The sequence below is a fragment of the Delftia sp. WSY_12 genome (genome assembly GCF_043104645.1).
Taxonomy (GTDB): Bacteria; Pseudomonadota; Gammaproteobacteria; order Burkholderiales; family Burkholderiaceae_C; genus Comamonas; species Comamonas tsuruhatensis.
Genome location: NZ_JBICKW010000015.1, coordinates 1 through 109,941, shown reverse-complemented (window position 1 = coordinate 109,941; position 109,941 = coordinate 1). Strand labels below are relative to the sequence as shown.

The following is a 109,941-nucleotide window of genomic DNA, read 5'->3' as shown; positions in this document are numbered from 1 at the left end:
CATGAACGCGCCTGCGGGCGAGGTGGGCTTCAACGGCTGGCAGCGCCAGCAGCGCGTGCACCACGTCCAGGCCCTGTTGCACACCATGCCCAAGCCCGTGATCGCCGCCGTCAACGGCGCAGCGTCGGGCCTGGGCGCGGACACGGCGCTGGCCTGTGATTTCGTCATTGCCAGCGAGTGGGCCAGCTTCGCCTGGAGCTATGTGCTGCGCGGCATCATCCCCGACGGCGGCGGCATGTACTTCCTGCCGCGCCGCGTGGGCCTGGCCAAGGCCAAGGAGCTGATCTTCACCGGCCGCCAGGTCAAGCTGCCGGAAGCCCTGGCCCTGGGCATCGTGGACCGCCAGGCCAGCGCCGAGACCTTGGTGGCAGACGCCCAGGCCTGGGCGCGCGAGCTGTCCTCGGCTTCTTCCACCGCGCTGGCATTGACCAAGACCATCCTGAACCAGAGCTTCGAGCTGTCTTCGCACGATGTCTTCGCACAGGGAAGCCAGGCCCAGGGCATCTGCTACACCAGCAGTGAACACCGCGCATCGGTGGAGGCCTTCCTGGCCAAGACGGCCGCCAAGGAGTGATGCCATGAGCCAAGCCATTGCCAAGCTGCTGTCGCCGCGCAGCGTCGCCGTCATAGGCGCCTCTGCCGACCTGAAAAAGACCACGGGCCGCCCGGTGGCCTACCTGCAAAAGCACGGGTTTGCCGGCCGCATTCTTCCCGTCAATCCGCGCGTGGAGCGCATCGGCGATCTGGCCTGCTATCCCGATGTGGCCTCGTTGCCTGAAGTGCCCGATGTGGCCGTGGTGCTGCTGGGCGCCGAGCGTGCGCACCTGGCCGTCAGGGAACTGTCGGCGCTGGGCTGCGCGGCAGCCATCGTGCTGGCCAGCGGCTATACGGAAACGGGCGAGGACGGGGCGCACCGCCAGCGGCAGCTGATCGAGGCGGCCGGCAGCATGCGCCTGCTGGGGCCCAACACCATCGGCCTGGTCAACCTGACCGACCGGATCGTGCTGTCGCCTTCTGGGGCGCTGGAGATGGATGAGTTCCCCGCGGGCGGCATTGGCGTCGTCTCGCAAAGCGGCGGCATCCTGGGCTCGCTGCTGTCGCGCGCGGCCGCGCGTGGCATCGGGCTGTCCAAGCTCATTTCCACCAGCAATGAAGTGGATCTGGAACTGGCCGACTTCATCGATCACCTGGCCGATGACCCGGCCACCAAGGTGATCGCGCTGTATGTGGAGACGGTGCGCCATCCCGCCAGGTTCCGTGCCGCCTGCCTGAAGGCCGCGCGTGCCGGCAAGCCCGTGGTGGCCTTCAAGATCGGCCGCTCCGAGGCCGGCGCCAAGGCCGCCGTATCGCACACGGGCGCCATGGCCGGAGCCGATCGCATGTACGACGCGCTGTTCCGCCAGGTCGGCGTGATCCGTGCGCACAGCTTTGCCGACCTGCTGGACGTGCCCGCTGCGCTGGCCACGGGCCGCAGGCTGCGCGGCAGGCGTATCGCCATCCTGACTTCCACCGGCGGTGCGGGCACCCTGGTGTCGGACGATCTGGGCGTGGCCGGATTCGACACGCCTGCGCCGGACGAGGCGACGGCCGATGCACTGCGCGCGCTGCAGACCGGCAGCGAAGCCGTGCTGGACCGCAACCCCATCGACGTGACCCTGGCGGGCCTGCGTCCCGACCTGCTGCGCGGCGCCATCAATGCCTTGCTGGCAAGCCCCAGCTACGACGCGCTGGTGATCATCGTCGGCTCCTCCAGCCTGGCCATGCCCGAGCTGCTGGCCGGCGCCATCCAGGAGTGCCTCCCCCACTCCGACAAGCCGGTGCTGGCCTATGTCAGCCCGCATGCGCCGGAAATCGGCGCGCTGCTCACGCAACGCGGCGTGCCGGCCTTCGCTGCGGCGGAAAGCTGCACGGCCGCGCTGGCGGGCATGCTGCGAGTCAACGGCTTCCAGGGTGCGCCTTCCGAGCTGGTCGTCGGCAAGGACACCCAGCAGGAACTGGACCTGCCCGTTGGCTGCCTCGATGAAGCGCAGGCCAAGGCCGTTTTCCGCCGTTTCGGCGTGCCGTGCGCGGCCGAGCGTGTGGTGCGCACCGCCGAAGAGGCCGAAGCCGCCGCGCGCGAACTGGGCGGCCGGGTGGTGCTCAAGATCCTTTCGTCCCGGATCACGCACAAGAGCGATGTCGGCGGTGTCGCCGTCGGCCTGACTGCGCAAACCATAGGTGCCCGGTTGGGCGCGATGGTGGCCGACGTGCAGGCCAGGGCGGGTGTGCGTCCGGACCGGTTCCTGGTGCAGCAGATGGTGGCCGGCGGCACCGAGCTGATCCTGGGCCTGCACAAGGATGCGCTGGGCACCGCCGTGATGCTGGGCATGGGGGGCGTTGCGGCCGAATTGTTCCAGGACACCACGCTGCGCCTGCTGCCGGACGATGGGACACAACTGGGTGTGCTGAGCCGCTCAGAAGCGCTGGACATGGCCAGTGAGCTCAAGACCTGGCCGCTGCTGGACGGATTTCGCGGCCGCCGCAAGGCGGATGTCGATGCCCTGGCCGATGCCATCGTCGCGTTCTCTGCGATGGCCGCCCAACTGGGCGACCGCGTGATCGAGGCGGAGATCAACCCGGTGTTCGTGCTGCCGCAGGGCCAAGGCGTGTGCGCTGCGGATGGTGTGCTGGTTCTGGCCTGAGGGGCCGGCCACTGCACATTTGTGCCAAAAAAGTGAGACTGCCCCGGCCAGTGTTCATCCAGGAGACCACGCATGCATGCGACCGAAGTGTTCGGACAATTTGCCTCTCGATACCAACGCACCGAGCTTCCCGACACCGTCATCCACCACGCCAAGCGGGCCGTGATCGACTGGTATGCCTCCCTGTTCCCGGGCCTGGGCTGCGCCCCTCTTGCACAGTTGGAACAGGTGCTTGCCGAGGATCTGGACCGTGGGTCCTGCCGGCTTGGAAACGGCCGCATGGCCAAGGCGCGGGCGGCGGCACTTTTCAACGGCTCGGCGGCCCATGCCGCCGAGGTGGACGACAGCTTCCGCGATGCCATGTACCACCCCGGGGCAGCAACCATTGCAGCGGCGTTGGCGGCAAGCCAGCAGGCAGGGGCCAGTGGCCTGGAATTCCTGCGTGCCGTGGTGCTGGGCTATGAGGTCTCCACCCGCATCGGCGTGACCCTGGGCCGGGCCCACTACCGCTTCTGGCACAACACCGGCACCGTGGGCGTCTTCGGGGCAGCGGCGGCCGCAGGGTATGCGCTGCGGCTGGATGCAGGGCCATTCGCCCATGCACTGGCCACGGCGGCCACCTTCTCTGCGGGTCTGCAGCAGGCATTCCGCATGGATTCGATGTCCAAGCCCCTGCATGCCGGGCGCGCAGCGGAGGCCGGCCTGCTGGCTGCGCAACTCGCGCACAGGGGGGTGACGGGATCGCTGGATGTGCTGGAGGGGGAGTCGGGCCTGGGCCGCGCTGTCAGCGACGGACCGGACTGGTCAGGCATCGGGGACACGCTGGGCAGGGACTTCCACATCACCCGGCTCACCTTCAAGAACCATGTCGGCTGCGGCCATACCTTTGCGGCCATCGACGCCGCGCTGGCTCTGCGCAGCCAGCATGCCCTGCGGGCGGACGACATCTGCAGCGTGGCCGTGGCCACCTATGGCCCGGCCCTGGATATCGCCTGCTACACCGATCCCGTGACCGAAAACGAAGCGCGCTTCAGTCTCCGGTTCGTGGTGGCGACGGCCTTGGTCCATGGCAGCGTGCGAATGTCCGCTTACACCCCCGAGCGCCTGGCCGATCCCGCCGTGCGCGCGATGCTCGAGCGCGTCCAGGTCTCGGTGGACCCGCAAATCGATAGGGCCTTCCCGGGAAAGAGATCGGCGCGCCTGGAAATCGTTGCCAGGGATGGACGCCGCCATGTCTGGTTGCAGCCCGATCGCAAGGGCGATCCCGAACTGCCGTTGTCGGATGGGGAGCTGGAGGACAAGTTCATGGAGCTTGCCGCTCCCGTCGCCGGCGCGGGACGTGCCCGGCAGCTGCTGTCAAACATCTGGGGGCTTGAGCGGGCGAGCTGCCTGCGGGGTCTTGCGGTCTGACAAGGCGCAAGCCCGGGGGCGGCTCACGATGCAGACTGCCGGCGCTGGATGCTGCGGATGTCGAAGGCGCCGCCGGTCTGGGCCTGGTCGCTGGTGGTGACGGCCCGCTTGCCGAGCAGGGGGAAGACCAGCTCGGCAAAGCGGATGGACTCCTCCAGGTGCGGGTAGCCCGAGAGCACGAAGCTGTCCGCACCCAGCGCGGCGTACTCGCGCAGGCGCTCGGCCACGGTGGCCGCGTCGCCGACCAGGGCCGTGCCCGCGCCGCCGCGCACCAGGCCCACGCCGGCCCAGAGGTTGGGCGCCACCTCCAGCCGGTCGCGCCGCCCGCCGTGCAGCGCGGCCATGCGCGACTGGCCCACGGAGTCCATGCGCGCATAGCCGGCCTGGGCGCGGGCGATGTCCTCGTCGGTGAGCTTGCTGATCAGGCGCTCGGCATCGGCCCAGGCCTCCTCGTTGGTCTCGCGCACGATGACGTGCAGCCGCACGCCCAGGCGGACCTGGCGGCCCTGCTGCGCGGCGCGGCGGCGGATGTCGGCGAACTTTTCGGCCACGGCGGCGGGGGGCTCGCCCCAGGTGAGGTAGGCGTCCACCTGGCGCGAGGCCAGGTCGTGGGCGGCGTCCGAGGAGCCGCCGAAGTACAGCGGCGGATGCGGCTTTTGCACCGGGGGAAAGAAGTTGCGGCCCTGCTTGACCTTGAAGTATTTGCCGTCGAAGTCCACGGCCTCGCCGGCGAGCAGGCGGCGCCAGATGGTCAGGAATTCATCGGCGTAGGCATAGCGTTCGTCGTGGGCCAGGAAGATGCCGTCGGCCTCCAGCTCGGTGGCATCGCCCCCGGGCACCACGTTGAGCAGCAGGCGCCCGCCCAGGGCCTGGTCCAGCGTGGCGGCCTGGCGCGCGCTGGACACGGGCGCGCCCAGCGAGGTGCGCAGGGCCACCAGCAGCTTGATGCGCTGCGTGACGGGCACCAGGCTGGAGGCGACCACCCAGGGGTCCAGGCAGGAGCTGCCGGTGGGGATCAGCAGGCCGTCGTAGCCCAGCTCCTCGGCCGTGACGGCGATCTGGCGCATGTAGGCGTTGGTGGGGGCGCGGCCGAAGTCGGAGGTGCCGAGGTAGCGCGTGTCGCCCGAGGTGGGCAGGAACCAGAAGATGTCTGGCGATGCGTGGGGGTCTTGGCTCATGGGATCTCCGGGGACGATGGAAAAGACGGTGGCGCGGCCTCGCCCGGCACCTGGCCCAGGCGCTGCAGCCGCGCGCGCACCACGCTGCGGCTGATGCCCAGCTGGCGCGCGGTCTGCACCTGGTTGCCGCGGTTGCGCTGCCAGGCCTTGAGCAGCAGAGCGCCCAGCACGTGCTGCTCCAGGCCCTCGGCATGCACGTCGCACAGGCTGTCCAGCGCTTCGCCCAGGGCCAGTTCGGCGGCGGCGGCCTGGGCGCCGTGTTCGGCCTCGCGTGTGGGGACGGGATCGGGCTCGCCCTGGCTGCTGGCGATGTGCAGGTCGCCCGCGCCGATGTGCATGCCCTGGGTCAGCAGCAGGCTGCGGTGGATGACGTTCTCCAGCTCGCGGCTGTTGCCGGGCCAGTCGTGCTCCAGCAGCTTGCGCTGCGCGTCCTGGCTCAGTGCCATGGGCGCGTAGCGCATGCGCTGGCAGTAGCTCGCGATGAAGTGGCGCGCCAGCGGCAGGATGTCGGCCGGGCGCTGGCGCAGCGGCAGCACGGTGAGGGTGACGACATCGAGCAGGTAGTACAGGTCTTCGCGAAAGCGCCGCGCTGCCACCTTGGTATGCAGCGGCGCGCTGCTGGCCGCGAGCACGCGCACATCGGCTGGCGTGCGCTGGCTGGCGCCGATGCGGGTGACCGCCTTGTCCTGCAGCACGCGCACCAGCTTGCTCTGGATGTGCAGGGGCAGGTCGTCGATCTCGTCCAGCAGCAGGGTGCCGCCGTGGGCGTCCTCGAAGCGGCCGGGCAGGTTGCCGAAGGCACCCGTCAGCGCACCGCTTTCGTGGCCGAAGAGCTCGGCGTTGATCAGGGCCTCGGACAGCGCGCCGCAGTTGACGGCGACAAAGGGGCCGTGGCGGCGCGGGCTCAGGCGGTGGATGTGGCGGGCCACCATTTCCTTGTCGGCGCCGCTGTCGCCCAGGATGAGGACTCCGGCCTCGCTGGCGGCCACCTGTCCCATGGTCTTGAGCAGGGCCTGCGAGGCCGGGTCTTGCAGTATCCACGGCGCGGGCGCGGCGCCGTCATCGTGCGCGGCAGAGGCTGCGGGCGCGGGCGCAGGTACGGGCGCAGGTGTTGCCGAGGACTTGCCGGGCGGCCAGGTGGGCAGACGGGTGTTCATGGCGCGGCGTCACGAATAGAAGCTGGGCTGCGGATGGGTTCCGTTGAGCACCCAGTCGCCCAGCTCCTGCAGCTTGTAGTGCAGCGGGTCGTGCAGCGTCTGCGTGCGCAGGTTGCGCCAGAAGCGGTCAAAGCGCAGCGCCGCGTGCGTGGCGCGCGCGCCCGTGGCCTCGAAGATGCGGCTGGACAGGTCCAGCCCCGAGCGCGTGGTGGCAATCTTGGCGGCCGTCACGGCCACGGCGACTTCGCCGCGCTCGTGGGCGGTCAGCGCCGGGCCCCGGCGCCAGGCGGCGTCAAAGCGCTGCGCGGCCTGCAGGGTCAGCAGGCGCGCGCCTTCCAGCGCGGCCCATAGCTCGCCATACAGCGCCTGGATGTGGGGGTCTGCGCCGGCCGCATCGGCAGGGGACTTGAACCAGGGCCGCGCCTCGTTCAGCGTGTAGCCGCGCGCCTGCTCCAGCGCACCCTGGGCAATGCCCAGGAACAGATGGGCCAGGATGAGCTGGGCCAGCAGCGGGCGCAGCGCGGCATGCGGCGTGGACAGCGGGCCGGGGTCGAGCAGCAGCTCTGCCGCCTCCACGCGCACGCGCTCGAACAGGGCCGAGCCGCTGTCGGTCTGGCGCTGCCCCATGTTGTCCCAGTCGCGCAGCAAGGTGATGCCCGTGCGCTCCGTGGGCACCACGCCGATCAGCAGCTGGCCGCTGTCGGCATCGATGGCCGAGGCCACCAGCATCTGCGAGTCCAGCGCGCCCGAGGTGAAGCTCTTCTTGCCCGAAAACTCCCAGTGGCCGGGCTGGCGCGTGGCCGTGGTGCGACGGTCCAGAGGGTTCAGCGTATTGCCCCAGAACCAGCGGTGGCGTGCCGTCTGCAGCAGCCAGGGCCGCCACTGGGAGGGCTGGCCGAACAGTTGCACGGTGGCCAGGTGCAGGTGCTGGAAGCCGTAGACATGGGCCAGCGAGCCGTCTGCCGTGGCGAGGATGCGCACCGTCTCCAGCGTCTGCACCCAGTCCGCGCCCAGGCCGCCCAGCTCGTGCGGAATGCTCAGTGCCAGCAGGCCGCTGGCGCGCAGCGCATCGCGCTCGGCCTTGGGCGTGCCGCCTGCGGCATCGCGCAGGGCCGCCGTGGCGGCGAGGCGCTGCGCCAGATCCTGCGCAGTGGCTATCGGGTCCGCAGGGACGGCCTGTGCCTGGCTCACGCGGGCTGCCCGGCCAGGGCCAGGTCGGCGGCTTCGGGAACAGGCGGCTGTGCCTCGGCCTGGATTTGGGCCTGCACCAGCTGCTGCAGCGCACCGCGCAGCACCGGGGCCGACAGCTGCACGGTCAGCTCGATGCGCTGGCGCAGCGATTCGCTGTGGACCTGGCCGTCCTGGATGTCCTCGGGCGTGGAGTACACGCCAATGGGCAGGGTGAGGGCCGAGAAAAAGCCGAACAGCGGGCGCAGCTGGTGGTCCAGGATGAGGGCGTGGCGCGGGCTGCCGCCGGTGGCGGCCAGCAGCACGGGCGTGCCCTGCAGCGCGTCCAGGTCGATGAGGTCGAACAGGTGCTTGAGCAGGCCCGGCAGGCTGGCGCGAAACACCGGCGCGCCGACGATCAGGAAGTCGGCCTGCTCGATGGCTTCGATGGCCTGCAGCGTGGCCGGCGGCAGGTCGTTCTTGGACAGGGCCGCGCCCAGGTGGGGCTGCAGGTCCAGCAGGTCGATGACCTGTGCCTGCAGCGGCAGCTCCTGGCCCAGGCGGGCATGCAGGGCGTCCAGCAGGACGCGGGTGCGGGAGGGGCGGCTCAGGCTGCCATTGACGATGACAGTCTTCAGCGATCGGCTCATGGAAACTCCTTGGCGTGGGTTCCAGGAGGCAGCGCGGCATGCGGTTTGCGAAGACTGCCAGCCCGGATGAGGTGGGATGGATGCCTTCATTACAGGGCCGAACGCCGGTATGGCGAAAGAAACTTAACGCATTTGCTTATCGGTTTGGGTGCCTTGGCAAGTGCTTGTTTCTGAAAGGAATTTTGTGGCGCATGGCATGTGCTAATGCGTTCTGGCGATATGGGCACGGCCGCTGCGCCCGTCCCTGCGCAGCGCGGCCTGCGCGGTGCCTTCAACGCCGCCAGCGCGCGGCGGCGTGGCTGGCGGGCAGGCGGTCGCCCTGGCCGAACAGGCGCTGGCGCAGCGTGGCGTCGTCGCCGTAGCTGGTGCGGTAGCGGCCCCGGTTCTGCAGCTCGGGTACGACCAGACGGGCGAAGTCTTCCCAGGTCTCGGGCGCGACGATGCGCGTCAGGTTGAAGCCGTCGATCTCGCCCACGTCGATCCAGCGCTCCAGCTCGTCGGCCACCTGGGACGGGTCACCCACGATGGTGGCGTAGCGGCTGCCCAGCGTGAACTGCTCCAGCAGCTTGCGCCGCGTGGTCCAGCCCTGCTTCTGCGCGGCCTGGGCCGCCGACTGGATGGCGTTGGTGTTGCCGAAGGAGATGGGGTCGTCCAGCCCGTACTGCGCAAAGTCCACGCCGGTGCTGGCGGCAAAGTGGGCCAGCCCGCTTTCCGCGCTGGCGTGGGACAGGTAGTCGGCGTATTTCTCGCGGGCCTCGGCCTCGGTGCGGCCGGGCACCACGGCCACGCCGGCGTAGATCTTGATGTCCTCGGGGCGCCGGCCCGCGTCCACGGCGGCCTGGCGCAGCTGGCGCGAGGCCTCGCGCGCGGCCTCGGGCGTGCGTGCGCCGATGAAGATGCCCTCGGCATGCCGGCCCGCAAAGCGCAGCCCGCGCGGCGAGGTGCCGGCCTGGAACAGCACGGGCGTGCGCTGGGGCGAGGGCGCGCTCATGTGGATGGCGTTGGCGCGGTAGAACGGCCCCTCGTGCACCACCGGGTGCACCTTGTCGGGCAGGGCGTGGATGCGCCGCGCCTTGTCGGCGATCACGGCACCCTCTTCCCAACTGCCTTCCCAGAGCTTGTAGGAAAGCTCCAGGAAGTCGTCGGCGCGGTCGTAGCGGCTGTCGTGCACGGCCAGGCCGTCCTGGCCCAGTCCGCGCGCGCCGCTGTCCACATAGCCGGTGACGATGTTCCAGCCGATGCGGCCATTGGTCAGCTGGTCCAGCGTGGTCACGTCGCGCGCGAAGGTATAGGGCTGGTGCGCGCCCACGGTGGCCGTGAGGCCGAAACCGATGTGCCGCGTCACCGCCGCCATGGCCGAGACCAGCAGCCAGGGGTTGTTGACGGGCAACTGTATGCCTTCGCGCAGGGTCAGGTCCACGCCGCCCTGGTAGACGTCGTAGTAGCCGACCACGTCGGCGATGAAGATGCCGTCGAACAGGCCTTCCTCCAGCACCCTGGCGATGTGGGTCCAGTAGGCCAGCGTGCCGTACTCGGTCGAGCGGTCGCGCGGATGGGTCCACAGCCCGTGGTGTATGTGGCCCACGCAGTTCATGTTGAAGGCGTTGACGTGGATGTGGCGCTTGGCTTGCGTCATGGGGCGGGTCCTGCAGTCCGTTGCGTCAGTTCTTCAACCAGGCCAGGCGGTAGAGCTTCTGGTCGTTCAGGTAGAAGGCGTGGATGGTCTTGCGCACCACGTCGGAGTTTTTGTAGATGTCCAGGAAGCGGGCGATGCGCGGGTCGGCCGCGCGGTCGCTGCGGGCCACGAACTGGATGGCCCAGGAGTCGTCCTCGTAGCTGGTGTAGGCCAGGCCCTTGCTGGCATCGAAGGCCTTGGAGGCGATGATGAAATACGGAAAGCCCTGGGCCAGGTCCACGTCGGGCGTGGTGCGGGCCAGCTGCGGGCCCTCGATCTCCACGAACTGCAGCTTCCTGGGGTTGGAGACGATGTCCGCCTGGGCGCCCAGCAGCCCGGTGTCGGGGCGCAGCGTGATCAGGCCCGCGTGCTGCAGCAGGCGCAGGCCGCGGCCCACGTTGACGGGGTCGCTGGCAATGGCCACCTTGGCGCCCGTGGGCAGGTCGGCCAGGGATTTGTGGCGCGTGGAGTACAGGCCCAGGTAGGATAGGATGCCCGCCTGCACGCTGGTGAACTTGAAGCCCTTGCTGCGCGCTGCATTGGCCAGGTAGTTGCTGTTCTGGTAGTAGTTGAGGTCGATGTCGCCCGCGTCCAGCGCCACGTTGGGCGTGGCCCAGTCGGTGAATTCCACCACCTGCACGTCCAGGCCCTGCTTCTTGGCCTCCTTGGCGGCGGCTTCCACCGAGTCCGCGAAGATGCCTGGCACCACGCCGATCTTCAGGGGCGCGGCCAGGGCGCTGCCCGCGAGCAGGGCAGCGCCCAGGAAGGCGGCCAGCCGGGGCCAGAGTGTGGGGGAGGTCGTTGTCATCATTGCATTCCTGTGTCGTTGATAAAGGTCAGAGCGCGCCATGGCGCGGCGGGCGTATGCCGTTGAGCACGTAGTTGCCCACGGCGTGGTATTTCCAGCGCACGGGGTCGTGCAGGGTGTGGGTGCGCGCGTTGCGCCAGAAGCGGTCCAGGCCCTGTCCCGCCAGGGTGGAGGCCGTGCCCGCCAGCTCGAACAGCTTGCTGCCCGCCAGCAGGCTGGCGCTGGTGCTCAGCGCCTTGGCCTGGGCCACGGCCACCGAGGCAGCGGCCACGCTGTCGTCCGTGGGCGCGCGCTGGGCGGCGTCCACGGCCAGGGCCGCGCGGGCCACCAGGGCATCGGCGGCGCGCAGGCGCACGTGGACATTGCCCAGTTGCTGCAGCAGCAGCGGGTCCTGCGTGGCGCTGGCCACGCCCGCGTCCACCCAGGGCCGCGCATGCTCGCGGATGAAGGGCAGGGCGGCCTGCAGCGCGCCGTGGCCAATGCCCGCGTCCAGGGCGGCATGGATGATCTGGGCGAAGGGGCCGATGGTGGTGGGCCGCTCGAAGGAACTGGTGAAGGGCACCACCCATTCGGGCTCCACGCGCACGCGGTCGAACTGAACGGAGCCGCTGCCCGTCACGCGCTGGCCGAAGCCGTCCCAGTCGTCGGTGACGGTGACGCCGGCCGCATCGCGCGGGATGAAGACCAGATACATGCGCTCGCCTTGCCCCGGCGCCTCTTCCTGCGCGCTGACCAGGGTGGGAATCCAGTGCGCGAACAGGGCGCCCGTGCAATAGAACTTGCGCCCCTGCACGAACCAGCTGCCGCTCTCGCGCAGCAGCCGGGTGCGGCGCTGGAAGTCGCGGTGGCCGATCTCGGCCAGCGCATTGCCCAGGCGCTCGCCGCGCAGCACACGGTCATAGAAGAAGGCCTTTTGCGCGGGTGATCCGCCCACGCGCAGCACTTCCAGCGAGTAGTAGTGGTTCTGCGGAATGTGGCCGAAGTTGCCATCGGCCGCCGCAATCAGGGCAATGGCCCGCGTCAGCGTGGCCGTGGACACGCCCGCGCCGCCGTACTCCCGGGGAATGGTGATGCCCCACAGGCCGCTCTGGCTGAACTGCTCCACCTCCTGCCAGGGCAGCAGGCGGTCGCGGTCGCGCGCCAGCGCGCCGGGGGCGATGAGGGCGGCAAAACTGCGGGCCGCTTCCAGCGCCTCGGCCTCGCTGCCGATGATGTGGGCGGGCCGGGCCGGAGGCGCTGCGGGAGCGGGCTGGCTGCCCGGCGTGGAGGCCAGGGCCTGCAGCTCTTGGGTCGATGTCTGTGTCATGGCGGTCAGTTCCACTGGTGGCGGCGCGGCAGGACGCCGTTGAGCAGGTAGTTGCCCAGCAGGTGGTATTTCCAGCGCACGGGGTCGTGCAGCGTGTGCACGCGGGCGTTGCGCCAGTGGCGGTCCAGGCGGTGGGCGGCGCGGCTGGCCGAGGAGCCGGCCAGCGCGAACAGGTGCTCGCCGGCCTGCAGCGCGGCCTCGGTGGTGAGGATCTTGGCCTCGGCCACGGCCACCGAGGCCTGGGCGCTGGCCTGCTCGTCCGCCGCGCCACCCGCCGCTGCAGCAAGCGCATCCAGCGTGCGCGCGGCCTCCAGCAGCACGGCATGGGCCGCATCCACCTCGATCTGCAGCTGGCCGACCTCGTGGATGAGGTGGGGATCGTCGCTGGCGCGCGCCACGCCCGAGTCCATCCAGGGCCGGCTCTTGTCGCGCACGAAGTCCACCGCGTCGCGCAGCGCGCCCTGGGCAATGCCCGCGTCGATGGAGGCCTGGATCAGCTGCGACACCGGGCCGGACAGCGAGGGCGTGGCCTCGAACTGCCAGGCAGGCACCACGTCCTCGGGATGTACCTGCACCTGATCCAGCTGCACGCTGCCGCTGGCCGTGGTGCGCTGGCCGAAGGAGTCCCAGTCGTCGAACACGGTCACGCCCGGCGCATCGCGCCGCACCCAGACCTGCACGATGCGGCCCTCCTCGTCCTGGGCACGGAAGGGCACCCAGTGCGCGAAGGCCGAGCCCGTGGAGTAAAAGCGCGTGCCGCTGACGCGCAGGCCGCCTGCGGCATCGCGCGACAGGCGCGCCGTGGCCTCCAGCACATGGGCCGCGCGCCCCTTGCGTTCCGGCCCGGCATTGCCCAGGCGGTGGCCGGCCAGCACGTCGGCGAACCAGCGGCGCTTCTGGGGCTCGCTGCCCATGTCCCGCAGGTTCTGCAGCACGGCGAAATGGTTCTGCGGAATCTGGCCCAGCGAAGGGTCGGCCGCGCACAGCGTGACGAAGACCTGGGCCAGCGTCTCGTAGGAAGCGCCCAGGCCGCCGTAGGCGCGGGGCACGGTGATGGCGCCCAGCCCGCTGGCCGTGTAGCGCTCGATTTCCTGCCAGGGCAGGCGCCGCTCGTGGTCGCGGGCCGCTGCGTCCACGCGCCATTCATCGGCCAGGGCCTGGGCGGCCTGCAGGGCCTCGGCCTCGCTGGTGATGCGGTGCGGGGTGGAGGGCGGCAGGGGCAGGCGCCGCAGCGCCCCGCCCGGGGTGTGGTGTGTGTTGCCGGGCAAGGCTGCGCCCAGGGCATCCGGTGTGGTCATTCCGTGCCTCGTTGCTGAGTCGGTGGGGAGAGGGCCGCCAGGCGGCGGCCCCGGAGGGAAAGGCGTGGTGCCTGTTTTCAGCGTCAGCGGCTGCGCAGCCGGCGCACGTAGCGGTCGCCCAGCACCTGGACCACGGTGACCAGCGCGATCAGCACGGCAATCACCAGCAGCATCACCTGGGTGTCGAAGCGCTGGTAGCCGTAGCGGATGGCCAGGTCGCCCAGGCCGCCCGCGCCCACGGCGCCGGCCATGGCCGAGGAGCTGATCAGCGCCACCAGGGTGATGGTGAAGCCGCCCACGATGCCGGGCAGGGCCTCGGGCAGGTAGACGTGGCGCACGATGTCCCACTTGCGGCAGCCCATGGCCTGGGCGGCTTCGATGAGGCCGGGATCGACCTCGCGCAGGCTGACCTCGACGATGCGCGCGAAGAACGGCGTGGCGCTGATGGCCAGCGGCACGATGGCCGCCCACACGCCGATGGTGGTGCCCGTCACCAGCCGCGTGAACGGGATCAGCGCCACCAGCAGCACGATGAAGGGCGTGGCACGGAAGCCGTTGATCACGCTGCCCAGCGCGCGGTGCGTGCGCGGCGAGGCCAGGAAGCCGCCGGGCGCGGTGACGATGAGCAGCACCGCCAGCGGAATGCCCGCCGCCAGCGCGATGCCGCCCGAGACGCCGACCATCATCAGCGTGTCGGCCAGCGCGTTGCCGTAGCGCTCAATGGGAATGGACAGATTCAGCGACATATCCGAGATCCTTGATGTCATGCGCAATGGCCGCCGGGCCCTGCGTCAATGTGTGCCAGTCATGCGCGGCCGTGCCGCCGCCCAGCGCGATCAGCAGCTGCCCCTGGGCATGGCCCTGGATGCGGTCCACGCCGCCATGCAGCAGGCGCACCCGGCCGCCCAGGGCCTGGGCGATGCGCGGGAAGTCGGGCTCCAGCCCGTCCTCGCCGCGGTAGGTCAGCTGCAGGATGCGTTCGTGGCGGCCTGCGGGCGCGTCGGGCAGCAGGCGCTGGCGCAGGTCGTCGGGCAGGCCATGCTGCAGCGGTGCCAGCAGGGCGCGCGTGGCCGGGTGCTGCGGGTTGCCGAAGACCTTCCAGACTTCGCCCAGCTCGGCGATGCGGCCCTGCTCCAGCACCAGCACGCGGTCGGCGATCTCGCGGATCACGCTCATCTCATGCGTGATCAGGACGATGGTGATGCCCAGCTTGCGGTTGATGGTGCGCAGCAGCTCCAGGATGGACTGCGTGGTCTCGGGGTCCAGGGCCGAGGTGGCCTCGTCGCACAGCAGGATCTCGGGGTCGGTGGCCAGGGCGCGGGCAATGCCCACGCGCTGCTTTTGCCCGCCCGACAGCCGGCTCGGATAGGTGCCAGCCTTCTCCTGCAGGCCCACCAGGGCCAGCAGCTCATTGACCCGCGCATCGATGCGTGCGCGCGGCAGGCCCGCCACCTGCAGGGGCAGGGCCACGTTGTCATGCACCGTCTTGGCCGACAGCAGGTTGAAGTGCTGGAAGATCATGCCGATGCGCCGGCGCAGCTGCACCAGCTGCGATTCGTCCAGCGTGCCGATGTCCACGCCGTCGACCCGCACCTGGCCGCTGCTGGGCTGCTCCAGCCGGTTGATGGTGCGCAGCAGGCTGGACTTGCCCGCGCCGCTGCGCCCGATGATGCCGAAGATGCTGCCCGGCGCGATCTCCAGGCTGATCGCGTCCAGCGCCTGTACGGGCCCGGCCGAAGACTGGTAGGTCTTGGCCACGCCGCTGAAGGCCACGGCGCCGGGCCCACGGATGGATTCCCGCGTGGTGCCGGCCGCTGCCGATGAGCGCCTGTCCGCCTCGTGGGCCGGCCTGTCCGCCAGGGGCTGCCTGGCTGCAATGCTGGTTGACATGGCTGAAGTCCTCCCCGCGCCGCTCAGGGCTTGACCCAGGCCAGGTTGTACAGGCGCTTGTCGTTGGAAAAGGCGCGCTGGGCCTCGGCCTTCACCGCATCGGAGTTCTGGTAGATGCGGATGAACTTCTGCACCACGGGGTCCTGCGTGCGGTTGGCCTTGACCACGAACTGGATGGAAAAGCGCGCATCCTCGATGCCCGAATATGCAAGCCCGCTGGACGGATCGAAGGCCTTGGCCGCCACGATGAAGTGCGGGTAGCCCTGGGCGATGTCCACGTCGCCCGTGATGCGCACCAGCTGCGGCCCCTCGACCTCGACGAAGCTGAGCTTCTTGGGGTTCTCGACGATGTCGTCCAGGCTGCCCAGGTAGCCCACGCCGGGCTTGAGCTTGATCAGCCCCACCTTCTGCAGCAAGAGCAGGCCGCGCCCCTGGTTCACGGGGTCGTTGGCAATGCCCACCTTGCCGCCCTGCGGCACCTGGGCGATGGCCTTGTGCTTGAGCGAGTACAGGCCCACGTTGGCCAGGATGCCCGTGCCCGCGCTGGCCAGCTTGTAGCCGTTCTTCTGGATGGCGTTGTCCAGGAAGGGCTGGTGCTGGAAGTAGTTGATGTCCAGGTCGCCCGAGTCCACGGCCACGTTGGGCGTGGTCCAGTCGGTGAACTCCACCACCTGCACATCGATGCCCTGGGCCTTGGCCTCCTTGGCGGCCACGGCCACCGAGTCGGCGTAGGCGCCGGGCACCACGCCGATGCGCAGCTTGTCGGCAGCGTGGGCGGAGAACAGGGCCAGGGCGGCCAGCGGGGCGATCAGGGCACGGGAAAGCTTCATCGGGATCTCCGGAAAAAAAGGGTTCGAAAAGGCAGGAAGGGGCCGCGTCACGGCTTGCGCCACGGCAGGCTGTACAGCCTGTCGTTGGCGGCGAATGACTTGTGGATCTGCGCCTGCACGGCGCCCGAGGTCTGGTAGATGCGCACGAACTGCGCAATGCGCGGGTCCCGGGCGTTGTCCTGGCGCGAGACGAAGCGGATGGCGTAGTACAGGTCGTCAATGCCCGAATACAGCAGCGCATTGCCGGCCACCTGCGGCCGCCCGGCGTTGACGAAGTGGGCCGGGTAGCCCTGGGCCAGGTCCACATCGTCCAGCGCGCGCACCAGCTGCGGCCCTTCGATCTCGACAAAGCGCAGCTTGCGCGGGTTGGACACGATGTCGTCCAGCCCCGCGCGCGGGCCCTTGCCTTCGCGCAGCTGGATCAGGCCGGCCTTCTCCAGCAGCAGGCCGCGCCCCTGGTTGACGGGGTCATTGGCCACGCCCACGCGCGCACCCTCCTTCAGGTCGGCAAAGCGCTGGGTCTTGAGCGAGTACAGGCCGATGTTGGGCAGCAGGCCCGTGGCCACGCTGGTGAAGGCATAGCCGCGCTCGCGGATGGCGTTGTCCAGGAAGGCCTGGTGCTGGAAGTAGTTGAGGTCGATGTCGCCGGCCGCCAGCGCCGTGTTGGGCGTGGTCCAGTCGGTGAACTCGATGACCTGCACGTCCAGCCCCTGGGCGCGCGCCTCCTTGGCGGCGACCTCCACGGAGTCGGCCAGTGAGCCGGGCGTGACGCCTATCTTCAGCGCGGCGGCCGCCGCAAGGCCGGGCAGCGCCAGCGTGGCGGCGAGCGACCAGAGCAATGTGTTTCTGCGCGTGGGCAAGGCGTGGTTCCTCCAGCTCGGCCAGGCCCGGCGCCGGCGCCCACATGGCGCCTGCCGGCATGGCCTCTGAAGGCATTGCAACACCCGGCCCCGGCGCGCACCACGACGGAATTCACATTTCCTTATAGCGAGCCATGCGCGGCGCAAGGCATTGATCGCAAAGGAAATTTTGCACAGGCAAGATTGAGCTTATGCCCGCGCGAAATATGGCACCGTGCCGGCTGCGCAGGCTTGCGGCAGCCAGGGCAGCCTGCCGCGCTCCCAGGCTCAAGCGCCCTGTTGCGCCTTCATCCTCGTCCAGGCCTTGAAGAGGATGGACTGCAGGCTGGCACGCTCGCCCTCGTCCAGGTAGTCGACCAGCGACTCGCACATGCGCCAGAAGGCCGGCAGCGCGCGGGCCAGCACCTCGCGGCCCTGGTCGGTGAGCGCCAGGTCGAAGCTGCGGCGGTCTTCCTGGCTGAGGCTGCGCGCCAGCAGCGAGCGCTTTTCCAGCCAGTCCAGCAGGCCCGTCACCGACGAGCGCGTCACGCCGACGTAGCTGGCGATATAGGACGGCGTGACCACCGTGTCGCCCAGCAGCCCGCGCTCGGCCAGGCCGAAGATCATGAGCACGTCGAGCTTGCTCTCGGACAGGCCGAACGCCTGCAGCGATGCGTTGGCGCGCTGCTCCACATCGTCGGCCAGCCACAGCAGCAGCAGGCCCAGGCCGGCGGCCGGCGTGTCGGTGCCGGGCTGCGCGGTCTGGGCCATCAGGGCCAGGTGCGGGCGCAGCGCTTCGGGGGCGTTGGCGAGAGGGGGGGAATCGGGGGCCGATGCGGCAGCGGTCTTGCGCGGACTCATGGGAGTGGATGGAAGCGGGTGAAGGCGGGTTGAAGCCGGGAGAAGAAAGGGCGGTTGATTTTACGGCTTTCATATATTACGCTTTGTGTATAGTACGTTAAGCGTATTATTTGGCGGCACACAAATCTGCAAGGACATCCCATGCCCATCAAAGTTCTGGAACTCCACCATGTCGGATTCGGCGTCAACCACGCCCAGGCCGACGCCATGCTCGACTTCTACCGCGAAGTGCTGAACCTGCCCCAGGACGCCGCTCGTTGGAAGATCCCCGGCATCTACGGCTCCTGGATCAACCTGCCCAACGGCAGCCAGTTGCACATCCTCGGCAGCGAGGGGCCGTCGCGCTATGCGCAGGGCCCGGGCAAGGACCCTGTGTCCAACCACATCGCGCTGGCCGTGGACGACATCCTCGGCGCCGAGCAGGAGCTGCTGGCGCGCGGCGTCGATTACTTCACGCTGGACAACGTGGCATCGCCCAGCCTCAAGCAGCTGTTCCTGCGCGACCCGGCCGGCAACCTGGTGGAACTGCACCAGTCCAATGCGCGCGCCCCCGGCATCGCCCAGGCCGAGCAGGACGCGGCGCGCGCCGGCAACGAGTGACGCGACGCCCTCCCTTTTTCCCTTCCCCTCCGGATTCCCATGTACTTTGAAATGCAATCGCTCAACAGCGAGCAGCGCAGCAACATCCTGCACTCCCTGGTTCTGCCCCGTCCCATCGCCTGGATCAGCTCGGTGGACGGGGACGGCACGGTCAACGTCGCGCCGTTTTCCTTCTTCAACGCCATGTCGGGCGATCCGCCGCTGCTGTGCGTGTGCATTGGCTCGCGCCAGGGCGTGCTCAAGGACACGGCGCGCAACATCGCGGCCACGGGCGAGTTCGTGGTGAACCTGGTGTCCGAGCCGCTGGCGCGCCGCATGGCGGTGACGGCCATAGAGTTCGGCGCGCAGGTGGACGAGTCGGCCCAGGCCGGCCTGGTCCTGGGCGATGCACGGCGGGTGAAGGCGCCGCGCATCGTGGACAGCCCTGCGTCCTTCGAGTGCCGCGTGCGCCAGATCATCGATATCGACGGCGTGCGCAGCCTGGTGCTGGCCGACGTGCTGGCCGCCCATGTCATGGATGCGGCCGTGGTCGATGGCGAGCTCATGTACTTCGACCCCGCGCCCATGGAGCTGATCGCGCGGCTGCAGAACCCCGGCTGGTATGGCCGCGTGGGCGATGCCTTCCAGATGCCCACGCCCTCGGTGGCGCAGTGGGATGCCATGCAGCGCCAGGGCGTGTCCGACAGCTACCTGGCCTGGGCCGACGATGGCGCCGCCGCGCGCTGAAGGGCCGCCCATGCTTGCGCAACACACCATAGACAGCCTGGCGGCCGAGCTGCACGCCAGCGAAAAAAGCCGGGTGCAGGTCCGGCACTTTTCCCGCCGCCATCCGGACATGACGGTGCAGGACGGCTACGCCATCTCGCGCGCCTGGATGCGGCTCAAGCGCGCCGAGGGCCGCACGGTCAGGGGCCACAAGATCGGCCTGACCTCGCGTGCCATGCAGCAGGCCGTGCAGATCAACGAGCCCGACTACGGCACCCTGCTGGACGACATGTTCTTCGAGCCCGGCCACGACATTCCCTTTGCGCGCTTCATCGCTCCGCGCGTGGAGGTGGAGCTGGCCTTCGTGCTGGGCCGCACGCTCAAGGGGCCGGGCGTCACCCTGTGCGATGTGCTGGCCGCCACCGACTGGGTGGTGCCCGCCGTGGAAATCATCGACGCCCGCATCGAGCAAAAGGACCGCGATACCCAGGCCATGCGCACGGTGCGCGACACCATCGCCGACAACGCGGCCAATGCCGGCATCGTCATGGGCGGGCGGCCCGTGCGCCCCGACGCGGTGGACCTGCGCTGGGTGTCGGCGCTGCTGCAGCGCAACGGCGTGATCGAGGAATCCGGCGTGGCGGCCGCCGTGCTCAACCATCCGGCCACGGGCGTGGCCTGGCTGGCCAACCGGCTCGCGCAATGGGATGAGCAGCTGGACGCAGGCCAGGTGGTGCTGGCCGGCTCGTTCACGCGGCCCGTCACGGCCCAGGCCGGCGACAGCTTCCATGTGGACTACGGGCCGCTGGGCTCCATTGCCTGGCGCTTTGCCTGAGCTTCGTCCGCAGTGTGGCGATGGTGTCGCCTGCGGCACAGTCCGCAGGCCCGGCGCGTCGCCGACAATGCAGCGGCGCCGCCCGCCACCGGTGCGCGGGCGGCGGCTGCAACACATGCACTACAGGATGGACAAGCAATGGAGATGAAGAACGCAAAGACGGCCGTGGTCACGGGCGGAGGAACCGGCGTGGGCAAGGCCGTGGCGCTGGCCCTGGCGGGCGCCGGCTACCAGGTGGTGGTGGCGGGCCGCCGCCAGGCACCGCTGGATGAGACCTGCGCCGAGGCCCAGGCAAAGTACGGCGCGGGCGAGCGCATGCTGGGCATTGCCACCGATGTCAGCGACCCGGCTGCCGTGGAGCAGCTGTTCGCGCGCACGGTGCAGCGCTTCGGTCGCGTGGACCTGCTGTTCAACAACGCGGGCCGGGGCAATCCGCCCGGCTCCTTCCTGGACTGGACGCCCGAGCAGTGGCGCGAGGTGGTCGATGTCAACCTCAACGGCATGTTCTATTGCCTGCAGCAGGCCTTCCGCACCATGCGCGACCAGTCGCCGCGCGGCGGCCGCATCATCAACAACGGCTCCATCTCCGCGCATGCGCCGCGCCCCAATTCCAGCGCCTACACGGCCACCAAGCATGCCGTCATGGGCCTGACCAAGACGGCTGCGCTCGACGGCCGTGCCTACGACATCGCCGTGGGCCAGATCGATATCGGCAATGCCATGACCGAGCTGGCATCGCGCATGGCCAAGGGCGTGCCCCAGGCCAATGGCGAGATCGCGGTGGAGCCGCTGATCGACGCGGATGTGGTGGGCCAGTCCGTGCTCTACATGGCCAGCCTGCCGCTGGAGGCCAACGTGCTGTTCCACACGGTGATGGCCACCAAGATGCCCTTCGTGGGCCGGGGCTGAACCGGCAAAGGCAGGCCCTCAGGCCTGCACGCGGCGGCTCGCCGTCTCGGACGGGAGCTCGCCGAAGCGGCTGCGGTACTGGGCCGCGAAGTGGCCCAGGTGCAGGAAGCCGTATTTCTGCGCCACATCGCGCACGCCGGAGCCGGCTGCGGCGCCCGGGCCCTTGGCTGCCTGGAGTTCGGCGCGCACGCGGTCCAGCCGCAGCTGGCGCAGGAAATCCATGGGCCCCATGCCTGCGTGCTGGCGGAAGGCGGCCTGCAGCGTGCGCGCGCTGCAGCCGGCCTCGCGGCAGACATCGGCCAGCGACAGGGGCTGGTCGGCATGGGCCTGCATGTACTCCTGGGCCTTGCGCACGCCGCGCGGCAGCAGGCTGCGCCGGCTGTCCCCGGCCAGTGCGCGGCTGTGGCTGTGCGTGGCCGACATCAGCAGGCTGGTCAGCAGGTATTCCTCCGCATGCCGGGCCAGCGCCTGCGTGGCCTGCAGGGCGTTGCCCGCATCCAGCGTGTGCCGCAGGCAGTCGATGAAATGCACCAGCGGTGCCAGCGCCGGCTGGTCCAGCGGCACGCCCAGATCGAACACCAGGGGCCGGCCTGCGGGCGCCTGCAGCAGCGCCTCCAGCCGCGCCACCAGGGCCGGGCGGGCCATGCGCACGATCAGGTGCGGGCTGTCGTCGGCCCAGCGCATGGACAGCGGCTCGGTCGGCGAGGGCAGGGAGGCCAGGCGCGGCGTGGCATCCACCTGCTGCGCGCCGCAGCGGATCTCGGCACTGCCGCGCAGGGGAATCTGCAGCAGGAAGAAGTCCCGCAGGTAGCCGGGCTCGATGTGCACGCCGGGGCCGTATTGCACATAGTTCAGGCTGACGTTGCGGGAAAGCGGCGCGCTGTGGTGGCAGGCATCCAGCTCGGCGCGCGGGCGCAGCATGCCCAGGCCATGCGGACAGAAGACGCGCGCCACGCTTTCGCGGGCCTCGTCCATGTCGTGGCTCTCGAAAAGCCGGTAGCGCTGCAGCGGCAGCGGTGTGTGCATGGCGTGTTCCATAGGCTGCGCAGAACGTAGCAAAAACCACCCGCTCCCACAATTCGGACCATTCCCCGGGAGCCAATTTCTGCGCGCCAGGGACAGTGCCTGCGCTTGCCGGATGCCTGCGCGGCCCGGCCCCCCGTAACGTGTGCTGCACAGGCCAGCCCGGCCTGGCATCCACACGGGAGAACAAGCGTCATGTTCAATGGACTCGAAGGCAAAAGCGCCATCGTCACCGGCGGCTCCACCCTGATAGGCGCCGGCGTGGTGCGTGCGCTGCACGCGGCCGGCGTGAAGGTGGTCATTGCCGACATTGATGCCGACAACGGCCAGGTGCTGGCCGATGCGCTGGGCGAGGGCGCGCTTTTCGTGCGCACCGACATCACCGACGACGCGCAGGTCGCCGCCTGCGTGCAGCAGGCATGCAGCCGGCACGGCGGCGTGCACATCCTGGTCAACCTGGCCTGCTCGTATGTAGACGAAGGCCTGCAGTCGCCGCGCGCGGACTGGCTGGCCTCGTTCAACGTGAACGTGGCCAGCGCCGTGGCCATGCTGCAGGCCGTGCACCCGCACATGGTGGCCGCCGGTGGCGGGGCCGTGGTGAATTTCACCAGCATCTCTTCGGAAGCGGCGCAGACGGGTCGCTGGCTCTACCCGGCCAGCAAGGCGGCCATGAAGCAGCTCACGCGCAGCATGGCCATGGACCTGGCGGCCGATGGCATCCGCGTCAACAGCGTCTGCCCGGGCTGGACCTGGTCGGCGGTGATGGACCGGCTCAGTGGCGGCGACCGCGCCAAGACCGACCGCGTGGCCGCGCCCTTTCACCTGCTGGGCCGCGTGGGCGATCCGTACGAGGTGGCGCAGGTGGTGCTGTTCCTGTGCTCGGACCATGCCAGCTTCGTGACCGGCGCCGACTACGCGGTGGACGGCGGCTACGGCGCCATGGGGCCCGAGCGCGCCGTGGCCGCCATTCCCCAATTGATGGACTAGTACGCAGTACGGACACGGAGCCGCAAGGAGACAGCCATGAAGAAAATCGCCATCGTCGGAGCCGGCCAGTCGGGCCTGCAACTGGGCCTGGGCCTGCTGGCCGCGGGCCATCAGGTCACGATACTGAGCAACCGCACGGCGCAGGACATCGCCCAGGGCCGGGTCATGTCCAGCCAGTGCATGTTCGACAGCGCGCTGCAGATAGAGCGCGGCCTGGGCCTGGACCACTGGTCGCGCGAATGCCCGGTGGTCGAGGGCATCGGCCTGTGCGTGCCGCACCCTGGGCAACACGGCGAGAAAGCGGCCGGCAAGGCCATCGACTGGGCCGCGCGGCTGAACGCGGGCGCGCAGTCCGTGGACCAGCGCCTGAAGATCCCCGCATGGATGGACGATTTCCGCCGCCAGGGCGGCGAGCTGGTACTCAGGGACGCGGGCATCGCCGAACTGGAGGAATGCACGCGCAGCCATGACCTGACCCTGGTTGCCAGCGGCAAGGGCGAGATATCGAGGCTGTTCGAGCGCGATGCCCACCGCTCGCGCTTCGACCAGCCCCAGCGCGCGCTGGCGCTGACCTATGTGACGGGCATGAAGCCGCGCGAGCCGTTCTCCGCCGTGTCCTTCAACCTGCTGCCGGGCGTGGGCGAGTATTTCGTGTTCCCGGCGCTGACGACCACGGGCCCCTGCGAGATCATGGTGTTCGAAGGCGTGCCCGGCGGCCCCATGGACTGCTGGGGCGATGTGAAGACACCGGAGCAGCACCTGGAGCGCAGCCGCTGGATCCTCGACACCTTCGTGCCCTGGGAGGCCGAGCGCTGCCGCGACATTGCGCTGACCGATGACAACGGCATCCTCGCGGGCCGCTTCGCCCCCACGGTGCGCAAGCCCGTGGCCACGCTGCCGTCGGGGCGCAAGGTGCTGGGCATGGGCGACGTGGTGGTGCTCAACGACCCCATCACGGGCCAGGGCTCCAACAACGCGGCCAAGTGCGCCGACACCTATCTGCGCAGCATCCTGGCGCGCGGCAATGGCGGCGGCAATGGCGACGGAAATCGTGACGGCAATGGCGCATTCGACGCCGCCTGGATGCAGCAGACCTTCGACCGCTACTGGTTCGGCTATGCGCAATGGGTCACGCAGTGGACCAACATGCTGCTGGCGCCACCGCCACCCCATGTGCTCAAGCTGCTGGCCAGCGCGGGCACGCTGGCACCGCTGGCCAGCGCCTTTGCCAACGGCTTCGACGACCCGCGCACCTTCTTCCCCTGGTTCGCGGACGCGGGCGAGGCGGACCACTACATCGACAGCTGCGCGGCCATCGCCGCCATGGCAGCCGTCCCCGCCTAGCCGCAGAGGCCGCCATGAGCACATGCGACACCCCGGCCGCCGCCACGGCCTGCTCCTTCGATCCGCGCGAGCTGCGCAAGGCCTTCGGCCAGTTCACCACGGGCGTGACCGTCATCACCACGCGCGCGCCGGACGGGCGGCGCGTGGGCATGACGGCCAACTCGTTCTCCTCGGTCTCGCTGGACCCGCCGCTGGTGCTGTGGAGCCTGGCGCGCCAGGCGCCCAGCGTCTGCGATTTCCAGGGTGCCAGCCACTTCGCCATCCACGTGCTGGCTGCGGGCCAGCACCTTCTGTCGCGGCGCTTTTCCACGCCGCAGCAAGACAAGTTCGTCGGCCTGGACTGCGCGGAAGGCCCGGCCGGCGTGCCCCTGATCGATGGCGTGCTGGCCCGCTTCGTCTGCCGCAACGTCCGGCAATACGATGGCGGCGACCACCTCATCTTCATCGGCCAGGTCGAGCGCTGCGAACGCTTCGACGGCGAGCCCCTGGCCTTTCACGCGGGCTACTATCAGGTGACGGTGCGGCACCCCGAATGCGTATGACGGGTCATGAAAAAAGCGGCACCGCAGCTTTCCCCACCCTTTGAAACGGAGACAACCCCATGCAGCAGAAAGAACCCCCGGCCAGCCGCCATGTGCGCATCAACGCGCTGGACGGCAGCGGCAGCTTCAACGCCTACCTGGCCGTGCCGGCCTCGGGCAGCGGCCCCGGCCTGGTGCTGGCGCAGGAGATCTTCGGCGTCAACGCCACCATGCGCGAGGTGGCCGACTACTACGCAGAAGAAGGCTACGTGGTGCTGGTGCCCGACCTGTTCTGGCGCCAGCAGCCCGATGTGGAGCTGGGCTACACGCCGGCGGACTGGGAGCGCGCCTTCGGCTTCTACAAGGGATTCGACGAGGCCCTGGGCGTGCAGGACATCCAGGCCTGCCTGAACGCCTTGCGCCAGCGCCCCGAGGTCACGGACGGCAAGGCCGGCGTTCTGGGCTTTTGCCTGGGCGGCAAGCTGGCCTACCTGGCCGCCTGCCGCACCGATGCCGATGCGGTGGTCGGCTACTACGGCGTGGGCATCGAGGCGGCGCTGGACGAGGCCGAGCGCATCCGCTGCCCGCTCACCCTGCATGTGGCCGAGCTCGACGCCTTCTGCCCGCCCGAGGCGCGCCAGCGCATCGTCCAGGCGCTGGGCGGGCGTCCCGGCGTGGCCGTGCATGTCTATCCCGGCGTGGACCATGCCTTCGCGCGCAAGGGCGGCGACCATTTCCACCGAGCCTCGGCGCTGATGGCGCACGAGCGCAGCATTGCCACGCTCAAGTCCGCCATCGGCCCGCATTTCGACCTGGCCGCGCTGTGGGACAAGCACTGCGAGTACGAGTTCGCCACGCGCAACGTGGACGACACCATGGCCACCATGGTGGCCGAGCCCTATGTGAACCACATCCCCACCATGACCGGCGGCGTGGGCTTCAGCAACCTGCACGCGTTCTATACGAACCACTTCGTCAACAGCAATCCGCCCGACACGTCGCTGACCCCGATTTCACGCACGGTGGGGGCCTCGCAGGTGGTGGACGAGATGTTGTTCTGCTTCACGCACACCACCGAGATCCCGTGGATGCTGCCCGGCGTGCGGCCCACGGGGCGGCGCGTGGAGATCCCGCTGCTGGCCGTGGTCAAGTTCCGGGGCGACAAGCTCTACCACGAGCACATCTACTGGGACCAGGCCAGCGTGCTGGTGCAGGTGGGCCTGCTGGACCCGGCGCTGCTGCCCGTGGCGGGCGTGGAGACGGCCCGCAAGCTGCTGGACGAGACCCTGCCTTCCAACGAACTGCTCAAGCGTTGAGCGCGGCGCGGGCGCACGGGTTTCACTCTGCGCCCGCTGGCGGCCTGCAGGCCGCCAGGGCTCTCAGGGTTGCCACCAATGTTGATATGTCAACATTGGTGGATCATGCGGCCATCGCAATCGCCGCCCGATTCCCTCCGCCCAATGCCCCGCCCACGCACATCCACGATCCCTGCCGCCGATGCCGCCACCGGCCCTGCACCGGACACGCAGGTCTGCAGCCAGACGCTGGCGCTGGAGGACTTCATCACCTTCCGCCTGGGCGCGCTGTCCAATGCGCTGCAGACCCAGGTGACGCGCCACTACATCGCACCGGCATCGCCCGTGGGGCTGACCGAGTGGCGGCTCATGGGCCAGATCCAGCGCCATGGCGAGCTGCATGCCAGCGCGCTGTCACGCCTGAGCCTGATGGACAAGGCCCAGATCAGCCGCGCGCTGCAGCCGCTGATCGACCGGGGCTGGGTGCTGCGCCGCGCCGATCCGCAGCACGCGCGGCGCCACCTGCTGCAGCTGAGCGAAGCAGGGCAGGCGCTCTTCGACGAGGTGCTGTCCCGCGCACGCCCCTACCAGGCGGCCCTGCTCAATGCCCTGACGGCCGATGAGCGCGCCATGCTGGACCGCATCCTGGACAAGCTGGGCCGTGCCTCCCAAGCGCTGGACCAGGGGCTGGACCAGGGGCTGGATGCCTGATTTACCCACAAGCCACTGCACAACCCACCTCAAGACCCACCTCAGAACCCACCCCACGAGCCACACCATGAATTGCTCCATGCACCCTGATGAACGCGCCGCCCGCATCGAACTGGCCGCCTGCTACCGCGTCTTTGCCATGCTGGGCTGGGACGAGCTGATCTACAACCACATCACGGTGCGCCTGCCCGACAGCGTGACGGGCGGGGAAAAGCAGTTCCTGATCAACCCCTTCGGCCTGCACTACGAAGAGGTCACGGCCAGCAACCTGGTACGCATCAATGTGCGCGGCGAGGTGCTGGACGGCTCGCGGCATCCGGTGAATCCGGCCGGCTTCGTGGTGCATGCGGCCATCCACGACGGACTGCCGGGCGCGCACTGCGTGATGCACACGCACACCACCTCGGGCATGGGCGTGGCCTGCCTGGAGCAGGGCCTGTCGCAAAGCAACTTCTACAGCGCCCAGCTGCACGGCATGGTGGCCTACCATGACTTCGAGGGCATCACCATCCATGCCGACGAAGGGCCGCGCCTGCTGGCCAGCATCGGCCACCGCAAGGCCGTGATCCTGCGCAACCATGGCCTGCTCAGCTGGGGCAGCGACCTGCCCCAGGCCTTCGTGGTGCTGTGGACGCTGCAACGCGCCTGCGACGTGCAGATGGCCACCCTGTCCATGGGCGCGCCGCGCATGGTCTCCGACGCCATGGCCCAGCGCTGCAACGAGGACTCGCTGACCTTCAACGACAGCCACGGCGGTGCCCGCGATGTGTTCGACCACCTGGTGCGCCGCGTGAACCGGCGCGACAGCAGCTATCTCGATCTTTGAACCCGGAGCTTCCCGCGCATGACCATGGAACAGACAAGCATTTCATTCGACAAGGCCTGCATCTTCGGCGCCGGTGCCATCGGCGGCTGGATGGGCGCGGCCCTGGCCCGCGCCGGCTGCCAGCTCAGCGCCGTGGCGCGCGGCGCTGCACTGCAGGCCCTGCGCACCCAGGGCCTGACCCTGGTGCACGGCGAGCAGCGCGAGCACTTCGCGCTGCGTGCCGAACAGGACCCGGCCGCCCTGGGCGTGCAGGACCTGGTCATCATCTCCGTCAAGGCGCCGGGCATGCCCGATGTGGCCGAGCGCATCGCCCCGCTGATCGGCCCGCAGACCGTGGTGCTCACGGCCATGAACGGCGTGCCCTGGTGGTTCCTGCACGGCGGTGTCGATGCCAGCGTGCGCGGCAGGCAGCTGAAAGCCGTGGACCCTGAAGGCCGCATTGCGCAAGCCATCCCGCTGGGCCAGGTGCTGGGTTCGGTGGTCCATGCCAGCTGCTCCAACGATGCGCACGGCGTAGTGCGCCGCCACTTCGGCAACAGCCTCATCCTGGGCGAGCCCTTGGCCACCGGCCCCGGCCAGCCGCCCACGCCGCGCCTGGCGGCACTGGCCCAACTGCTGCAGCGCGGCGGCATCGAGGCCAAGGTCTCCGACAACATCCAGCGCGACGCCTGGTACAAGCTCTGGGGCAACATGACCGTCAACCCCGTCAGCGCGCTGACGGGTGCCACCTCGGACCGCATCCTGGGCGACGACCTGGTGCGCGGCCTGATCACGCGCGTGATGCTGGAGGCCAAGGAGATCGGCGCGCGCATCGGCCTGCCCATCAACGAATCGCCCGAAGACCGCCATGCGGTCACGCTCAAGCTGGGCGCCTTCAAGACCTCCATGCTGCAGGACGTGGAAGCCGGCAAGCCCGTGGAGCTCGACGCCCTGGTGGGCGCGGTGCGCGAAATGGGCCAGCTGTGCGGCGTGGACACCCCGTTCACCGATGCGCTGCTGGGCCTGGCGCGGCTGCAGGCGCGGCAAAAGGGGCTGATGGGCTGACGCCGCAAGGGCCAGTACCGGCCTGCAGCACGCAACCGTAGACTACGCCTCCATGACTTCCGCCAAGAACCCCGCCTCGCCCTGGTCCACGCTGTGCGTGGTGGCCACCACCGTCCCCAGCGCCGAGGAGGCCGCCCATCTGGCGCGCAGCCTGGTGCAGCAGCAGGCCGCGGCCTGCGTGCAGGTGGAGGCCATCACCTCGCACTACGTGTGGGAGGGCGAGATGCACGCCACGCCCGAGTGGCGGCTGGTCTGCAAGACCCTGCCCGACGTGCTGGAGCGCCTGGCCCGGCTGCTGCGCGCCGGGCACAGCTACAGCGTGCCGCAGATCACCATGCGCACCGAGCGCTGCATGGCCGACTATGCGCAGTGGCTGCGCTCCCAGGTCTCGACCCGGGACGTGGCGGACACTGCAGAAAGGGCCGCCGCGCCCCGCATCACTGCGGCGTGACGTTGGCGGCCTTGATCACGGGCACCCAGGTCGCTGTCTCCTTGCGGATCAGCTCGCCGAAGGCGCTGCCCGTGACCACCCAGGGCTCGATCCCCTGCAGGTCCAGCTGCCTGACCACGGCCGGCGTGTTGAAGATCTCCTGAATATCCTTTTCCAGCTGCTTGAGCACGGCCGGCGGCGTCTTCCTGGGCGCCATCACGCCGTACCAGGACGAGATGGCAATGCCCGGCACGCCCGCCTGGGCCAGCGTGGGCACATCAGGCAGGTACTTGCTGCGGGCCGGGTCGGTCACGGCCAGCGCGCGCAGCTTGCCCGACTGCACATGCGGCAGCAGCGCGGGCACATTGCCCACGATCATCGGCACCGTGCCGCCCAGCACATCGTTGAGGCCGGGCGCCGTGCCCTTGTAGGCCACGTGCAGGATGTCGGCGCCGGTCTGCTGCTTGAACAGCTCACCGGCCAGATGCAGGCTGGAGCCCACGCCGGGCGAGGCATAGCTGATGGTGGCCGGCCTGGCCTTGGACAGGGCCACCAGCTCCTGCACCGTTTTGGCGGGCACGCCGGGGTGCACGGCGATCACATTGGCCGCCTTGGCCAGCGAGGCCACGGGCGCGAAGTCCGCCTCCACGCTGTAGCCGGGCCTGGCCAGCAGCGTGGGATTGATGGTCAGGTTGCCCTGGGGCACGACCAGCAGCGTATGGCCGTCCGCCGCGGCACGCTTGACCATGTCGATGCCGATATTGCCGTTGGCCCCGGGCTTGTTCTCCACCACCGAGGTCTGCCTGTAGCGCTCGGCCAATCCCGTGGACAGCAGGCGGGCCAGCGCATCGACCGGGCCGCCGGGCGGGAAGGGCGCGACGATGGTGAAAGGCTTGGCAGCCAGCTGCTGCTGGGCGGCGGCATCCTGGGCCAGGGCGCTCTGGCATGCGGCTGCTGCCAGCAGGGCGGCAGCGCCGAGCAAGGTGGGGGCTTTCATGGGGAACTCCGGGGAACAAGGCAAGGCAGGTACAAGCAAAAGAAATGCCTGAGGGCTATCGATTGTTTCTTGTATAAAACAACGTTCTTCTTATAAATCAATGCAAAGCATAAAACCTGCGGCTTGATTCGAATCAAGGGAAAACCCTTGCCTGCATGCCTGGGCCTTCGCTGCGTTCGCATGCCCATGAAAAAAGGAGCGCAGCGCGCTCCCGTAAGTCGACTCCAGAGAATGGGTCAAAGCGCATCAACAGGGGAGCTGATGCAGTCGATGCCAAGCCGCAGGACGACAGCTCCACGAGCAGGTCTTGCTGCCATCGCATGTCAGGCCTGTAGGCAAGTCACCACTAAGCCCAACAGCATCAGGCCCATGCCTATCTTCTCTGCTCGACTGAAGCTTTCGCTGAACACGCGGCGCGAAACCAGGTAGCTGAAAACGACCTCGATCATTCCCAAAGTGCGCACAGGTGATGCTCCTTGCATGGCGTAGGCCGTGAACCAAGCAATTGAAGCGGCTGCCCCCATGCAACCGGCAAGCAGCGAGATGCGCCAAGCTCGAAAAATAGGTGCCAGACCTTGAGCTGTGCGCAACTGGATCCAAAGTCCCATGCCGACGGTTTGCATCGACTGTGCGATCAGCACGCCCCAGGCGCCAGATAACCATGCCGTTTCGGCGCCAAGTGCCAGCGACCCTCCTCGAAATCCTACTGTTGCAACTGCAAAGCAGGAGCCGCAAGCCAGGCCATAAAGTGCAGATCGGTTGAGCCACGCGGACGGTGAGAGCAACTGTTCGCGTGGCGGCAGGGACAGCAGCAGCATACCGATTGTGGCTACGATCATTGCGGCCAACGCCAGCGGTGTTGGAAGTTCATGGAGAAAAACCGATGCGAACAGAGCTAGCTGCAGCACCTCTGTCTTTGTCAGAGTGACAGCCACGGCAAAGTTGCGCTCCTTCATCGCCAGCAGCAAAGCGACCGTTCCAGCCAATTGGAAAAAAGCGCCCAATGCAATCCAGCCAAGGTAAATCGGCGTGATCGAAGGTACAGCGTATGGCTTTGCTGGTACCAGATACAGCAGTGCCAGCCACAACATGGCAAAAGGTAGGCCATACAGAAAACGCACCAGCGTGGCCGATAGCGCGCCCAGCTCCTGTGTCAGGCTGCGCTGCGCTGTGTTTCGTACCGTTTGAGCGAGAGCGGCGAACAGGGTTATGGGAACCCATAACCAAGAAAAACCTTGAATGGATTCAAGCATGAATATGGAGGAGGGATGGGTAAATGGGGCGTAGAGTAAATTCTTACATTGCTGTGGATTATTTGGTAATGCACAGCAATGCTCATTTGCTGATTAGAGAAATTTTGCTCTCTTGAAGATTTATTGAACGGTTGAAGACAGAGACTCGAGATAGAACATGAGGCCTGCGTAGAGCGTTTCTTCTGGGGTGCCCGCGCGAGGAGAGCTCGGCATCATCCAGGTATCCTTGCTGCCGTTTATCCGCATGCTGCGGAGAAAGCAGTATGTGGTCAATGCGTAGAATTTGCAACTCGAAAAATACTCTTAAGATAAAGATTTTCTTAAATACAGAGATATTGAAATCGATTTGCAGAATGCGCAATTCCAGTAAGAAATTCAGAGAAAGAACTGATTTTCTCAACAAGCACGCATAGCGTGATTGTTATGAAAAGGTGATGCTGGGTCTTTATTTCCTGATGCTATCTGAAAATAGTATGGCTATAGATGGTGGCTTATCTTGCGTACCAATTTTGAAAGAGCGATTTCATAGGTCCCTGCGTATAGCCGCCAGCAGGCTTTTCGAAGAATTCCAGATATGCTGCTCGGCAAGGGCCTGGGCCTTCTTTGGGTCGCGATTGCGGATGGCGGCGAGGATGCCGCGTTTTTCTTCTGTGCTTTCTGAGGCCCGTGAGCTGTGAGAAAGTGAGAGTCTCCGCAGGCGTGCGAGGCGGCTCCTTTGTGAAGAAAGATAGCTTGCCATCAGCGAATTTTGGGCTGCATCCAGGAGAACTTCGTAGAACTCCTCGATGGTCTCGATCTGAGCCCCGACATCGCCCGAAATCTGCGCTTCATTCATCGCTTTCACTGTGACATCCAGGCGCTCGATTTGCTCTATGGTGGCTCGCTCTGCGCACAGTGCCGCCACATAGCCTTCAACGGCTGCACGCATTTCAAAGATCTGGCGAATGCCGTCTTCATCGATAACGGCGACTATCGGGCCTTTATAGGGCTCCTTTGTGATCCACCCTTCTGCCTCCAATTGCCCCAGGGTTTCACGAACTATCGTTCTGCTCACATCAAGGAGATCGCACAGCTTGCGTTCTACCAAGCGTGATCCAGGTGGAAGTTGGCCTTCCACAATGGCGCGCTTCAATTGCTCAAGTGCCAGCTGTCGGAGCGTTGGATTCACACGCTCTACGGCCATACTGCCTCGCGGAATTCCCATGTCTGTCAATGCAGGTCTGTCTGTGTCTGTACCTGCTTTAGAGGCTTGCCGTTTCATGTCTGTTGGACTTTCTTGCGAATTGAGTGATGGTATACCAACATACAATCTTGGGTCAAGATATGGAAGGGTGCGAAAATTGAGAGGCATCTGGTTGGGAAGGCAGCAGGAAGACAGTGACCAAGCCATCTCCGCCATCGATGGTTTGTCTCTGATTGGTTTGCAAGCCACATAAATTGGCCTGAACTTGCCATCTGCAGCCAGCAAGTAGCCTAATCGGCCGGTTTAAAACACTTATGTGCTTTTACGAGCCCCGAAAAGTGGGGGGTGGCAGAGCGGGAGAATATGCTTGAAATGATGCGCGGCACACGCCGTAGTTGGCATATCGAAGGCAGGTCGCACTGAAGAGTCTGTTGCCGAGTTTTCGCACAGGCACTCAACAGAGTTGGTGCGCTTGCCGAGGCATGGGCCGTACGCTCACCCGCACGCAAAGGTGGAGCGACGGGAAAAAATGCGTTCTCCACATCGGAGGCCAGAGATGAGTGCGGTGGTGCACCGCAAGGCCTGCCAGCCGGCGTCAGTGAGGAAGAGCTAGGATTTCTGACCGTCCGAAGCAAGGACGGGCTTGTCGGTGCTACCGAGCACTGGCGGAAGTGCTGCTTTGACTGGCCGAAGAGATTCGTCAATTGCCACGTGACGATGAGTGGCTGCTTCGGTGATTGAAGGGCATGCCCTTTCTGGTCTTTGCCGCGCCCACGCTGTCGCCTGTGGCGAAGTTACTGGGCTTTTGCGGCAAGTCACATGAGCTAACCCGGTAGGGCCTGGCCTGATCAGTCCCGAAGCGGTTGAGTGCGTCAGAGGTTGAGGCTGGAGAGCTCTTCGTTGAGCGGTCACTCCCCAATGGATGAGCGGAGAGCGGCTTGAGCGCCAGCCCGCAATTCATCCATTCCGCCTTCCTGTGGCGCCTGTCGAGAAAACTCTGAACAGATTGTCAGGACAGCAGCGCCTGCGCGAATTCCCTGGCGTTGAAGGTCTCCAGGTCTTCGACCTTTTCGCCCACGCCGATGAAGTACACGGGGATCGGCCGTTCCTGGGCAATGGCGGCCAGCACGCCGCCCTTGGCCGTGCCGTCGAGCTTGGTGACGATCAGGCCCGTGAGCTGCAGTGCATCGTCAAAGGCGCGCACCTGGGCCAGCGCGTTCTGGCCGGTGTTGCCGTCGATGACCAGCAGCACCTCATGGGGTGCCGTGGCGTCGGCCTTGCTGACCACGCGGCGGATCTTGCGCAGCTCTTCCATCAGGTGCAGCTGGGTGGGCAGGCGGCCCGCCGTGTCCACCAGCACCACATCCTTCTTGCGGGCGCGGCCGGCGGTGACGGCATCAAAGCTCACGGCTGCAGGATCACCGCCTTCCTGGCTGACGATCTCCACCGTGTTGCGGTTGGCCCAGACGCCGAGCTGCTCGCGCGCGGCGGCGCGGAAGGTGTCGGCGGCAGCCAGCAGCACGCTCTGGCCTTCGTCGGCCAGATGCTTGGTCAGCTTGCCGATGGAGGTGGTCTTGCCTGCGCCGTTGACGCCAGCGACCATGACCACGGTAGGCTGGTGCTCGCCGATGATCAGCGGCTTTTCCAGCGGGCGCAGCAGGTCGGCCAGTGCATCGGCCAGCAGCGCCTTGACGGCGGCGGGGTCGGTGGCCTTGGCTTCCTTGACGCGGCGGCGCAGGTCGGTGAGCAGGTGCTCGGTGGCCTTGACGCCGGTGTCGGCCATCAGCAGGGCGTCTTCCAGCTCTTCGTACAGCGCATCGTTGATCTGCGTGCCGGTGAAGACCGTGGCGATGCTGCTGCCGGTCTTGCGCAGTCCGGCCTTGAGGCGCTGCATCCAGTTCTGGCGGCTGGCGCCTTCGGCTTCGGGCTTGGCCGTGGGCTCGGGTGCGGCAATGAAGTCGGCAGGCGCGAGCGTGGAAGCAGCAGCAGTGGGTGCAGCGGGTGCGGCAGGCGGGGCGGCATCGCCCTTGCCGCCGCCGAAGGGCTTGCGCCACCAGGCGCTGCCGGTGTCGGCTGCGGCCGGTGGGGCAGGCGTGCCAGGGGGCAGGTCTGGGGCGCGGTCCTGCGGCGGGGTTGCGGGAATGCCGGCCTCTTCAGGCGCGGCGCTGCTGTCCGCCGGGGAAATCTCGGCGGAGGAGGGGGTGGGCTTTTTCTTGAAAAAACTGAACATCGGCAGGTTCTTAGAATCACAGCATTCTATGAAACATGCACTCACCCTCCTGGGCTTAATGGCCTGCATGGGCACCGGGGCTGCTTTGGCAGCCCCGGATGCATCCTCTTCCTCCCCTTCGTCACTGCTGCAGACGGTGGCCAGCCAGGCCGCAGGTGGCCAGCGGTCCGCCACAGCAGCGCAGCAATTCACCCTGAAGAACGGCATGCAGCTCATCGTGCAGCCCGACCGGCGCGCGCCCACGGCCGTGCACATGGTCTGGGTGCGCGTGGGCGCCATCGACGAGGTCGACGGCACCTCGGGCGTGGCCCACGCGCTCGAGCACATGATGTTCAAGGGCTCGCGCAAGGTGGCGCCCGGCGAGTTCTCGCGCCGGGTGGCGGCCCTGGGCGGCCAGGAGAACGCTTTCACCAGCCGCGACTACACGGGCTACTACCAGCAGATTCCGTCCAGCCGGCTGGAGGAAGTGATGAAGCTCGAATCCGACCGCTTCGCCAACAACCACTGGCCCGACAGCGAGTTCAAGAAGGAGATCGAGGTCATCAAGGAAGAGCGCCGCATGCGCACCGAGGACCAGCCGCGCGCCGTGCTCATGGAGCAACTGATGGCGGCGACCTTCATGGCCTCGCCCTACCACCGGCCCGTGATCGGCTGGATGAGCGATCTGGACGCCCTGACGCCCGGCGACGTGCGCGATTTCCACAGCCGCTGGTATGTGCCCGGCAATGCCACCGTCGTCATTGCCGGTGATGTGGACGTTGCCAAGGTCCGCGCCTGGGCAGAGAAGTACTACGGCAGCATTCCCGCACGCGCCGTGCCGGTGCGCAAGCCGCGCACCGAGCCTGCGCAGATCGGCATCCGCCGCATCGAGGTCAAGCAGCCGGCCGAGCAGGCCCTGGTGGCCCTGGCCTTCCGTGCGCCCTCGCTGACGCGCGTCAGCGATCTGCAGGCCGATGACCGCGATGCGCTGGCGCTGCTGGTGCTCTCGGCCGTGCTCGACGGCTATGACGGCGCCCGCCTGGAGCGGGCCCTGGTCCAGGGCGAAGGCCGCGTGGCCGACGGCGCGGGCAGCTCCATGTCGCTCATGAGCCGCGGCCCCGGCCTGTTCATGCTGACGGGCGTGCCCGCCACCGGCAAGACTGCGGCCGAGGTCGAGGCCGCGCTGCGCGCCGAAGTGGCCAAGGTCGCCAGGGAGGGCGTCGAGCCTGCCGAACTGGAGCGCGTGAAGACGCAATGGATGGCCTCCAATGTCTATGAGCGCGACTCGGTCATGGGCCAGGCCCAGAGCCTGGGCAATTACTGGATACAGGGCATGCCGCTGGATGCGGAAGACCAGTTGCTGGCCCAGCTTCGCACCATCACGCCCGATGACGTCAAGCGCGTGGCGGCCAAGTACTTTGGCGATGACCAGCTCACGGTGGGCACCCTGGTGCCGCAGCCCCTGCCTGAAGGCGGCAAGCCCCGCCGCACCGACGCGGGTGCCGGCATTGGCGGACCCCTGCATTGATGCCCCCGAAGCACGCTGGAGTGAAGATGAAGAACATGAAAAAGATGGTGGCCAGCTCCGTGCTGGCAAGCGTGGGCCTGGGCTTTGGCGCCACGTCCGCATGGGCCTTGCTGCCCATCCAGCACTGGACCCAGCCCAGCGGGGCGCAGGTCTGGCTGGTGGACAGCCCGGGCATTCCCATGGTCGATGTGCAGATGGATTTCGACGCCGGCAGCCGGCGCGATCCCGCCAATCAGGTCGGCCTGGCCAGCGCCGTGGCGCTGATGGCGTCCAAGGGCGTCACGGCCCAGGGCAGCGCGCCTGCTCTCGATGAAAACGGCCTGGGCCAGGCCTGGGCCGATCTGGGTGCCAGCTTTGGCGCCCAGGCGGGCCGCGACAGCTTCAGCTACGGGCTGCGCTCCCTGACCGAGCCTGCGCTGCTGCAGCGCGCCGTGGCCCTGGCCGCGCGCCAGATCGCCAGCCCCAGCTGGCCGCAGGATGTGTGGCTGCGCGAGCGCGAGCGCTGGACTGCGGCCATCAAGGAATCGGACACGCGCCCCGGAACGGTGGCCGGCAAGGCCCTGAGCCAGGGCGTGTTCGGCACCCACCCCTACGGTGCGCGTGCCACGGCCGAGAGCCTGTCGCGCATCGACCTGTCGGACATGCAGTCCTTCCACCGCCGGCTGATCGCCGCCTGCCGTGCCAAGGTCAGCATCGTCGGCGCCGTCAGCCGCGAGCAGGCCGACCAGCTGGTGCAGCAATTGCTGGCTCCGCTGCAGGCGGCCCAGGGCCAGGACGCCAGTGCCTGCGCTCCGCTGCCCGACGTGCCCAAGGTGCAGGCGCTCAAGGCGCCGGTCAACGAGAACATCCCCTTCGCCTCGGCCCAGGCGCAGGTGCTGATCGCCCAGCCCGGCATTGCACGCAACAGCCCGGACTTCATGGCCGTGCTCGTGGGCAACCACATCCTGGGCGGCGGCGGCTTCACCTCGCGGCTGACCGAGGAAGTGCGCGAAAAGCGCGGCCTGAGCTACAGCGTCTACAGCGACTTCTCGCCAGGCCTGGACGCGGGGGCCTTCACGATCGCCCTGCAGACACGCCCCGACCAGGCGGCCGAGGCCCTGAAGGTGTCGCAGGACACGCTGCGCCGCTTTGTCGCCGACGGCCCGACCGAGAAGGAGCTCAAGGCCGCCAAGGACAATCTGATCGGCGGCTTTGCGCTGCGCATAGACAGCAACCGCAAGCTGCTGGGCAATGTGGCCAACATCGCCTGGAACGGCCTGCCGCTGGACTATCTGGAGCACTGGACCGAGCGCGTGCAGGCGCTGACCGTGCGTGATGTGCGCGAGGCCATGCAGCGAATGCTGCAGCCCGATCGCATGGTGACCGTCGTCGTGGGAGGCAAGCAATGAGCCGCAACAGCATCAAACTGCATACCCCTGCCGGCAAGCGCTGGCTGGAAAAGGCCACGGCCGAGGCCGCGGCGCCCAAGGCGCCTGCCGCAGCGCCGGCCGCAAAGGCAAAGGCGGGCAAGCCGGCACCCTCGGGTGCGGGCGAGGTCCGCATCATCGGCGGCCAGTGGCGCCGCACGCGTCTGCCCGTGGCGCAGCGCCCGGGCCTGCGCCCCACGCCGGACCGCGTGCGCGAGACCCTGTTCAACTGGCTGGGCCAGGACCTGACGGGCTGGCACTGCCTGGACGCCTTCGCGGGCACGGGTGCGCTGGGCTTCGAGGCCGCATCGCGCGGCGCGACCAGCGTGCTGATGAACGAGCAGGACGCCGCCCTGGTGCTGCAGCTGCAGCGCCTGCGCGAGCGCCTGGACGCCCAGTCCGTGCGCGTGCTGCGCGGCGATGGCATCGGCTGCCTGCGCCAGGTGGCGCCGGGCACGCTGGACCTGGTGCTGATCGATCCGCCGTTCGACCATGCCGAGCTGTTCGAGCCTGCGCTGAAGGCCGCTGCGCTGGCCGTCTCCGCCCAGGGCTATGTCTATCTGGAGGCGCCCCAGGCCTGGACCGAGGAGCAACTGGCCGAGGCTGGCGGCCTGCAGCTGTTCCGCCATCTCAAGGCGGGTGCCGTCCACGCCCATCTGCTGCGCAAGGCCGCGCAGGACGAGTAGGCTGGCGCCGCAGCCGTGTTCCAGCGCAGGAATGCGGCTGTCGCGCAGCCGACGGGCCATGCTGCAGTGCAATGCATAATGCGCCATCCGTGCCGGACCAGGGCACGCGCAGCCAAGGAAAGTGAACGCCATGAGCCACGACGTGATTGCCGTCTACCCCGGAACCTTCGATCCGATCACGCTGGGCCACGAAGACGTGGTGCGCCGTGCGACCCAGCTGTTCAGCCACGTCATCGTGGCCGTGGCGGCCGGCCACCACAAGAAGACCATGTTCAATCTCGAGGAACGCATGGAGATGGTGCGCGAGGCCGTGTCCATCTATCCCCATGTCCAGGTCGAGAGCTTTCATGGCCTGCTGCGCGACTTCGTGGTCGAGCGCGGCGGCAAGGCCATGGTGCGCGGCCTGCGTGCGGTCACCGACTTCGACTACGAGTTCCAGCTTGCCGGCATGAACCGCACGCTGATGCCCGAGGTGGAGACCGTCTTCCTCACGCCCAGCGACCGCTACCAGTTCATCAGCAGCACCTTCGTGCGCGAGATCGCCACGCTGGATGGCGAGATCGACAAGTTCGTCTCGCCCAACGTGCGCACGCGACTGCTTGAGAAGGTGCAGGCCAATCGCGCTCCTTGAGAGAGGGAGGCCGGCCAGGTGCCTTGGCCCGCCCCCATGACGAGTTCACGATATCAGGTGCTCTGCGTGGCGGCACTTGCATTCACGGCCGCATGCACGAATTCCAGCTTGCGCCGCGCGCCCATTGAAAGAGCGAACGGATAGGCATCCCCGTGGCCCAGGCTGCGGTTGAGGCTGTTGGTCAGCAGTGTCAGCGGCACCCACTGGTCCAGCATGGTGCCGAAGTCCGGCCGGGCAGGGACCGCGAACGGGTCCTGCACGCACAGCGCGGCCGGCGTTCCCATGCCCGCCGCCGTGCCTGCGCCTCCTGGCAAGGTGATGCAGGTGCCATAGCTGGCCGCAGTCTCCAGCAGATCCACCATGTGCAGGTAATGGGCCCAGCTTTCGGCCCAGTCTTCCCACGGGTGGGAGGTGGCATAGGCGCTGACGAAGTTGTCGCGCCACTGCCCATCCAGCGGGCTGCGTGCGTAGTAGTTCTGCAGGGCCTGGGCATAGTCCTGGCGCTCGTCGCCGAACAGGCGGCGGAATTCCTCGATACGGCCCGCGCCCACCACCAGCCTGTCCCAGAAGAAGTGGCCGGACTCATGGCGCAGATGGCCCACCAGCGTCCGGTAGGGCTCATGCAGCGCCTGGCGGCGCCGGGCACGCTCGGCATCGTCGGCCTCCACCACGTTCAGCGTGATGGTGCCGTTGGCATGGCCGGTCATCACCGGCGCCTGCCCGGGCAGGTCGGCCAGCAGCTCGAAGCGCGGCCCGTCCTCTCCAGGCCTGGGGCCCAGGCCCAGGCGGGCCAGCGTATAGAACAGCTGGCGCTTGGCCGCCTCGATCTTGGTCCAGCGCAAGGCATTGGCCGGGTCTGACAGATCGGGCAGCCAGCGTGTCTGGCGGCAGGATTCGCACAGCGCGTGGGGGTCGTCGGCGGGCAGGGCGAAGTTGCACTGGCCCACAGGTCCCCGGTGGCTGCACATCTTGTAGAGGCGGCCTGGCGGCTTGCCTGCTCCCAGGGAGGACAGGCTCTCCCACAGCGCGCTGTCCCGCGCGCCGGAAACCGGTCGCAGGCAGGCCACATGCAGTCGCTCGGGCAGGAAGGCCAGGGTGGCGCCGCAGTGCACGCATTGAACGCTGTCGAAGAAAACCGGGTGGCCACAGGCATCGCAGTTGAAGACTCGCATGTCGGTCACTTTACGCCGTATGTCCGGCGCACGGTGGAAAGGGGTCGTACCTGCCGTCGGCTGCAATGGTCGGCAATCCTTGCGGCGGCGGCAGTTGGAGCCCTGGATGAAAAAAGGCCGGAAGTCTCCGGCCTTGTACTTGGATCAGCCCCCGCAGGGGCCTGCATCAGGGGCGAACCACGATGCTGTTGCGCACTTCACGCACGTTCTTGGTGGTGCGTGCGATCTCGGCAGCGCGGGCCTTTTCCGACTCCGACTTGGCAAAGCCCGACAGTTGCACCGTGCCGTTCAGGGTCTCGACGCTGATGGAGGTGGCCGAGACGCTCTTGTCCTCTGCCATCTTGGCCTTCACGGCAGTGGTGATGCCGGCGTCATCCACATACGAACCCACGGTCTGCTGGTCGCGGGCTACGGAGCAGGCGGTGGTGCCGAGCACGGTGGCGCCGGCGACGAGAGCGAAAGCGATGGCACGGGTGTACTTTTGCATGGTCAGTTCTTTCTTGGACAAGAAATGGAGGGAAACGGTAGTCGAGGGAACTCGGGGGGCTGGGCTGCAGCTCACTTGCGCGAGCGGGAACTCATGAAGAACGCGGTGGCCAGGGCTGCGCCCGTGGCTGCTGCCAGCAGCATGGAGCGGCCAGGCTGCTCGATGACGTAGCGCGTGGTGGCTTCCGTGGCAGATTGCAGCTGGCGGCGGGCGCGGTCGGAGCTGTCGGCGCAGAAGTTGATTCCGCGCGTGGCCAGTTCCTGGGCACGTGCCGCGAGGTCGTCGATGACGGGATTCAGTTCACGCTCGATGGACTTCACGCCTTCCTCGGCCTTGTCCAGAACATTTGCTGCAGTGCGGCGCGTGGTGTTGACGGCTTCCTTGGCAGTGTCTGCTACGTCCTGGGCAACGTCCTTGGCGGTATCGGCGGCTTTGTTCACGGCTTTCTCGGCTTGGCTCATTGGTTCTATCTCCTCAAAACTTGCATGAATGGGAAAGGCGGTCGGGCTGCCGGGCTGGCTGCCCGCCGGAGGCGGGCTTGGGCTGGCAGGTGGGTGAAGGCGGCGCCGCCGCTACTTCTTGATCAGGCTCATCACAAAGGTGACTACAGCCATGATCACGAAAATATAGAACAGGATCTTGGCGATGCCTACAGCACCTGCCGCAATTCCGCCAAAGCCGAAGATGGCGGCGACGAGAGCGATCACGAAAAACACGATGGCGTAGTGCAGCATGTAGAACTCCTTGGTTGTTCGTTGCCAAGAAACGGCATCTGGCTGTCAGGAGCCGAGTGCTGTTCCCATGCGATTGACTGTACCGAGCCGCCCGAGGCCGGATTGACGGTGCCCGGCGTGGCATGGCGTCAGGGTTAGGCAGGGGGTGGGTGTAGGAAAAGCGCCGGCCCGCAGTGCCCATCAAGAAAAACCCCTGCCAGGGCGGTGCCGGGCAGGGGTTGTGCGTGCAGGCAAGGCGTCATGGTCAGGCGGATGCCGGGCTCAGCGGAATGACGGCGGAGATGGCCGTGCCCTTGCCCAGTTCGGAGGAGACGGTCAGCCGCCCGCCTGCCGCCTCCACGCGATGGCGCATGCCGGCCAGCCCGTGGGAGTTGGGGCGCATGGCCGAGGTCTCGAAGCCCTCGCCATCGTCCTGGATCTGCACCGTCACATAGGTCGGGTAGTTGTGCACTGAGACCAGTACGTGGCTGGCCTTGGCGTATTTGCCGATATTGGTCAGCGACTCCTGCACGATGCGGTAGACCGTGAGCTGGGTCGACTCCGGCAGCTCCACCTGCTCCAGGTTCGCTGTGACCTCGATGCCGCTGCGTTCGCCGAATTCGCGTGCCAGGATTTCCAGCGCCGTGGTCAGGCCCAGGTTGGACAGTGACGAAGGACGCAGGTCCTCGATGATGCGGCGCTTGAGGGCAATGCCGCTGTTGAGCGTCTCCACCAGATGGCTGACGCGCTCTCCCACGTCGGGGGCGCTGAGGTCGATCTTGGATTTGAGCCGGGCCACATCGAGCTTGGCCGCCGTCAGCAGCGAGCCCAGTTCATCGTGCAGCTCGCGCGCCAGGTGGCCGCGCTCATCCTCGCGCACCTGCTGCAAGTGGTTGGCCAGCTCCGTCAGCGTGGCCGTGCGTTCGCGCACCAGGGCTTCAAGGCGGTTGCGCTCGTCACGCTGGATTTCCTGCTCGCGCTGATGGGCCTGCTGCAGCGCGTGGGCCTGGCGCAGGTACATGAAAAAGCCCAGCACACCCAGCGCGGTCACCGTGGCAATGCCTATGCGCGACAGCGACAGCGTGTGCTCGATATCCTGCAGGTTCTTGGCCGAGCGCTCGTCTATGCCTGACAGCAGCTTGCCTGTGTAGTCCCGGATGGCGTCCATGTTCTCCATGCCCACGTCCGTGAACATGACGAAGCGCCAGGCTTCCTCGTTGCCCTGGCGGTACAGGCGCAGGCTCAACTCCATCTCGCTCATCTTGCGCTCGACCTGGCGGGCCAGCGGCGTGAAGATGGCCAGTTCCTGGGGGTCGTAGATGAAGATCTGGCGCAACTCGTCCATGTTGTAGTTGATGGCCGTGATCGCCTTGCTGTAGGGCTCCAGGTAGCGCTCCTCCCCCGTGAGCAGGTAGCCGCGCAGGCCGGTCTCGGCATCGAGCATCAACCGCAGCAGTTGGCTGATTTCCGAGCGGGTCGCCTGGGTCTGGGTCATGGCCTCCAGCGCCTTGGTCGAGCGCTTGTAGCTGGCCTCGTTAATGCTGACAAGCAGCACGGCCGCAACGATGGCAAATGCCAGGCTGATCGCAATTCTTCGGAAATTTATCCAACGCATAAGCATCCTCTCACCTACAAGATCTTCGCCGATATTCTGCATAATTCGTGTTATCGGCAGCCGGAGCAGTTCCTGCCCCGGCCGTTACCATATATTGTTTGCACGACCGGCGTTCCTGCTGGTCCCCCGAAAAAGAGGTATTCATGATCAGAATCGGCATTGTGGACGACCATGCAATTGTGCGCTCGGGTCTGCGTCAGTTTCTCTCGGAACATGTGGACCTGCGTGTAGTCGGTGAGGCCGCCAATGGCCGTGAGGCCATCGACTTGGTCCGAGCCCACGAGATCGACGTGCTGTTGATGGACCTGTCCATGCCCGGGCAAAGCGGCATCGATGCGCTGGCCATGCTGCGGGCCAAGGCCCCGGACATGGGCATCCTGATCCTGAGCGGATATCCCGAGGAGCACTACGCGATCAACCTCATCCGCCAAGGCGCCAGCGGCTACCTGAACAAGGAATGCGATCCCCAGGAGATTGCCGAAGCGATCCGCACCGTGGCCCTGGGCCGCCGCTACCTGACGCCGGCCGTGGCCGACCTGCTGGCCCAGCAGCTCAACCGCAAGGATGACGCGCCAGCGCATGAACAGCTGTCCGAGCGTGAGTTCCAGGTCTTCCTCAAACTCGCGCGCGGAGAAACGGCAGGTGATATTGCGAAATCGCTCTCGCTGAGCGTGAAGACGGTCAGTACCTATCGCACGCGGCTTATGGAGAAAATGGGATTGTCATCCAACAGCGATCTCACGTATTACGCGCTGAAAAACCGGCTGATCGACTGATTCCCGGTCAATAGAAAATACGGGCTGCACGATTATCAAGTCGTGCAGCCTTTTTCTTTGATGGAGAGTAAAAATGCCGTGTTTTGGGTTCAGGCTGTTTTGAGTTGATTGAGCGATGCGGCGTCGATATTCATGCAATAGTCCATGAGTGCATCGATCTCATTGGACTTGTCGAAGACCGCATCCACGCCGAGCTGGGCGCAGCGGCTGCGGATGTCAGGGGTGGCGTAGTTGCTGAGCACCACGATCTTCTGGTGCGGCTGGCGCTCGCGGCAGGCGGTGAGCACACCCAGGCCGCTGCCCTGGCGCAGGAACAGGTCGACGATGGCCAGATCCCATGCGTCGGGGTTCTGCTGAAGCCAGTCCGTCCCCGCGCTTTCCGTCTCGGCGATGCCCACGGCCTCGACATCGGCGAGTTCCTCGAGCGTGGCGATCAGGTTCTCGCGGATCGTAGGGTTGTCTTCAACAAGATAGGTGCGCAATTTCACGGCTGTATCCAATAGGGACGCGGATGGCAATCGGAGTCCGGCGGAACCCGGCCTTCATTGTCCTGCGCGACAGCGGGCGATTGTGCCAGTGGGGGATCGGCCTGGAAGTCAGCCGATTCCTACGCCTTGTTGCCGCAAACGGGACAGTCCGGCACACGGGTGGTTTGCATGCTACTCCAATCGAGGCTGCGGCTGTCGAACATGGTCAGGCGGTTTGTTGCAGGCGTGCCAAAACCCGCGATCAGCTTGAGGGCTTCGGCCGCCTGCAGCGTGCCCATGACGCCGACCACGGGGGCGAAGACGCCCATGGTCGAGCACTGCACTTCCTCGAATTGCGCCTCCGGCGGGAACACGCAGGCATAGCAGGCGCAGTTCTCGTCGCGTGGGTCCATCACCATGAGCTGGCCATCCAGGCGGATGGCCGCCCCCGCCACCAGGGGCACCTTGTGCCGCACGCAGGCCGCGTTGATCATGTGTCGCGTGCGGTAGTTGTCCGTGCAGTCCAGCACCACCGTGGCTTGGGGCACGAGGTCGTCGAGCAGGGCATCGTCTGCGCGCTGCTGGCGGCAATCGATGCGGATGCCGGGGTTGATGGCATGCACGGCCGTGCGTATGGATTGCACCTTGGGCTGGCCCACGCGATCGGTGGTGTGGGCAATCTGGCGCTGCAGGTTGGTCATGTCCACGGCATCGTCGTCCACCAGGGTGATGCGGCCGATGCCGGCCGAGCCCAGGTACAGCGAGGCAGGCGCGCCCAGGCCGCCTGCGCCGATGATGAGCACATGCGCTGCCAGGATGCGCTCCTGGCCTTCGATGCCGATCTCGTCCAGCAGGATGTGGCGCGAGTAGCGCAGCAGTTGATCGTCGTTCATTCGCGTCTCCAGACGTGAAAAAGCCGGGCGCAAGGCCCGGCTTGGTGCAGGCGCGGACCCGGTCCACGCCGCGCTGTCAGTTTTCCTTCTTTTCGGGCTCGCGCTCGGTCAGGGTCTTGCTGACCATGACGGGCTGGCCCTTGAGGCGGTTGAGCGCCTGCTGCAGCTGGAAGTCCTTTTCTGTGCCGAACTCGGGCAAGCGGCGCTCGGCCAGGGGTTTCTTGGCCTCTTCCTCCAGGCGCTTGCGGGCTTCCTCGCGGGCCTTCTCGCGCACTTCGTCCTTGACTTCGGCGCCCTGTCCGCTGGACAGGTGCTTTTCCAGGTCGGCCTCGCGCATGCGCAGGGCAGCGAACAGATCGCCTTCAGGGGTCTCGTCCACCATCACGTCAGGAACGATGCCCTTGGCCTGGATGGATTTGCCGCTGGGCGTGTAGTAGCGGGCCGTGGTCAGCTTCAGGCCCGTGTCGGGACCCAGCGGGCGAACGGTCTGCACCGAGCCCTTGCCGAAGGTCTGGCTGCCCATGATGACCGCACGCTTGTGGTCCTGCAGGGCGCCGGCCACGATTTCGCTGGCCGAGGCCGAGCCTTCGTTGACCAGAACCACCAGCGGCAGCTTCTTGAGCGAGGCGGGCAGGCGCTGCAGCGGGTCTCCCATGCCGCGGCGGGCATAGAAGCTGGGAGAGGCCTTGTAGGTTTCCTTGCTCTCGGCCAGCTGGCCGTTGGTGGACACCACGGTCACATCGGGCGGCAGGAAGGCTGCCGAGATGGCCACGGCCGCGTCCAGCAGGCCGCCCGGGTCGTTGCGCAGGTCCAGAACCAGGCCCTTCATGTTGGGTTCCTGCTTGTACAGCTCTTCGACCTTGCGCACGAAGTCGTCCACCGTGCGTTCCTGGAACTGGCTCAGACGGATCCAGCCGTAGCCGGGCTCGATGACCTTGCCCTTGACGGATTGCGTCTTGATTTCCTCGCGCGTGATGGTCACGGGGAAGCTGCGGCTTTCATCCTTGCGCAGGATGGTCAGCTGCACCTTGGTGTTGGGCTCGCCGCGCATGCGCTTGACGGCGTCGTTGAGCGACAGGCCCTTGACGGCCGTGTCGTCGATCTTGGTGATCAGGTCGCCTGTCTTCAGGCCGGCGCGGAAGGCGGGGGAGCCTTCGATGGGCGAGACAACCTTGATCAGGCCGTCTTCCTGCGTGATCTCGATGCCCACGCCGACGAAGCGGCCCGAGGTGCCCTCGCGGAATTCCTTGTAGGACTTCTTGTCGAAGTACTGCGAATGCGGATCGAGGCTGGACACCATGCCGGAGATGGCATCGGTGATCAGCTTCTTGTCGTCGACCGACTCGACATAGTCGGTCTTGATCAGGCCGAAGACGGCGGACAGCTGCTGGATCTCTTCCAGCGGCAGCGGGGTCATGGCACCGCGGGCCACGGTCTGCAAGGAAACCGTGGTCAGTGCTCCGGCGATTACGCCTACGGAAACCCAGCCGGCAATTTTGATTTTCTGGCCCATATCACCCCTTTAACCGCGTCAATATACACCCGCTTGGAAAGGCAAGCGCCCGCGTGGTTCCCTAAAAACGGCGCAGCAAGCGCAATTTCCGTAGCAGGCGCTCACCTCAGGCGGGTCAGGCTCAAGCCTTGCCCTGTGCGGCCACGGCGGCTGCCGCCTTGGCGGCAGCCTCGGCATCGCCCAGGTAGTAGTGGCGAATGGGCTTGAGATCGGCATCCAGCTCATAGACCAGCGGAATGCCGTTGGGCACGTTGACGCCGACGATGGCGTCATCCGAGATGCCGTCCAGGTACTTGATCAGCGCGCGGATGGAGTTGCCATGCGCGGCAACCACGACGCGCTTGCCGGACAGGATGGCGGGCGCGATGGACTCGTTCCAGAACGGCAGCACGCGCGCGACCGTGTCCTTCAGGCATTCGGTCAGCGGCACCTGGCTGGGGTCCAGCTGGGCGTAGCGCACGTCGCTGCGCTCGCTGCGCGGGTCCTGGGGCTCCAGGGCCGGCGGGGGCGTGTCGTAGCTGCGGCGCCAGACCAGCACCTGGGCGTCGCCGTACTGCTTGGCCATGTCGGCCTTGTTCAGGCCCTGCAGGCCGCCGTAGTGGCGCTCGTTCAGGCGCCAGCTGTGCTGCACGGGCAGCCAGGTGCGGTCCATTTCGTCCAGCGTGTGCCACAGCGTGCGCGTGGCGCGCTTGAGCACGCTGGTGAAGGCCAGGTCGAAGTCGTAGCCTTCGGCCTTGAGCAGGCGGCCGGCGTTCTTGGCCTGTTCGACGCCGGTGGCGGTCAGGTCCACATCGGTCCAGCCGGTGAAGCGGTTTTCGAGGTTCCAGGTGGATTCACCGTGGCGGATCAGCACGAGCTTGTACATGGCGGCTTTCTAAGTCTCTCGATGCGACAAAGCTGGGCTGTCGCGGGGGCAAAAGCCAGCATTCTAGAATTGACAGGTTTGCCAACCCAAGGAATGACGTGAAATTCATCATCGATAACTGGTATTTGATCCTGATCGCGCTGGCTTCCGGCGTGATGCTGCTGCTGCCCCTGGTGCGCGGCGCAGGCGGCGGCTCGCTGACGGCGGCGCAGGCCGTGCAACTGATCAACCGCCAAAAGGCCGTGGTCATCGATGTCTCCGAGCCCGAGGAGTACGCGGCCGCCCATGCCAATGGCGCCAAGAATGTGCCGCTGGGCCAGTTCGAGGAAAAGCTGCCTGCCACCGTGAAGAACAAGGCCCTGCCGCTGGTGCTGATCTGCACCAAGGGCAACCGCGCCTCGCGTGCCGAAGGCATTGCGAAGAAGCTGGGCTACGAAAAGGCCCAGGCCCTGGCCGGTGGCCTGAAGGCCTGGCGTGATGCCGGCATGCCGGTTGAAAAGGCCTGAAGCGCCTCCAGTTGATCACGATGGAAGCCGCTGCGCCGCGTCCCCGGCGCCTGCAGCCGGCAAGCCGCCCACTCGAAGAAAGTCGCATATGCAAGCCGTGAAGATGTACACCACCGCTGTCTGCCCCTATTGCATCCGGGCCAAGCAGATCCTCAAGTCCAAGGGCGTGGAGCAGATCGAAGAGATCCGCATCGATACCGACCCTGCCGCGCGTGACGTGATGATGCAGAGCACGGGCCGCCGTACGGTGCCCCAGATCTTCATCGGCGACCACCATGTCGGCGGCTGCGACGACCTGATGGCGCTGGACGCCGACGGTGGCCTGGTGCCCATGCTGCAAAGCTGAAACACGGGCACTGCATAATGCAGGCCCAGGTGCCCGCTGCGCAACCTATTGGCAGCGGGCATTTTGTTGGTGATTTTTTTGATGCCCTGGCCGCCGTGCCAGGGTTTTTTGCCCAGAAAGACTGATTCCATGGCCGAACAGGACACTCCCGTCTTCCAGATCCAGCGCGTCTACCTCAAGGACCTGTCGCTGGAGCAGCCCAATTCGCCCGCCATCCTGCTGGAGCAGGAGCAGCCCAGCGTGGACATCCAGCTCGGCGTCGAGGCGACTCCCGTGGCCGAAGGCATCTACGAAGTGGCCGTGACGGCCACCGTGCAGACCAAGATCCAGGACAAGACCGTGTTCCTGGTCGAGGCCAAGCAGGCCGGCATCTTCGAGATCCGCAACGTGCCCGAAGACCAGATGGGTGGCGTGATCGGCATTGCCTGCCCCCAGATCATCTATCCCTACCTGCGCGGCAACGTGGCCGACGTGGTCACACGCGCCGGCTTCCCGCCCGTGCACCTGGCCGAGATCAACTTCCAGGCCATGTACGAGCAGCAGCAGGCAGCCGCCCAGGCGGACGGCAACTCGCTGCCGCGGTAAGCCGGTCCCATCCCGGCCGATGAGACTTGCGCCCAGGCGCGTCGCATCGCTGTGGTACAAGAAAAGAGGCCCGAGGGCCTCTTTTTTTCATCAACGTCGCTTCTTCAACGTCGGGCAGATATGAACATTGTGGTGATTGGTGCAGGCGCCTGGGGCACGGCGCTGGCAATGAGCGCGGCCTCGCGCGATGACGGACGTGTCGTGACGCTGTGGGCGCGCGACGCTGCCCAGGCGCAGGCCATGCGGGACAGCGGCGAGAACGCGCGCTACCTGCCGGGCGTGGCGCTGCCTGCCGCGCTGCAGGTGGTGCATGGCGAGATCGACGGCCATCTGGCTGCGGCAGACCTGATCGTGATCGGCACGCCCATGGCGGCCTTGCGCGAATGGCTGGGCCGCCTGCGCAATGTGCGGGCGCCCGTGGTGTGGCTGTGCAAGGGCTTCGAGGCCGTGCCCGCAGGCGCGTCGGCCGCCGCCCATGGACTGATGGCGCACGAGGTCTGCGCCGAGGTGGCGCCCGATCTGCTGTGCGGCGTGCTCAGCGGCCCCAGCTTTGCGGCCGAGGTGGCGCGCCACCAGCCCACGGCCCTGGTGGCGGCCAGCCGGCATGCCGAGGTCAATGACGCCCTGGTCGCGGCCTTCCATGGCGATGCCATGCGCGTCTACGCCAACGCCGACATCGTGGGCGTGGAAGTGGGCGGCGCCGTGAAGAACGTGCTGGCCATTGCCACCGGCCTGTGCGACGGCCTGCAGCTGGGCCTGAACGCCCGCGCCGCGCTGATCACGCGCGGCCTGGCCGAGATGACGCGACTGGGCCTGGCCCTGGGCGCGCGGGTGGAGACCTTCATGGGCCTGTCCGGCCTGGGCGATCTGGTGCTGACGGCCACGGGCGACCTGTCGCGCAATCGCAAGGTGGGCCTGCTGCTGGCCCAGGGCCGCACGCTGGAGCAGGCCGTGGCCTCGCTGGGCCATGTGGCCGAGGGCGTGTACAGCGCACGCACCGTGCTGGCGCGCGCGCGGCTGTTGAATGTGGAGATGCCGATCACCGAAACCGTGGTCGAGCTGCTGGACGGCCGGCTGCAGGCGGCCGAGGCCGTGCAGCACCTGATGGCGCGCGATCCACGCGGCGAGTGATTCTTCGGTGTCCATGAAAAATGGCCCACACGCTCCCCTTGCTGCGCAAGGTCCACTGCCCCCCGAGGGGGCCGCTTTTCATCTTGGGGCGGCCCGGCGATGAAAAAGCCCCGGAGCTGGAAGGCCCCGGGGCTTTTTTGCGTCAGAAATCCTGGCGCCTGGCGCGCTACATGCCCAGTTACAGGCCCAGTTACAGGCCCAGCTCCAGGCCCAGCAGTTCCTCCACCGTCTGGCGGCGGCGGATGAGGCGCGCGCTGTCGCCGTCGACCAGCACCTCGGCGGCCAGCGGGCGCGTGTTGTAGTTGCTGGACATGGAGCTGCCATAGGCGCCCGTGTCATGGATGACCAGCAGGTCGCCGACCGCTGCGCCTGCCAGCGCGCGCGGCAGCACCACGCCGCCGTCGCCCTGGGTGAAAACGTCGCCCGATTCGCACAGCGGGCCGGCGACCACGGCATCGCGCAGGGGCATGGCCTGGCCGTCGCGGCGCAGCACTTCCATGCCGTGCCAGCTGCCGTACATGGAGGGGCGCATCAGTTCGTTGAAGCCCGTATCGACCAGCACGAAATGGTTGCTGCCCGCGTTCTTGGTGGCGCGCACCTGGCCCAGCAGCACGCCCGATTCGGCCACCAGGAAGCGGCCCGGCTCGATCTCCAGGCCCAGCGCGTGGCCCACGATGGCCTCGGCGTCCTTGCGTGCCGCATCCCACAGGCCGTGGTAGTGGGCGGTGTCGATGGTGGCGTCGCCATCGCGGTAGGGAATGGACAGGCCGCCGCCGGCCGAGATGGCCTGCAGGTCATGGCCTGCCTGGCGGGTGGCGCGCACCAGCTCGACCATGGCGCCGCAGACCTGCTGCAGGTGGCCGTAGTCCACGCCCGAGCCGATGTGCATGTGCAGGCCGGCCAGCTTCAGGCCGCCGTCGCGGATGGCCTGCAGCGCCGCCAGCAGGTCGCTGTGCCAGATGCCGTGCTTGCTGTGCTCGCCGCCCGTGTTGGTCTTGTTGCTGTGGCCGTGGCCGAAGCCGGGGTTGATGCGCAGCCACACGGGATGGCCGGGCGAGGCCTGGGCCAGCTGGTGCAGCATGTCGATGGAGCCGGCGTTCACGGGCACCTTGTGCTCGGCCACGCAGGCCAGCGTGGCCTCGTCCATCACGTCGGCGGTGAACACGATGTCGCTGTGCAGGTCGTCGCCATGGCCGGCCGCGTAGCCGGCGGCTAGCGCACGCAGGATTTCGCCGCGCGATACCGCATCCACCTTCACGCCCTGCTCGCGCATCAGCCGCAGGATGTGGATGTTGGAGCAGGCCTTCTGCGCAAAGCGGATGGTGTCGAAGGCCTTGAGCTGGGCGATGCGCGCGCGGATGGTGGCGGCGTCATAGACCCACAGCGGCGTGCCGTGCTGGTCGGCCAGAGCCCAGAGCTGGGCGGGCGAGAAGGGATTGGACATGGTGTCTCTTTCAGGGGAACTGCCGCGCATCATGGCGGATGGGAGTCATTCAGTCCAATGCTTGTTCTTATGGTGTCTATTTGATTTGGATATGCTTTGGCCATGCAAGACCCCGAGCTGCCGCACACGTCCCCCGAACCCCGCATCTCCCACCGCCACCTGGAGGTGTTTCGCGCGCTCATGCTCAGCGGCAGCGCCACTGGCGCGGCGCAGATGCTGTACAGCTCCCAGCCCACCGTCAGCCGCGAATTGGCGCGCCTGGAAAGCCTGCTGGGCTATGCGCTGTTCGAGCGCGCCCAGGGCCGGCTGCGGCCCACGGCACGCGCCCTGTCGCTGTGGGCCGAGGTGCAGCGCAGCTGGCAGGGGCTGGATCGGGTGGTGGAGCATGCGCTGGCCCTGGGGCGTCCGCACCAGGCGCGCATCAACGTGCTGTGCCTGCCCGCCCTCAGCCATGCGCTGTTGCCTGCAGCGCTGGCGCGCCTGCATGCGGAGCACGGCCCCGTGGCCGTCAGCGTGGCCACGCAGGAGGCGCCGCTGCTGCAGGAGTGGATGGCCGCCCAGCGCTACGACCTGGGCCTGGCCGAACTGGCCGAGGCGCCGCCCGGCACGCGTGCTCTGGCTTTGCCCGCCATGGACGAGGTGGCCGTGCTGCCGGCAGGGCATGCGCTGGCGGCCCGCCCGGTGCTGGAGGCGGGCGACTTTGCGGGGGAGGGCTTCATCAGCCTGGCGCGAGACGACCCCTATCGCCAGCAGATCGATGCCGTGTTCGGGCAGGCCGGCGTGCAGCGCCAGCTGCACCTGGAGACCCACAGCGCCGTGGCCGTCTGCGCCATGGTCCAGCACGGCCTGGGCGTGGCCATCGTCAATCCGCTGACGGCGCGTGCCTGCGCCGGGCCGCAGCTGGTGGTGCGGCCGCTGGCGTTTTCCATTCCCTTCCAGGTCCATGCGCTGCTGCCGCTGCACCGGCCGGCCGTGGCCGAGGCGCAGTGGCTGGTGGACGCGCTGGCCGCCGAGGTGGCCGCGGTCGCTTGAAGTGGGGTGGGCGACTTCAGCGCGCCGCGTCCTTCAGGCTGGCTGCGTTGTCTGCCGCCAGCTCGTGCGGCAGGCCCCACTCCATCCAGTCGTCGCCAAAGACCTCCACCGGGTGCTGTGTGCGGTCCGATCCGTTGCCGCAGGCCAGCTCGTCGCGGGCGCAGTAGCGGTCGCAACCCCAGCAGGTGCGCTCGGGATGGGCGGGGTGGATGGGGAATTTCCTGGCCATGGCATCCAGCTTGGACCGCCATGGCCGCCAGGGTTTTGCGCTGGATCAGAATTCCAGATTGTCGATCAGGCGCGTCTTGCCCAGGCGCGCGGCGCCCAGTGCCACCAGTGGTGCACCGGCCAGTTGCGCGCCCTCGGCCGGCGGCTGCAGGTCACGGCGCAGGCGCACGGTCAGGTAATCGGGCTCCCAGCCCTGTGCGGCCAGGGACTGCATGGCCCATGCCTCCAGTTCGGCCAGCGGAGCCTGGCCTGCGCGCGTGGCGTCGGCCAGTTGCTTGAGTGCCTGCGACAGCGCCATGGCCTGCTGGCGTTCATCGGGGCTCAGGTAGCCGTTGCGCGAACTCAGCGCCAGGCCGTCGTCGGCGCGCGCCGTGTCGCCGGCCACGATGTTCACGGGCAGGGCGAACTGCTCGACCATGCGGCGGATCACCAGCAGCTGCTGGTAGTCCTTCTTGCCGAACACGGCCGTGCCGCCGCCGCTGGCGAAGAACACGGCCGAGAACAGCTTCATCACCACGGTGCACACGCCCGTGAAAAAGCCGGGGCGGAAATGGCCTTCGAGGATGTCGGCCAGCTGCGCGTCGGGCTGGATCTTGAAGGTCTGCGGCTCGGGGTAGAGATCGGCTTCGCGCGGGGCGAACAGCAGGTCGCAGCCTTCGCTCTCCAGCTTGGCGCAGTCCTGCGCCCAGGTGCGCGGATAGCTGTCGAAATCCTCGTGCGGCAGGAACTGCAGGCGGTTCACGAAGATGCTGGCCACGACGATGTCGCCGTGCTGGCGCGCGGCGCGCACCAGGGACAGGTGGCCATCGTGCAGGTTGCCCATGGTGGGCACGAAGGCAGGGCGGCCCTTGCTGGCCAGGATGGCGCGCAGGTCGGCGATGGAGTGGACGATTTGCATGGGGAAGCGGGAAAGCGGGGGAACGGGAAGCGGGAAGCGGAAAAACGGACCGTGCAGCCTGCCGGACTACCAGGCGTGCTTGCTGTCGTCGGGGAAGCTGCCGTTCTTCACGGCATGCACATAGGCCTCGAAGGCGCCCTTGACGCTGCCCGCATCGGCCATGAAGTTGTGCACGAAGCGGGCCATCTTGCCCAGGTTCACGCCCAGCATGTCGTGCAGCACCAGGACCTGGCCGGCCGTGCCGCTGCCCGCGCCGATGCCGATGGTGTGGCAGTGCGGCAGCTCGGCCGTGAGTTCGCGCGACAGCTGTGCCGGCACCATCTCCAGCACCAGCATGGAGGCGCCTGCATCCTGCAGCTCCAGCGCATGGCGGCGCAGCGTGGCCGCGCCCTCGTCGCTCTTGCCCTGGACGCGGTAGCCGCCCAGCGCATGCACGGTCTGCGGCGTCAGGCCCAGGTGGGTGCAGACGGGCACGCCGCGCTCCACCAGGAATTGCACGGTGGGCGCGGTCCAGCCGCCGCCTTCGAGCTTGACCATATGGGCGCCGGCCTGCATCAGCTCGCAGGCGCTGCGCATGGCCTGCTCGCGGCTTTCGGCGTAGCTGCCATAGGGCATGTCGGCGATCAGCCAGGCCGTGCCCTGCACGCGGTGCAGGCCGCGCGCCACGCTGGCGGTGTGGTAGCACATGTCCTGCAGCGACACGCCCACGGTGCTGTGCAGGCCCTGGCAGACCATGCCCAGCGAATCGCCCACCAAAATGCACTCCACGCCGGCCGCATCGGCCACGGCCGCGAAGGTGGCGTCATAGGCGGTGACCATGGTGATCTTCTCGCCGGCCTCGCGCATCTGCGCCAGGCGCGGAAGGCTCACGGGGCGGCGCTGGGGCAGCGGCGAGGCGGGAGGGATGGTGCCGTAGGGCGTGCCGGCGGTGACGGGTGCTTGGGTCATGGGGCGCTCGGAGGGGGATGGAATTGCCGCGAGTCTATGCGATGCGCGCGGGGGGCACCTGTCCCTGAGCTGTCCTTTGCTGTTCCGTCACCTTTCGGGCAGGCCACGCCATCGGCGCCACAGCGGAGACAGCAGGGCCACGAGCATGGCCGTGCTGGCTGCCACGGCAGGCGCGCCCATCAGCAGGTCCAGCCAGTGCTGGGTATCCGTCCAAGGGCCTGCGCTGCCGGCGGGTTGGGGCAACAGCAGTGCGGACCACTTGGACCAGGCGGCGGCGAGCCATATCAGGGCCAGCGACATGCCCAGGGCCAGCAGCACCGCGCCTGCCCAGGGGCGCTTGAGCACACGGATGCGCAGCCAGGCGACCGATATCAGCGCGGCTGGAAACAGCCCCAGCACATAGAGGTTGGTGATTCCCAGCATCCCGGCCAGCACGCTGCCAAGCAAGGTCAGGACCAGGCATGCGCCCCAGGCCACCAGCTGCATGGCAGGCATCAGGCGCACCAGCACCAGGGCCAAGGCGAGGAAAAAGCCAACGCTGACGGCCGCCAGCAACTGGGACATCCTTGGCCATTCGTCGTCGCGGGACCTGTCAGCGCGCCGCAGATGGCTTTCCTGGTAGGCAGGCAGGGCGAGGCCGTAGCGCGCGTGCTTCCATTGCACATGCTGCATCGGGCTCCATCGGCTGTCGAACCTCTCCAGCGGGATGAGCCACTTGCGGTTGCTCTGGGACAGATAGACATCAAAGCATTTGCGCGGATCCGGCTCCAGATCCGAAGGCCTGTTTCGCCCCAGGATCGGTTGGCAGTCGGAATCCTGTGCCCTGGATGCCTTCTCGCCATTCCCTGGCTGCGGGTTCGCGGCCAGGTAGGCGCGCCATTCCTGGGCCAGGGGGGATTGCAGCGCGCTGTGGTAGCTGGCCAGCAGGTGCTCCGCCTGGTCCTGGGCGGAGCTGGCAGACTGGCGCACATAGCCTCTGGCTTGCAATGGCTGGCCGTAGCGCTCGAGTGTCTGGGCAATCGCGGCCTGGTCTCCGCGCATCAACCAGACCAGGGCCTGGATGCTCGGGTACTTCGCCGGATCGACCTCTTCCTCGCGCAGCACACGTATCCATTCCACGAGCATGGCCGCCTGGCGTGGCGCGGCAAGCGCCTCCAGGGCTGCGACTTGCTCGACAGTCTGGATCTGTGCACTGACATCCGTGTCCGACCATTGGCGCTGAATCCGTATTTCATAGATGGGCGAAAAGGCGATCGCAGGCGCGAACAATAGCGATAGGAACAAGGCTCCCCACAGGTACTCCCACCACAGGCCCCAGCGGCCCACGGGGGCGTGTTCGCGCCAGCGGTTGTGGATGCGCACGCGCAGCAACCACCACAGCGCCAGGCCGATCGCCACGATCCAGGCCACGACGGAGCCGATGTCCAGCGCCAATTGCTCGGGCGTTTGCTGTGCCGTGGACGCAACGCCGGGCAGGGAGCCCATCCAGCGCGCCGGCTCGGCCATCCACTGCATCCAGATGCCCAGCACCAGCACGCACCACAGCAGCGCCAGCGGCAGATACCAGTGCAGCCGCAACTGCCACAGCAGGGGGCAGCGCATCAGCACCCATTGGTCCCAGCGGTTCGTCATATCGGAAAAACGTGGCATGGCTCAGTCCCTCACGAACAGGCGGCGGGTGGATGCGGTGATGTCGCGGAAATAGCGCACGGGCATCTCTGCCTGCACGGCCTGCGCCAGGAACTGCGCTGCCGTGAAGGGCACGTGAAAGCTCACGATGTGGGTCTGGCCGCTGAGCTGGTGCGTATGGGATGGCAGCCGGTCCAGCCAGGGTTTCAGTTGCGCCATGGCCCAGCCGGTCTCGAACTCGATGGCGCAGCCTTGCATGGCGGCAAAGCTCTGCTGAACGCTGCGCGGCTGGCCTTGCTCCAGGAACAGCACCTGGTCGGCCACCTTTTCCACCTCGTACAGCTGCTGTGAACTCAGCACCAGGGCCATGGGTTGCCAGGGCGAGCGCGCCAGCGACTGCAGATCGGTCAGCAGGGTCTGCTGGGCGTTGATGTCCAGGTTGGCCAGCGGCTCGTCCAGCAGCAGCACGCGCGGCCGGCACAGCAGGGCGCGCGCCAGCTCGAAGCGCATCTTGTAGCCCGAGGACAGCTGTTTCCACTGGTGGCCCCGGAAGGCGCGCAGCCCCAGCTGCGCGATGACCAGCTGTACCAGGCAGATGTTGCGTGGGCCCACGGCACCATGGCTGCGCGCGGCGAATTGCAGATGGTCCATCAGGCGCCCGCTCCAGACGGCCGGGCGCTGGGGGATATAAGCGAGCTGGGTGCGCAGCAGGTAGGCATCGGCGGCAGGAACGCCCCAGTCCAGCTGCCCCGCGTCGGGCGCCAGATCGGCGGCCAGCAGGCGCAGCAAGGTGGTCTTGCCGTTGCCGTTCTCGCCCACCAGTCCCAGGATGGTGCCGGGCTCCACGGCCACATCCACCGGCCCCAGCGCAAAGCCGCCGCGCCGGTAGCGCTTGACCAGTTGCCGTCCCTGTACACGGTACGCGCGGTGCTCAGGGTGCGCGCGGGAAGATGCGGAATCGGCCTGCAGCGCCTGGCCCGGGGCATGGGCGGCATGCAGGGCATCGAAGGCCTGCTGCACCAGCGCGCGGCGGGGCTCTGCGCCGGAATCGGCAGCGAGGCCATCCCAGGCGTCCAGCGCAGTCAGCAGGCTCTGCTGCACGGCGGTTTCGGCCGGCAGGGCGGCGTCTATGAGTGCACGCCAGACCCCATGCCATTGCTGGCTGGCGATCGCCTGTTCCACGGATTGCGCCCAGGCCGCCACGGTGGCCTGCGGGCGCGCGGGTGGTCGTGCCGATTCGATGCTCGATTCCATGAAGCCCTCCCTTTTTTCTGTGCTGCGCGGTGCGGCCATCCGGGGAGCCGGACAGTGCGATTCCCGGCGCGCGACGAGTCTATGCGATCCCGCTATGCTGTACTTCCCGCGACGGACGACAGGGCCCGCACAGGCCCTGCGGATGCGCTTCAACGGTGTTGCACCATGTCCGGTTCCTTACAGACATCTCCGCTTCTTCCCGCCGTGGCCTGGCAGGGCCTGCGCCAGGTCCATGTGCTGCAAAGCCTGTCCGACGAGCGCCTGGCCGAACTGGCCGCGCAATGCCGCTGGCAGCATCTGGCGCTGCACCAGACGCTGGAGGGCGCATACACCGATCAGCGTCTCTACATGCTCGTGCAGGGCGGCTTGCGCGTCAGCAGCTATGCCCCAAACGGGCGCGGGCTCACGCTGGGCGAGATTGCACAGGGCGTGTTCTTCGGCGGTCTGCCGCAGCAGCAGGCGGGCTGCACGGCCATGCCCCTGGTGGTGGAGGCAGGCGTCCCCAGCCTGATTGCCTCGCTGGCCCATGAGGATGTGGAAGCCCTGCTCATGAACGAGCCCCAGGTCCTGCGCGCCTTCATCGGCCGGCTCAGCGACCTGGCCGTGGCGCTGGCGCGCCGCATGGTGGATCTGGGAACGCTGTCGGTGCGCAGCCGCCTGCATACCCAGTTGCTGGAACGTGCCGAGCGCGCGGGCATCGACCAGGGGCAGGCCCTGCTGGCGCCCGCACCCCGGCAGACCGACCTGGCCCTGATGCTGGGCTCCAGCCGCGAGGAAGTGGCGCGCGAGATGTCGCGCCTGGTGCGCCTGGGCCTGCTGCGGCGCGAAGGCCGCAACCTGCGCATCTGCCATGTCGAAGGCCTGCGCGTGCTGCTCGAGGAAGCGCGCTGAGCCTTGTCTGCCGCGGCTGTTTCAAGCCGCGAAAAACACTGTTTCTAGAACGCGTGAATTCGCCTTCTTTCGAGGGGAACACGGGTGAAAAGGCAGCGGGCCGCCCGGGCCGGATGCGAAAACACGTGAGAAAACGCACAGACGAAGAATGCTGCAGCGCCGCATAGTACGTCCATGCCGTGAGGAAATGAATGCCGAGCGGCCTTTTGAAAGGATCTGACATGCGTACCCTCTCCGCTGCACTGGCCGCCCTGACCCTGGGCCTCGCCGGCACTGCAATGGCCCAAGAAGCCGTTTCCCCCTCGTCCTCCGCCACCGCAGGCCTGAGCCGCGCCGAAGTGCTCGCCGACCTCGAAATGTGGCACCAGGCGGGCATGACCTACCTGCCCTCGCCTTCGGCAGACCGCGACATCAGCTACAACTCGGCCGAATACCAGCGCGGCCTGGCCCGCTACCAGCAACTGCGCAGCGGCCCCGCCTACCGTGAGGCCGTGGCCCGCCTGGAAGGCCAGCACACCGTCACGCAGAAGTGATGTGAATGGATATGGGTCCGGCCTGGTGCCGGGCCTGTTGGTGGAAAGCGTCCTTTCGGGATGCTTGGTTTGGCGCCCTTCGGGGCGCTTTTTTGTTTCCCTCGCTCTACACTGGGCGGCCCCGTGTCAGTGGCTGCTATCGATAGCGAAGCTGCTGATGCAAGTACAGCATGCGTTGACGGCCGTTTTGTGAAGTTTCTGATCGATTTTCCCAACCCCCATGACGGTTCGGCCGCCCGGCTGCGCCATGGCTTCGGGCCGCCGCTGCGCAGCCTGGCCGCCCATGCGCCCGAGCAGGTGCGCGGTGTGCTTGACGCCGTGCAGCAGGCTGCCCAGGCCGGCCTGTGGTGCCTGGGCTGGGTGCGCTACGAGGCGGCGGCGGCGTTTGACGCGGCCTACGCCGGCGCCCTGCATGCCACGCCGCCAGGCGAGCCGCTGGCCTGGTTTGCCGTCTTCGACGGCCCCCGGCCCTGGCCTGAAGACGCGGACGCGGTCGAGACCGGCCCTCAGGTGCAATCTCAGGTGCAATCTCAGGTGCAATGGCAGCCCGGCCTGGAGCGAGCCGATTTCGATGCCGCCATTGCGCGCATCCACGAGGCGATTGCGGCCGGTGACTGCTATCAGATCAATTACACGGCCCAGTTCATGGGCCGGCTGCTGGGCGACATCCCATCGCTGTTCGCCGCGCTGCGACGTGCCCAGCCCGGCGGCTACGTGGCCTGCATGGACAGCGGCGACGAGCAGGTGCTGTCTGTCTCGCCCGAGCTGTTCTTCGACTGGGATGGCGAGCGCATCCTCACGCGCCCCATGAAGGGCACGGCGCCCCGTGGCGCCACGCCTGCACAGGACGAGGCGAATGTCCAGGCCATGCGGTCCTCGCCCAAGGAGCGGGCCGAGAACGTGATGATCGTGGACCTGCTGCGCAACGATGTCTCGCGCATTGCCGAGCCTTTCAGCGTCCAGGTGCCGCGCCTGTTCCATGCCGAACCCCTGCCCACCGTGTGGCAGATGACGTCCGACGTGCAGGCGCGCACGCGGCCCGGCACGGGCCTGGCGGACGTGTTTGCGGCACTGTTTCCCTGCGGCTCCATCACGGGCGCGCCCAAGCGCCAGGCCATGCGGCTCATCCACGAGCTGGAATCGGGTCCGCGCGGCGTGTACTGCGGCGCCGTGGGCGTGGTGCGGCCCGGCATCGCCGCGGGGCGCGTGCACGCCACCTTCAATGTGCCCATACGCACGGTGGTGGCGCGTGGCACGGAACTGCGCTGCGGCATCGGCAGCGGCATCACCTCGGGCGCCGAGGCGCCTGCCGAATGGCAGGAATGGCGCCACAAGAGGGCTTTTCTGGACAAGGTGTGAAAGGGCTTGCAGCCATGGCGGATACGGACTTGGATTTCGACATTCTGGAAACCCTGGCCCTGCGGGATGGCGGTTTCATCCACCTTCAGCGCCATGTGACGCGCATGCAGGACGCGGCGCGGCATTTCGGCCGGCCCTGCACGGATGCCGTGCTGGAGCAGGCATTGCAGCAGCTGCGCCAGGCGCACGCCAGCGGCCACTGGCGCGTGCGCCTGGCGCTGGATGCCACGGGGCGGATACAGACCCAGGCGGCGCCGCTGGCGCCTTCCGCCACGCCTGTTCGGCTGGCGCTGGCCGACCGGCCCATCGCCAATGCGGTGGCGCGTGGCGACTGGGTGCGCTTCAAGACCTCGCGCCGCGCGCACTACGACAGCCTGCAGCCCACCGATGCCTCGGTGTTCGACACCGTGCTCCACAACGAGGACGGCGAGATCACCGAGGGTACGCGCGGCAACATCGCCGTGCTGCTGGCGGGCCGGTGGGTGACCCCGCCGCTGTCCAGCGGCCTGCTGCCCGGCGTGGGCCGCGCGGTGGCGCTGGACGAGGGCCGCGTGGTGGAGCACCCGGTACGGCTGGACGACCTGCCGCGCGTGCAGGCCTGGGCCTTCGTCAACAGCCTGCGCGGCTGGCTGCCGGCGGTTCTGCGCTGAATTGCAGGCCAGGGCCACGGGCGGAACTCATGGTTTTCAGGGATGGATTCCACAAGGCAATGTCAGACAATCGGTGAATATTGTTGAGCAATATCATTTTGATTGTTGGCTGATGCCTGCCTCCTCTGAGATCGATCCATGCATGAATTCCGTATTTCCCGCCGCGCGCTGATCAGCGCCGCGGCTGTCCTGGCGGCGGGCCCGCTGTGCGCCCAGACCACCTATCCCAACAAGCCCATTCGCGTCGTCGTCGGCTACGCGGCAGGCGGCTCGGTCGACCTGGTGGGGCGCGTGGTGGGTGACATCCTGGCCAAGCACCTCAATGCGACCGTCGTGGTCGACAACGTGCCCGGTGCCGCCGGCGTGGTGGGCGCGCAGCGCGTGGTCGGTGCCAAGGCCGACGGCTATACCCTGCTCGCAGGCTCCAGCAACGAATTGGCGGGCACGAAGTTCGTCAACGCCGCGCAGAAGTACGATCCGGCCACGGACCTGACCGGCATCGCGCTGACCGGCGTGCTGCCCAACCTGTGGGTGGCCGGCACCAAGATGCCGGCCAGGACCATCGACGAGTTCATCGCCCTGGCCAAGGCCCATCCCGGCAAGTACAGCTACGGCAGCCCGGGCATCGGGTCCACGCCGCATTTCTCGGGCGAGCTGATCAAGAAGATGGCCGGGGTGGACATCGTCCATGTGCCCTACAAGGGCTCGGCCGCGATGACCAGCGACCTGGCGGGCGGCAACCTGGACTTCGCCATCGTCTCTCCCTCGGTGGCGGCTCCGTTCATCCAGAGCGGCAAGATCAAGGCCCTGGGCGTGACCACGGCCCACCGCATCGCCATGATGAAGGACGTGCCCGCACTGGGCGAGAACGCAGCGCTCAAGGGCTACGCGCTGAGCGGCTGGTTCGGGCTGGCGGGTCCCAAGGACCTGCCTGCCGATGTGGTGGCCAGTCTGCAGAAGGCCTTGAAGGCGGGCCTGGCCGATCCGGCGATGCGCGCGCGCCTGGAAGGGGCGGGCATCATTGCCCCCACGGGCGACGAAAACCTGGCCCAGATCATCCGTACCGACATGGGCAAGTACGCCGAACTGGTCAAGTTCGCCAGGATCACGCCGGAAAACTGAAGCACGGCCGGCTGCCATGAAAAACGCCTCGTTCCCCGAGGCGTTTTTTCATTCGGGCCTGTGCCGGGCATGCAGGGCCAGCAGCCCCTCGAGCGCATCGCGCAGCGGCTGCAGAGACGGGCCGGCAGGCGCCAGCCGTTGCAGCGCGCAGGCCGCTGCCTCCAGCGTGGACAGCTGGCCCGGCGCATGGGCCTTGCGCAGGGCGCCGTAGCGCGAGGCGGGCAGGTCGCCCTGCAGTGCCAGGCGCGGCAGGGCCTGCAGACCGGGGTTGAGGTAGAGCATCTTGCGGCTCTTGCGCCAGGTGGCGTCCAGCACCACCAGGCGCAGGTCCTCGGGGCATGGCGCGGGCTGCGGCCAGGGCGCTTGCTTGGCCAGGCCCAGCTGGTCGCCGTGCGGTGTTTCCGGATAGAGCAGTACGGCCTGTCGCGGGGCGTCGCCCGACTGCCAGGGCGCGTGCAGCAGTGCCTGCAACTGCGCTGGCTCGAAGGCCTCGCCCACCGCCAGGCGGCTGGCGGGCAGGCACAGGTGCAGCAGCCGGCCCGTGCCCTTGGCCTGCAGTTCTTCCTCGGGATGCTGGAGCACCAGCAGCTGCACCGCATGCGGCACCGGCTGCACCAGGGGGCACAGGCAGGTGCGCTCAGGGCGCAGGCATTGCGCGCAGCGTGCGCGGGTGCTCACGGCGGACAAGGCCCGGCGCCTGCCTTACAGGCGACCCTTGTAGTAGCTGGGCTTGTCCATGTCGGCGATTTCCACGCTGAGCTGGACCATCATGCCGGCCGGCTGGGGCGTGAGGCGGCGCAGCACCGCGGCAATGCCTTCGGACAGTTCCTTCTTGGCCGTGTCGGTACGGCCCGCCAGCAGGCGCAGCTGCACGTGGACGAAGCCGCGGTTGGCCGGTGCCGAGCCGATCTCGAACTGGCTGACCGGCAGCAGGCGGGCCTTGACGTCGGCCTCGTCCAGGATGCTGGGGTGGCCGCAGACGAAGGCGTTGAGTTCGGTCAGCAGTTGCTGGCCGGGCAGGCCGGCGAGGTTGTCGGTGTATTCGACGTAGAGATGGGGCATGGATGTCTCCGTTCCGGTGGTGAAGAGGGATTCAGGGCAGGGGTGGGGCCAGGCGCGAGACCTCGTCCAGCGCCGTCAGCAGCAGCTGCACGTCGATGCGCGTGTGGGAGGCCGACAGCGCGATGCGCAGCCGCGCCGTGCCTTCGGGCACGGTGGGCGGGCGGATGGCGGGCACCCACAGGCCGCGCTCGCGCAGGCCTTCCATCACGGCCAGGGCCGTGGCGTTGGAGCCTATGACCAGGGCCTGCACGGCGGTGCGCGAAGGCAGCAACTGCCAGCCCGTGCGCGCCAGCAGCGGCGTGAGGCCGGCGCGCAGCTCGGCAATGCGTTCGGCCAGGGACTCGCGGCGCTCGTCCTCGGCCTCGATCAGGGCCACGCTGGCCTGCAGCGCGCTGGCCAGCATGGGCGGCGCGGCGGTGGCGAAGATGTAGCTGCGCGTCTTTTGCAGCAGCCACTCGACCAGCATGTCGCTGCCTGCGACAAAGGCACCGGCCACGCCAGCGGCCTTGCCCAGGGTGGCCATGTAGAGCACGCGGGGCGAGGCGTTTGCGCCCGTCAGTCCCGCCTCGGCCAGGCTGCCCCGGCCCTGGGGGCCCAGCACGCCGAAACCATGCGCGTCGTCGAGCAGCAGCAGTGCGTCGTACTGCTCGCACAGCGCCAGCAGGCCGCGGATGTCGGCCACATTGCCGTCCATGCTGAACACGGCATCGCTGATGACCAGCTTGCGGCGGGCCGTGCTGGCGGCCAGTTGCGCGGCCAGGTCGCCCAGGTCGGCATGGGCATAGCGGTGGACCTGGGCGCGCGACAGGCGGGCGCCGTCGATCAGGCAGGCGTGGTTGAGCGCATCGGAGAACAGGGCATCGCCCGCGCCCACCAGGGCCGGCACGATGCCGGCATTGGTGGCGTAGCCCGCATAGAAGTAGAGCGCGCGCGGCAGTTGCACGAAGTGCGCCAGCTGTTCCTCCAGCGCGGCGTTGGCCGTGCTGTGGCCGCTGACCAGGGGCGAGCCGCCCGAGCCGACGCCAAAGGCCTGGGCGCCCGCGCAGGCGGCGCGCACCAGGGTGGGGTGGCCGGCCAGGCCCAGGTAGTCATTGCTGCAAAAGGCCAGCATGGGGTGGCCGTCCACCTCCATGTGGGCGCCGCTGGCGGCGCCCTGCAGCGGCGCCGTGGCGCGGCGGCGGCGGCGCAGGTGGGCCGCGTCGAGCTCGGCGATGCGCGCGGGGATGTCGTCCAGCCAGGAGCCGCTCATTGCCATTGCTCCGGCAGGGTATAGGTGGTGGCGCGCGGGTCGGGGTGCTGCTGGAAGGGGATATCGGCCAGCAGCGGCGCCTGCAGTTGCCGGTCCAGGTGCTGGCGCAGCCAGGCCATGTTTTCCTCGGGCACCAGCATGGCGGGGTCCACGCGGCTGGCAATCCAGCCGGCCAGGCGCAGGCCGCGTGCGCGGATGGCCTCGGCCGTGAGGGCGGCGTGGTTCAGGCAGCCCAGCCGCAGGCCCACGACCATGACCACGGGCAGGTCCAGCGCGCAGGCCAGGTCGGCGCCCGAGAGCTGGTCGGACAGCGGCACGAGAAAGCCGCCCGCGCCTTCCACCACCACGGCGTCGGCCTGTTCGGCCAGGCGCCGGTAGCTGTCCACGATGTGTGCGATCTCTATGGAGCGGCCCGCGCGCTGCGCGGCGATGTGCGGCGACATGGGATCAGGCAGCAGCACGGGGTTGTCCAGTTCGGGCGGCACGGCCAGGGTGGAGGCGGCGCGCAGCGCCAGCGTGTCCTCGTTGGCCCAGCCGCCCTGGCCGTCGGGCTCGGCGCCTGCGGCCACGGCCTTCATGCCCACCACGCGGGCATGGTGGCGGGCCAGCGCATGCAGCAGCCCGCAGGAGGCCAGGGTCTTGCCCACGCCCGTGTCGGTGCCGGTGACAAAGCAGCCAATGGTGCGGTGGGCGTTCACGAATGGTTCTCCTGGGCCAGGGTGTCTTCAAGGGCGGCCAGCGCGCTGGCGGCCAGGTGCTGCACGGCCTCTTCGTCCAGCAAATAGGGCGGCATGGCGTAGAGGGTGTTGCTGATAGGGCGCAGCAGCAGCCCGCGCTCCAGTGCGGCTGCGCTGTAGCGGCGCGAGAAGTCGGGCAGGGAGGTCTGCACATCCCAGGCCCAGATCATTCCCTGGCGCCGTGCGTGGCGCACGCGGGCGTGCTGGTTCAAAGGGGCGAAGGCGCCGTCAAGCCTTTGCGCCAGCGCGAGGTTGGCGTTGATGGCATCGGTCTGCTCGAACAGCTCCAGCGTGGCCAGGGCCGCGCGGCAGGCCAGCGGGTTGCCGGTGTACGAGTGCGAGTGCAGGAAGCCGCGCGCCACGGAATCGTCGTAGAAGGCGGCGTAGACGGTCTCGGTGGTCAGCACGGCCGACAGGGCCAGCGTGCCGCCCGTCAGGCCCTTGGACAGGCAGATGAAGTCCGGCCGTATGCCGGCCTGCTGGTGGGCGAACATGCTGCCCGTGCGGCCGAAGCCCACGGCGATCTCGTCCACCACCAGGTGCACCTCGTAGCGGTCGCACAGGGCGCGCGCCAGGCGCAGGTACTCGGGGTCGTGCATGGCCATGCCGGCCGCGCACTGCACCAGCGGCTCGACGATGAGGGCGGCCGTCGTCTCGTGGTGCTGCTCCAGCCACTGGCGCAGGCCTTCGGCGGCGCGCCGTGCCACATCGACCGGGCTTTCGCCGCCTTGCGCGCCGCGTGCATCGGGGCTGGGCACGGTGTCGGCCAGGCGCACCAGGGGGGCATAGGCTTCGCGGAAGATGGGAATATCGGTCACGGCCAGCGCGCCCACGGTTTCGCCGTGGTAGCCGCCGGCCAGGCCGGCAAAACGGCTCTTGGCGGGGCGGCCCAGGTTGCGCCAGTAGTGCGCGCTCATCTTGAGGGCGATCTCGGTGGCCGATGCGCCGTCGCTGCCGTAGAAGGCGTGGCCCAGGCCGGTGAGCGTGGCCAGTCGTTCGGACAGCTCCACCACGGGCGCGTGCGTGAAGCCGGCCAGCATCACATGGTCCAGCCGGGCGAGCTGGTCGGTGAGCGCGGCCTGGATGTGCGGATGGCTGTGGCCGAAGAGGTTGACCCACCAGGAGCTGACGCCATCCAGGTAGCGGCGTCCTTCGGTGTCGTGGAGCCAGGGCCCCTGGGCGCGCGCGATGGCGATGGGGGGCGCGGCCTCGTGCCGCTTCATCTGGGTGCAGGGGTGCCACACAGCCGCAAGGCTGCGGGCGGCAAGCGATTGAGTCATCGCGCGATTGTCACACCGCAGCGCAGCTCACAGCTGCTGCGTGGGCACGTGGTGGCGCAGCTCGACCTGGCGGTTGGCATCGTCCACGAAGACCAGCTGGGGCCGGTGCTCGGCCACGTCGGTCTCATGGACCTGGGCAAAGGACGCAATGATCAGCAGATCACCCACGGCAGCACGGCGCGCGGCCGAGCCGTTGACCGAGATCATGCCGCTGCCGCGCTGGCCCTTGATGGCATAGGTGACGAAGCGCTCGCCGTTGTCGATGTTCCAGATGTGCACCTGCTCGTTCTCGACGATGTTGGCGGCGTCCAGCAGGTCCTCGTCGATCGCGCAGGAGCCTTCATAGTGCAGCTCGCATTGCGTGGTCTTGACGCGGTGGATCTTGGATTTGAGCAGGGTGCGGAACATGTTTTGTCTCTCGAGGGGGCGCTTGGGCGCGATCTTGACGGTGGCGGGGACTGGCAAAAAAAGCCACCAAGTCTATCTGCGAACCGCCAAACCCATGATGGCCGTGGAGTTGCTCTTCGGGGGCGGCTCTCTGGCAGGTCTGGCTTGAGGTCAGCCCAGATCCAGCACGCAGCCATCGCCGATGCTGTCGCGCCATACGCGGATGCGGCTGGGAGCGGGCTGCAGGTCGGCCAGGGAATCGGCAATGAACAGGCACAGGTTTTCCAGCGTGGGCTTGCCCAGGCCGGGGATTTCGTCGAGGAAGCGGTGGTCCAGCGCGTCGCCCAGGGTCTTCAGGCGCGAGCGCAGGTAGCCCAGGTCGATCACCATGCCGTTGTCCGGGTTGCGCGGGCCGGTGACGCTGACTTCGGCGTAGTAGGTGTGGCCGTGGATGCGGCGGCTGCTCTCGGTCTCGATGGCACGCTCCAGCGTGTGGGCGGCGTCGAAGAAAAAGCGCTGGTGAACGGTGAACTGCATGGCAAAAATCAGCGGATGCCGGTGAGCTTGTGGGTCTGCAGGCTCAGGCGCCAGGCCGGGTGCTGCAGGCATTGCGCTATGCAGGCGGCCGTGTTGTCGGCCTGCAGGACGTTGTCCATGGGCTGCAGGAAATAGTGGTCGAAACGGGTGCCGGCCTCGATGGCCTGCAGATCGAAGCCGGGCTGCGGCCAGACCAGCTTGAGCTCCTGGCCGCTGCGCTGCACCCAGTCGGCGCCCGCCTTGGGGCTGATGCACAGCCAGTCGATGCCCTCGGGCGCGGCCACAGTGCCATTGCTTTCCACGGAAATGCGAAAGCCGCGCGCATGCAGGGCCGCGATCAGGGGCTCGTCCACCTGCAGCAGGGGCTCCCCCCCGGTCAGCACCACCATGCGGTGCCGGCTGTCGCCGGCCGGCCACTGGGACAGGATGCGTTCTGCCAGGGCGTCGGCCGTGGCGAACTTGCCGCCCAGCGTGCCGTCGGTGCCCACGAAGTCGGTGTCGCAGAACTGGCAGATGGCGCTGGCGCGGTCCTGCTCGCGGCCGGTCCAGAGGTTGCAGCCTGCAAAGCGGCAGAACACGGCCGGCGTGCCGGCCTGGCCGCCCTCGCCCTGCAGGGTGTAGAAAATTTCTTTGACGCTGTAAGTCATGGTGCATGGAGGCCGGTGGTGCCGGCCTGTCGGTGTGCGCGTGCCTGTGTCCGTGCCCGCTAGACGGGCGTATAGGCCAGGCGCACGTAGATGGGCGCAAAGGCTTCGGCCTGGGTGATCTCGATCAGCGTTTCCTTGGCCAGCTCCAGCAGGGCGATGAAGGTCACGACCAGCACGGTCGATCCCTTCTCTGGCTGGAACAGGGTCTCGAACTCGACGAAGCGCCGGCCCTGCAGGGCCTTGAGCACCTGGCTCATGTACTCGCGCACCGAGAGTTCCTCGCGCGTGATCTTGTGGCTTTGCACAAGCTTGGCACGCTTGAGAATGTCGCGCCAGGCCGATTGCAGCTCGGCCACGTCCACATCGGGGAAACGCGGCTGCAGGTTCTGCTCGATATGGACCTGGGCCCGGAGGAAGTCGCGCCCGTAGTGCGGCACCTGGCCCAGCTGTTGGGCAGCGAGCTTGATCTGCTCGTACTCCAGCAGGCGGCGCACCAGTTCGGCGCGCGGGTCCTCGGCTTCCTCGCCATCGTCCTGCTTCTTGGGCGGCAGCAGCATGCGCGACTTGATCTCGATGAGCATGGCCGCCATCAGCAGGTACTCGGCCGCCAGCTCGAGGTTGCGGCTGCGGATTTCGTCGACATAGCGCATGTACTGGCGCGTCACGTCCAGCATGGGAATGTCGAGGATGTTGAAGTTCTGCTTGCGGATCAGGTACAGCAACAGGTCCAGCGGCCCTTCGAAGGCTTCGAGGAAGACCTCCAGCGCATCGGGTGGGATGTACAGGTCCTGCGGCAGGGCGAACAGCGGCTCGCCGTACAGGCGCGCCAAAGCCACCTGGTCGATCACGACCGGTGAATCGTCGCCAGGAGCGGGGGATGCGGCGCCGGCGCCCGCAGGCGCCAGTGCGGACTCAGCCTCGGCCATGCCTTGCTGCGCAGGCATCAGCTGCATGCGCACGGTGCCACAGCGAAACAGGCTGATGTGTCATTGCAGCCGAAATCAGGAGTTCGTCTGGTAGACGTAGGGTTTCTGGTCCACGCGGCCGGCGCGCAGGTCTTCCCAGACTTCGTGGTTCACGTCCTTGTCCCACAGCAGCGAGCGGCCGGCCAGCTGCTGGCTGGGCAGCTCGGGCTTTTGCTTCTTCAGCTCGTTGATGAAGTTCGTGGCGTCGGAACGGTAATCGGGGCGGCGAAAGAATGACATAGACTGATAACCTCTTGAATCGCGTGATTTTACCGGGACACCGCCGATGAACCTAGTCTCCCGTCTTCTGGGGGTTGCCGTGGCCGTGATGGGCATGCTCTCGCTGCCCGGCTGCGATCCCCAAAACATCAAGGAACTCGAAGAAGGCCTGTCCACCGAGGCCGACGTCCGCGCCCGCTTTGGCGAGCCCGAACGCATCTGGACCGAGCCCGACGGCTCGCGCACCTTCGAGTACAACCGCCAGCCCGCCGGCAGCCGCAACTACATGATCACCATCGGCACCGATGGCCGCATGAGCGCGCTGCGCCAGGTGCTGGCGCCGCACAACTTCGAGAAAATCCGCCCCGGCATGGACGAGGAGCAGGTGCGCCGCATGCTGGGCAAGCCTGCCAAGGTCACCACCTACCAGCTCAAGCAGGAAACCGACTGGGACTGGAACTACATCGATCCCCCCACGCGCGACATGGAGTTCACCGTGACCTTCGGCCCCGACGGCCGCGTGCTGCGCAGCGCCGGCCGCGAGAAACTGCACGGCGGCGCCTGACAGCAGGCCCTTGCAAGTTCCTGCAAGCATCCTGCGATGCGCTGTACCCTGCACGCCACAGCGCGCCGGGGCAACAATCTCTAGAATCCGGGTTTGTACCTATGACACCCCATGGGTACGGTGAAGGCCCCGAACCGGGGCCTTTGCGACGATAGATCTGTCATCACCCCGACAATGTCCACGCCTTCCCTACCCGCTGCCGCGCCCGCTGCGCCTGTCCCGGCCACCGCTTCGCTGCGCCATGGCCTCTTCGAGGATGTCCAGGCCCTCTTCACCGGAACCCTGTTCGTGGGCATCGCCATGATGATGTTCGCCCAGGCGGGGCTTTTGACGGGAAGCACGGCGGGCCTGGCCTTCGTGCTGCACTACGCCACGGGCTGGCCGTTCGGCCTGGTCTTCTTCGCGATCAACATTCCGTTCTACTGGTTTGCCTGGACGCGCGTGGGCCGCACCTTCACGGTCAAGACCTTCATCTGCGTGGGCGCGCTGTCGCTGATCACCGAAATGGGGCCGCGCCTCATCCACATCGACTACCTGCACCCGGCCTTTGCCGCCATTGCGGGCGGCCTGCTCATGGGCTCGGGCCTGCTGTTCCTGGCGCGCCACCGCTCCAGCCTGGGCGGCGCCACCATTGCCTCGCTCTATCTGCAGGACCGCTACGGCATCCGCGCCGGCAAGGTGCAGATGGCCATCGACTGCTGCGTGGTGCTGCTGGCGCTGTGGGTCGTGCCCTTCGAGCGCGTGGCCTGGTCGGTGCTGGCGGCCGTGGTCATGGGCGTGTTCCTGGCCGTGAGCCACCGGCCCGGGCGCTACGCGGGGCAGTAGCCTCAGGGCGTCAAAGGCTGCCCATCGGGCGTGCGGTAGCGGACCGTGATGCCGCTGTTGTCTGCGGCTGCCCCGTCATCGCTCATCGCATCGACGGCCTTGCCCACTCCCTTGCCGACGATCTTGACCGTGCCCACGGCCGCATCCGCGGCCAGCCCCACGGCAGATGCCGTGACGCTGACCGCCGTGGCGGTCACGGCCACCACGGTGCAGCCGGACAGCAGGGCGGTGGCGCACAGGCAAAGAAAAGCCCCCAGGGCCGGGGACCGTGAGGGCTTGCGGGACTTTGCAGACTTCATGATTGTCGTCCAACACACTGTGCGCAATCTTTGAAACCGGCAGAGCCTAAGTCAGGGACGCCGAGGAAGGGCCGCCCCGCACCGAGGGTGTCGCCGGGTGCCCGTATGCCCCCCTTCAGGGGGAAGGCGCGAAGCGACTCAGGGGGCATTTCAATGTATACGCATGCCAGGTGTGGCACCGGGGAAGGGCTCCAGCACGTAGATGCCGGGGTTGGCCTTCTCATCGGCGTGGCTGGCTGCCAGCACCATGCCTTCGGAGATGCCGAACTTCATCTTGCGCGGCGCCAGGTTGGCCACCATCACGGTGAGCTTGCCCTGCAGCTGCTCGGGCTGGTACATGCTGGAGATGCCGGAGAACACGTTGCGTGTCTTGCCTTCGCCCACGTCCAGCGTGAGCTGCAGCAGCTTGGTCGAGCCTTCCACGGGCTTGCATTCCACGATCTTGGCGATGCGCAGGTCCACCTTGGCGAAGTCGTCGATGCTGATGGTTTCGGCAATCTCCTCGCCGCCGGGCAGGACCTTCTCGACCACGGGCTCGGGGGCCTCGAACAGGGCCTCCAGCTGCTTGACGTCCACGCGCTGCATCAGGTGCTTGTACAGGCCGATGGCATGGCCGGCGCCCAGCAGGCTCTGTGCGTCGGCGAACTGCAGCGGCGCCACGTTCAGGAAGCCTTCCACCTGTTCGGCCACGGCCGGCAGGATGGGCTTCAGGTAGATGGTCAGCAGGCGGAAGGCCTCGATGCAGGTGGTGCACACGTCCTGCAGGCGGGCGTCCATGCCTTCCTGCTTGGCCAGCTCCCAGGGCTTGTTGGCATCCACGTATTCGTTGACGCGGTCGCACAGCTGCATGATTTCGCGCACGGCGCGGGCCGTGTCGCGGTTCTCGAAGGCCTGGACAACGGCCTCGCTCTGGCCGCGCAACTGGGCCAGCAGGGCCTGGCCGTCTTCGCTGACCGTGCCCAGTTGGCCGCCGAAGCGCTTGGCGATGAAGCCGGCCGCGCGCGAGGCGATGTTCACGTACTTGCCGATCAGGTCAGAATTGACGCGGGCCATGAAGTCATCGGGGTTGAAGTCGATGTCTTCATTCTTGCCGTTGAGCTTGGCGCCCAGGTAGTAGCGCAGCCACTCGGGGTTCATCTGCAGGCCCAGGTACTTGAGCGGGTCCAGGCCGGTGCCGCGGCTCTTGCTCATCTTCTCGCCGTTGTTCACGGTCATGAAGCCGTGCACGCAGATCTTGGTGGGCGTCTTGCGGCCGCTGAACTTCAGCATGGCGGGCCAGAACAGCGTGTGGAAGGTGATGATGTCCTTGCCGATGAAGTGGTACTGCTCCAGCGTGGGGTCGGCCATGTAGGCCTCGTAGTCCTCGCCACGGCGGTCCAGCAGGTTCTTGAGCGAGGCCAGGTAGCCCACGGGCGCGTCCAGCCAGACGTAGAAGTACTTGCCCGGCGCATCGGGGATCTCGATGCCGAAGTAGGGCGCGTCGCGCGAGATGTCCCAGTCGCCCAGGCCCTCGCTGGTCGTGCCGTCCGGGTTGGTGCGCACGCCGAACCATTCCTTGATCTTGTTGGCCACCTCGGGCTGCACATGCTGGCCGTCCTGGGTCCACTCGGTCAGGAACTCCACACAGCGCGGGTCCGACAGCTTGAAGAAGAAATGCTCCGAGCTCTTGAGCACGGGCTTGGCGCCGGACAGCGCCGAGTAGGGATTGATCAGGTCGGTGGGCGCGTAGACGGCGCTGCAGACCTCGCAGTTGTCGCCGTACTGGTCCTTGGCATGGCAGCGCGGGCATTCGCCCTTGATGAAGCGGTCGGGCAGGAACATGTTCTTCTCGGTGTCGAAGAACTGCTCGATGGTGCGCGTCTCGATGAAGCCGGCAGCCTTCAGGTCCCTGTAGATCTGCTGGGCCAGCGCGTGGTTCTCGGGCGCGTCGGTGTTGTGCCAGTTGTCGAAGGCGATGTGGAAGCCGTCCAGGTACTGCTTGCGGCCTGCGGCGATGTCGGCCACGAACTGCTGGGGCGTCTTGCCGGCCTTCTCGGCCGCAATCATGATGGGCGCGCCGTGGGCGTCATCGGCGCCCACGAAGTTGACCGCGTTGCCCTGCATTCGCTGCGCACGCACCCAGGTGTCGGCCTGGATGTATTCCATGATGTGGCCGATGTGGAAGTTGCCGTTGGCGTACGGCAGGGCGGTGGTGACGAAGAGTTTGCGTGCGGTCATGGATGGCGGCTTTCTCGGGGGAACCTGACATTCTAGAAGGGCTGGGCGGTTGTGGGGCGGCGATGGCTTTTCCGTGCAGGCGGACATACGGGGGAGTTGTTGCGGGCCTTCGCTGCGCCAGGCCTGTTGGCTGCAGGCGTCAGCTGGCGACCAGCGGGCGCTGCCAGCCCAGGAACTGCTCGATATCGCTGCGCCGCGCCAGCGCGTCGCGCCGGCCCAGGGCCATGAGTTCGCGGGTGAAGCTGCGCTCGAACAACAGGTAGCTGGCCAGGGCGGCGCCGCGCGGGTCGCTGGCGTCCTGGCGCACGCCCAGGGCACCCAGCAGGGTGCGCATGGGCAGCGGCAGCTGGCCCACATGGCGCGCGGCGATGGCGTCTATGCGTTCGGAGGGCGAGATGACCAGCAACTGCAGCGGGCGCAGCCGGCTGCGTTCGCGGTCGGCGGGCGGGATCAGGGCCAGGGTCTGGTTGATGCGCTCGGCGCGCTCCACGTCCAGGGACAGGGCGTCCAGGAAGATGCTCGACAGCGTGTGGCCCGCGATGTGGGCCAGCGACGGGTAGCTTGCGCCTTCCGGCGGCGGCCTGGCCGGCGGCTCGGTGCGCCGGCCCGCGCCCACGACGAGGATGCGCTCTGCGCCCAGGTGGATGGCGGGCGCCAGCGGCGCGGTCTGGCGCATGGAGCCGTCGCCGAAGTATTCGGTGGCGCCGTCCAGCGGCAGCGGCGTGGCCGGAAAGATGAAGGGGATGGCCGAGGAGGCCAGCAGGTGCGCGTGCGTGATCTGGGCGGCTGCGGCCTTGCGCTGGTTGCGCACCCAGGGCTGGAGCTGGTCCTGCGCCTGGCAGAAGGTCACGTGCTCGCTGGTGGTGTAGCTGGAGGCGGACACCGCCAGCGCGCGCAGGTGGCCGTCCGCGATCAATTGCGGCAGGCGCTCCAGCGGAACCAGGCCGCGCGACAGCAGCCGGCCCAGCGGCTGGTTGTCCAGCAGCGAGCGCGGGCGCATGCGGCCCCAGCGCGCCAGGGCCCAGCCCAGCGACAGCAGGGTCAGCCAGCGCGCGCCGCTGCGCAGCACGCTCAGCGAGTCGGACAGGTAGATGTCCTCGGGCCGCAGGTTGCGCCAGATGCGCGACATGCGGCGCACGGCCCGGTCGAAATGGTCGCTGCCGCAGGCCAGGGCCGCCGCGTTGATGGCGCCGGCCGAGGTGCCGACCAGGATGGGAAAGGGATTGGGGCCATGCTGCTGGCCGCAGGCGCGGCGTATCTCGGCAATGGCCTCCAGCACGCCGGCCTGGTAGGCGGCGCGGGCGCCGCCGCCGCTGAGCAGCAGTCCGGTGCTGGGAGGAGGGAGGCTGGAGTCGGGTGAGGGCGCGGCATCGGGCATGCCTGGAGTGTGCCGCGCGCCGGCCGTCATCAGATCGGGGGATGACCCCGAAGGGATCAGGCCTTGGCCAGCAGGGAGCCCAGGTCCTTGCCGGAGATCAGGGCGATGCCCTGCTGCTTGGCCCAGGCGGCTGCATTTTCGGCCGGCGGCTGCAGCGACAGGTAGCAGACCGTGGCCGCATCGCGCGCCTGGCCTGCGGCCAGCAGGGCGCGCAGCGGCTCCATGCCGTGCACGCCGGCCTTCCAGCGCTTGGCGCTGGCCACGGTGGTGCGGCCTTCGCGTTCCAGCACGAAGTCGGCGCCGTCCTTGTCGGACAGGCGGGTCACGGTGTAGCCCTCGGCCTGCCAGGCGCGATCGAGCCGATCGGCGAACTCGCGCCAGCTTTGCTGGGCGGCGATCTCCAGAGCCTGCTCCACCTTGGCGGGGCTGGGCGCGCGCAGCTGGCGCCAGGCGGCAACGCAGCCTATGCCGAAGAAGGGCAGGGCGGTGATGGCGGCGAACGGCGCGATGTCCTTGGGCAGCAGCGCCGTGGACACCAGGGTCACCAGCGCGGCCAGCGCGATGCTGATCCACCAGCGCGAGCGCAGCAGGATCGCGAACAGGGAGTTGTGGGCCATCTTGAATTTCACGGGGCGGATCTTTCGCGGAAAAAGGCGGGAACAGGGGCCACAAAGGCAGCAAGGCCCGCATTGTCTCGCGTGAGCGAGGGGATGGTGCCTTGGATAGACTATCCGGCTCTAGGAGTAATCAAAGCAATGGCAGTCACAGAACAAGCGCTCTTGGCCGCGCTCTCCAGCGTGCTCGACCCCCACACCGGCAAGGACTATGTGAGCACCCGCGCCCTGCGCAACCTGCAGGTCACGGGGGCCGACGTGGCCTTCGACGTGGAGATGGGCTATCCGGCGCAAAGCCTGGTGCCGGCGCTGCGCGGCCAGTTCGTCGCGGCGGCCAAGACCGTCGAGGGCGTGGGCAATGTCTCGGTCAACATCACGTCCAAGGTCGCCGCGCATGCGGTGCAGCGCGGCGTGCAGTTGCTGCCGGGCGTCAAGAACATCATCGCCATCTCGTCCGGCAAGGGCGGCGTGGGCAAGAGCACGACCACGGCCAACCTGGCGCTGGCGCTGGCCGCCGAGGGCGCGCGCGTGGGCATCCTGGACGCCGACATCTACGGCCCCAGCCAGCCCATGATGATGGGCATCTCCGGCCGTCCCGAAAGCCCCGACGGCAAGACCATGGAGCCCATGGAAAGCCATGGCGTGCAGGTCATGTCCATCGGCTTCCTGGTCAACAACGACCAGGCCATGATCTGGCGCGGCCCCATGGCCACGCAGGCGCTGGAGCAGATGCTGCGCCAGACCAACTGGAAGGATCTGGACTACCTGCTGGTGGACATGCCGCCCGGCACCGGCGACATCCAGCTGACGCTGGCCCAGCGCGTGCCCATGACGGGCGCCGTGGTCGTCACCACGCCCCAGGACATCGCGCTGATCGACGCCAAGAAGGGCGTGAAGATGTTCGAGAAGGTGGGCGTGCCCATCCTGGGCCTGGTCGAGAACATGGCGGCCCACGTCTGCACCAACTGCGGCCATGTGGAGCACATTTTCGGCGCCGAGGGCGGCAAGCAGATGGCGGCCGAGTACGGCATCGACTACCTGGGCGCCCTGCCCCTGTCGCTGCAGATCCGCCTGCAGGCCGACAGCGGCAAGCCCACCGTGGTGGCCGAGCCCGACAGCGAAGCCGCGCAGATCTACAAGAAGGTGGCGCGCGACCTGGCCGTGAAGGTGGCGCTCAAGGCACGCGATTTCACGAGCAAGTTCCCCACCATCACGGTGAGCCAGGGAACCTGACCCTTCTGGCGCTGCCGGCATGAACCTGCTGACCTCGATGCGGTATCTGGCGGCGCTCAACGAGCACCGCCATTTCGGCCGCGCGGCGCTGGCATGCCACATCACCCAGCCGGCGCTGTCCAATGCGCTGCGCGCGCTGGAGGAGGAGTTCGGCACGGTCATCGTGCGCCGGGGCCGCTCGTTCGCGGGCTTCACGCCCGAGGGCGATCAGGTGCTGGCCACGGCCCTGGCCATGCTGCGGGCCGAGGAAGGCCTGCGCCAGGAACTGAGCGCCGCCGCCGGCGCGCTGCGCGGGCAGCTGCGCATGGCGGCCGTGCCCACGGCCATGCCCATGCTCACGCGATTTGCGGCCCTGCTGCGCGAGCACCATCCGGGCATCACGCCCGTGGTGCTGTCCATGAGCTCGGCCGAGATCGAGAGCGGGCTCGAAGACCTATCGCTGGACCTGGCCCTGGGCTACAGCGCGCGCATGCCGCCGCGCGGCCCGCGCCTGCAGTCCTGGCATCAGTACGAGGAGCATTACTACCTGCTGTGCCGCGAGTGCCGCAATGGGCAGGGCGAGGGCCGGCCCTTTGCCTTTGGCGCCGACATCGCCTGGCGCGAAGTGGCCGGCATGCCGCTGTGCCTGCTCACGCCCGACATGCACAACCGCACGGTGATCGACGAGGCCTTCGCCGCCGTGGACATGGCCGTGCAGCCCGCCATGGAAACCAACTCCGTGCTGACCCTGGTGATGGCCGTGGCGCAAGGAACGGATGGCATGACCACCGTGCTGCCGGGCGCCATGGTGGCCACGGTGCGCCACATGCCGGGCCTGGTGGCCCGGCCGCTGCGCTCGCCCGAGCTGGTCACGCCCATAGGCTTCATGGCCCAGCAGGGCGTGGCGCCCACGCGCGCGCTGCAGGCGGCGCTGCAACTGCAGGACGACGCCGGTTGGCGTGCGCAGTGCCTGCGGCATGCGGGGGCGCTGGCGGGTTGAGCGCCCTTCGCTGGAAGCAGCGACCGGGAGTGCTGTCTGTTGGGTTTCTTCCGGCACAGGCAAGCATCGTTCAAAGGCCGTAATATCATTCATATCAGAGCGCTTGCATGCCGCAAGCACTCGTATGAGAATATTTTGATGGCAACTGCAACCAATCTTCCCGTTGATCGGGCCATCAAGGCACTGGGCCAGAGCATTGAACTGGCGCGGCGGCGGCGGGGGCTGTCGCAGGCCGATCTGGCATCCCGCATGGGCGTTTCGGTCAGCACCGTGCGCCGCCTGGAAGATGGCCACCCCGGAATTGCGCTTTCCTATCTGGCAAGTGCCCTGCAGGTCTTCGGTGAGTTGGAGAAATTGCGCCTGCTCCTGGACACCCCGACCGACTCCGTCGGATTGGCACTGATGGATGCGCAACTGCCTGCGCGCATCTACAGCAAACGCCGCAAGGCACCCAAGGCGTTCTGAAGGGCGAATGCGACATGGTGACGCGCTCCGCTGGAATGGTCCACAACATGAAGTCGGAACTGGACGTGTGCCTGGGCAAGGCGGGCACGGCCGTGGGCAGGCTGGTATTCGTGCGCAACGGCATGCGCATGTTCACCCAGTTCACCTACTTCCAGGACTGGCTGGGTCACAAGGATGCGTTCAACGTCTCCCCCGATCTCGCGCTCACGCCGATCTACCAGACGCGCAAACCAGAGACCCGGGAGGACTCCTTGTTCTTCCTTGCGCTGGGAGACACGGAGCCGGATGCCTGGGGGCGGCGTGTCATTGCCCGTGCGCATGCCAAGCGGCGGGAGAAGGACCCGGCTCTTGGGGCACTGACCGAACTCGACTACCTTTGCGCCGTCGATGACTTCAGCCGGATGGGCGCCCTGAGGTTGCGCAGTGCGCAAGGCGTCTATCTGGAGTCCGTACGCGCAGGGCAGACTGCGACGCCTCCGATGCTGGAACTGGAGAAAATGCTCGCCTCCTCGAGGGCCGTGGAGCTCGGCAGGGAGTCGGCCCAGGATCTGGCCTACCTGCGGGGCAAGGCGACCTCGCTGGGAGGCATGCGCCCGAAGTGCAGCATCCTTGATGAAAAGGGGCATTTGGCGTTGGGGAAATTCCCCAGCGTTCAGGACGATCGCAATGTGACGCGAGCCGAAGTCCTGGCGTTGAAACTGGCACGCCTGGCCGGCATTGATGCTGCACAAGCCCATGTGGTTGCCGTGCAAGGCACACCTGTGGCGGTCATCCGCCGTTTCGACCGTGGGCCCGGGGATACGCGCATTCCCTACATATCCGGCGCCACACTGCTGCAGGCGAGTCGGCAGCATGAACACGCGTACACCGAGGTGCTCGCGCAGATGAAAGGGCTGAGCGCGAACTACGTGGATGACGCGCGGCAGCTATGGCGGCGCCTGGTGTTCCATCACCTCATCACCAATGTCGATGACCATCTGCAAAACCTGGGGTTCCTCTATGTAGGGGACAACCAATGGCAGCTTTCCCCGGCATTCGACATCAATCCCATGCCGGAAAAGAACCGTGAGTCCAAGACATGGTTGAGCGAAGACACAGGCCCTATCACCAGCATGGCGCAGTTGATGGGCCAGGCCTCGCAATTTTCACTGAGCCGCGACCAGTCGCTGGAGATCGTGCGCCAGGTTGTCGAGGCTGTGTTGCAGTGGCGCGTGCTGGGCCTGTCTGCAGAGGTTGGAATGACCGCGCAGGAACTCGATGAGTTTGCCCTGGCGTTCGACCACCCAGACCTGGATGACGCCAGGAAACTGGCGGGCCTGTGAGGGCCTGGACGGTTTAGGCCGGCTGTGCCCGCTGGCCTGCCAGCGCAGTCTCTGGCGTGGCGTTCAGCGCGGCATTCAGTGCGGCGCGCACCACGTCGGGCGTGAAGGGCGCGGCGTAGAAGCGCCGGCCGGTGGCGTCGAACAGCGCATTGGCCAGCGCGGCCGGGCCGGGGACCGAGGCCGATTCGCCAGCGCCCATGGGGGGCTCGTCCTGGCGCGGCATCAGCACCACTTCGATGGGGGGCAGGTCGCGGAAGCCGATGATGGGGTAGCTGCCCCATTCGCGGCTGGCCACGCCTTGCTCGTTGAAGGCGACCTTCTCCATCAGGCTGCGGCTCAGGGTCTGGATGACGTTGCCGTGGATCTGGTGGCGCACGCCGTCGGGGTTGACCATCATTCCCGTGTCCTGGCCCACGACCAGGCGCCGCACGGTGATGCGGCCGCTGGCGGGGTCTACGTCGATGTCGATGACCCAGGCGGCCCAGGCCGCGCCGAAGCCGGGAAAGCGGCTGTGGATGTAGCGCGCATAGGCCACGCCGCGCCCGTGCAGCAGACCGTCGGCGCCGGGGCGGCCCCGGCTTCCCGGCTGGTTTTGCTGCCAGCCCGCGTGGCGGGCCGTGGCCTCGATCAGCTCGACGGCGCGCGGGTCATCAAGGTGACGAACACGGTAGTCCACGGGGTCGGCGCCGGCCGCATGGGCCAGCTCGTCGATCATGCAATCGTGGGCAAAGGAATTGGGCAGGGCCGAGACGCCGCGCAGCCAGGATGAGCGCACGATAGGCGCCATGTCATGGCAGGTGATGCGCTGGCTGGCGTAGCGGTAGGGCGGCACGGCGGTGCGGTCGCCCATCTCCAGCGTGCGCGGCTCGCCCGGGATGCGGCCGGTGAGCAGCAGGGCCAGCAGCGGCGCGTCGTTGGAGGGGTAGCGCACGGCAAAGTCGTAGGCCAGCAGTTCGCCCCGGGCATCGATGGCCGCGCTCACGTCCATGAGCTGGGCCGTGCCCTTGGGCTCCCACTGGTGTTCCTGCTCGCGCGTGAGCTGTACGCGCACGGGCGCGCCCACGGCCATGGACAGCAGGGCGGCGTCGGCGCAGACATCGTCGGCGCAGTTGCGGCCGTAGCAGCCGGCCGCCTCCAGGCGCACGATCTCGATGCGGTCCTCGCCCAGTTGCAGCAGGCGGTCCAGGTCGGTGCGCAGCATGTGGGGGTTCTGCGTGCCGGCCCAGAGCTTGAGACGGCCCCCGCTGAAATCGGCCACGGCGCAGGACGGGCCGATGGAGGCATGCATCTGGTAGGGCCAGACGTAGCTGCGGCGCAGTTCGGTGGCCGCACCCGTGCCGACGCCCGCGAAGGCATCGTCCACAGTGCCCTGGTCCACCAGCGAGCGGTGCTGGGCGGGATTGGCGCGTATCGCCGCAGCCAGATCGGATAAGTCAGGCGCCGGCGGCACGGCCTGCCATTGCACGCGCAGCGCGCGCATGGCGGCAATGGCCTGTTCCTCGCGGTCGGCGACCACGCCGACGAAGTCGCCTTCGGTGACCACCTGCACGTTGCCGGGCAGGTGGGCCACGGAGTCGCGCTCCACCGCCACCAGGCAGCGGCCGATGAAGCTGCCGCCGTCGCGGCCCGGGTGCGGAGGGCGGATGACGCGGCCATGGCGCATGCCGGGCACGCGCACATCGTGCACAAAGCTCAGCTCGCCCGTGGCCTTGGCGGGGATGTCCACGCGCGCCGCGCCACGGCCGACGAGCCGGTATTCGCTGGCGGGCTTGAGCTTCACCTCCTGATCGGGCGGGGCCAGCGTCAGCTGCAGCTGCTGGCCGCGCAGCAGATCGCCATAGCCGAGTTCGCGGGCATCGCTGCCATCGGCAAAGCGCACCAGGCCTTCGCGCGCCTGGAGCCGGTCTGCCGCCACGCTCCATTGCTGCGCGGCCAGTGCCAGCAGTTGCTCGCGCGCCTGGGCGGCGGCGCGGCGCAGCGGCACGGCCGAGATCTGGATGCTGGCGCTGGCAATGGTCGGGCCCTGGTTGGGTGCGGCGGCCGTGTGGCCCAGCACCATGTCCAGGCGCTCCAGAGGCACTTCGAGTTCTTCCGCCACGATCTGCGCCAGGGCCGTGCGTATGCCCGTGCCCAGGTCCACATGGCCGTTGAAGGCCAGGGCGCGCCAGCCCTGGGGCGCGGCTTCGTCGGCCAGCACGGCCACGAAGACCTCGGGCGTGGATTGCACATAGTCGGTGGCCGTGCCGGGCTGGCCGGGCGCAGGGCGCGGCGGCGCCACGGGCTGGCGCACCACGAGCAGGGTGTCGGCGCGCGTGAGCAGCTGTGCGTGCAGGGCTTGGGGCTGGGGCAGGTTCATGGGGCGGTGTTCTTCGCGGGCACGCCTTCAGGCGTGCCCTGTGCATGTTATGCACTCCGGGGCCGGCTGCGCAGGGCCGGCCCCATAGGCGCGTTGGCGCGGTGGGATCAACCTGCGGCGAGGGCGTCGGTGTCGGCGATGGCCTGGCCCAGCGGCATCACGGCCGCGTACTTCTGGGCCATGTCGAACAGGTTGGCCTCGTGCGGGCCCAGGGCGCGGTCGCCGCAGCAGTCGGCCACCACCAGCGGGCGAAAGCCCGACTGCATGGCATCGACCACGCTGGCGCGCACGCAGCCGCTGGTCACGCAGCCGGCCACCAGCAGGGTCTGCACGCCGCGCTGGGCCAGCCAGGGTGCGAGCATGGTGCCGAAGAAGGCCGAGGGCGTGCTCTTGCGCACCACGTATTCGCCAGCGGCCGGGGCCAGCTGGGGCACGATGGCGCTGTGGGGGCTGTCTTCCTTCAGGGTCAGCATGCCGGGCACCTTCAGGCAGAAGATGTTGTGGTCGGCATCGTCGTCCGAGAACACGATGCGGCTGTGCGCCACGGGCCAGCCGCGCTCGCGCGCATGGGCCAGCAGGTGCTGCGTCTGCGCGATGGCTTCGGGGATGTTGCCGCCGCCGAAGACGGCCGGGTCGGCAAAGCCGTTGACGAAGTCGATGATGAGCAGGCCGAACGGGGCCTTGAGCGGCAGCGGTGTGCCGAAGCCCTGGCGTGCGTAGGCAGAGATGTCGCCCTGCACGCCCTCGGTGGGAACGCTCTGCGTGCTGGTGGTGGCGGTTGTCATGCGATGTCCTTTCCTTGCTTGGACCTTTTGGCGGCGCGCGCCAGTCCTTCCTCGTCCTGCACCACGCCGTTGATGACCGTGGGCTTGCCATCCAGCGCCACCGAGCAGTGGCGCATGGGGATGTCGATGTGGCAGGCCGTGGTGCGGCTGCCCCCGGCCTCGTTGTTGGGGCCCATGGACCACAGGAAGTTGCCCTCGAAGGCACGGGCGTCCATGCCGATGTGGGTTTCCTTGTTGTAGTGGGCCAGCATGGACCAGTGGGCGCGCGGCTGCAGCCCCCAGCCGATGTGGGAGACGGCATAGGCCTCGGGGTCCTCGTAGGAGGCCATGTACTCCTTGAGGATGTCGGCCTGCAGGCCGCCGCTGATGCGCGTGACGTAGCCCTTTTCGATGACGAGTTCGATGGGCTCGGTCACGTAGTCCTTCATGGGCAGCAGGATGTCGCCCCGGTCCAGCACCACGCGGCCGTTGCTCTCGCCCTCGTCGGGCCAGGTCAGCACGAAGCCGCTGGGCCAGTGATCCCAGCGGCCGGGCTGGTCCACGAAGCCGTATTCGCAGATGGCCGGGAAGCTGCCCAGGCGGCAGCGCAGGTCGGTGCCCGCGGCCGAGGTGATGTGCATCTGCCCGGCCGCCTCGATCCGCTTTGCCGCGGCCTGCACGCGCGTGCGGTCGCCCTCGGTGGGCACCAGGCGGCACAGCACCTCGGGCGGCTCCACGGCCAGCAGGATCTTGGTGCCGGTCTGCAGGATCTCGTGCTGCTCGGGCGAGAACAGCAGCGTCATCAGGTCCAGCACCAGGTCGCTGGCCTTGAGCGCGGCGATGGCGGCGGGGTTGCCGGTCAGCGGCGTCGTGCCCAGGTAGGCCAGCGAGTCGCGGCTCAGTGATTTTTCGGCATTGACGGGCGGCAGGTCCAGGCGGTTGACGCGCGCACCCATTTCGCTGGAGGCGGCAATGGCGCAGCGCAGCGTCTGCGGGTGCGTGTCGGCGCCCGTGAGCACGGTGACGGTCTGGCCGGCTTCGAGCCGGGACAGCGTGAGCACCTGCTTCCAGGCGTGGATCAGATCGATATCGCTGACGGACATGGCCGGCTCCTTGGTGTCGCGATGGATGGGAGTGGGCTGCGGTTGGACATTCAGTCCACCCGCGCGCCGAGGAAATCGCCCAGGGCCGAATAGAACCCGGCCTCGTTGTCCCAGGGAATCATGTGGCCGGCATTGGGCACGCGCACATGCTCGGTCTGGGGTGCCAGGCCTTGCCACTCGGCCACGTCCTCGCTGCGCACCACGTCGCCGCGCTCGGCCGTGACCAGCAGCAGCGGGTGCTGGATGCGGGGCAGGTCGGCATGGATGTCGTCACGGCCGAAGTCCTCGAAGCTCTGCACGATGGCCGGCTCGTGGCAGGTGTGCAGCCACTGGGCGCGCAGCTGGCGCTGCTCTTCGGTCCAGGTGGGGCAGAAGGCGCGCATGGCCTCGGCATCCATGCCCAGCGTGGCCTGGCGGATGGAGTCCACATACCAGGGCAGGGCGGCCGGGTAGGCGCGGCGGCCGGGGCCGGAGACCGGCGGATCGACGATGACCAGGCGCGTGAGCCCCACCGGCTGGCTGCGCGCGGCGCGCACGGCGATGCGCCCGCCCATGGAGTGGCCGACCAGCGCCCAGCGCTGCAGGCCCAGGGCCTGGGCGAAGGCGGCCACGTCGGCGGCCTGGGCATCGAGGCTGTAGTCCAGGCCCGGGCCGGAGGACGACAGGCCGCGCCCGCGCACGTCCAGCACATAGGTGTCGAACTGGCGGCCCAGGTGCTCGGCCACGAAGCCCCAGGTCACGGCCGGGCTGGTGATGCCGGGGATCAGGATGACGGCGTCGCGCTGCGCGCGTTCGCCCTCGGCGCCGCCGTAGCGCAGGTAGTGCTGGCGGATGCCGTTGGCATGGACGTTGCCGCCGTAGCGGAATGTGCTGGGGGTGCTGGGGGTGCTGGTCATGCGTGTGTTCCTCAGGCCTTGGCTGCGCTGGTGCCGGTGTCGTAGGGGTAGGCGCCCGACAGCAGCGCGCCCGCGCCCGGCACCACGGGGTCCAGCCCCAGTTCCTTGAGGATGGCATAGGTGGTGGCGATGGAGGCGGTCAGCACGGGCTTGCCGGTCTGGGCCTCGACCTGGGCCACGGCCGGCAGCGAGGGCATCTGCACGCAGGCCGACAGCACGATCACGTCGGCGTCGGCGTAGTTCATGCCGGCCACGATGCCGGGCAGCTTGGCGGGGTCGTGGCGGCCCACGTCCAGGTTGTCGGGGATCTCCAGCGCGCGCCAGTCCACGATCTCGAAGCCTTCGGCGGCCACGTAGTCCATGACCAGCTGGGTCAGCGGAATCATGTAGGGCGCCACCAGGGCGATCTTCTTGGCGCCCATGACCTTGAGCGCTTCCACCAGCGCGCCGGCGCTGGTGATCACCGGGGCGGTGGCGCCATTGCTGGCCGTGCGCTCGGTCAGGCGCTGCTGCGAGACGCGGTGGTAGCCCTTGCCCATGGCCATGATGGCCACCAGGCAGGCATAGCCCAGCACGTCCACGCGCGCGTCGCTCAGCTCCAGCGCGCAGCGGTCGCTTTCGGCGTCCATGGCGGCCAGTTCCTCCTTCTGGACCTTCTTCATGCGCATGCGGCTGGAGTGGAAGGTGAAGCGGTCCTGCGGGCGCAGCGTGGAGTGGGCCTGCAGCATGGCCGGCACCTCGGTCTCCATGGTGGTGTTGGAGCTGGGGACGATCTGGCCGATGCGGAACGTTTTGGTCATGGACTTGCCTTTGCGAAGTTTCGAGGGTTTCTGATCAGAATCAACTGAGTGTGTACGCTTTATTCTTGCAAAAGACGTGCCGCCTTGCAAATGAGAATTTTCTCGGGGTTTGTACTGATTTGGTGCAGAAATTGCACCAAAAATGGCGAAATTCAATTTATTCTGCCGCCCTATGGTGCATGCGTCGATTTGAAAAATTCAAGCGCATACACCTGAATTAAGTGTTTTGTTGCCTGGCACGCTTCCTGCTCTACACCCTGCAAGGACGCGCCGAAGCAACGGTTGCCCCGTCTGGCTTTCAACATTCCTGCAAGGAGAAAACTGTGTCTCAATCCCCTCGAATCGCCGTTGTCGGCGCCGGTCTCGGCGGGGCTGCAGCTGCCAAGCTGCTGCTCCAGGAAGGCTTCAATGTCCGCGTCTATGAGCAGGCGCCCAGCTTCTCGCGCCTGGGAGCCGGCATCCACGTCGGGCCCAATGTGATGAAGATCCTGCGCCGCATCGGCATCGAGGACGCGCTCAACGAGCAGGGCTCGCATCCCGACTACTGGTACAGCCGCCACTGGCAGACGGGCGACGTGCTGGCCCAGATCCCGCTGGGCGACTACGCCGTCAAGGAATACGGCGCCAGCTACCTGACCGTGCACCGTGGCGACTTCCATGCGCTGCTGGTCGAGGCCCTGCCCGACAGCGTGATGGCCTACGGCAAGTTCCTGACCAAGGTGGAGGACCGCGGCAATGTGGTCGTCATGCACTTTGCCGACGGCACGACCGAGGAGGCCGACATCGTCATCGGCGCCGATGGCGTGAACTCCCGCATCCGCGAGGAACTCCTGGGCCCGGAGCTGCCCAAGTACGCGGGCTACCTGGCCCACCGCGCCGTGTTCCCCACGCCCGAGGTCAAGGCCGGCATGCTGCCCTTCGACGCCTGCGTGAAGTGGTGGAGCGATGACCGCCACATGATGACCTACTTCGTCACCGGCAAGGCCGACGAGCTGTACTACGTGACCGGCGTGCCCGTCGAGAAGTGGGACCTCAACGACCGCTGGCTGCCCAGCAGCAAGGAAGAGATGCGCGAGGCCTTCTCGGGCTGGCATCCCACCGTGCAGGCACTGATCGACGCCACCGTGGAAGTGACCAAGTGGTCGCTGCTCGAGCGCGATCCGCTGCCGCTGTGGAGCCGTGGCCGCCTGGTGCTGCTGGGCGATGCCTGCCACCCCATGAAGCCCCACATGGCCCAGGGCGCCGCCATGGCCATCGAGGACGGCGCCATGCTGGCGCGCTGCCTCAAGGAAGTCGGCGCGCACAACCATGAGCTGGCCTTCGCCCTGTACGAAGCCAACCGTGCCGAGCGCGCCAGCAAGGTGCAGCGCATCTCGCACGACAACACCTGGCTGCGCACCAACGAAGATCCGTCCTGGTGCTTCGGCTACGACGTGTTCAACGTGCCCCTGGTCGAGCCCAAGGTCAAGGCAGCGGCCTGATACTCGCTGCCTTGCCGGACGAGGGGAGGGAATCCCCCCCTCCTGTCCGGCCGCAGAACGCCGACATCCTGAACCGCAGCCAAGTTGCAAGAGCCTCGTCCCATGGGAACCCCAGTCCATCCAAGCAGTACACCCAGCCCCATCCGCCTGCAGGTCAATGCACGCGCATGCGAGGTGCCGGCAGCGCCCGGGACGGCGCTGCTGCATGTGCTGCGCAATGACCTGGAGCTGAACGGGCCCAAGTACGGCTGCGGCCTGGGCGAATGCGGCGCCTGCACGGTGCTGATCGATGGCGTGGCCGCGCGTTCCTGCGTGATCCCCGTGCGGGCGGCCGTGGGCCGCGAGGTCACCACGCTGGAAGGCCTGGGCTCGCGCCAGTGCCCCGGCCCCACGCAGCAGGCCTTCATCGACTGCCAGGCGGCCCAGTGCGGCTACTGCCTCAACGGCATGATCATGACGGTGGAGGCCCTGCTGCGCCGCAACCCCAATCCCACCGAGCAGGAGCTGCGCAACGAGCTGCACCACAACCTGTGCCGCTGCGGCACGCATGTGGAAATCATGCAGGCCGCCCTGCGCGCCGTGCAGCTGCGTGCGCAACGCGCCGCGCTGCAGGCACCCTCCGGTTTTCCATCTTCCAGCGCGGGCGAGGTCCAGCCATGAGCCCGGCCGGCAACACTCCCGCCCTGCCTTCCGACCTGCTGCACGGCCTGGCGCTGCGCCCGCCCGTCGCGGCCTGGGACGGTCTGCGCTACCGGGGCAGCGTGCCCCTGCATGCACGGTTGCAGGACGCCCAGGCCATGGCTGGCGTGGTGGCCGCGGTGCAGCGCGGGCATTTTCTGGGTGTGGTGGCCGTGGCGCCTGTCCATGCCCGGCAGGCCGCTGCCGGCCTGGCCCCTGCCTGGGATGACCGGCAGGAAGCCAGGGCCGCCAGCGCGCCCCGTGCTGCCGACAGAGCCGACAAGGCCGACAAGGCTGACAAGGCCGACCTGCCCGATGCCGGCCGCTATGTCTGGCGCATGGCTGTGCCCGCGTCTTGCGAGGGTGCCGCACGCGCAGCCGTGTGGTGCCTGGACGGCCATGCCAGCGTCTGGCTGCCGCCCTGTGACGCCGACGTGCGGCAGATGATCGGCCGAGAACTGGCCGCATTGCTGCAATGCCCCGAGTCCGCGCTGCGGCTGTTCAGCCTGCCGGCCACGGCGGCCGTCACCCCGCATGTGCTGGATCTCATGGACGCAGCGGCCGATGCGGCCCTGCTGTCCCAGGCCGTGGGCCGGCCTGTCAGCGTGGCCTGCGAGGCCTGGACTGCTGCGGGCAGCGCAGACAGCCGGGAGCTGGTGCTGCGCGTGGACGCGCAGCCTTCGCAAGGGCTTGAAGCCGACACGGTGGTGCAGCCTCAGCCGGGCAATGCATCGCCGCAGCCAGACCTGCTGCTGTCCGACACGCCCTGGGCCGTGCGCCCCAGCATGGCGCGCCTGTTGAGCCAGCCCGAGCTGGCGCGCGCCGCGGCCCTGGCCACCGTGCTCGATGCCGGCGAAGTGCAAGAGCGCAGGCTGGCCGCCAGCCTGCGGCATGCCGGCGTCGATGATCTGAATGCCGCCCAGGTCTTTGCCCGCGAAAGCCACTGGCATGAGCAGGCGCTGGACCAGGGCCGTGACCCGCTGCAATGGCGGCTGCAGCACCTGCCCGAAGGCCCGGTGCGCGATCTGGCCCGGCAGGTGGCCGAGCGTGCGCAGGCATCGCAGCAGGCACCGTCCCACCAGGGTGCCGATGGCCGCCTGCTGGGCCGGGGCTTTGCCACCGCCCAGCTGCAGACCCTGGACGCGCAGGGCGCCGATCTCCATGCCTGGAGCGCCTGGGTGGCCGAGGTGGCCGTGCACCCGCAAACGGGCGAGATCGAAGTGACCCGCGTCGTGGCCGGCCATGACAGCCGCAGCCTGCAGGCGGCGCAGGCCGCCAGCACGCGGCCCGAGATCGTCCAGCAGGACCCGCAATTGCTGGCCGACGCGCGCCGGCTGCTGGGCACGGCGCCCGCTTTTGACGACTGGGCAGGGGCCACAGCTTCCGCTGCTTCTTTCGATGTGATCGCCAAGCCCGGCTCCGACCTGGCGCAGCATGCGCCCGGCGATATCGCGGTCATCCGCCAGGGCAATCTGGCGCTGGATGGCGTGGCCACGCTGCCCGCCGCCGCCGCCATTGCCAACGCCATTCACCATGCGACAGGCGTGCGCCTGCGCGAAGTGCCCTTCCAGCCCGAGCAGCTGCGCCTGGCGCTGGCGGGCGAGGGCGCCGGCAAGCCCGGTGCGGCGCGGCCCGGCCGTGGCTGGGGCTGGCTGGCCGCAGGCGCCGCAGGCCTTGCCGGCATGGCGGCCATGGCCTGGCCGCTGAAGCCGGCCCTGCCGCTGACCGACGGGCCCGATGTGTCCCTGTACTCGCCGCAGGCCCTGGAGCGCGGCCGCCTGGTGGCGGCTGCGGGCGACTGCGTGGTCTGCCACACGGCCCCGGGCGGTGCGGCCAATGCCGGCGGCTTCGGGCTGGAGACGCCGTTCGGCACCATCTACTCCACCAACATCACGCCCGACAACGAAACCGGCATCGGCCGCTGGTCCTACGCGGCCTTCGAGCGCGCCATGCGCCACGGCATCCACCAGGATGGGCGCCAGCTGTATCCGGCCTTCCCGTACACGGCCTTCGCCAAGCTCAGCGATGGCGACCTGCAGGCCCTCTACGGCTACCTGATGTCCCAGCCCGCCGTGAAGGCCAAGGCGCCCGAGACGCAGCTGGCCTTCCCCTACAACCTGCGCCCGGCCATGGCGGGCTGGAACCTGCTGTTCCACGACGCCACGCCCTTCAAGGCCGACCCCGCGCGCAGCGCCGAATGGAACCGGGGCGCCTACCTGGTCGAAGGCGCGGGCCACTGCGCGGCCTGCCACTCGCCGCGCAATGCGCTGGGTGCCGAAAAGACCGGCATCCACTACCTGGGCGGCGGCGAGGCCGAAGGCTGGACGGCGCCCGCGCTCAATCAACTGGCCGGCGGCAAGCTGCCCTGGAGCCGCGAGGAGCTGTACCAGTACCTGCGCACCGGCTTCTCGGCCCGCCACGGCGTGGCGGCCGGCCCCATGGCGCCCGTCATCCACGGCCTGGCCCAGTTGCCCGAAGCCGATGTGCGCGCCATGGCCACCTATCTGATGGAGTTGCCGGGCCAGGCCCCACAGGCATTGCCGGGCCAGGCCCCACAGGCACCACAGGCCGCCCAGGCCGCCCCGGCCATGCCGGCACCGGCGCCGGCCGCCGTGCAGGCGGCGGCGCCTGCTGCGCCACCTGCCAGGGCCCTGGACCGCCACGCCAATGGCGAGCGCATCTACCAGAACGCCTGCGCGGTCTGCCATGAGGCGGGCAGCGGTCCCACATTGTTCGGCGTCAAGCCGCAGCTGGCCCTGAACACCAACCTGCATGCGGCCAGCCCCGACAACCTGGTCCAGGTGATCCTGAACGGCATACAGGCGCCGGCCGACGATGCGCTGGGCTACATGCCCGGCTTCGGGGACAGCCTGGACGACAGGCAGATCGCGGACCTGCTCGGATATTTGCGCGAACGATTTGCACCGGAGGAAAAAGCTTGGCCAGACGACACGAAGACGATTAACCGGCTGCGCATGCAGGCACAGGCGCATGCGCACTGAGGGCGGCAATGGGCAGCAATGGGCGGCGGCATGGGCGATGCCGCGGATATGGACACCTTGCCCTGGAATCTCTCCAGGGCCTGGGTCCTGACATCTGATGCTGGGGACGGGTGATGGGCAACAACGGACGGCGCTGTCGATGTGCAGCCTGTCCGCAATGCGCCCATCGCCCGGATGCAGAGACCGACATCCTGAATTTTTTCATCGGGCCATGGAGATGGCGCCGAGGGAGCGGTTCGCTCCGGATGTGTGAAGGGTGGAAGGCACGGCAGGAGACGGCAACACAAGCTGAACGGCCTTGCCTGGGAAAAGACAGATTCAACAATTGCGATGGCTAGAAAAGGAGTCCCTGCATGTCATCTACATACATTTCGGTGGAAAAAGGCATCCAGACAGCGGGTGTCGGCAAGTTCCAATATCGGCTGTTCGTCATCTTCGGGCTGGTCTGGCTGGCCGACGCCATGCAGGTGCTGTCCATCGGCTTCAGCGCGCCGTCCATTGCCAAGACCTTCGGCAAGACCGTGCCCGAGGCGCTGCAGACCGGCACCTTCTTCTTCATCGGCATGCTGATCGGCGCCTTCGTCTTCGGCCGCCTGGCCGACCGCATCGGGCGCCGCCCGGTGCTGATGATGGCCGTGGTGATCGATGCCTTCGCGGGCGTGGCCTCGGCCTTTGCGCCCGAGTTCGCCTGGCTGCTGGTGCTGCGCTTCATCACCGGCATCGGCGTGGGCGGCACGCTGCCCGTGGACTACACCATGATGGCCGAGTTCCTGCCCAGCGACCGCCGCGGCCGCTGGCTGGTGCTGCTGGAATCGTTCTGGGCCGTGGGCACCATCTTCCTGGCCATCCTGGCGCTGGTGGCCGTGTCCTGGGGTGACGATGCCTGGCGCGTGATCTTCTTCGTGACCGGACTGCCGGCGCTGATCGGCGTGGTGCTGCGCTTCTACATCCCCGAGTCGCCCATGTTCCTCAACCGCAACGGCAAGTCCGAGGAAGCGCGCAAGGTGCTGCAGCGGGTGGCCAAGGTCAACGGCACCACGGCGGACATCCCCGCCCTGCAGCCTGAAAAGCAGGAGCGCAAGTCCATCCTCGCGCTGTTCAACGGCGGCCTGCGCCGCCGCAGCCTCTCGCTGTTCCTGGCCTGGGCGCTGATCTCCATCGCCTACTACGGTGTCTTCGTCTACCTGCCCGTCAAGCTCAGCAGCGAGGGCTTCGCCTTCATGCGCGGCCAGGTCTTCCTGGTGGTGCTGGCCCTGGTGCAACTGCCCGGCTTTGCGCTGTCGGCCTATGGCGTGGAACGCTGGGGCCGCAAGCCCACGCTGATCGGCTTTTTGCTGCTCAGCGCCGTCGGCTGCATGTTCTACAGCCTGGGCTCGTCGCCCTTCGTGGTCATCGGCTCCACCCTGCTGATGAGCTTCTCGCTGCTGGGCACCTGGGGCGCGCTGTATGCCTTCACCCCCGAGGTCTACCCCACCGACCTGCGTGCCAGCGGCATGGGCATGGCCGGCGCCGTGGCGCGCTTCGGCGGCCTGTTCGCCCCGGCCATCATTGCGCCCATCATGGCCACCCACTTCACCCTGGCGCTGGCCGTGCTGTCTGCCATGCTGGTGGGCGGCGCCCTGTCGATCTGGGCCGTGGATGTGGAATCGCGCAACCGGGCGCTGGATTGATGACGGCCTGAGCTGACTGAAAGGTCTGCTCAGCAAAAAGGCCAGAAGGATTTGTCCTTCTGGCCTTTGTTTTTTTGGGGAGGCTGCAACGGCTCAGTCGGCCTCGCCACCTTCCAGCATCTTCTTGAGCAAAAAATCCAGCGCCAGGCGCTCGGCCGGATTGAGCTTGCCGTAGGTGCTTTCGGTGATCTGCTTGGCGAAGGGCTCCATGTCGCGCACCAGGTCCTGGCCGGCCTCGGTGAGGTTGATGACGACCTTGCGGCGGTCGATGCGGTCATGGTCCACCTGCACCAGTTCGCGCTGCTTGAGCCGGTCCACCACGCCGCGGATGGTGGCCTGGTCGATCACGGTGGCCTTGACGATGTCGGCCAGTGAGCTGCCGCTGTTGTCGCGCACGGAGCACAGCACCACGAATTGCGCAGCCGTGAGCTGCGAGTCGGGAATGTATTGCTGGAAGAGTGCAGTGTGGCGCTGATAGACACGCCGCAGCAGGTGGCCGATCTGGTCTGAAAAATGATAGCCATCCTGTGGCGTCATGGCTGATGGCGGGTGGTTCATGGTGCGCGTGAGCTTATCAAAATTCACACCAAATACCGTGTGATTTGCGACAAGCCGGGCGCATTTGCCAAGTGGCGCAAACCCGCGCTGGCTGCGGCATCCGCAAGACCTGGGGCAGCAGGCGCAGCACTGCCCGGCGGCTCATTTGCCGATTGAATGGCGCAATCATCCGTTTGAATTTGACGGCTTGCCCGGCAGGCCTTGAAATGGGCATCAGAGACAAAGCGCCAGCGGACCGGACCGCGCCGCTCCCCACAACGAAAGCCAGCAGGGACACCCATGCCAGCCACACAAGGGAAGATCATTCCCATTGCCGTCCTCAATGCCGCTGTTGCCGGCAGCGCACTCGGCGCCCATGAGCGCGAGGCCGTCGAGCACGCCATTGCCGTCCATGCCCGGCGCCCCGGCCCCCTGATCGAGTTGCTGCACGACGTGCAGGACATGCTGGGCCATATCCCCGAAGCCGCCGTGCCGCGCATCGCCGATGCGCTGAACCTCTCGCGTGCCGAGGTGCATGGCGTCATCTCCTACTACCCCCATTTCCGCAGCACGCCAGCGGGCCGCCATGTGCTGCAGGTCTGCCGCGCCGAGGCCTGCCAGTCGCGCGGTGCCGACGCGCTGCTGGCCCACGCAGGCCAGGCGCTGGGCTGCGGATCGAGTGGGCAGGGGCATGGGCATGCAACCAGTGCCGATGGCGCCGTCACGCTGGAGCCGGTCTACTGCCTGGGCCTGTGCGCGTCATCGCCTGCCGTGATGCTCGATGGCCGGCCCCATGCGCATGTCACGGCCAACGGCCTGGATGCACTCATCGCGCAATGCCGCCAGCCGGAGCAGACTGGCGAGCCGGTGGCCCAGCCTGCGCATGCAGGGACAGGGGCAGGGGCAGGCCCCGGCGTGCGCGTCTATGTGCCCCGCGATGCCGCCGCGCTGGCCGTGGGCGCTGACGCCGTGGCCGGTGCCCTGCAGCGCGAGTGCGCGGCGCGCGGCCTTCAGGTGCAGATCGTGCGCAACGGCTCGCGCGGCCTGCTGTGGCTGGAAACCCTGGTGGAAGTCGAGACGCCCGAAGGCCGCGTGGCCTACGGCCCGGTCACGGCCGATGCGGTGCCGGGCCTGATCGATGCCGGAATGCTGCAGGGCGGCAGCCATGCGCTGTGCCATGGACTGACCGAGGCCATTGCCTACCTGGCGCGCCAGGAGCGCCTGACCTTTGCGCGCGTGGGCGTCATCGACCCGCTGGACCTGTCCGACTACGCATCCCATGGCGGCTGGCAGGGGCTGGAGCGCGCGGCGCGCATGGAGCCCGCGGCCATCGTGCAGGAGGTGCTGGATTCGGGCCTGCGCGGCCGTGGCGGTGCGGCGTTTCCGGCCGGCATCAAGTGGAAGACCGTGGCCGCCGCAGCGGGGCCGCAAAAGTACATTGCCTGCAATGCCGACGAAGGCGACTCGGGCACCTTTGCCGACCGGCTGCTGATGGAGGGCGATCCCTACACGCTGATCGAAGGCATGGCCATCGCTGGCCTGGCCGTGGGCGCCACGCAGGGCCTGGTCTATGTGCGCAGCGAGTATCCGCATGCCATCGCCACCGTGCGCGAAGCCATTGCGCGTGCCGAGGCCGCAGGCTGGCTGGGCCGCAACGTGGCCGGCAGCGGGCGGGCCTTCCACATGGAGGTGCGCAAGGGCGCGGGCAGCTATGTCTGCGGCGAGGAAACGGCCATGCTGGAGAGCATCGAGGGCCGGCGCGGCATCGTGCGCGCCAAGCCGCCGCTGCCGGCCATAGCGGGGCTGTGGGGCCGGCCCACGGTGATCAACAACGTGATCACGCTGGCCACGGTGCCGCTGATCCTGGCGCGCGGCGCGGCTTTCTACCAGGGCTTCGGCATGGGCCGCTCGCGCGGCACGCTGCCGTTCCAGCTGGCCGGCAACATTGCGCGCGGCGGCCTGGTGGAAAAGGCCTTCGGCCTGAGCCTGCGCGAGCTGGTGGAAGACTTCGGCGGCGGCACGGCCACCGGCCGCGCCATCAAGGCCGTGCAGGTGGGCGGCCCGCTGGGCAGCTATGTGGCGCCGGCCGACTGGGATGCGCCGCTGGACTACGAGGCCTATGCGGCCAAGGGCAACGTGGTGGGGCACGGTGGCATCGTCGTGCATGACGACACGGCCGACATGGCGCAGCTGGCGCGCTACGCCATGGAGTTCTGCGCCATCGAGTCCTGCGGCAAGTGCACGCCCTGCCGCATCGGCTCCACGCGCGGCGTGGAGGTCATCGACCGCATCGTGCACGCCGGCACCGACCCTGCCGCCCACGCCAGCCAGGTGGCCCTGCTGGAAAGCCTGTGCGACACCATGCAGCACGGCTCCATGTGCGCCATGGGCGGGATGACGCCGTATCCCGTGCGCTCGGCGCTGACCCACTACCCCCAGGACTTCGGCATCGAGTCCACCACGGCCGCAACGGCTGCCTGACCGGAGAACACCATGCTCGACCATTTGAAGCAAGCCGACTGGGGCACACCCGCCAGCCCGTCCGAACGCCTGATCACCCTGGAGATCGACGGACGCGAGGTCTGCGTTCCCGAGGGCACCTCGCTGATGCGCGCTGCCATGGAAGGCGGCGTCAGCGTGCCCAAGCTGTGCGCCACCGACAGCCTGGAGCCCTTCGGCTCCTGCCGCCTGTGCCTGGTGCAGATCGAAGGCCGCAAGGGCTTTCCGGCCTCGTGCACCACGCCGGCCGAGCCGGGCATGAAGGTGCGCACGCAAAGCCCGCAACTGCAGGAGCTGCGCCGCGGCGTGATGGAGCTGTACATCTCCGACCATCCGCTGGACTGCCTGACCTGCAGCGCCAACGGCGACTGCGAACTGCAGGACATGGCCGGCACCGTGGGCCTGCGCGAGGTGCGCTACGGCTTCGACGGCGCCAACCATTTCAAGGGCCAGGCGCGCGCCGAGGTCGATGACTCCAACCCGTACTTCAGCTACGACCCCAGCAAGTGCATCGTCTGCAACCGCTGCGTGCGCGCCTGCGAGGAGACGCAGGGCACCTTTGCGCTGACCATCTCGGGCCGGGGGTTCGATTCGCGCGTCACGGCGGGGCAGGGCGGCAGCTTCATGGACAGCGACTGCGTCAGCTGCGGCGCCTGCGTGCAGGCCTGCCCCACGGCCACGCTGCAGGAAAAGACCGTGACCGAGCTGGGCCAGGCCGGGCACAGCGCCATCACCACCTGCGCCTACTGCGGCGTGGGCTGCGGCTTCAAGGCCGAGATGAAGGGCGAGCAGGTCGTGCGCATGGTGCCCTGGAAGGACGGCCAGGCCAACGAGGGCCATGCCTGCGTCAAGGGCCGCTTTGCCTGGGGCTATGCCACGCACAAGGACCGCATCACCCGGCCCATGGTCCGCGCGAAGATCACCGACCCCTGGCGCGAAGTGAGCTGGGAAGAGGCCATTGCCCACACGGCCCGCGAGTTCCGCCGCATCCAGGCGAAGCACGGCAAGGATTCCATTGGCGGCATCACCTCCTCGCGCTGCACCAACGAGGAGGCCTACCTGGTGCAAAAGCTGGTGCGCACGGCCTTCGGCAACAACAACGTCGATACCTGCGCGCGCGTGTGCCACTCGCCCACGGGCTATGGACTGGGCCAGACCTATGGCACCTCGGCCGGCACGCAGACCTTCAAGTCCATCGAGCACACGGACGTGGTCATGGTCATCGGCGCCAACCCCACGGCCGCGCACCCGGTGTTCGGCTCGCGCATGAAAAAGCGCCTGCGCGGCGACGGCCGGCGTGCGGGCGCCAAGCTCATCGTCATCGACCCGCGCGAGATCGAGCTCGTCAAGTCGCCCCACATCCGCGCCGACTACCACCTGCAACTGCGGCCCGGCACCAACGTGGCCATGATCACCTCGCTGGCCCATGTCATCGTCACCGAAGGCTGGCTGGCCGAGGACTACATCGCCGAGCGCTGCGATGCCAAGTCCTTCGCGCAGTGGAAGGAATTCGTGGCCCGGCCCGAGAACTCGCCCGAGGCCATGGCCGAGGTCACCGGGGTCGCTCCCGAACTCGTGCGCGGCGCCGCGCGCCTGTATGCGCTGGGCGCCGAGGACCACCCAGCGGGCCGCCCCGTCAACGCGGCCATCTACTACGGCCTGGGCGTGACCGAGCATGCGCAGGGCTCGACCATGGTCATGGGCATTGCCAACTTGGCCATGGCCACGGGCAACGTGGGCCGCGAAGGCGTGGGCGTGAACCCGCTGCGCGGCCAGAACAATGTGCAGGGCTCCTGCGACATGGGTTCCTTCCCGCACGAGCTGCCCGGCTACCGCCACATCTCGGACAGCACGGTGCGCGCCGAGTTCGAGGGGGCCTGGGGCGTGGCGCTCAGCCCCGAGCCCGGCCTGCGCATTCCCAACATGTTCGAGGCGGCCCTGGCCGGCAGCTTCATGGGCCTGTACTGCGAGGGCGAGGACATCGTGCAGTCCGACCCCAACACCCAGCATGTGACGGCCGCGCTCTCGGCCATGGAATGCGTGGTGGTGCAGGACATCTTCCTCAACGAAACCGCCAAGTACGCCCATGTCTTCCTGCCAGGCGCTTCCTTCCTCGAAAAGGACGGCACCTTCACCAATGCCGAGCGCCGCATCTCGCGCGTGCGCAAGGTCATGGCGCCGCTGGCCGGCCATGCCGATTGGGAGGTCACCCAGCTGCTGGCCAATGCGCTGGGCTACGCCATGCACTACACGCACCCGAGCGAGATCATGGCCGAGATCGCCGCGCTCACGCCCAGCTTCGCGGGCGTGAACTACGACAAGATCGACCGGCTGGGCAGCGTGCAATGGCCCTGCAATGACAGCACCGAAGAGGCCGGCACTTCCATCATGCACAGGGACCGCTTCGTGCGCGGCAAGGGCCGCTTCATCATCACCCAGTACGTGGCCACCGACGAGAAGGTCACCCAGCGCTTTCCGCTGCTGCTGACCACGGGCCGCATTCTGTCGCAGTACAACGTGGGCGCCCAGACCCGGCGCACGCACAACAGTCACTGGCACAGCGAGGACAGGCTGGAAATCCATCCGCATGACGCCGAGGACCGCGGCATACGCGACGGCGACTGGGTCGGCATCGCCAGCCGCGCGGGCGAGACCGTGCTGCGCGCCACCGTCACCGAGCGCATACAGCCCGGCGTGGTCTACACCACCTTCCACTTTCCCGAATCGGGCGCCAACGTCATCACCACCGACAGCTCCGACTGGGCCACCAACTGCCCCGAATACAAGGTCACGGCCGTGCAGGTGCTGCCCGTCCCCCAACACGCCCAGCCGTCCGACTGGCAGCGCGGCTTTGCGCGCATGCATGAAGAGCAGATCGGCCTGTTGCAAGCCGCGCAGGCAGGCAGCATGGCCGTGGCGGGAGGCAAGTGATGGACAGCGCCAACCTGGTCCGCATGGCCAACCGCATCGGCGAGTTCTTCGAGGCCATGCCCGAGCGTGACGAGGCCCTGCAGGGCATCGCCGAACACATCCGCAAATTCTGGGAGCCCCGCATGCGCGCCGAACTGGCCCGCGTGCTGGCCAGTCCCGACGAGGCCCAGGCGCTCAAGCCCATCGTGCGTGAGGCGCTGGTACTGCATCCGCTGGGCCATCCTGCCTAGCAGGCCGGTCCGGAGGATGGCTACGTCCGGCCGATGGCCGCCAGCACCCGTCGCAGATCGATGAACATCGTGGTGGTGGCCGTTGGCCCATCGGTGCTGGTGCCTATGGGCAGAAAGCCCTTTGCCGCATAGAAGCGCACGGACTCTGGCTTGGCATCCACCACCAGAAAACGGCATCCCGTGTATGGCATGACATGGTCCGTGATCAGGGCAATGACAAAGTCCACCAACTGGCTCCCAACCCCCTGGCCCTGCAGGCTGGTATCCACGGCCAGCCGGGCCAGCTTGATGGCCGGATAGTCCTTGTAGCGAAAGCCGTCCAGCACGGCCGGTTCGTCGAACTGTTCGACGGCCACATGGGTGCACAAGGTCGTGATATAGGCCAGAACCTTGGTCTCGCCTTCCGGCACCAGGACGAAGGTGCGCGCAAGATGCTCCTGATGGAGCTTCTTGGCTTCTTTGCGCAGAAAGGATTTGAGAGGGGCGAATGCCTCGCTGCCCAGGCTCAGCGCGTTGCAGCCGTCACCCGAGGCCAGTTCGCGCAGCTCGAAACCCACGGCTCAGTCTTTGCCCTTGAGGGGTTCGCCGGTCGGCTTGAGCTTGATCCGGACCGTGCCATCCCTTGTGAAGGTGGTGGCGAGCTTGCGGCCATTGCGTGCGGATGACACAGCAGCCTGTGTGCCCCGGCCATGCGCAAGCCTCCGTGTGAGAGCTTTCGCTTCATCACCGGAAACCGTGACCGGACCGAGAAAGTTGCTGTGAACTGCCATCGGCGCAGTCTAGCAGTTTGGTGACAGAGGCAGCCTGCATGTGCGCTGATCTGTCACCAATGCCATGGTTTCTGCTATGCCAGGAGGGCGGCACTGCGTCAGCCAAAGCACTTCTTCTTCGCCATCTCCCGCGCCAGCTCCACAAAGCCGGCAGCGGCCGGCGACAGGCGTTCCATGCTGCGCACGGCCAGCCCGGTGACGCGGCGCTGGCGGGGCGCGAGGCTGCGGTAGACCATGCCTTCGGGCGCCTGCTCGGGCACGGCCAGGCGCGCGGCAATGGCAATGGCGTGGCCCTGGGCCACGAAGCCCTGCATGGAGGACATCTGCTCGAAGTGGTAGATGGCCGCAGGCTGGGCGCCGGCCTCGGCCAGGAAGCGGTCGATGTGCGCGCCCGACCCGGCCGAGGTGCGCACAAAGGCCTCGCCCTGCAGGTCGGCGGCGCGGATGCTGCGCTGGGCCGCCAGCCGGTGCGATGCGGGCAGCAGCGCCACCAGTTCGTCTTCCACCAGGGGCACGGTCTCGAAGCGCTCGTCGGGCAGCACGACGAAGCCGATCTCCACGCGCCGCTCCAGCAGCCACTTGACCACGGTGTCGTCGTTTTGCTCGTCGATCTGCACCAGCACGGCGGGCTGGCGGCGGCGGTATTCGGTGATCAGCGGGGGCAGCAGCCGCAGCGAAGAGGTGGCGCCGAACGAGGCCACGCGCAGCGTGCCGCGCGCCATGCCGCGCTCGGCATCGGCCTCCTGCCGCAAGGCCTCCTTTTGCTGGAGGATGTCGTTGGCGCGCTGCAGCAGCCGCGTGCCTGCGTCGGTCAGCGGGGAGTGAGGGCCCTCGCGCCGCACCAACTGAACCTGCAGCTCGCCTTCCAGCGCGCGCAGGGCATGGCTGACGGCGCTCTGGGTAATGCCCAGCAGCGCGGCCGCGCGCGAGAAACTGCCGGCGCGGTCCAGTGCCGCGAACACTTCGAGCTGGGTGAAGGTCATGGGATCACGTTGTCCAGGTCATGAGCATTCGCTCATTTGTCTATGAATCGATATGAGCACATAGTACGCGCCATGAATTTTCAACGCTTCTTCGGTCCCCACCTGCGGCTTGTCGGCATGGCCCTGCTGTGGGGCGCTTCCTGGCCTGCGGGCCGCGTGGTGGCACAGAACATGCCGCCGCTGGCAGCCGCCAGCCTGCGCTTCCTGCTGGCCGCCGCCGTGCTGCTGCCCTGGCTGTACTGGGCCGGTGGCATGGCGGGCCTGCGGCAATGGAGTGCCAAACGCTGGCTGGGCATGGCGGCCGCCGGCGCCACGGGCGTGTTCGGCTATGCGGCCTTCTTCCTCATGGGGCTGCAGCATGTGCCGGCCGGCAAGGCGGCCCTGGTGATCACGCTCAACCCCGTGCTCACGCTGGCGCTGGCGGTCTGGCTGTTCGGCGAGCGGCTCAACCGCACCATTGCCCTGGGCATGGCGCTGGCGGCCTGCGGCGCCGTGGTGGTGATCTCGCATGGCCAGCCGCTGGCGCTGCTGCAGGGCTCGGTGGGCGCCGGCGAGCTGCTGATCCTGGGCTGCGTGGTGTGCTGGGTGACCTACACCCTGATCGGCCGCTGGCTGCTCACGGGCGTGGATGCGCTGTCGGCCACGGCCGTGACCTCGACCATGGGCGCGGCCATGCTGCTGGTGGCCAGCCTGGTTGTGGAAGGGCCGGCCGGCCTGCAGGCTGCCGTGCTTGGCAACGGCACTGCCTGGGGCGCGCTGGCCTTCCTGGCCTTCGGCGCCACGGCGCTTGCCTATGCCTGGTACTTCGACGGCGTCAAGGCGCTGGGCGCGGGCGCGGCCTCGGGCTACATCACGCTGGTGCCCGTGATCGGCGTGGCGCTGTCGGCGCTGTGGCTGGGCGAGAGCATCGATGCCAGCATCGTGCTGGGCGGCGGCATGGCCGTGGCCGGCACGGCGCTGATGAACTGGGGGCGCAGGCCTGCGGCTGCGGTGCACGTGGTTGCCAAGCGCACCGCAGTCCAGAGCTGAACGGACTCCGTCCGGTTCAATCCAGCGAGGCGCCCGAGGTGCGCACGCGCTCGCCCTGCACCTGGTAGTCGCGCGCCAGGAAGTCGCGGTATTCGGCGGGGCTGGAGGCCACGGCCACGTAAGAGAACGCGTCCACCTGGGTCTTGCGGAATTCGGGCTCCAGCAGCACGCGGCACACATCGGCGGCGATCTTCTCCACCAGGGGCGCCGGCGTTCCAGCCGGTGCCAGCAGGCCGATGTTGAAGACAGCCTGGATGTCGCGCACCCCGGCTTCCTTGAAGGTGGGCACATCCGGCAGGGCGATGCTGCGTGTCTCCGAGGACACGGCCAGGGCCTTGAGCTTGCCCGACTTGATGTGCTGCTCGATCACCGACACGCCCAGCACCGCTGCGTCGATCTGGCCGGCGATGACTTCGGGGATCAGCGGTGCGGCGCCCTTGTAGGGCACGTGCACCATCTCCAGCCCTTCCTGCTTGGCGAACATGGCCAGCGGCAGGTGCACGATGCCGCCCGCGCCCGATGAGCCATAGGTCAGCGGTTTGGTCTTGCCTGCCTGGCGTGCCTGAGCGATGAACTCCTGCAGCGTGCCGGCCTTGGAGCTCTGGGGCACGAAGAAGACCATGGGCACGCTGATCAGGCGGGAGATGGGGGCGAAGTCCTTTTGCGGGTTGTAGGGCAGCTTCCTGTACAGGTGCGGGTTCATGGTCAGCGACGCTTCGGTCGCGGCGAGCAGCGTGTAGCCGTCGGGTGCGCTCTTGGCCACGTACTCGGCCCCGATGATCTCGTTGGCGCCTGTGCGGTTGAGGATGACCACGGGTTGCGACCAGACCTTGTTCAGGCGCGTGGCCAGCGCGCGTGCCAGGTTGTCCACGGGGCCGCCGGCCGCGTAGGGCACGACGATGTTCACCGGCTTGGAAGGAAAGGCTGCCGGAGCCTGGGCGTGGCCCAGGGCGGGCACGAGGGCCACGGTGGCGGTCAGCAGGGTTGCGGCGATGCGATGCAGGCTGGACATGGTGTGGGAAGCGGATACGGTGAAGCAGGCCGCACTCCAAGGGGCGGCCTGCTGTGGAACGGACGAAGCGAAAAAAATGGCAGGCCGGAAGGCCCCGGAAGGTGGCGGAGCCTCAGGCGCGCACACGCTCCATGCGTGTCAGCGGCAAGGACTCGCCTTCGCTGACTGCGGGCTGCAGCACGAAGTCGAAGCGCGTGCGGACGAAAGGCGCGTTCACGCCCAGCGACTCATAGCCGGCCGGCGCCACGCCGCGCTCCAGCTCGACGATCAGGCCGTCGCGCGTGGCGAAGGCGAAGTCGTCGTCCAGGTAGGTATCGCCGGGCAGGTTGACCTGGGTGGTCAGCGTGCGCATGCCGGGTGCAACCACGAGGAAGTGGATGTGGGCGGGTCGATGGCCGTGGCGTCCCAGCGCGTCGAACAGTTCCGAGGTGGGGCTGTCCGGCGGTATGGAGTAGCCGGGCGGCACATAGCTGCGAAAGCGGTAGCGGCCCTGTTCGTCGGCTTCTATGCGGCGGCGCAGCTCGTAGGGCTTCATGCCCGGGAAGAAGTGCGAGTAGCCGCCCTGGACATTGGCATGCCAGACATCGATGAGCGCATGCGGCAGAGGCCGGCCGTCAAGATCCAGCACCCGTCCTTCCATCACGAAGACCTCGCCCTGGGGTTCGCCCTCGTCCAGGCGCGCCTCCGCTTGCGACAGCGGTGCACCGGCCACGAACAGCGGGCCTTCGATGGCGCGCGGCGTGCCGCCCGCACGGCCGGCACGCGCATCGGCCTCGTCGCTGCGGATGTCCAGCAGCCGGTCGAAGCCCAGGCCTGCCGTGATCAGGCCCAGCTGGCCGCTGCTCCCAAGGCGGCCCAGCCAGTCCACGGCGGCCCAGAATTCGTCGGGCGTGACATCCATCTCGTCGATGGTGTGGAACAGATCGCTGACGATGCGCTGGGTCAGCGCCCGCACGCGGTCGCTGCCAGGGGCGATCTGCTTGCTGTTGACCAGATTCAGCAGCTGGTCCTGGGACAGTTCGGACATGTTTGTCTCCTCGTGGTTTTATGGGATGTCCTGGAAAAGAGAAGCGCTCAGTCCATGCTGATGTTGCGCTCCGTGATCACCTTGGTCCAGCGCACGGACTCGGCCTGCAGGTGCCTGGCCGCTTCCTCGGGCGTGGAGCCCACGACTTCGGCGCCGATGGCCTTGAAGCGTTCGAGCACGTCGGGCTGCTTCATCTCGGCCACGAAGACCTGGTTGAGCTTCTTGACGATGGCCGGCGGCGTGCTGGCGGGCATGAAGACGGCGAACCAGGGCGAGACCTCGTAGCCCTTGATGCCGGCCTCTTCCATGGTGGGCACGTCGGGCATGCTGGACGAACGCTTGGCCGTGGTCACGGCCAGGGCGCGCAGCTTGCCCGACTGGATGTGCGGGCGCGCCGAGGTGATGGAGTCGAACATGTAGTTGACCTGTCCGCCCAGCAGGTCGGAGACGGCCGGGCCCGATCCCTTGTAGGGGATGTGCAGGATGTCCACGCCGGCCAGCGAGTTGAACACTTCGCCTGCCAGGTGGATGGAGGTGCCGTTGCCGGCCGAGGCATAGGTCAGCTTGCCGGGCGAGGCCTTGGCGGCGGCCACCACGTCGGCCACGCTCTTGACGTTGGGCTGGGTGGAGTTGGTGACCAGGATGTTGGGCACCACGGCCAGCACGCCCACGGGGGCGAAGTCCTTGATGGGGTCGTAGCTGAGCTTGCGGTACAGCGGCTTGTTGGTGGCCATGCCGATGGAGGTGATCATCAGCGTGTAGCCGTCGCCGGGCTGCTTGGCCACGAAGTCGGCGCCGATGTTGCCGCCGGCGCCGGGACGGTTCTCGATCACGAAGGGCTGGCCCAGCGTGCGGCCGGCCTTCTCGCCCAGGGTGCGCGCGATGGCGTCCATGGCGCCGCCCGGCGGGAAGGGAACGATCCAGCGGATGGGCTTGCTGGGCCAGTTGGCCTCGGGGGCCTGCGCATGGGCGGCGGGCATCACGGCGGACAGGCACAGGCCTGCGGCTGCGGCGGTCAGAAAACGGCGTTTCACATTCACTTCAGTTGTCTCCGAACAATTTGGTCTTGGTTTGGGCTGTGCTCAGGCGATGGCCGAGGGATGCTTTGCCAGCGGCGTGACCTGGATGTCCATGTAGGGGAACAGCGGCAGGCCCTGCAGCAGCTCGTGCAGCTCGTCGTTGGAGGCCACGTCGAACACGCTGTAGTTGGCGTACTCGCCGACCACGCGCCAGATGTGGGGCCAGCGGCCGTCGTGCTGCAGCTGCTGGGAATAGGCCTTCTCGCGGGCCTTGATCTCGGCTGCCACGTCGGCGGGCAGGTCGTGGGGGATCTTCACGTCCATGCGGACCAGATAAAGCATGTTTGTCTCCAGGAGGAATGAAAGGAATTCAGGTCGCAGCCCCGGTCCGGGCCTGCCCCATGTCGAAGTGCTGCGGCTGGCTGCCGGCCAGCGCGCGGTCGAAGCGCGCCAACTGCTGCAGGTCGATCTCCAAGCCCAGGCCGGGCCCGTCGGGCAGTTGCAGCTCGAAGTCGCGGATGGCCATGCGCTCGGTGACGATGTCGTCCACCAGCAGCTGGGGGCCGAACAGCTCGCAGTTGTAGTGCTGCCCGCCCAGCGTGGCAAAGACATGGGCCGAGGCGGCCGAGCCGATCGAGGTCTCCAGCATGGTGCCGCCGTACCAGCCGATATCGGCCGCCTGGGCAATGGCCGCCACCTTGCGCGTGCGCAGCAGGCCGCCGTGCTTGGCGACCTTGAGCGAGAACACATGGCTGGCCTGCTCGCGCGCCAGGCGCATGGCGTCGTAGGGCGTGCACACGCTCTCGTCGGCCATGACCAGGGCGCCCTGCAGCGTGGCGGTCAGCTCGCGCAGCGCGGGCACGTTCCAGCCGGCCACGGGCTGCTCGATCAGCGTCACGCCGGCATCGATCAGCTGCGGCAGAAAGCGCCGAGCCGTGGCGCCGTCCCAGGCCTGGTTGACGTCCACGGTCAGCGTGGCGCGTCCCTGCAGGCCGCGTGCGATCTCGCTCACATGGGCCACATCGGCCTCGGGCGTGCGCGCGCCGATCTTCATCTTGAAGATGCGGTGGCGCTTTTGCTCCAGGCGCAGCTGGGCCTCGGCCAGGTCGCGCTCGATGTCGCCGCTGGCCAGCGTCCAGGCCAGGGGCAGGCTGTCGCGCTGCTTGCCGCCCAGCAACTGCCACACGGGCAACTGCAGGCTGCGCGCCACGGCGTCCAGCAGCGCGATTTCCACGGCGCTCTTGGCAAAGGCATTGCCCTTGCAGGCCAGGTCCATGCGCGAGAGGCAGGCCTCGAAGCGCGCGCCGTCCTGGCCGATCAGGCTGGGCGCCAGGTGGTTGGCGATGGCATGGTGGATGCTCTCGGGCGATTCCTCGTTCCACGACGGGCCGCCGATGGTGGCGGCCTCGCCAAAGCCCGTGGCCCCGTTGCGCAGCCACAGCTGCACGATCACCGGGCTTTGCCGGCTGATGGAGCCGAACGACAGCTTGTGCGGGCGGATGGTGGGAATGTCGAGGATCCGCGCCTCGATGCGCTCGATCAGAAAACGGTCTTGCATGGCAATGGCTGGTGTCCTGGCTGGCGGCGGCTGCCAGCAATGGACACAAGCGTAAATCCATGCATTGTGTGGATCTATTGAATTATTTGTGAGAAATCATTCGATGGTGTCGATGTGTTGAATGCCTGCGCGGCAGGCAGGGGGCGCGGCAGCCTTGTGCTGCGCACGCCCTGTGGCGACGGGATCAGAAACTGCTGCGCAGCGTGACCATGATGCTGCGCGGCAGGCCGTAGTAGTTGCTGCGCGTGGCCGTGCCCACGCGCTCCCAGTAGACGCGGTCGAACAGGTTGTCGATGTTCACGGCCAGCTTGATCTGGGGGGTGAGCGGGTAGGCGGCATAGACGGACCAGACGCCGTAGCCGCCCGCTCGCCAGCGCACGGTGCCCAGGGTGTCGTAGAACTCGCTGACGGCGCGCACGCCCGCGCCCAGCTCCAGCCCCTGGGCCACGGGGCCGGCCACGCGGTAGCGCGCCCACAGGTTCACGCTGTGGCGCGGCGACATGGTGCTGAAGTCGGTGCCCGTCTGCGTGACGGTGCCCTGCAGGTATTTGGAGCGCATGTAGGCGTAACTGGCCGCCACGTCCCAGCGCGGCGACAGCGAGCCGACCACTTCGGCCTCGAAGCCTTCGGAGCGCACCTTGCCTGCGGGGATGACGAAGGCGGCATCGGCGGGGTCGGCCAGCGCGCGGTTGCTGTCCTGCATGCGGTAGACGGCGGCGGTGGCATTCAGGCGTCCGTCCAGCAGGCTGCCCTTGATGCCGGCTTCCACCTGCCGGCCCTCGCGCGGGGCGATCTGGCCGCCACCGGCCAGGCGCCCGCCTTGCGGCTGGAAGATGCGCGACTGGCTGGCGTAGAGCGTCCAGCTGTCGTTCAGATCGAGGAGCACGGCGGCGAAGGGCGTGAACTGGCCATCGACCTCGTAGCCCGAGCGCGTGTTCTGCAGCCGATCCGAGGTTTCTGTCTTCCACCAGCTCTTGCGCGCGCCCGCCACCAGGGTGAGGGCCTGCGTGGGCTTGATGCGCAACTGGCCGTAGACGCCGCGCAGGCTGGTGCGCGTAATGTCGTCGGCAAAGGGCTTGAAGCTGGGCTCGGGGATGGAGGATGGGTCGTAGTGGAACAGGTCGGCCGGCGTGTTCATGGCGCCGCGCAGCATGCGCAGGTGCATGTTGGAGCTGCGGTAGTCCGCGCCCGCGATGAAATGGTGCGTCTGCCCGGCCCATTGCCAGGGCGTGCTGTAGTAGATGTCGGCCGTGGTGTCGGCGTAGTCGCGGTCCACGGTCTGGGCCTGGGTGAAGCGGCTGATGCCGGTGTCCGATACGGCCGAGTAGCCGTTGATGTACTTGTCGCGCTGCTGGCGCAGCACACGGCGGGCGGCCAGCTTGAACAGGCCGCCGCCGTCGAGCCGCGTCTCCGACTCGATGAAGCCGGCCAGCGATTCAGGCGCGGCGCGGCCCCAGTCGGCGGCAATGGCCACGTCGCGCGGAATGGGGGCCAGCCTGCCGTCGGCGTGGGCGGGCAGGCCGGTGTCGTAGTTGCCCCGGCCGCGCTGCCAGGTGGCGCCCACCGAGACCGTGCTCTGGGAAGTGACGTCCAGCTCCACCGTGCCGTACAGGGCCTGCTTGTGGCCGTCCATGGCCATCACGGGGCTGCCGAAGTTCTCGTGCAGCGCCACCACCCGGCCACGCAGGCGGCCATCTTCGGACAGCGCTCCGGTGACATCCACCTCGGCCCGCTTGCGGCCCCGCGAGCCCAGGCCGATGGCGCCCTGGCCCTGGTAGTCCGGCAGGGCGCGCTTGCGCACCAGGTTGAGCATGACGCTGGGCTCGCCCGCGCCCGAGAACAGCCCGGCCGGCCCGCGCAGGGCCTCGACCCGGTCGAACAGGGCCAGGTCCAGCGTTTCCTGGGTGGCCGGATTGCCGCTGACGGTGAGACCGTCCAACTGGTAGGTGGAGGACTGGTAGCCGCGCGAGAGGATGTCGCTGCGCCCGCCCGTGCTGCTTTGCCGGCGCACGACGATGCCGGGCACCACCTTGGCGGCTTCGGTGAGCTCCACGAAGTTCTGGTCATCGAGCCGTGCGCGCGAGATCACGGATACGGACTGCGGCGTCTCCCGGGCCGTCAGCTCGATCTTGGTGGCCGCGCTGGCATAGGGCGCCCGGTAGCTGCCCGTGCCTTCCGTGCGGCCGTCGCGCAGGGCCGTGGCTGTCACCCGCACTTCGTCCAGCGCGGTCTGCGGGCGCGCCGGGGCGGGGCGCAGCAGCCAGCCGCCCTGGGGCTGGGCAGAGGCTTGCAGGCCGCTGCCGGCCAGCAGGCGCTGCAGTGCCTCGGCCGGCTCCAGGCGGCCCTGGACGGCGGGCGCGGTCTTGCCTGCCAGCAGGGAGCTGTCGGCCGCGATGCTGGTGCCGGTGGCGCGCGCCAGGGCCTTGATGGCGTCGGACAGCGGCTGGGCCGGCAGGTCGATGTCGGCAGGAGCGGCCAGGGCTGGCGTGCAGGCCAGTGCCGCCGCGCAGGCGAGCAGGGACAGGCAGGCGCGTGCCGGGCGGGAGGAAAGAGGGCGGGCGGGCATGGCGGGAACGTTCTCCTGGGTATCGGTTGTGCTCGCCTGTATGACGGGGCAGCCTGCCGGATCCCTGATGTGCGTTGGCCGCTTTTTTTCAGTTTTTCCGGATTTTTTCCGGCGCCGTGCTGCGCGGGGCCAGCCAGGTGGCGCCGTCGCGCTCCTGCACGCGCACGGCGGCGATGCGCGGCAGCGCGTCCAGGAAGCTCTCCACATCGGCGCGCTGCACGGCGGCCGTGATGCGCGGCCCGCCCGTGCCGTCGGCTACGGCCGCACGCACGGGCTGGCGGCGCCAGCGCGACAGCGTGGCCGCGATCTCGCCCAGCCCGGCGCTGTCGAAGACGATGAGGCCGCGTTCGATGGACGAGAAGCTGTCGCGCGCATCGCGTTGCACGCGGCGGGGGAGGGGGCTGGCGTGGGCGCCATCGGCTCCGGGTGCGGCACCGGGGGCGGCGCCGGCGCTTTCGTCCGGCAGTTCCCCCACTTCGCCAGCCTGCAGCAGCAAGGACGGTGCTCCGTCACCACCTTTCACCGCCAAACGCACCGTTCCATGCTCCACGCCCACCCGCACCAGGCCCGGCAGCCGGTTGACGGTGAAGCGCGTGCCCAGCACGGTGATGCGCGCCTGGGCTGCGTCGATGGTGAAGTGGCGGTCTGCATCCCTGGCCACGTCGAACAGGGCCTCGCCCCGCTCCAGCACCACGGCGCGCTGGCGGCGCGTGTAGCGCGTGGCGATGCGGCTGGCCGGTCCCAGGGTCAGCACGCTGGCGTCGGGCAGGTTCAGCACGATGCGTTCGCCAATCGCACTGTCGCGGGCCAGGGCGAACACGGTGGTGTCCTGCCATTCAAGCCAGCCGCGCCATGCCAGCAGGCCCGCCGTGCCCAGGCCGGCAACGCCCAGCACGCCGCGGGTGATGATCGCGCGGCGCGCGTTGCTGCGTGTGTTGCGGCGCTGGCGTGCGGCGGTGTCCACCGCCGTGGCCAGGGCCTCGGTGCGGGGCGTGGAGTCGAAGTCCTGCCACAGCGCCTCGAAGGCGGCGTATTCGGCGGCGTGGCGCGGGTCGGCGTCCATCCAGCGGCGCCAGGCAGCGGCATCGGCGGCGCCCGGCCGCGCTCCCGCATCCCGGTGCATGCGTATGAACCAGCGCGCGGCTTCCTCGCGCGGCGTGCTCATGGCGCGAGCAGCTCGCGTGCGGCGCGCAGGTCCAGCAGGGCGCGCATCAGGTGGCGCTCCACCATGTTCAGGCTGATGCCCAGCATGGCGGCAATCTGGGGCTGGGAGTGGCCTTCCACCTTGCACAGCCAGAACACCTCGCGGCAGCGCGCAGGCAATCCCTGGATGACACGCTGCACGGCGCCCAGGCGCTGCTGCAGGTCGGCCAGCATCTCGGCCGAAGGCGCCGTGAAGGCTTCCTGCAAGGCGATTTCGTCCGCGCGTGCCACCGGGTGCTGCGCGGCGCCGGCCAGCTCGGGCAGGGGCACGAAGCGGCGCTCATGCGCCATCTGGTCGGCCAGCACGGTGCGCGCCACCACGCGCAGGTAGGCATGCGGCTGGGCGATGCCTTCGTGCCGGCCGCTGAGGGCGTAGCGCACGAAGGCGTCATGCAGCACATCCTGCGCGCGGTGGATGCAGCGCGTGCTGCGCCAGATGGCGGGCAGCAGGCTGCCATAGGCCCAGTGCAGGTCCAGGCCCAGCCAGGCGGCAGGAGTCGGATGGCGTGTCATACAAGCAAGCGGGGAGGAAAGGCAGGCGGGCAGGGCGGGACGAAGTGCTGTCATTCTAAATGAGACTTTTTCTCATTTGTTGCCGCCCGTTTACCACTTGTTCACCACCAGTTTGCCGGCCGCAGGCGCGCCGGCCGGCGGTGCCGCTACAGCAGCTCCGCCGGGCGCGTCTCCGATGCGCTGCGGCAGGGAAGGGTGATGCGAAACAGCGAGCCGCCCTCGGGCCGGTTGCTGGCCACGATGGTGCCGTCCATGGCGTCGATGATCTTGCGGCAGATGGCCAGCCCCAGGCCCGTGCCGCCCGAGCCGTTGCGGGTCTTGCTGGACTGCACGAAGGGCTGGAAGATCTTGTCCAGCTCCTGTGGCGGAATGCCCGGGCCCTGGTCGGAGAAGGCGATGCAGAT

Annotated in this window: 109 protein-coding genes (1 of these 109 only partly in view); 44 read left to right on the top strand and 65 right to left on the bottom strand. The window is 68.0% G+C overall.

Going from position 1 to position 109,941, the window contains the following annotated elements:
- The 3 genes from ACF8LI_RS08990 to ACF8LI_RS08980 all read left to right on the top strand — a co-directional run.
- A protein-coding gene (locus ACF8LI_RS08990; protein ID WP_017406507.1) for an enoyl-CoA hydratase/isomerase family protein crosses the window boundary here: on the top strand, positions 1-574 show its 3' portion. It extends 218 nt beyond the left edge of the window; the window shows 574 of its 792 coding nt (coding positions 219-792); the start codon falls outside the window, past its left edge; its stop codon occupies positions 572-574.
- A 4-nt stretch (positions 575-578) separates the two neighbouring features.
- Positions 579-2,681 carry an acetate--CoA ligase family protein gene (locus ACF8LI_RS08985; protein ID WP_392412413.1) on the top strand — a complete coding sequence of 701 codons (2,103 nt, stop codon included), beginning with the start codon at positions 579-581 and terminating at the stop codon, positions 2,679-2,681.
- Positions 2,682-2,753: 72 nt separating this feature from the next.
- Positions 2,754-4,091 carry an MmgE/PrpD family protein gene (locus tag ACF8LI_RS08980; RefSeq protein WP_392412412.1) on the top strand — a complete coding sequence of 446 codons (1,338 nt, stop codon included), beginning with the start codon at positions 2,754-2,756 and terminating at the stop codon, positions 4,089-4,091.
- Between the two features lie 23 nt (positions 4,092-4,114).
- Here ACF8LI_RS08980 and ssuD read toward each other — a convergent pair whose 3' ends face one another.
- The 13 genes from ssuD to ACF8LI_RS08915 all read right to left on the bottom strand — a co-directional run bounded on the left by ssuD (position 4,115) and on the right by ACF8LI_RS08915 (position 17,750).
- Positions 4,115-5,269, bottom strand: a complete 1,155-nt coding sequence (gene ssuD, locus ACF8LI_RS08975) for an FMNH2-dependent alkanesulfonate monooxygenase (protein ID WP_046988041.1) — start codon at positions 5,267-5,269, stop codon at positions 4,115-4,117.
- On the bottom strand, positions 5,266-6,426 hold the full coding sequence (locus ACF8LI_RS08970) for a sigma 54-interacting transcriptional regulator (RefSeq protein ID WP_016450171.1): 1,161 nt from the start codon (positions 6,424-6,426) through the stop codon (positions 5,266-5,268). The genes ssuD and ACF8LI_RS08970 overlap by 4 nt, the downstream gene beginning before the upstream one ends.
- Before the next feature lie 9 nt (positions 6,427-6,435).
- The gene (locus ACF8LI_RS08965) at positions 6,436-7,617 is read right to left on the bottom strand and encodes an acyl-CoA dehydrogenase family protein (protein WP_392412410.1); all 1,182 of its coding nucleotides are present in this window, start codon (positions 7,615-7,617) and stop codon (positions 6,436-6,438) included.
- A complete protein-coding gene (msuE, locus tag ACF8LI_RS08960; protein ID WP_016453782.1) occupies positions 7,614-8,243 on the bottom strand; it encodes an FMN reductase in 630 nt (209 codons plus the stop codon). The genes ACF8LI_RS08965 and msuE overlap by 4 nt, the downstream gene beginning before the upstream one ends.
- A 271-nt stretch (positions 8,244-8,514) precedes the next feature.
- Positions 8,515-9,879, bottom strand: coding sequence for an LLM class flavin-dependent oxidoreductase (locus ACF8LI_RS08955; protein ID WP_392412407.1), 1,365 nt, complete (start codon positions 9,877-9,879; stop codon positions 8,515-8,517).
- Positions 9,880-9,904: 25 nt separating this feature from the next.
- Positions 9,905-10,729, bottom strand: coding sequence for a MetQ/NlpA family ABC transporter substrate-binding protein (locus tag ACF8LI_RS08950; protein ID WP_392412406.1), 825 nt, complete (start codon positions 10,727-10,729; stop codon positions 9,905-9,907).
- Positions 10,730-10,754: 25 nt separating this feature from the next.
- On the bottom strand, positions 10,755-12,032 hold the full coding sequence (locus ACF8LI_RS08945) for an SfnB family sulfur acquisition oxidoreductase (RefSeq protein ID WP_338497919.1): 1,278 nt from the start codon (positions 12,030-12,032) through the stop codon (positions 10,755-10,757).
- 5 nt (positions 12,033-12,037) lie between these two features.
- The gene (locus tag ACF8LI_RS08940) at positions 12,038-13,330 is read right to left on the bottom strand and encodes an SfnB family sulfur acquisition oxidoreductase (RefSeq protein ID WP_392412403.1); all 1,293 of its coding nucleotides are present in this window, start codon (positions 13,328-13,330) and stop codon (positions 12,038-12,040) included.
- Between the two features lie 83 nt (positions 13,331-13,413).
- Entirely contained in the window at positions 13,414-14,076 is a 663-nt protein-coding gene (locus ACF8LI_RS08935) for a methionine ABC transporter permease (RefSeq protein ID WP_012203707.1), read from the bottom strand.
- A complete protein-coding gene (locus tag ACF8LI_RS08930) occupies positions 14,048-15,220 on the bottom strand; it encodes a methionine ABC transporter ATP-binding protein (RefSeq protein ID WP_392412401.1) in 1,173 nt (390 codons plus the stop codon). The genes ACF8LI_RS08935 and ACF8LI_RS08930 overlap by 29 nt, the downstream gene beginning before the upstream one ends.
- Before the next feature lie 23 nt (positions 15,221-15,243).
- Complete coding sequence (locus ACF8LI_RS08925) at positions 15,244-16,050, bottom strand: MetQ/NlpA family ABC transporter substrate-binding protein (RefSeq protein ID WP_013803953.1); 807 nt, start codon at positions 16,048-16,050, stop codon at positions 15,244-15,246.
- A 47-nt stretch (positions 16,051-16,097) separates the two neighbouring features.
- On the bottom strand, positions 16,098-16,910 hold the full coding sequence (locus ACF8LI_RS08920) for a MetQ/NlpA family ABC transporter substrate-binding protein (RefSeq protein ID WP_392412399.1): 813 nt from the start codon (positions 16,908-16,910) through the stop codon (positions 16,098-16,100).
- Positions 16,911-17,177: 267 nt separating this feature from the next.
- Complete coding sequence (locus tag ACF8LI_RS08915; RefSeq protein WP_392412398.1) at positions 17,178-17,750, bottom strand: MarR family winged helix-turn-helix transcriptional regulator; 573 nt, start codon at positions 17,748-17,750, stop codon at positions 17,178-17,180.
- Between the two features lie 141 nt (positions 17,751-17,891).
- On the opposite strand from ACF8LI_RS08915, the gene ACF8LI_RS08910 reads away from it, so the two are divergent.
- The 4 genes from ACF8LI_RS08910 (at position 17,892) to ACF8LI_RS08895 (ending at position 20,799) form a co-directional block, all read left to right on the top strand.
- A complete protein-coding gene (locus ACF8LI_RS08910; RefSeq protein WP_017404212.1) occupies positions 17,892-18,350 on the top strand; it encodes a VOC family protein in 459 nt (152 codons plus the stop codon).
- Between the two features lie 39 nt (positions 18,351-18,389).
- A complete protein-coding gene (locus ACF8LI_RS08905) occupies positions 18,390-19,076 on the top strand; it encodes a flavin reductase family protein (RefSeq protein ID WP_012203713.1) in 687 nt (228 codons plus the stop codon).
- A gap of 10 nt (positions 19,077-19,086) precedes the next feature.
- Complete coding sequence (gene hpaH, locus ACF8LI_RS08900; protein WP_392412397.1) at positions 19,087-19,890, top strand: 2-oxo-hept-4-ene-1,7-dioate hydratase; 804 nt, start codon at positions 19,087-19,089, stop codon at positions 19,888-19,890.
- A gap of 138 nt (positions 19,891-20,028) precedes the next feature.
- Entirely contained in the window at positions 20,029-20,799 is a 771-nt protein-coding gene (locus tag ACF8LI_RS08895) for an SDR family oxidoreductase (RefSeq protein ID WP_013803947.1), read from the top strand.
- Positions 20,800-20,817: 18 nt separating this feature from the next.
- Here ACF8LI_RS08895 and ACF8LI_RS08890 read toward each other — a convergent pair whose 3' ends face one another.
- Complete coding sequence (locus tag ACF8LI_RS08890) at positions 20,818-21,825, bottom strand: AraC family transcriptional regulator (RefSeq protein WP_016449087.1); 1,008 nt, start codon at positions 21,823-21,825, stop codon at positions 20,818-20,820.
- Between the two features lie 192 nt (positions 21,826-22,017).
- On the opposite strand from ACF8LI_RS08890, the gene ACF8LI_RS08885 reads away from it, so the two are divergent.
- From ACF8LI_RS08885 to cutA, 8 genes are all read left to right on the top strand, one after another.
- Positions 22,018-22,809, top strand: coding sequence for an SDR family oxidoreductase (locus tag ACF8LI_RS08885; RefSeq protein WP_280048040.1), 792 nt, complete (start codon positions 22,018-22,020; stop codon positions 22,807-22,809).
- A gap of 36 nt (positions 22,810-22,845) precedes the next feature.
- Positions 22,846-24,153 carry a styrene monooxygenase/indole monooxygenase family protein gene (locus tag ACF8LI_RS08880; RefSeq protein ID WP_392412396.1) on the top strand — a complete coding sequence of 436 codons (1,308 nt, stop codon included), beginning with the start codon at positions 22,846-22,848 and terminating at the stop codon, positions 24,151-24,153.
- A 14-nt stretch (positions 24,154-24,167) separates the two neighbouring features.
- Positions 24,168-24,695, top strand: a complete 528-nt coding sequence (locus ACF8LI_RS08875; protein ID WP_016449085.1) for a flavin reductase family protein — start codon at positions 24,168-24,170, stop codon at positions 24,693-24,695.
- Between the two features lie 59 nt (positions 24,696-24,754).
- Entirely contained in the window at positions 24,755-25,990 is a 1,236-nt protein-coding gene (locus ACF8LI_RS08870; protein WP_016449084.1) for a dienelactone hydrolase family protein, read from the top strand.
- Positions 25,991-26,134: 144 nt separating this feature from the next.
- The gene (locus tag ACF8LI_RS08865; RefSeq protein ID WP_016454136.1) at positions 26,135-26,680 is read left to right on the top strand and encodes a MarR family winged helix-turn-helix transcriptional regulator; all 546 of its coding nucleotides are present in this window, start codon (positions 26,135-26,137) and stop codon (positions 26,678-26,680) included.
- Positions 26,673-27,506, top strand: coding sequence for a class II aldolase/adducin family protein (locus ACF8LI_RS08860; protein ID WP_269112183.1), 834 nt, complete (start codon positions 26,673-26,675; stop codon positions 27,504-27,506). The genes ACF8LI_RS08865 and ACF8LI_RS08860 overlap by 8 nt, the downstream gene beginning before the upstream one ends.
- Positions 27,507-27,524: 18 nt before the next feature.
- Complete coding sequence (locus ACF8LI_RS08855) at positions 27,525-28,550, top strand: 2-dehydropantoate 2-reductase (protein WP_250439120.1); 1,026 nt, start codon at positions 27,525-27,527, stop codon at positions 28,548-28,550.
- A 52-nt stretch (positions 28,551-28,602) separates the two neighbouring features.
- Positions 28,603-29,001, top strand: a complete 399-nt coding sequence (gene cutA, locus ACF8LI_RS08850) for a divalent-cation tolerance protein CutA (protein ID WP_250439123.1) — start codon at positions 28,603-28,605, stop codon at positions 28,999-29,001.
- On the opposite strand, the gene ACF8LI_RS08845 is transcribed toward cutA, so the two are convergent.
- The 4 genes from ACF8LI_RS08845 to ftsY all read right to left on the bottom strand — a co-directional run bounded on the left by ACF8LI_RS08845 (position 28,988) and on the right by ftsY (position 34,643).
- Positions 28,988-29,977: a tripartite tricarboxylate transporter substrate binding protein gene (locus ACF8LI_RS08845; RefSeq protein WP_250439124.1), complete on the bottom strand. Its 990-nt coding sequence runs from the start codon at positions 29,975-29,977 to the stop codon at positions 28,988-28,990. The two genes, cutA and ACF8LI_RS08845, sit on opposite strands and share 14 nt — an antisense overlap.
- 323 nt (positions 29,978-30,300) lie before the next feature.
- Positions 30,301-31,230 (bottom strand): DMT family transporter, encoded by a 930-nt coding sequence (locus ACF8LI_RS08840; RefSeq protein WP_016454141.1) that lies wholly within the window; start codon positions 31,228-31,230, stop codon positions 30,301-30,303.
- Positions 31,231-31,753: 523 nt separating this feature from the next.
- Entirely contained in the window at positions 31,754-32,491 is a 738-nt protein-coding gene (locus tag ACF8LI_RS08835) for a GntR family transcriptional regulator (RefSeq protein WP_254662032.1), read from the bottom strand.
- A 931-nt stretch (positions 32,492-33,422) separates the two neighbouring features.
- Positions 33,423-34,643, bottom strand: coding sequence for a signal recognition particle-docking protein FtsY (gene ftsY, locus ACF8LI_RS08830; RefSeq protein ID WP_392412395.1), 1,221 nt, complete (start codon positions 34,641-34,643; stop codon positions 33,423-33,425).
- Positions 34,644-34,671: 28 nt separating this feature from the next.
- Between ftsY and ACF8LI_RS08825 the strand changes: the two genes are divergently transcribed.
- The 4 genes from ACF8LI_RS08825 to coaD all read left to right on the top strand — a co-directional run bounded on the left by ACF8LI_RS08825 (position 34,672) and on the right by coaD (position 38,873).
- Complete coding sequence (locus tag ACF8LI_RS08825; protein ID WP_034366071.1) at positions 34,672-36,150, top strand: pitrilysin family protein; 1,479 nt, start codon at positions 34,672-34,674, stop codon at positions 36,148-36,150.
- A gap of 26 nt (positions 36,151-36,176) precedes the next feature.
- On the top strand, positions 36,177-37,538 hold the full coding sequence (locus tag ACF8LI_RS08820; protein WP_046985885.1) for a pitrilysin family protein: 1,362 nt from the start codon (positions 36,177-36,179) through the stop codon (positions 37,536-37,538).
- Positions 37,535-38,242 carry a 16S rRNA (guanine(966)-N(2))-methyltransferase RsmD gene (rsmD, locus tag ACF8LI_RS08815; protein ID WP_016449073.1) on the top strand — a complete coding sequence of 236 codons (708 nt, stop codon included), beginning with the start codon at positions 37,535-37,537 and terminating at the stop codon, positions 38,240-38,242. The genes ACF8LI_RS08820 and rsmD overlap by 4 nt, the downstream gene beginning before the upstream one ends.
- A gap of 130 nt (positions 38,243-38,372) precedes the next feature.
- Complete coding sequence (gene coaD, locus ACF8LI_RS08810) at positions 38,373-38,873, top strand: pantetheine-phosphate adenylyltransferase (RefSeq protein WP_016449072.1); 501 nt, start codon at positions 38,373-38,375, stop codon at positions 38,871-38,873.
- Positions 38,874-38,926: 53 nt separating this feature from the next.
- On the opposite strand, the gene ACF8LI_RS08805 is transcribed toward coaD, so the two are convergent.
- The 5 genes from ACF8LI_RS08805 to ACF8LI_RS08785 all read right to left on the bottom strand — a co-directional run bounded on the left by ACF8LI_RS08805 (position 38,927) and on the right by ACF8LI_RS08785 (position 42,860).
- On the bottom strand, positions 38,927-40,045 hold the full coding sequence (locus ACF8LI_RS08805) for a putative zinc-binding metallopeptidase (RefSeq protein WP_016454149.1): 1,119 nt from the start codon (positions 40,043-40,045) through the stop codon (positions 38,927-38,929).
- 166 nt (positions 40,046-40,211) lie between these two features.
- The gene (locus tag ACF8LI_RS08800) at positions 40,212-40,532 is read right to left on the bottom strand and encodes a BON domain-containing protein (protein WP_012203732.1); all 321 of its coding nucleotides are present in this window, start codon (positions 40,530-40,532) and stop codon (positions 40,212-40,214) included.
- Positions 40,533-40,603: 71 nt separating this feature from the next.
- On the bottom strand, positions 40,604-40,993 hold the full coding sequence (locus tag ACF8LI_RS08795) for a hypothetical protein (RefSeq protein WP_392412394.1): 390 nt from the start codon (positions 40,991-40,993) through the stop codon (positions 40,604-40,606).
- 111 nt (positions 40,994-41,104) lie between these two features.
- Entirely contained in the window at positions 41,105-41,266 is a 162-nt protein-coding gene (locus ACF8LI_RS08790; protein ID WP_013803930.1) for a DUF1328 domain-containing protein, read from the bottom strand.
- 244 nt (positions 41,267-41,510) lie between these two features.
- Positions 41,511-42,860 carry a CHASE3 domain-containing protein gene (locus ACF8LI_RS08785; protein ID WP_016449069.1) on the bottom strand — a complete coding sequence of 450 codons (1,350 nt, stop codon included), beginning with the start codon at positions 42,858-42,860 and terminating at the stop codon, positions 41,511-41,513.
- Positions 42,861-43,003: 143 nt separating this feature from the next.
- On the opposite strand from ACF8LI_RS08785, the gene ACF8LI_RS08780 reads away from it, so the two are divergent.
- Positions 43,004-43,636 carry a response regulator transcription factor gene (locus tag ACF8LI_RS08780; protein WP_012203736.1) on the top strand — a complete coding sequence of 211 codons (633 nt, stop codon included), beginning with the start codon at positions 43,004-43,006 and terminating at the stop codon, positions 43,634-43,636.
- An 89-nt stretch (positions 43,637-43,725) separates the two neighbouring features.
- On the opposite strand, the gene ACF8LI_RS08775 is transcribed toward ACF8LI_RS08780, so the two are convergent.
- The 4 genes from ACF8LI_RS08775 to gpmA all read right to left on the bottom strand — a co-directional run bounded on the left by ACF8LI_RS08775 (position 43,726) and on the right by gpmA (position 47,374).
- Entirely contained in the window at positions 43,726-44,124 is a 399-nt protein-coding gene (locus tag ACF8LI_RS08775; RefSeq protein ID WP_013803928.1) for a response regulator, read from the bottom strand.
- A 119-nt stretch (positions 44,125-44,243) separates the two neighbouring features.
- On the bottom strand, positions 44,244-44,996 hold the full coding sequence (locus tag ACF8LI_RS08770) for a HesA/MoeB/ThiF family protein (protein ID WP_043791138.1): 753 nt from the start codon (positions 44,994-44,996) through the stop codon (positions 44,244-44,246).
- Between the two features lie 76 nt (positions 44,997-45,072).
- On the bottom strand, positions 45,073-46,509 hold the full coding sequence (locus ACF8LI_RS08765) for a S41 family peptidase (RefSeq protein WP_016449067.1): 1,437 nt from the start codon (positions 46,507-46,509) through the stop codon (positions 45,073-45,075).
- Positions 46,510-46,630: 121 nt separating this feature from the next.
- The gene (gpmA, locus tag ACF8LI_RS08760; RefSeq protein WP_016449066.1) at positions 46,631-47,374 is read right to left on the bottom strand and encodes a 2,3-diphosphoglycerate-dependent phosphoglycerate mutase; all 744 of its coding nucleotides are present in this window, start codon (positions 47,372-47,374) and stop codon (positions 46,631-46,633) included.
- A gap of 98 nt (positions 47,375-47,472) precedes the next feature.
- Between gpmA and ACF8LI_RS08755 the strand changes: the two genes are divergently transcribed.
- From ACF8LI_RS08755 to ACF8LI_RS08740, 4 genes are all read left to right on the top strand, one after another.
- The gene (locus ACF8LI_RS08755; protein ID WP_016449065.1) at positions 47,473-47,880 is read left to right on the top strand and encodes a rhodanese-like domain-containing protein; all 408 of its coding nucleotides are present in this window, start codon (positions 47,473-47,475) and stop codon (positions 47,878-47,880) included.
- 88 nt (positions 47,881-47,968) lie between these two features.
- A complete protein-coding gene (grxC, locus tag ACF8LI_RS08750) occupies positions 47,969-48,226 on the top strand; it encodes a glutaredoxin 3 (RefSeq protein ID WP_016449064.1) in 258 nt (85 codons plus the stop codon).
- 129 nt (positions 48,227-48,355) lie between these two features.
- Positions 48,356-48,811, top strand: coding sequence for a protein-export chaperone SecB (gene secB / locus ACF8LI_RS08745; protein WP_392412393.1), 456 nt, complete (start codon positions 48,356-48,358; stop codon positions 48,809-48,811).
- Positions 48,812-48,931: 120 nt separating this feature from the next.
- Positions 48,932-49,942 (top strand): NAD(P)H-dependent glycerol-3-phosphate dehydrogenase, encoded by a 1,011-nt coding sequence (locus ACF8LI_RS08740; RefSeq protein ID WP_016454153.1) that lies wholly within the window; start codon positions 48,932-48,934, stop codon positions 49,940-49,942.
- Positions 49,943-50,132: 190 nt separating this feature from the next.
- On the opposite strand, the gene lysA is transcribed toward ACF8LI_RS08740, so the two are convergent.
- Positions 50,133-51,386, bottom strand: a complete 1,254-nt coding sequence (lysA, locus tag ACF8LI_RS08735) for a diaminopimelate decarboxylase (RefSeq protein WP_046239501.1) — start codon at positions 51,384-51,386, stop codon at positions 50,133-50,135.
- Between the two features lie 102 nt (positions 51,387-51,488).
- On the opposite strand from lysA, the gene ACF8LI_RS08730 reads away from it, so the two are divergent.
- Complete coding sequence (locus ACF8LI_RS08730; RefSeq protein WP_392412392.1) at positions 51,489-52,418, top strand: LysR family transcriptional regulator; 930 nt, start codon at positions 51,489-51,491, stop codon at positions 52,416-52,418.
- A gap of 16 nt (positions 52,419-52,434) precedes the next feature.
- Here ACF8LI_RS08730 and ACF8LI_RS08725 read toward each other — a convergent pair whose 3' ends face one another.
- From ACF8LI_RS08725 to ACF8LI_RS08705, 5 genes are all read right to left on the bottom strand, one after another.
- Positions 52,435-52,647, bottom strand: coding sequence for a DUF3079 domain-containing protein (locus ACF8LI_RS08725; RefSeq protein ID WP_310043040.1), 213 nt, complete (start codon positions 52,645-52,647; stop codon positions 52,435-52,437).
- 45 nt (positions 52,648-52,692) lie between these two features.
- Positions 52,693-53,544, bottom strand: coding sequence for a pantoate--beta-alanine ligase (panC, locus tag ACF8LI_RS08720; RefSeq protein ID WP_016449059.1), 852 nt, complete (start codon positions 53,542-53,544; stop codon positions 52,693-52,695).
- 66 nt (positions 53,545-53,610) lie between these two features.
- On the bottom strand, positions 53,611-54,492 hold the full coding sequence (gene panB / locus ACF8LI_RS08715; RefSeq protein ID WP_392412391.1) for a 3-methyl-2-oxobutanoate hydroxymethyltransferase: 882 nt from the start codon (positions 54,490-54,492) through the stop codon (positions 53,611-53,613).
- Positions 54,493-54,579: 87 nt separating this feature from the next.
- Positions 54,580-56,142 (bottom strand): hypothetical protein, encoded by a 1,563-nt coding sequence (locus tag ACF8LI_RS08710; RefSeq protein WP_392412390.1) that lies wholly within the window; start codon positions 56,140-56,142, stop codon positions 54,580-54,582.
- A gap of 3 nt (positions 56,143-56,145) precedes the next feature.
- Positions 56,146-57,375, bottom strand: a complete 1,230-nt coding sequence (locus ACF8LI_RS08705) for an ATP-binding cassette domain-containing protein (RefSeq protein WP_392412389.1) — start codon at positions 57,373-57,375, stop codon at positions 56,146-56,148.
- A 165-nt stretch (positions 57,376-57,540) separates the two neighbouring features.
- Here ACF8LI_RS08705 and ACF8LI_RS08700 point away from each other — a divergent pair, with 165 nt between their 5' ends.
- The 5 genes from ACF8LI_RS08700 to ACF8LI_RS08680 all read left to right on the top strand — a co-directional run bounded on the left by ACF8LI_RS08700 (position 57,541) and on the right by ACF8LI_RS08680 (position 61,930).
- Entirely contained in the window at positions 57,541-58,266 is a 726-nt protein-coding gene (locus ACF8LI_RS08700) for a Crp/Fnr family transcriptional regulator (protein WP_046239504.1), read from the top strand.
- A gap of 221 nt (positions 58,267-58,487) precedes the next feature.
- A complete protein-coding gene (locus ACF8LI_RS08695; RefSeq protein WP_013803916.1) occupies positions 58,488-58,799 on the top strand; it encodes a DUF4148 domain-containing protein in 312 nt (103 codons plus the stop codon).
- Positions 58,800-58,988: 189 nt separating this feature from the next.
- Complete coding sequence (pabB, locus tag ACF8LI_RS08690) at positions 58,989-60,158, top strand: aminodeoxychorismate synthase component I (protein WP_392412388.1); 1,170 nt, start codon at positions 58,989-58,991, stop codon at positions 60,156-60,158.
- 29 nt (positions 60,159-60,187) lie between these two features.
- Positions 60,188-60,808, top strand: coding sequence for an aminotransferase class IV (locus ACF8LI_RS08685; RefSeq protein WP_392412387.1), 621 nt, complete (start codon positions 60,188-60,190; stop codon positions 60,806-60,808).
- Positions 60,809-60,946: 138 nt separating this feature from the next.
- Positions 60,947-61,930 carry a Bug family tripartite tricarboxylate transporter substrate binding protein gene (locus tag ACF8LI_RS08680; protein ID WP_392412385.1) on the top strand — a complete coding sequence of 328 codons (984 nt, stop codon included), beginning with the start codon at positions 60,947-60,949 and terminating at the stop codon, positions 61,928-61,930.
- A gap of 48 nt (positions 61,931-61,978) precedes the next feature.
- Here ACF8LI_RS08680 and ACF8LI_RS08675 read toward each other — a convergent pair whose 3' ends face one another.
- The 10 genes from ACF8LI_RS08675 to ACF8LI_RS08630 all read right to left on the bottom strand — a co-directional run bounded on the left by ACF8LI_RS08675 (position 61,979) and on the right by ACF8LI_RS08630 (position 69,034).
- Positions 61,979-62,617, bottom strand: coding sequence for a tRNA-uridine aminocarboxypropyltransferase (locus tag ACF8LI_RS08675; protein ID WP_392412384.1), 639 nt, complete (start codon positions 62,615-62,617; stop codon positions 61,979-61,981).
- 15 nt (positions 62,618-62,632) lie between these two features.
- Positions 62,633-62,992 (bottom strand): 5-carboxymethyl-2-hydroxymuconate Delta-isomerase, encoded by a 360-nt coding sequence (locus ACF8LI_RS08670; RefSeq protein ID WP_012203756.1) that lies wholly within the window; start codon positions 62,990-62,992, stop codon positions 62,633-62,635.
- Between the two features lie 31 nt (positions 62,993-63,023).
- Positions 63,024-64,241 carry an 8-amino-7-oxononanoate synthase gene (gene bioF / locus ACF8LI_RS08665; RefSeq protein WP_017404246.1) on the bottom strand — a complete coding sequence of 406 codons (1,218 nt, stop codon included), beginning with the start codon at positions 64,239-64,241 and terminating at the stop codon, positions 63,024-63,026.
- Entirely contained in the window at positions 64,238-64,939 is a 702-nt protein-coding gene (gene bioD / locus ACF8LI_RS08660; RefSeq protein ID WP_046984872.1) for a dethiobiotin synthase, read from the bottom strand. The genes bioF and bioD overlap by 4 nt, the downstream gene beginning before the upstream one ends.
- Positions 64,936-66,258, bottom strand: a complete 1,323-nt coding sequence (bioA, locus tag ACF8LI_RS08655) for an adenosylmethionine--8-amino-7-oxononanoate transaminase (RefSeq protein WP_065346165.1) — start codon at positions 66,256-66,258, stop codon at positions 64,936-64,938. Before bioA ends, bioD begins: the two co-directional genes overlap by 4 nt.
- A gap of 27 nt (positions 66,259-66,285) precedes the next feature.
- Positions 66,286-66,666, bottom strand: a complete 381-nt coding sequence (gene panD / locus ACF8LI_RS08650; protein ID WP_016449047.1) for an aspartate 1-decarboxylase — start codon at positions 66,664-66,666, stop codon at positions 66,286-66,288.
- Between the two features lie 150 nt (positions 66,667-66,816).
- Complete coding sequence (locus ACF8LI_RS08645) at positions 66,817-67,182, bottom strand: 6-carboxytetrahydropterin synthase (RefSeq protein WP_016449046.1); 366 nt, start codon at positions 67,180-67,182, stop codon at positions 66,817-66,819.
- Positions 67,183-67,190: 8 nt separating this feature from the next.
- On the bottom strand, positions 67,191-67,829 hold the full coding sequence (gene queE / locus ACF8LI_RS08640) for a 7-carboxy-7-deazaguanine synthase (protein ID WP_016449045.1): 639 nt from the start codon (positions 67,827-67,829) through the stop codon (positions 67,191-67,193).
- 59 nt (positions 67,830-67,888) lie between these two features.
- Positions 67,889-68,755 carry a segregation/condensation protein A gene (locus ACF8LI_RS08635; protein ID WP_026062089.1) on the bottom strand — a complete coding sequence of 289 codons (867 nt, stop codon included), beginning with the start codon at positions 68,753-68,755 and terminating at the stop codon, positions 67,889-67,891.
- A gap of 75 nt (positions 68,756-68,830) precedes the next feature.
- Complete coding sequence (locus ACF8LI_RS08630; RefSeq protein WP_016449043.1) at positions 68,831-69,034, bottom strand: DUF3460 family protein; 204 nt, start codon at positions 69,032-69,034, stop codon at positions 68,831-68,833.
- A gap of 46 nt (positions 69,035-69,080) precedes the next feature.
- Between ACF8LI_RS08630 and bamE the strand changes: the two genes are divergently transcribed.
- Positions 69,081-69,578, top strand: coding sequence for an outer membrane protein assembly factor BamE (gene bamE / locus ACF8LI_RS08625; protein ID WP_209672181.1), 498 nt, complete (start codon positions 69,081-69,083; stop codon positions 69,576-69,578).
- A gap of 174 nt (positions 69,579-69,752) precedes the next feature.
- Positions 69,753-70,403 (top strand): YitT family protein, encoded by a 651-nt coding sequence (locus ACF8LI_RS08620; RefSeq protein WP_013803904.1) that lies wholly within the window; start codon positions 69,753-69,755, stop codon positions 70,401-70,403.
- A gap of 2 nt (positions 70,404-70,405) precedes the next feature.
- On the opposite strand, the gene ACF8LI_RS08615 is transcribed toward ACF8LI_RS08620, so the two are convergent.
- From ACF8LI_RS08615 to ACF8LI_RS08600, 4 genes are all read right to left on the bottom strand, one after another.
- Positions 70,406-70,702, bottom strand: coding sequence for a hypothetical protein (locus tag ACF8LI_RS08615; protein ID WP_192367093.1), 297 nt, complete (start codon positions 70,700-70,702; stop codon positions 70,406-70,408).
- Positions 70,703-70,852: 150 nt separating this feature from the next.
- The gene (metG, locus tag ACF8LI_RS08610) at positions 70,853-72,919 is read right to left on the bottom strand and encodes a methionine--tRNA ligase (RefSeq protein ID WP_392412382.1); all 2,067 of its coding nucleotides are present in this window, start codon (positions 72,917-72,919) and stop codon (positions 70,853-70,855) included.
- 139 nt (positions 72,920-73,058) lie between these two features.
- Positions 73,059-74,297, bottom strand: a complete 1,239-nt coding sequence (locus ACF8LI_RS08605; protein ID WP_012203769.1) for a patatin-like phospholipase family protein — start codon at positions 74,295-74,297, stop codon at positions 73,059-73,061.
- Between the two features lie 56 nt (positions 74,298-74,353).
- On the bottom strand, positions 74,354-74,914 hold the full coding sequence (locus ACF8LI_RS08600; protein WP_034398227.1) for a restriction endonuclease: 561 nt from the start codon (positions 74,912-74,914) through the stop codon (positions 74,354-74,356).
- Between the two features lie 138 nt (positions 74,915-75,052).
- On the opposite strand from ACF8LI_RS08600, the gene apbC reads away from it, so the two are divergent.
- The 4 genes from apbC (at position 75,053) to ACF8LI_RS08580 (ending at position 78,910) form a co-directional block, all read left to right on the top strand.
- The gene (gene apbC / locus ACF8LI_RS08595; protein ID WP_012203771.1) at positions 75,053-76,144 is read left to right on the top strand and encodes an iron-sulfur cluster carrier protein ApbC; all 1,092 of its coding nucleotides are present in this window, start codon (positions 75,053-75,055) and stop codon (positions 76,142-76,144) included.
- Positions 76,145-76,163: 19 nt separating this feature from the next.
- Positions 76,164-77,123, top strand: coding sequence for a LysR family transcriptional regulator (locus ACF8LI_RS08590; protein ID WP_392412381.1), 960 nt, complete (start codon positions 76,164-76,166; stop codon positions 77,121-77,123).
- A gap of 138 nt (positions 77,124-77,261) precedes the next feature.
- Complete coding sequence (locus ACF8LI_RS08585; RefSeq protein WP_013803898.1) at positions 77,262-77,588, top strand: helix-turn-helix transcriptional regulator; 327 nt, start codon at positions 77,262-77,264, stop codon at positions 77,586-77,588.
- A 47-nt stretch (positions 77,589-77,635) separates the two neighbouring features.
- On the top strand, positions 77,636-78,910 hold the full coding sequence (locus tag ACF8LI_RS08580) for a type II toxin-antitoxin system HipA family toxin (RefSeq protein WP_392412380.1): 1,275 nt from the start codon (positions 77,636-77,638) through the stop codon (positions 78,908-78,910).
- A 13-nt stretch (positions 78,911-78,923) separates the two neighbouring features.
- Here the strand turns inward: ACF8LI_RS08580 and ACF8LI_RS08575 are convergent, their stop codons facing one another.
- From ACF8LI_RS08575 to ACF8LI_RS08555, 5 genes are all read right to left on the bottom strand, one after another.
- Positions 78,924-81,266 (bottom strand): molybdopterin cofactor-binding domain-containing protein, encoded by a 2,343-nt coding sequence (locus ACF8LI_RS08575; RefSeq protein WP_392412379.1) that lies wholly within the window; start codon positions 81,264-81,266, stop codon positions 78,924-78,926.
- 107 nt (positions 81,267-81,373) lie between these two features.
- Entirely contained in the window at positions 81,374-82,051 is a 678-nt protein-coding gene (locus tag ACF8LI_RS08570) for an N-carbamoylsarcosine amidohydrolase (protein WP_047474629.1), read from the bottom strand.
- Positions 82,048-83,133, bottom strand: a complete 1,086-nt coding sequence (locus ACF8LI_RS08565; protein WP_392412378.1) for a 2,5-dihydroxypyridine 5,6-dioxygenase — start codon at positions 83,131-83,133, stop codon at positions 82,048-82,050. Before ACF8LI_RS08565 ends, ACF8LI_RS08570 begins: the two co-directional genes overlap by 4 nt.
- A gap of 50 nt (positions 83,134-83,183) precedes the next feature.
- On the bottom strand, positions 83,184-84,029 hold the full coding sequence (locus ACF8LI_RS08560) for an alpha/beta fold hydrolase (protein ID WP_392412377.1): 846 nt from the start codon (positions 84,027-84,029) through the stop codon (positions 83,184-83,186).
- An 11-nt stretch (positions 84,030-84,040) separates the two neighbouring features.
- A complete protein-coding gene (locus tag ACF8LI_RS08555) occupies positions 84,041-84,829 on the bottom strand; it encodes an Asp/Glu racemase (protein WP_012203777.1) in 789 nt (262 codons plus the stop codon).
- Positions 84,830-85,152: 323 nt separating this feature from the next.
- Here ACF8LI_RS08555 and ACF8LI_RS08550 point away from each other — a divergent pair, with 323 nt between their 5' ends.
- The 4 genes from ACF8LI_RS08550 to ACF8LI_RS08535 all read left to right on the top strand — a co-directional run bounded on the left by ACF8LI_RS08550 (position 85,153) and on the right by ACF8LI_RS08535 (position 91,660).
- A complete protein-coding gene (locus tag ACF8LI_RS08550; protein WP_016449030.1) occupies positions 85,153-86,310 on the top strand; it encodes an FAD-dependent monooxygenase in 1,158 nt (385 codons plus the stop codon).
- A gap of 102 nt (positions 86,311-86,412) precedes the next feature.
- On the top strand, positions 86,413-86,970 hold the full coding sequence (locus tag ACF8LI_RS08545; RefSeq protein ID WP_012203779.1) for a (2Fe-2S)-binding protein: 558 nt from the start codon (positions 86,413-86,415) through the stop codon (positions 86,968-86,970).
- Complete coding sequence (locus ACF8LI_RS08540) at positions 86,967-89,990, top strand: c-type cytochrome (RefSeq protein WP_392412376.1); 3,024 nt, start codon at positions 86,967-86,969, stop codon at positions 89,988-89,990. Before ACF8LI_RS08545 ends, ACF8LI_RS08540 begins: the two co-directional genes overlap by 4 nt.
- A gap of 353 nt (positions 89,991-90,343) precedes the next feature.
- Positions 90,344-91,660 (top strand): MFS transporter, encoded by a 1,317-nt coding sequence (locus ACF8LI_RS08535; RefSeq protein ID WP_026062635.1) that lies wholly within the window; start codon positions 90,344-90,346, stop codon positions 91,658-91,660.
- A gap of 93 nt (positions 91,661-91,753) precedes the next feature.
- Here the strand turns inward: ACF8LI_RS08535 and ACF8LI_RS08530 are convergent, their stop codons facing one another.
- On the bottom strand, positions 91,754-92,197 hold the full coding sequence (locus ACF8LI_RS08530; protein WP_016449026.1) for a MarR family winged helix-turn-helix transcriptional regulator: 444 nt from the start codon (positions 92,195-92,197) through the stop codon (positions 91,754-91,756).
- Positions 92,198-92,497: 300 nt separating this feature from the next.
- Between ACF8LI_RS08530 and ACF8LI_RS08525 the strand changes: the two genes are divergently transcribed.
- Genes ACF8LI_RS08525 through ACF8LI_RS08515 form a run of 3 tightly spaced genes read left to right on the top strand, consistent with a single transcriptional unit; the run spans position 92,498 to position 97,857 of the window.
- Entirely contained in the window at positions 92,498-94,678 is a 2,181-nt protein-coding gene (locus tag ACF8LI_RS08525; RefSeq protein WP_392412375.1) for a formate dehydrogenase subunit gamma, read from the top strand.
- Between the two features lie 12 nt (positions 94,679-94,690).
- A complete protein-coding gene (fdhF, locus tag ACF8LI_RS08520) occupies positions 94,691-97,627 on the top strand; it encodes a formate dehydrogenase subunit alpha (RefSeq protein ID WP_392412374.1) in 2,937 nt (978 codons plus the stop codon).
- Positions 97,627-97,857: a formate dehydrogenase subunit delta gene (locus tag ACF8LI_RS08515; protein WP_312377422.1), complete on the top strand. Its 231-nt coding sequence runs from the start codon at positions 97,627-97,629 to the stop codon at positions 97,855-97,857. The genes fdhF and ACF8LI_RS08515 overlap by 1 nt, the downstream gene beginning before the upstream one ends.
- 20 nt (positions 97,858-97,877) lie before the next feature.
- On the opposite strand, the gene ACF8LI_RS08510 is transcribed toward ACF8LI_RS08515, so the two are convergent.
- The 3 genes from ACF8LI_RS08510 to ACF8LI_RS08500 all read right to left on the bottom strand — a co-directional run bounded on the left by ACF8LI_RS08510 (position 97,878) and on the right by ACF8LI_RS08500 (position 99,610).
- A complete protein-coding gene (locus ACF8LI_RS08510; protein WP_012203788.1) occupies positions 97,878-98,414 on the bottom strand; it encodes a GNAT family N-acetyltransferase in 537 nt (178 codons plus the stop codon).
- A gap of 3 nt (positions 98,415-98,417) precedes the next feature.
- The gene (locus tag ACF8LI_RS08505; protein ID WP_128422694.1) at positions 98,418-98,627 is read right to left on the bottom strand and encodes a hypothetical protein; all 210 of its coding nucleotides are present in this window, start codon (positions 98,625-98,627) and stop codon (positions 98,418-98,420) included.
- A 98-nt stretch (positions 98,628-98,725) separates the two neighbouring features.
- Positions 98,726-99,610, bottom strand: coding sequence for a LysR family transcriptional regulator (locus ACF8LI_RS08500; RefSeq protein ID WP_392412371.1), 885 nt, complete (start codon positions 99,608-99,610; stop codon positions 98,726-98,728).
- Between the two features lie 72 nt (positions 99,611-99,682).
- Here ACF8LI_RS08500 and ACF8LI_RS08495 point away from each other — a divergent pair, with 72 nt between their 5' ends.
- Entirely contained in the window at positions 99,683-100,639 is a 957-nt protein-coding gene (locus ACF8LI_RS08495) for a DMT family transporter (RefSeq protein ID WP_043790604.1), read from the top strand.
- 16 nt (positions 100,640-100,655) lie between these two features.
- On the opposite strand, the gene ACF8LI_RS08490 is transcribed toward ACF8LI_RS08495, so the two are convergent.
- From ACF8LI_RS08490 to ACF8LI_RS08450, 9 genes are all read right to left on the bottom strand, one after another.
- Complete coding sequence (locus ACF8LI_RS08490; protein WP_392412370.1) at positions 100,656-101,651, bottom strand: Bug family tripartite tricarboxylate transporter substrate binding protein; 996 nt, start codon at positions 101,649-101,651, stop codon at positions 100,656-100,658.
- A gap of 112 nt (positions 101,652-101,763) precedes the next feature.
- Positions 101,764-102,678, bottom strand: coding sequence for a dioxygenase (locus ACF8LI_RS08485; RefSeq protein ID WP_392412368.1), 915 nt, complete (start codon positions 102,676-102,678; stop codon positions 101,764-101,766).
- Between the two features lie 47 nt (positions 102,679-102,725).
- Positions 102,726-103,718, bottom strand: coding sequence for a tripartite tricarboxylate transporter substrate binding protein (locus tag ACF8LI_RS08480; RefSeq protein WP_046984479.1), 993 nt, complete (start codon positions 103,716-103,718; stop codon positions 102,726-102,728).
- Between the two features lie 42 nt (positions 103,719-103,760).
- A complete protein-coding gene (catC, locus tag ACF8LI_RS08475) occupies positions 103,761-104,039 on the bottom strand; it encodes a muconolactone Delta-isomerase (protein ID WP_046984478.1) in 279 nt (92 codons plus the stop codon).
- A gap of 28 nt (positions 104,040-104,067) precedes the next feature.
- Positions 104,068-105,255, bottom strand: a complete 1,188-nt coding sequence (locus ACF8LI_RS08470) for a muconate cycloisomerase family protein (RefSeq protein ID WP_047217942.1) — start codon at positions 105,253-105,255, stop codon at positions 104,068-104,070.
- A gap of 184 nt (positions 105,256-105,439) precedes the next feature.
- The gene (locus ACF8LI_RS08465) at positions 105,440-107,821 is read right to left on the bottom strand and encodes a TonB-dependent siderophore receptor (protein ID WP_392412366.1); all 2,382 of its coding nucleotides are present in this window, start codon (positions 107,819-107,821) and stop codon (positions 105,440-105,442) included.
- An 88-nt stretch (positions 107,822-107,909) separates the two neighbouring features.
- Complete coding sequence (locus ACF8LI_RS08460) at positions 107,910-108,986, bottom strand: FecR family protein (protein ID WP_392412364.1); 1,077 nt, start codon at positions 108,984-108,986, stop codon at positions 107,910-107,912.
- Positions 108,983-109,537, bottom strand: coding sequence for an RNA polymerase sigma factor (locus tag ACF8LI_RS08455; RefSeq protein ID WP_074923085.1), 555 nt, complete (start codon positions 109,535-109,537; stop codon positions 108,983-108,985). Before ACF8LI_RS08455 ends, ACF8LI_RS08460 begins: the two co-directional genes overlap by 4 nt.
- A 146-nt stretch (positions 109,538-109,683) precedes the next feature.
- A partial coding sequence (locus ACF8LI_RS08450) for a sensor histidine kinase (protein ID WP_392405809.1) occupies positions 109,684-109,941 on the bottom strand: 258 nt, incomplete at its 5' end.

Bases quoted from the DNA above. Each gene is read 5' to 3' on its own strand.
- ACF8LI_RS08985 (WP_392412413.1), top strand. From the start codon at position 579: ATGAGCCAAGCCATTGCCAAGCTGCTGTCGCCGCGCAGCGTCGCCGTC.
- ACF8LI_RS08980 (WP_392412412.1), top strand. From the start codon at position 2,754: ATGCATGCGACCGAAGTGTTCGGACAATTTGCCTCTCGATACCAACGC.
- ssuD (WP_046988041.1), bottom strand. From the start codon at position 5,269: ATGAGCCAAGACCCCCACGCATCGCCAGACATCTTCTGGTTCCTGCCC.
- ACF8LI_RS08970 (WP_016450171.1), bottom strand. From the start codon at position 6,426: ATGAACACCCGTCTGCCCACCTGGCCGCCCGGCAAGTCCTCGGCAACA.
- msuE (WP_016453782.1), bottom strand. From the start codon at position 8,243: ATGAGCCGATCGCTGAAGACTGTCATCGTCAATGGCAGCCTGAGCCGC.
- ACF8LI_RS08955 (WP_392412407.1), bottom strand. From the start codon at position 9,879: ATGACGCAAGCCAAGCGCCACATCCACGTCAACGCCTTCAACATGAAC.
- ACF8LI_RS08950 (WP_392412406.1), bottom strand. From the start codon at position 10,729: ATGATGACAACGACCTCCCCCACACTCTGGCCCCGGCTGGCCGCCTTC.
- ACF8LI_RS08945 (WP_338497919.1), bottom strand. From the start codon at position 12,032: ATGACACAGACATCGACCCAAGAGCTGCAGGCCCTGGCCTCCACGCCG.
- ACF8LI_RS08940 (WP_392412403.1), bottom strand. From the start codon at position 13,330: ATGACCACACCGGATGCCCTGGGCGCAGCCTTGCCCGGCAACACACAC.
- ACF8LI_RS08935 (WP_012203707.1), bottom strand. From the start codon at position 14,076: ATGTCGCTGAATCTGTCCATTCCCATTGAGCGCTACGGCAACGCGCTG.
- ACF8LI_RS08930 (WP_392412401.1), bottom strand. From the start codon at position 15,220: ATGTCAACCAGCATTGCAGCCAGGCAGCCCCTGGCGGACAGGCCGGCC.
- ACF8LI_RS08925 (WP_013803953.1), bottom strand. From the start codon at position 16,050: ATGAAGCTTTCCCGTGCCCTGATCGCCCCGCTGGCCGCCCTGGCCCTG.
- ACF8LI_RS08915 (WP_392412398.1), bottom strand. From the start codon at position 17,750: ATGAGTCCGCGCAAGACCGCTGCCGCATCGGCCCCCGATTCCCCCCCT.
- ACF8LI_RS08910 (WP_017404212.1), top strand. From the start codon at position 17,892: ATGCCCATCAAAGTTCTGGAACTCCACCATGTCGGATTCGGCGTCAAC.
- ACF8LI_RS08905 (WP_012203713.1), top strand. From the start codon at position 18,390: ATGTACTTTGAAATGCAATCGCTCAACAGCGAGCAGCGCAGCAACATC.
- hpaH (WP_392412397.1), top strand. From the start codon at position 19,087: ATGCTTGCGCAACACACCATAGACAGCCTGGCGGCCGAGCTGCACGCC.
- ACF8LI_RS08895 (WP_013803947.1), top strand. From the start codon at position 20,029: ATGGAGATGAAGAACGCAAAGACGGCCGTGGTCACGGGCGGAGGAACC.
- ACF8LI_RS08890 (WP_016449087.1), bottom strand. From the start codon at position 21,825: ATGCACACACCGCTGCCGCTGCAGCGCTACCGGCTTTTCGAGAGCCAC.
- ACF8LI_RS08885 (WP_280048040.1), top strand. From the start codon at position 22,018: ATGTTCAATGGACTCGAAGGCAAAAGCGCCATCGTCACCGGCGGCTCC.
- ACF8LI_RS08880 (WP_392412396.1), top strand. From the start codon at position 22,846: ATGAAGAAAATCGCCATCGTCGGAGCCGGCCAGTCGGGCCTGCAACTG.
- ACF8LI_RS08875 (WP_016449085.1), top strand. From the start codon at position 24,168: ATGAGCACATGCGACACCCCGGCCGCCGCCACGGCCTGCTCCTTCGAT.
- ACF8LI_RS08870 (WP_016449084.1), top strand. From the start codon at position 24,755: ATGCAGCAGAAAGAACCCCCGGCCAGCCGCCATGTGCGCATCAACGCG.
- ACF8LI_RS08865 (WP_016454136.1), top strand. From the start codon at position 26,135: ATGCCCCGCCCACGCACATCCACGATCCCTGCCGCCGATGCCGCCACC.
- ACF8LI_RS08860 (WP_269112183.1), top strand. From the start codon at position 26,673: ATGCCTGATTTACCCACAAGCCACTGCACAACCCACCTCAAGACCCAC.
- ACF8LI_RS08855 (WP_250439120.1), top strand. From the start codon at position 27,525: ATGACCATGGAACAGACAAGCATTTCATTCGACAAGGCCTGCATCTTC.
- cutA (WP_250439123.1), top strand. From the start codon at position 28,603: ATGACTTCCGCCAAGAACCCCGCCTCGCCCTGGTCCACGCTGTGCGTG.
- ACF8LI_RS08845 (WP_250439124.1), bottom strand. From the start codon at position 29,977: ATGAAAGCCCCCACCTTGCTCGGCGCTGCCGCCCTGCTGGCAGCAGCC.
- ACF8LI_RS08840 (WP_016454141.1), bottom strand. From the start codon at position 31,230: ATGCTTGAATCCATTCAAGGTTTTTCTTGGTTATGGGTTCCCATAACC.
- ACF8LI_RS08835 (WP_254662032.1), bottom strand. From the start codon at position 32,491: ATGAAACGGCAAGCCTCTAAAGCAGGTACAGACACAGACAGACCTGCA.
- ftsY (WP_392412395.1), bottom strand. From the start codon at position 34,643: ATGTTCAGTTTTTTCAAGAAAAAGCCCACCCCCTCCTCCGCCGAGATT.
- ACF8LI_RS08825 (WP_034366071.1), top strand. From the start codon at position 34,672: ATGAAACATGCACTCACCCTCCTGGGCTTAATGGCCTGCATGGGCACC.
- ACF8LI_RS08820 (WP_046985885.1), top strand. From the start codon at position 36,177: ATGAAGAACATGAAAAAGATGGTGGCCAGCTCCGTGCTGGCAAGCGTG.
- rsmD (WP_016449073.1), top strand. From the start codon at position 37,535: ATGAGCCGCAACAGCATCAAACTGCATACCCCTGCCGGCAAGCGCTGG.
- coaD (WP_016449072.1), top strand. From the start codon at position 38,373: ATGAGCCACGACGTGATTGCCGTCTACCCCGGAACCTTCGATCCGATC.
- ACF8LI_RS08805 (WP_016454149.1), bottom strand. From the start codon at position 40,045: ATGCGAGTCTTCAACTGCGATGCCTGTGGCCACCCGGTTTTCTTCGAC.
- ACF8LI_RS08800 (WP_012203732.1), bottom strand. From the start codon at position 40,532: ATGCAAAAGTACACCCGTGCCATCGCTTTCGCTCTCGTCGCCGGCGCC.
- ACF8LI_RS08795 (WP_392412394.1), bottom strand. From the start codon at position 40,993: ATGAGCCAAGCCGAGAAAGCCGTGAACAAAGCCGCCGATACCGCCAAG.
- ACF8LI_RS08790 (WP_013803930.1), bottom strand. From the start codon at position 41,266: ATGCTGCACTACGCCATCGTGTTTTTCGTGATCGCTCTCGTCGCCGCC.
- ACF8LI_RS08785 (WP_016449069.1), bottom strand. From the start codon at position 42,860: ATGCGTTGGATAAATTTCCGAAGAATTGCGATCAGCCTGGCATTTGCC.
- ACF8LI_RS08780 (WP_012203736.1), top strand. From the start codon at position 43,004: ATGATCAGAATCGGCATTGTGGACGACCATGCAATTGTGCGCTCGGGT.
- ACF8LI_RS08770 (WP_043791138.1), bottom strand. From the start codon at position 44,996: ATGAACGACGATCAACTGCTGCGCTACTCGCGCCACATCCTGCTGGAC.
- ACF8LI_RS08765 (WP_016449067.1), bottom strand. From the start codon at position 46,509: ATGGGCCAGAAAATCAAAATTGCCGGCTGGGTTTCCGTAGGCGTAATC.
- gpmA (WP_016449066.1), bottom strand. From the start codon at position 47,374: ATGTACAAGCTCGTGCTGATCCGCCACGGTGAATCCACCTGGAACCTC.
- grxC (WP_016449064.1), top strand. From the start codon at position 47,969: ATGCAAGCCGTGAAGATGTACACCACCGCTGTCTGCCCCTATTGCATC.
- secB (WP_392412393.1), top strand. From the start codon at position 48,356: ATGGCCGAACAGGACACTCCCGTCTTCCAGATCCAGCGCGTCTACCTC.
- ACF8LI_RS08740 (WP_016454153.1), top strand. From the start codon at position 48,932: ATGAACATTGTGGTGATTGGTGCAGGCGCCTGGGGCACGGCGCTGGCA.
- lysA (WP_046239501.1), bottom strand. From the start codon at position 51,386: ATGTCCAATCCCTTCTCGCCCGCCCAGCTCTGGGCTCTGGCCGACCAG.
- ACF8LI_RS08730 (WP_392412392.1), top strand. From the start codon at position 51,489: ATGCAAGACCCCGAGCTGCCGCACACGTCCCCCGAACCCCGCATCTCC.
- ACF8LI_RS08725 (WP_310043040.1), bottom strand. From the start codon at position 52,647: ATGGCCAGGAAATTCCCCATCCACCCCGCCCATCCCGAGCGCACCTGC.
- panC (WP_016449059.1), bottom strand. From the start codon at position 53,544: ATGCAAATCGTCCACTCCATCGCCGACCTGCGCGCCATCCTGGCCAGC.
- panB (WP_392412391.1), bottom strand. From the start codon at position 54,492: ATGACCCAAGCACCCGTCACCGCCGGCACGCCCTACGGCACCATCCCT.
- ACF8LI_RS08710 (WP_392412390.1), bottom strand. From the start codon at position 56,142: ATGCCACGTTTTTCCGATATGACGAACCGCTGGGACCAATGGGTGCTG.
- ACF8LI_RS08705 (WP_392412389.1), bottom strand. From the start codon at position 57,375: ATGGAATCGAGCATCGAATCGGCACGACCACCCGCGCGCCCGCAGGCC.
- ACF8LI_RS08700 (WP_046239504.1), top strand. From the start codon at position 57,541: ATGTCCGGTTCCTTACAGACATCTCCGCTTCTTCCCGCCGTGGCCTGG.
- ACF8LI_RS08695 (WP_013803916.1), top strand. From the start codon at position 58,488: ATGCGTACCCTCTCCGCTGCACTGGCCGCCCTGACCCTGGGCCTCGCC.
- ACF8LI_RS08680 (WP_392412385.1), top strand. From the start codon at position 60,947: ATGCATGAATTCCGTATTTCCCGCCGCGCGCTGATCAGCGCCGCGGCT.
- ACF8LI_RS08670 (WP_012203756.1), bottom strand. From the start codon at position 62,992: ATGCCCCATCTCTACGTCGAATACACCGACAACCTCGCCGGCCTGCCC.
- bioF (WP_017404246.1), bottom strand. From the start codon at position 64,241: ATGAGCGGCTCCTGGCTGGACGACATCCCCGCGCGCATCGCCGAGCTC.
- bioA (WP_065346165.1), bottom strand. From the start codon at position 66,258: ATGACTCAATCGCTTGCCGCCCGCAGCCTTGCGGCTGTGTGGCACCCC.
- panD (WP_016449047.1), bottom strand. From the start codon at position 66,666: ATGTTCCGCACCCTGCTCAAATCCAAGATCCACCGCGTCAAGACCACG.
- ACF8LI_RS08645 (WP_016449046.1), bottom strand. From the start codon at position 67,182: ATGCAGTTCACCGTTCACCAGCGCTTTTTCTTCGACGCCGCCCACACG.
- queE (WP_016449045.1), bottom strand. From the start codon at position 67,829: ATGACTTACAGCGTCAAAGAAATTTTCTACACCCTGCAGGGCGAGGGC.
- ACF8LI_RS08635 (WP_026062089.1), bottom strand. From the start codon at position 68,755: ATGGCCGAGGCTGAGTCCGCACTGGCGCCTGCGGGCGCCGGCGCCGCA.
- ACF8LI_RS08630 (WP_016449043.1), bottom strand. From the start codon at position 69,034: ATGTCATTCTTTCGCCGCCCCGATTACCGTTCCGACGCCACGAACTTC.
- bamE (WP_209672181.1), top strand. From the start codon at position 69,081: ATGAACCTAGTCTCCCGTCTTCTGGGGGTTGCCGTGGCCGTGATGGGC.
- ACF8LI_RS08620 (WP_013803904.1), top strand. From the start codon at position 69,753: ATGTCCACGCCTTCCCTACCCGCTGCCGCGCCCGCTGCGCCTGTCCCG.
- ACF8LI_RS08615 (WP_192367093.1), bottom strand. From the start codon at position 70,702: ATGAAGTCTGCAAAGTCCCGCAAGCCCTCACGGTCCCCGGCCCTGGGG.
- metG (WP_392412382.1), bottom strand. From the start codon at position 72,919: ATGACCGCACGCAAACTCTTCGTCACCACCGCCCTGCCGTACGCCAAC.
- ACF8LI_RS08605 (WP_012203769.1), bottom strand. From the start codon at position 74,297: ATGCCCGATGCCGCGCCCTCACCCGACTCCAGCCTCCCTCCTCCCAGC.
- ACF8LI_RS08600 (WP_034398227.1), bottom strand. From the start codon at position 74,914: ATGGCCCACAACTCCCTGTTCGCGATCCTGCTGCGCTCGCGCTGGTGG.
- apbC (WP_012203771.1), top strand. From the start codon at position 75,053: ATGGCAGTCACAGAACAAGCGCTCTTGGCCGCGCTCTCCAGCGTGCTC.
- ACF8LI_RS08590 (WP_392412381.1), top strand. From the start codon at position 76,164: ATGAACCTGCTGACCTCGATGCGGTATCTGGCGGCGCTCAACGAGCAC.
- ACF8LI_RS08585 (WP_013803898.1), top strand. From the start codon at position 77,262: ATGGCAACTGCAACCAATCTTCCCGTTGATCGGGCCATCAAGGCACTG.
- ACF8LI_RS08580 (WP_392412380.1), top strand. From the start codon at position 77,636: ATGAAGTCGGAACTGGACGTGTGCCTGGGCAAGGCGGGCACGGCCGTG.
- ACF8LI_RS08575 (WP_392412379.1), bottom strand. From the start codon at position 81,266: ATGAACCTGCCCCAGCCCCAAGCCCTGCACGCACAGCTGCTCACGCGC.
- ACF8LI_RS08570 (WP_047474629.1), bottom strand. From the start codon at position 82,051: ATGACAACCGCCACCACCAGCACGCAGAGCGTTCCCACCGAGGGCGTG.
- ACF8LI_RS08565 (WP_392412378.1), bottom strand. From the start codon at position 83,133: ATGTCCGTCAGCGATATCGATCTGATCCACGCCTGGAAGCAGGTGCTC.
- ACF8LI_RS08560 (WP_392412377.1), bottom strand. From the start codon at position 84,029: ATGACCAGCACCCCCAGCACCCCCAGCACATTCCGCTACGGCGGCAAC.
- ACF8LI_RS08555 (WP_012203777.1), bottom strand. From the start codon at position 84,829: ATGACCAAAACGTTCCGCATCGGCCAGATCGTCCCCAGCTCCAACACC.
- ACF8LI_RS08545 (WP_012203779.1), top strand. From the start codon at position 86,413: ATGGGAACCCCAGTCCATCCAAGCAGTACACCCAGCCCCATCCGCCTG.
- ACF8LI_RS08540 (WP_392412376.1), top strand. From the start codon at position 86,967: ATGAGCCCGGCCGGCAACACTCCCGCCCTGCCTTCCGACCTGCTGCAC.
- ACF8LI_RS08535 (WP_026062635.1), top strand. From the start codon at position 90,344: ATGTCATCTACATACATTTCGGTGGAAAAAGGCATCCAGACAGCGGGT.
- ACF8LI_RS08530 (WP_016449026.1), bottom strand. From the start codon at position 92,197: ATGACGCCACAGGATGGCTATCATTTTTCAGACCAGATCGGCCACCTG.
- ACF8LI_RS08525 (WP_392412375.1), top strand. From the start codon at position 92,498: ATGCCAGCCACACAAGGGAAGATCATTCCCATTGCCGTCCTCAATGCC.
- fdhF (WP_392412374.1), top strand. From the start codon at position 94,691: ATGCTCGACCATTTGAAGCAAGCCGACTGGGGCACACCCGCCAGCCCG.
- ACF8LI_RS08515 (WP_312377422.1), top strand. From the start codon at position 97,627: ATGGACAGCGCCAACCTGGTCCGCATGGCCAACCGCATCGGCGAGTTC.
- ACF8LI_RS08505 (WP_128422694.1), bottom strand. From the start codon at position 98,627: ATGGCAGTTCACAGCAACTTTCTCGGTCCGGTCACGGTTTCCGGTGAT.
- ACF8LI_RS08500 (WP_392412371.1), bottom strand. From the start codon at position 99,610: ATGACCTTCACCCAGCTCGAAGTGTTCGCGGCACTGGACCGCGCCGGC.
- ACF8LI_RS08495 (WP_043790604.1), top strand. From the start codon at position 99,683: ATGAATTTTCAACGCTTCTTCGGTCCCCACCTGCGGCTTGTCGGCATG.
- ACF8LI_RS08490 (WP_392412370.1), bottom strand. From the start codon at position 101,651: ATGTCCAGCCTGCATCGCATCGCCGCAACCCTGCTGACCGCCACCGTG.
- ACF8LI_RS08485 (WP_392412368.1), bottom strand. From the start codon at position 102,678: ATGTCCGAACTGTCCCAGGACCAGCTGCTGAATCTGGTCAACAGCAAG.
- catC (WP_046984478.1), bottom strand. From the start codon at position 104,039: ATGCTTTATCTGGTCCGCATGGACGTGAAGATCCCCCACGACCTGCCC.
- ACF8LI_RS08470 (WP_047217942.1), bottom strand. From the start codon at position 105,255: ATGCAAGACCGTTTTCTGATCGAGCGCATCGAGGCGCGGATCCTCGAC.
- ACF8LI_RS08465 (WP_392412366.1), bottom strand. From the start codon at position 107,821: ATGCCCGCCCGCCCTCTTTCCTCCCGCCCGGCACGCGCCTGCCTGTCC.
- ACF8LI_RS08460 (WP_392412364.1), bottom strand. From the start codon at position 108,986: ATGAGCACGCCGCGCGAGGAAGCCGCGCGCTGGTTCATACGCATGCAC.
- ACF8LI_RS08455 (WP_074923085.1), bottom strand. From the start codon at position 109,537: ATGACACGCCATCCGACTCCTGCCGCCTGGCTGGGCCTGGACCTGCAC.